Below are 114,234 nucleotides of genomic sequence, written 5' to 3' on the forward strand. Positions count from 1 at the left end.
CCCTCGCCGGCCTCTCCGGCCTGGCGGTGTTCGCCGCGGGCCGCGCCGGTGGTGTCCCGCGCTGGATCGGCATCGTCGGCCTGGTGCTCGGCGGCCTCACCCTGCTGCTGGGCGTGTCCCCGCTGCAGTACATGGCCGGCATGACCGGTCCGCTGTGGCTGCTCGTCACCGCCGCGGGGTTCTGCCTCGGCGACCGCGCCCACCGGTCATGATGTGCCGGTGAATCCCCCGTCCGAAGCAGCGCAGCGACCGGTCTCCTGGCCGGTCGCTGCGCTGCTGCCCGTCGCGTCCCTGGCCTGCCTGCTGGGGGTCGCGGCGTTCACGGTCGCGTCGTACGGCGACGAGCTGCTCTGGACGTTCGGTGAGGGCGTCGAGGTCGGGAGCGGCATCGGCACCGGGGTCGTCGGCCTCGTGATCGGCGTCCTGTCCACGATCGTGCTCCGCCACCCCGGTCACCGGGTGATCGGCTGGGCGCTCGGCGCGACCGGGCTGTTCTGGTCGCTCGACGGGCTGTCCGAGGCGTTCGTCCGCTACGGCCTGGTCAGCGACCACGCCGTCACCGGCCTGACGTTCGCGGTCTGGCTGCTGGCCAGGTTCAACGCGCTGCTGCCGGCCACGATCGTGGTGCTGCCGCTGCTGTTCCCGGAGGGACGGTTCGTCCGCGGGGCGTGGGGCGTCGCGAGCTGGGCCTGCATGGGTGCGATGGTCCTCGGCGCGGTCGCGGTGATGGTCGCGCCCTGGGAGTCGTCCGGCGCGAACCTGCCCCCGAACGTCGACCCCGACCCCACCACGATCTGGGCGCTCCGCGACGCCGCGGACGCGCTGGTCGGCGGCCTCCAGGCGCTCACCCTGCTCGGCCTGGTCGTCCCGATCGGCGTGGTCGTGCACCGCTACCGGCGCTCGACCGGCACCGAGCGTGACCAGATGCGCTGGTTGCTCTGGGGCGCGCTGGTCACCGCGACGATCATCGTGATCACGCTGTTCCTCGACTTCGGCGTGCTGACCGACGCCGTGTTCTTCCTCTGCATCACGCTGGTGCCGGTCGCGATGACGATCGCGGTGGTGAACCCCCGCCTCGTCTCGATCGAGGAGCTGCTCGGCCGCACCGTGGTGCTCGCGGCCCTCGCGATCGTGCTGGTCGTCGTCGACTTCGTCGTGGTCGCCGCCCTCACCTGGGCGCTCGACGACGACATGGCGCAGTCGCAGGTCGTGCTCGTGGTGCTGCTGGTGACCGTCCTGCTCTACAGCCCGCTGCGGCAACGGCTGTCGCGGTGGCTCAGCCGCCGGTCCGATCCGTACGACACCGTGGCCGGCCTCGCCTCCACGCTCGAGACCACCGACGACGGAGGCGAGCAGCTCGCCGCGGTCGCCGAGGCCGTCGCGAGCGCCTTCGGCGTCGGCTTCGTGAGTGTCGAGGTCGAGCGCAGCGGCGGCGAGCTCCTGGTCGCGACGTACGGCGATCGCCCGGACGAGACCCGCGACCTGCCGATCTCCTACCGGGACGCCCGGGTCGGGCGGCTCGTCCTGCCCGCGCGCGGCCTGCGCAGCCGGCTGTCGCGGCGCGACGAGGAGCTGCTCGGCGACCTGGTCCGGCAGGCCGCGGTCGTGGCCCGCACCAGCCGGCTCGCCGAGGACCTGGTCTCCGCCCGCGAGGAGGAGCGCCGGCGGATCCGCCGCGACCTGCACGACGGGCTCGGCCCGGCGCTGAGCGGCGTGGTGTTCCAGCTCGAGTCCGCGCGGCTGATGGTCGACAAGGACCCCGAGGTCGCCAAGACCCAGATCGCGGGCGTCAGCGCGCACGTCCAGGACGTCGTCGCCGACGTACGCCGGCTCGTCCACGACCTCCGCCCGCCCGCACTCGACGACCGCGGCCTGGCCGGCGCGCTGCGCCAGCAGGGCGAGCAGCTGGCCCCGCCCGCGACCGTCGTGGCCGGAGAGCTCGGGTCCCTGCCGGCCGCGGTCGAGGTCGCGGCCTTCCGCATCGCCAGCGAGGCGATGACGAACGTCGCGCGGCACGCCCGGGCCACGCGCTGCACCGTCCGCCTCGACGTCGTCGACAACGCGCTGCTGGTCGAGGTCGAGGACGACGGCGTCGGCATCACCCCCGACGCGCGGGCCGGTGTCGGCCTGGTCGGGCTGCGCGAGCGCGCCGCCGAGCTCGGCGGCCGCAGCGAGGTCGTCTGTCCACCCACCGGCGGCACGGTCGTGCGCGCCTGGCTGCCCCTGAGGAGTCTGCAGTGAGTGACATCCGCGTCGTCGTCGTCGACGACCACCAGATCGTCCGGGAGGGGCTGTCCAGCCTGCTCGGCGCCCTCGACGGCATCGAGGTCGTCGGCACCGCCGAGGACGGCCGCGACGCCATCCACGTCGTCGCCGAGAGCGCGCCCGACGTGGTGGTGATGGACATCCAGATGCCGAAGCTCGACGGCATCGAGGCGACCCGGATGATCACCGGCCGACAACCCGACACCCGCGTGGTGATGCTGACGATGAACGAGGACGACGAGACCGTGCTCGCCGCGATCCGCGCGGGCGCGTCCGGCTACCTGCTCAAGGGCTCGGGGGCCGAGGAGGTGCAGACCGCGATCCGGGCCGCCGCGGCAGGCGGCATGGTGTTCGGCGCGACGCTGGCCGCGAAGGTCGCGACGTACTTCGCGGGCGGGACGCCGAAGGCCGAGGAGCCGTTCCCCGACCTCACCGACCGCGAGCGCGACGTGCTCAAGCTGCTCGCCGCGGGGAAGTCGAACGACGCGATCGCCTCGGAGCTCTTCATCTCCGGCAAGACCGTGCGGAACGCGGTCTCCGCGATCTACGCCAAGCTGCACGCAGCGGGGCGAGCCGAGGCGATCATCACCGCGCGGGAGGCCGGCTACGGGCGCGACTGAGCCGGCTCGACCGGCAGCCACAGCTCCGTGGTCGCCGTGCTGAAGTCGTCGGCGCGGTCGAGGACCGCGACGATCTCCGGGCCGGACGCCCAGCGCCACGGGTTGGCCGGGAACCACCGCGTCGCTGCGTCGGCCCAGGCCTGCTGGAGCGCCTGCGGGTAGGGCCCGTGGGTCCGGAACACGGCCCAGGTGCCTGCCGGGACCTCGATCACGTCGAGGTCCGCCGGTGCGGCCCCGCCGATCGCGACGCCGTGCAGGTAGGTGAGCTCGGAGCCCTCGGCGCGGTCCGGGTCGACGTCCGCGCTGACCGAGAGCAGCCCAGCAGGCTCGATGTCGGACAGCGCCTTGAGCCGGGCGTGCTGCTCGGGCGCGATCGAGGTGACGTGCTGCTGGATGTGGGGGTTCACCCCCTCGTGCACGAGCGGCACCCGGACGGCGTGCCCGACCAGGCGGAACGTCGGCTTCTCGATGATGCGGGTGTCCATGGGGTCGTTCCCTTCGACAGTGAGACGGAAGTGGAGGATCGGCTGCGAGCGGAGCGGACCGCCCTCGCGTCGTACGTCGCTCGGGGACGCGCCGTGCACGGAGCGGAACGCCCGGCCGAACGCCTCGGTCGAGCCGTAGCCGTAGCGGATCGCGACGGTCAGGAGGTCGTCGTCGGTCGCCACCAGGTCCGACGCGGCGACCGTCATCCGCCGACGGCGTACGTACTCCGACAGCGGCATCCCGGAGATGGCCGAGAACATCCGGCGGAGGTGGTCCTCGGTGCTCCCGAGCTCGCGGGCGAGGGCGGCGACCTCCAGGTCGCCGGTCAGCCGCTCCTCGACGAGGTCGACGAGGCGGGTGAGGTCGGAGATCATGCGACGAACCTAGGCACTGTCGACCACGTCACGCCCGATGATCCCTGCCGGATCCGGTCAGCCGGGCGGACGGCACAATGGAGGCATGAGCTCCTCCAAGGCGCAGAAGGCACGCGAGATCAACGAAGGCATCCGCTACACGATGTGGTCGGTGTTCCGGCTCGCCGACGTCCTCGGTGACGCGGACCGCGCGGCCGAGAGCGCCGAGGTCGAGAAGCTCTTCGCCGAGCTGGCCGAGGCCGACGTCGTGGTCCGCGGCGTGTACGACGTCGCCGGGCTGCGCGCCGACGCCGACCTGATGGTGTGGTGGCACGCCGCGACGTCGGAGGAGCTTCAGGCGGCGTACCACCGGCTGCGGCGTACCGCCTTCGGGCGTCGGCTCGAGCCGGTCTGGTCGCAGGTGGCCCTGCACCGGCCCGCGGAGTTCAACAAGAGCCACGTGCCGGCGTTCCTGAACGACGAGGAGCCGAAGAAGCACGTCTCGGTCTACCCGTTCGTGCGGTCCTACGAGTGGTACCTGCTCGAGGAGACCGAGCGCCGCACGATGCTCGCCGACCACGGCAAGATGGCGCGCGACTACCCGGACGTGCGGGCCAACACCGTCGCGAGCTTCTCGCTCGGCGACTACGAGTGGATCCTCGCGTTCGAGGCCGACGAGCTCTACCGGATCGTCGACCTGATGCGGCACCTGCGCGGCTCCGAGGCGCGCCGCCACGTCCGCGAGGAGGTGCCGTTCTACACCGGCGCGCTGGTGGGCATCGCGGACCTGGTCGACCGGCTGCCCTGAGGGAACCCGCTCCGCCCCTTCCGCGTCGTACGGGCATGAAGATCGTGCTGTCCCTCGCCGCCGCCCTGCTCGTGCTGACCGGGTGCGGGAGTGACGGTGGCGCCGTCGCGACGGACCCGCCCCCGCCCGCCGTGCCGACCTCGATCCCGGCCGCGCCGGGGAAGGTCTGGACCTACAACATCGCCACGGTCATGGACACCGGCTCCCCGGAGCTGTGCCTCGGCCCGATCATGGAGTCGTACCCGCCGCAGTGCAGCGGGCAGCCGATCTCCGGCTGGGACTGGGCCGACCACAAGGGCACGTACGACGAGTCGCAGGGGACGCGCTGGGGCTCGTACGCCGTCGGCGGCACCTGGGACGGCGAGACGTTCACGTACTCCGACGCCGTCACCGCCGCGCTGTACGACCCGGCCGTCCGGCCGTCGCCGTCGTACCCGACGCCGGCCTCTGAGCACACCGAGGAGGAGCTCGCCGAGATCGCCGAGGACCTCGGCGACCTGCCGGGTGCCCTCACGTTCCACCCCATGGACGGCCGTGCCCACGTCGACGTCGTCTACGACGACGGCTCGCTGCAGGCCTGGGCCGACGACCAGTACGGCGAGGGAGTCGTCGTGGTCACCTCGATGCTGATGGACCAGGAGAGCTGATCTCGGCACGGCCTCTGAGCACCGGCTGCTGACGCTGGGTCGCGGGTCGCTGGTGGTTGCGGCTGACAGGGCTGCTACGCGGGTACGGCGGGGTCGGGCTGGCGCTGGCGTCGCTCGAAGGGTGGCGTCGACATCGCCGCGGACGCCGCGTCGTACGCGCCGACCCCGCTGGTCATCGACCGCGTCGGCTGATCCAGCCGGATGACTTGACGGCCTTTCCTGTCGCTTGACGGCCGTTGCAACCCCCGACAAGCGACCGAATACCCGGTCGACCGGGTATTCCGACCGAGATCAGGGCAGCAGCACGACCGTCTCGGCTAGCTGGTCCAGCCCGGTGGTTCGGCTCGGCACGCCGGGGTACGGCTGTGCCGACGAACCGGTGGGTTGAGATTTTCAGTAAACACATGTTCACTGAGGGCGCGCCCAGCCACTGACCACAGGGGAGCAGATGGCCTCCAGCACGATCGCATGGGACCGGATCCGCGATGCCGGGTCGAAGCTCACGACACCGCTCCACCCCGACGACTACCTGCGCCTGCTCAACCCGCTCTGGAGCCAGCGCGAGCTGCGCGGCCGGGTCGAGCAGGTCATCCCCGAGACCGATGACGCCGCCACGCTGGTGATCCGGCCGGGCTGGGGCTGGCGCTACGACCATCGCCCCGGCCAGTACGTCGGGATCGGAGTCCAGGTCAACGGCAAGTTCCAGTGGCGCTCCTACTCCGTGAGCTCGCCGCCGCGCCGCCGTGGCCGCACCATCTCCATCACCGTGCGGGCGATGCCGGAGGGCAAGCTCTCCGCGCACCTCGTGAGCGGCCTGGAGCCGGGCACGATCGTGCGGCTGGCGCTGCCTGCCGGTGACTTCGTGCTGCCCGACCCGCCGCCGGCGAAGATGCTCTTCCTGGTCGGCGGCAGCGGCATCACGCCGGTGATGGCCATGGTGCGGACCATGGACCGGCGAGGCTCCATGCCCGACGTCGTCCTGCACTACTCGTCGCCGACGCCGGAGCGGATGATCTTCCGCGACGAGCTGGACCGGCTCGAGAACGCGTACGACGAGCTGACCGTGCACCGGTTGCACACCGACACCGACGGGATGCTCGAGCTCGCGGACCTCGACACGATCTGCCCGGACTGGCGCGAGCGCGAGACCTGGGCCTGCGGCCCCGGTCCGATGCTCGACGCGATCTCCGAGCACTTCGAGGCGGCCGGGCTGGAGGACAGCCTCCACGTCGAGCGGTTCTCGCTGAAGCTCGGTGAGGACGGCGGCGAGGGCGGCACGATCACGTTCCGCACGTCCGGGAGGACCGCCGAGGCCGACGGAGCCACCACGGTGCTCGAGGCCGGGGAGGCGGCCGGCGTCGGGATGCCCTTCGGCTGCCGGATGGGCATCTGCCACACCTGCACGCTCACCCTCGTCGACGGCAGGATCCGCGACCTGCGCAACGGCGACGAGTTCGACCAGCCCAACGAACAGGTGCAGACCTGCGTGACCGTCCCGGTCGGCGACTGCACCTTCGACATCTGATCTCGACGAGCTCGACCACCGAAAGGAGCCAGTGCGATGGCGATCGCCGACGTGAAGGAGTACACCCACCTCAGCGAGGAGGAGGTCGAGCAGCTCGGACGTGAGCTCGACGCGATCCGCGCGGAGGTCGAGGAGTCGCGCTGCGACGCGGACGCGGCGTACATCAACCGGATGATCACCGTGCAGCGCGGCCTCGCCGCGGCCGGGCGGGTGACGCTGCTGGCCGGCCTCCAGTCCAAGAGGACCCGGACCCCCGCCTGGATCGCGGGCGCCGGCATGCTCGGCCTGGCCAAGATCCTCGAGAACATGGAGATCGGCCACAACGTCATGCACGGGCAGTGGGACTGGATGAACGACCCCGAGATCCATTCCTCCAACTGGGAGTGGGACACGGCCCAGCCGGCCGAGCAGTGGAAGCACTCGCACAACTACATCCACCACCAGTTCACCAACGTGCTCGGCTTCGACAACGACATCGGGTACGGCGTGCTCCGGATGGCGCGGGAGCAGAAGTGGCACCCGGTCTACCTCGGCCAGCCGGTCTTCAACGCGCTGCTCGCCGGCCTCTTCCAGTGGGGCGTCGCGCTCCACGACCTCGACCTCGAGGCGATCCGCAAGGGCACCAAGGACCCGGTCGAGATGAAGCGCCAGCTGCGCCAGATCGCCCGCAAGGGCCGCAACCAGGTGCTCAAGGACTACGTCGTCTACCCGGCGCTCAGCGGCCGGCAGTGGAAGGCGACCCTGAAGGCCAACGCGACGGCGAACCTCGCGCGCAACCTGTGGGCCTACATGATCATCTTCTGCGGGCACTTCCCGGACGGTGCGCTGCACTTCACCGAGGAGGAGCTCGAGGACGAGACGCGCGCCGAGTGGTACCTGCGCCAGATGCTCGGCTCCGCCAACTTCGAGGGCGGCCGGTTGCTGCACATCCTGTCCGGCAGCCTCGGCTTCCAGATCGAGCACCACCTCTTCCCCGACCTGCCGAGCAACCGCTACCCGGAGATCGCGGTCAAGGTGCAGGCGCTCTGCGAGAAGTACGACATCCCGTACACGACCGGGCCGCTGCACCGGCAGTACGGCCAGGCGCTGCGCACGATCATGAAGCTCTCGCTGCCGAACTCGATGACCTCGTCCGACAAGCCGGAGCCGCCGTCGCCGTCGGTCGACCGCCGTCGGCGTACCGACGACGAGCGGCCGCGCCGCCGTACCGAGACCGGTGGCTACTACCGGAGCCAGACCGCATGAGCACCCGGACGATGGACCGGGCCTGGGTCACCCGCTGCGCCCTGAGCCGGATCTGCGGGGTGTGCGAGCGGCCGCTCGGTCGGCCGATCGCGTTCGTCGGGACGCGGGAGGAGGTCGGCCGCAACGCCTTCCACCTCCCGCCCCTGCACGTCGAGTGCGCGGGGGCGCTGATGGGGGAGGCGACCGAGCTGGTCACCACGGCGGGCTTTGAGTTCGTCCGGCCGGCGAAGGAGGACGCCGACCGGCGCCCGACCTTCCAGCCCAACTCGCTGCTCTGACCTACTGCTCGCCGGCGGGCTCGAGCGTCAGGCTGATCGAGTTGATGCAGTAGCGGTCACCGGTGGGCGTGCCGTAGCCGTCGGGGAACACGTGCCCGAGGTGCGAGCCGCAGTTGGCGCAGCGGACCTCGGTCCGCTTCATGCCGTGGGAGGTGTCCTCGATGTACTCGATCGTGTCGCTGACCGGCTGGTAGAACGACGGCCAGCCGCAGCCGGAGTGGAACTTGGTGTCGGACTCGAAGAGCGTCGCCTGGCAGGCCTTGCACCGGTAGACGCCCTTGGTCTCGGTGTCGGTGTACTCACCGGTGAACGCGCGCTCCGTACCCGCCTGCCGGAGCACGGCGTACTCGTCGGGGGAGAGCTGCTCGCGCCACTCCTCGTCCGTCTTCTCGACGTTGTGGGCCATGCCTGAACTCTACTGACTAGACCACCACGACCGGTTGCGACGTCCGTCTCAGGTGACCGGTGGGTCCGCCGATTGCTTCGCCCACGTCGCCCCGGTGTGGGGCGCGACACATCCGAGACGGAGCAGGAACGTGAAGCGGTTGACCATCGGACGGCGCATCGGCGTCGGTTTCGCCCTGGTCGTGCTGACCATGGTGGCCGTGATCGTCGCCGGCGTCGTCCAGGTCAGCAAGATCGACAGCGACCTCGGCACGATCAACGACCAGAACGCCGTCAAGCAGCGCTACGCGCTCAACTTCCGCGGCAGCGTCCACGACCGGGCGATCGCGATCCGCGACGTCGCGCTGGCGTACGGCGACGAGGAGATCGACGCCCAGGCCGCGCTCATCGACGAGCTCGCGGCGGCGTACGCCGCTTCCGAGGCGCCGATGGACGAGCTGTTCGCGGACGGCCCCGTCTCGGCGGCGGAGCAGCAGGCGCTCGCGGACATCAAGGCCGTGCAGGCCGAGACGATGCCGATGATCGAGCAGATCGTCGAGCTGAAGCGCGAGGGCAACAGCTTCGCCGCGATGGACGTCCTCAACGACCAGGCGAAGCCGGCCTTCGTGGAGTGGCTGGGCGCCATCAACGTGCTGATCGACCTCGAGGAGTCGATGAACCAGGAGGTGACGGCGTCGGCGCGCGGGATCGCGGACCGGTTCGTCGTGTTCATGACGATCCTCGGCCTGATCGCGGCGGCACTCGCGACCGTCGTGGGGGTCCGCACGACCCGCAAGATCACCCGCCCGCTCGACAAGGCCAGGAGGGTGCTCGGCGCGGTGGCCGAGGGCGACCTGACGCAGCGCATCGACATCCGCGGCAACGACGAGGTCACCGACATGGCGAAGTCGATGAACACCGCGCTGGACTCGATGAGTGCTGTCATGAGCGAGATCGCCTCGAGTGCGGAGCAGCTCGGCAGCGTGAGCGAGCACGTGGAGCGGGTGTCGAGCACCATCGGCGCCGCTGCGACCCAGTCGTCCGCGCAGGCCGCGCTGGTCGCCGGAGCCGCCGAGGAGGTCTCGCGCAACGTGAAGACGGTCTCGGCCGGCTCGGAGGAGATGGGGGCCTCGATCCGCGAGATCGCCGGCTCCGCCAACGAGGCCGCGAAGGTGGCCGAGAACGCCGTGGCGATCGTCGAGACCACGAACGACACCGTCGAGAAGCTCGGTACGTCGAGCCAGCAGATCGGCGACGTCGTGAAGGTGATCTCCTCGATCGCCGACCAGACCAACCTGCTGGCGCTGAACGCGACCATCGAGGCCGCGCGCGCCGGTGAGGCCGGCAAGGGCTTCGCGGTCGTGGCGAACGAGGTCAAGGAGCTCGCGCAGGAGACCGCGCGGGCGACCGAGGACATCGCCCGCCGCGTCGACGCGATCCAGGCCGACACGACCGGCGCGGTCCACGCGATCGGGGAGATTGCCGCGATCATCGGCTCGATCAACGACTACCAGGGCACCATCGCCTCGGCGGTCGAGGAGCAGACCGCGACGACCAACGAGATGTCCCGCAACGTCGCCGACGCGGCCGACGGGGTCGGGCAGATCGCCGAGAACATGACGAGCGTGGCCCAGGCCGCCGGCTCCGCGACCGAGGCGGCCGCCGAGTCCCAGGCGGCCGCGGAGGAGCTCGCCGGCGTGTCCGGCCAGCTGCGCGCGCTGGTCACGGGGTTCCGCTTCTGAGTGCACCGTCCCCGGCTCCGGCTAGCGTGGGCGCATGCCCAAGCCAGCTGCCGCCGAGGTCGACGCCGGGGGACGCGCGGTCCGCGTCTCCAGCCCGGACCGGGTGATCTACGAGGCGACGGACACCACGCCCGAGGTCACCAAGCTGATGGTGGCGGAGTACTTCGCGAGCGTCGACGACGGACTCATGCGCGCGCTGCGCGACCGGCCGACCGCCCTGGAGCGGTGGACGTCCGGCGTACGCCCCGGCATGAAGCTCGCCACCGGCCCGCAGGACAAGGACGCCGACGCGTTCTACCAGAAGCGGGTCCCCAAGGGCGCTCCCGACTACGTCGAGACCGTCGAGGTCACGTTCCCGTCGGGCCGCACCGCCGACGAGATCTGCCCGACCGAGATCGCCGTCCCGGTCTGGTGCGCCCACATGGGCACGCTCGTCTTCCATCCCTGGCCGGTACGCCGCGCGGACGTCGACCACCCCGACGAGCTGCGCATCGACCTCGACCCCCAGCCCGGCACGTCGTTCAGCGACGCCGTGCGGGTCGCCGGCGTGGCGCGCGAGCTGCTGGAGGAGCTCGGCATCACCGGGTACCCGAAGACCTCGGGCAACCGGGGCGTGCACATCTTCGTGCGGATCAAGCCGGAGTGGGAGTTCACCGACCTGCGGCACGCCGCGATCGGCTTCGGCCGGGAGCTGGCCCGCCGCGACGACGGCGTCACCGTGGAGTGGTGGAAGGAGGAGCGCGGCGAGCGCATCTTCGTGGACTTCAACCAGAACAACCGGGACCGCACGATCGCCTCGGCGTACTCCCTCCGGCCGCTCCCGGGTGCCCCGGTCTCGACCCCGGTGACCTGGGACGAGCTGGCCGGGGTCACCGACCCGCGCGAGTACAACCTCTTCACCGTTCCTGACCGGGTGCAGGACGGTGACCCCTGGGCGAGCATCGACGACACCGCGCACTCGCTCGAGCCGCTGCTGAAGCTCTGGGAGGAGCTGCCCGGCGGCGAGCTGAACTTCCCGCCGGACTACCCGAAGATGCCCGGCGAGCCCCCGCGGGTCCAGCCGAGCAAGAAGGTCGCCGAGCACTGGGACGCCGACGGGAACCGCATCGCCGACTGAGCCGGGCCCGAGTCGGGCGGGCAGCAGGCCCGAAATGAGACAGAGCCCGCTGCCACCTTCTCGGTTCCACCCAGGGGTGGTGGTGAACCGAGCGCGTGGCAGCGGGCTCTGCGTGGGACGGTCGCGCGTCCCCTGGTGCGTTTGGAGCTTGTGGCTCCGTGCGACCGATGCCTGACTCATCGGTGCGCCGCGCCGGGACCTGAGACCTGGTCCAGACCAGTTCCGGCACTAGGGTCGAGACCGTGTCCGAGGACCAGCGGGTGGCGAGGGCAGACGGCGAGCCGACCAAGCACGGGCCGGCGGGTGCGGCGCGCTGGTCGGCGTACCTCGACTGGATGCGCCAGGAGATCATCGACGGGGTGCTCGGGCTCAGCGAGGCGGAGCGGCGTACGGCGCGGCTCCCGTCGGGCTGGACGCCGATCGAGCTGCTGAGCCACGTGCTGCACATGGAGCAGCGCTGGTTCGTGTGGGGCTTCCTCGGCGAGCACGTCGACGAGCCGTGGGGCGACTGGACGGTCGACGAGCCGTGGGACGCCGAGCTCGGCGGACGGTGGCACGTCGCCGAGGACGTCGACACCGAGGAGCTGGTCGCCGGGCTGTGGGCGATCGGGGAGCGGACCCGCGCGGTGCTGCGGGAGCACCCGTTGGACGCCCCGGCGGCCGAGAGCGGGCGGTTCCTGTCCGATCCGCCGACGCTGGAGTGGATCTGCTTCCACGTGATCGCGGAGTACGCGCGGCACGCGGGCCACCTCGACATCGTGGTGGAGCTCAGCGAGTCCTGAAATGGAGAAAGGGCCCGCCCCGCCTTCTCGGAGAACCGAGCGCGCGGAGCGGGCCCCACATTCAAAACCGGCCGGAGCGCTCCCCCAAGCGCTTCGCATACCCCCCCAGGCCGCGTGGCCGGTCGGCTTCTCGTGTCGGCTTACCGTGCTGCCGACTGGTGAGAACACTAGGGAGGCGATCTCCACACGACGCCCACACGAGATCCACAGGACGGCCAGAAATCGCCTACGGGTTAGCCTCACTCCGTGCTGCTCGCCTTCGACACCGCCACCCCGCTGGTGACCGTCGCGCTCCACGACGGTGACGACGTGGTCGCGGAGCTCCGCGCGGACCGGCCGATGAAGCACGCCGAGCAGCTCGCCCCGCTCATCGAGCGTGCACTCTCCGACGCCGGGATCGTCCGCCAGGACCTCACCGCGATCGCGGCCGGGATCGGCCCCGGCCCCTACACCGGCCTCCGGGTCGGGCTGGTGACCGCGCGCACCCTCGGCTTCGTGCTCGACCTCCCGGTGTACGGCGTGTGCTCGCTCGACGTCCTCGCCGTCGAGGCCGCCGACACCGGCGTCGTGTCGGGCGACTTCACGGTCGCGACCGACGCCCGCCGCAAGGAGGTCTACCTCGCGCGGTACGACGCCTCGGGCGCGCGGCTCGACGGCCCGCTCGTCGACAAGCCGGCGGCCCTCGCGACCGAGCAGCCCGTCGTGGGGGAGGGCGGCGTGCTCTACCCGGACGCGTTCCCCCACCGGGTCGGCCCGACGGCCCCGAGCGCCGGCTGGCTCGCCCGTGCGGTGGCCGAGGAGCGCGCCGAGCTGCACGACCCGGAGCCGCTCTACCTGCGGCGCCCCGACGCCGAGGCGCCGAGCGTCCCGAAGCGCGTCTCGTGACGGTCCGCCCGGCCGTCGCCGCCGACGTGCCGGCGGTCGCGGCGCTCGAGCGGGACAACCTGGGCGTCGACGCCTGGCCAGAGGGGCTGGTGGCCGAGGGCCTGACCGGCCGGCTGCCGACCGTGACGTACCTGGTCGCGGAGGTGGAGGGCACGGTGGTCGGGCACGCCGTCGCCAGCGTGGTCGCCGACATCGCCGAGCTCCAGCGGATCGCGGTCGACCCGGCGCACCGTCGTACCGGCCTGGCCTCGGAGCTCCTCGACGCCGTCGTGCTCGCGGCTCGCGACGGCGGCGCGGACCGGCTGCTGCTCGAGGTGCGGGAGGACAACGCCGGGGCGATCTCGTTCTACGCCGCCCGCGGTTTCGTGGAGATCGACCGGCGGCGGCGCTACTACCGCGACGGCGCCACGGCCGTCGTGATGCGTCGGGGGCTGGGCCCGGCGTGTGGGGGAGGATGAGGTCATGAGCGAACCGTTGGTGCTGGGCATCGAGACGTCGTGCGACGAGACCGGGGTCGGGATCGTCCGCGGCCACACGCTCCTCGCGGACGCCGTCGCCAGCAGCGTCGACGAGCACGCCCGCTTCGGCGGCGTCGTGCCGGAGGTCGCCAGCCGGGCCCACCTGGAGGCGATGGTCCCGACGATCGAACGGGCCTGCGAGACCGCGGGGATCAAGCTGTACGACGTCGACGCGATCGCCGTGACGAGCGGCCCCGGCCTGGCCGGCGCGCTGATGGTCGGGGTCGCCGCCGCGAAGGCGCTCGCGCTCGGGCTCGGCAAGCCGATCTACGGCGTCAACCACCTCGCCGCCCACGTCGCGGTCGACCAGCTCGAGCACGGCCCGCTTCCCGAGCCCTGCCTGGCGATGCTGGTCAGCGGCGGCCACTCCAGCCTGCTCCGCGTCGAGGACGTGACCACCGGCGTCGACCCGATGGGGGCGACCATCGACGACGCCGCCGGCGAGGCGTTCGACAAGGTCGCCCGGCTGCTCGGCCTGCCCTTCCCCGGCGGCCCGCACATCGACCGCGCCGCCCGCGAGGGGGACAGCGTGTACGTCGACTTCCCGCGCGGTCTCACCTCGCGCAAGGACCTCGAGCGGCACCGCTTCGACTTCTCGTTCTCCGGCCTGAAGACCGCGGTCGCGCGCTGGGTGGAGGCCCGCGAGCGCTCGGGCGAGCCGGTGCCGGTCAACGACGTCGCGGCGTCGTTCCAGGAGGCGGTCTGCGACGTGCTCACCCGCAAGGCGATCGACGCCGCTGTCTCCCAGGGCATCGACGACATCCTCATCGGCGGCGGCGTCGCCGCGAACTCCCGGCTCCGCGCGATGGCCGTCGAGCGGGCCGAGGCCAAGGGCCTCCGGGTCCGCGTGCCGCGTCCCGGCCTGTGCACCGACAACGGCGCGATGGTCGCCGCCCTCGGGGCCGAGATGGTCGCCCGTGGCCGGACGCCGTCCGAGCTGGACCTGCCGGCCGACTCGTCGATGCCGGTGACGACCGTCCTGGCCTGAGGCCTATTCCGAGAGGAGGTACTCCGAGAGCATCTCGGGGTTGCGGCCCTCGGTCGGACCGTCCAGGACCTCGCGCTCGGTCCAGGCCAGGTCGACCTCGACGAGGGTCCAGGTCGACGTCTTCCAGTTGACCTCGGAGACCAGCACGTGGTCCGCGTCCGCCCACGCCGCGCTGCTGATCACGTCGCCCTGGCCCCCGGAGGCCCAACCGCCCACCCGCTGCAGGTCGAGATCGAGGACGGACGCGTCGCCGTACATGTTGTTGTCCCCGCGCATGCCGAGCAGGTGCTGGCCGTCGGGGGAGAAGCGCAGTGGGCCCGTCTCGCAGTTGCGCGCCACCATCGTCGCGGCTGCGGGGTCGTAGAGCCCCTGGCACCCGAACTGCGGGTCGGCGTCGTCGGCGTACTGCACCGCCCAGAGGTCGCCGTCCGGGCTGACGTCGGTGACGTGCAGCGGCTCGCTGGTGGTCAGCTCGCTCACTCCGCCTGCGGTCACCTCGGTGGTCGTGGTGTTCCAGTTACCGACCAGCACGCGTCCGGCGTCGATGACGGCGTCGATGGAGGCGCCGGTATTCGGGTCGATCTCGACCGTGCCGAGCTCCGTGGGCTCCGCGACACCGCTCTCCAGCACGTGCACGCTCCCGTCGTCCTCGAGCCAGGCCACGGCCCGGTCGTCCGGGCTCATCGCGATCGTGTTCTGCGCGGTGTACTCCGCCTGGAGCTCCCCGCCGGGCCCGTAGACGAGAACCCCATGAGGCTGCGTCGACGCGAGCACGATCCGGCCGTCGGTGAGCAGGCCCAGCTCGGTCACGTCGGCGTTGTCGACGTCCAGGGCGACGGTCCCGCCGCCGGGCAGGGTCAGCGTGCCGTCGTGCAGGACGGCGGTGTGGCCCGGCGGTCGTGGCGCCGGGTCGACGCCGTCGGACTTCGGGCCGCTGCCGCCGCTGAGGACGGTCGGCACGAGCACGACCAGCGCGACGGCCGCTGCGACACCGCCGGCCACCGCCGCTGCGCGGCGCCGGCGGATGCTGCGCGCCCGGCCCTGGACGTCGTCGAGCGTGAGCGTCGAGCCGCGCACGTCGTGGGCGCGCCGCGACAGCTCGTCGCTGAGGCGGGTCTCGTCGATCATCGTTCCTCCTCCCGCATGCGGTCGCGGAGCGTGGCGAGCGCCCGGCTGGTCTGGGACTTCACGGTGCCGACGGAGATGCCGAGCACCTCGGCGGCCTCGGCCTCGCTGAGCTGTTCGTAGTAGCGCAGCACCAGCACCGCCCGCGCCTTGCGCGGCAGTGTCTGGACGGCCGCCCACAGCTCGGTGCCGGTGCCGTCGTCGTACTCGTCCACGGTCGGCGCCTCGGGCAGCACCTCGGTCGGCCGCTCGTTGCGCTTCCACGCGCGGCGCCACAGCGAGTTGTGCTCGTTGACCAGGATCCGTCGCGCATAGGCGTCGACGGACTCCCGGTCACGCACCCGGTCCCAGGCCAGGTAGAGCTTGGCGAACGTCGTCTGGACGAGGTCCTCGGCCTGGTGCCGGTCACCGCTGAGCAGGTACGCCGTGCGCAGCAGCGTCCCTTGACGGGCCTGGAGGTACGCCGTGAAGTCGGCGTCCCGGTCCGTCATCGCAGCTCCTGTCTCGACCAGCACACTCCCCAGACGCGGGCCTGGTCCGAATGGTTGCAAAGTCTCGTCAACGAATCGGGGCGACCCGCTCCAGGTGGGTGTTGACCCTCATGAACATCGCGACACCCCGCGCCGGGTGCAGGACACGCACCGTGTGGTGGCTCCCGTCCGGTCGGGCACCAGGCGCGGCGTGAAACGCCAGCACGGCGAGCGCGAGCATCCTCATGGCGGTACGACGCGCGAGGGCGCCGACCGGTTGACGTCACTCGTTCGCGGTGACCCGGGCCGGCTCGCTCGGCTCGCTCGGCTCCTTCTCGTCGCCGTGACCGGGCCACCATGCGGCGTGCCCGAGCAGCGCGGTGATCCCCGGGGTCAGGAACAGCGCCATCACGAACGCCGCGATGAAGATGCCGAACGAGAGTGCGAAGCCCATCGACATCATCAGGCTGTTGCCGCTCAGCATCAGCGAGGCGAACGTGCCGGCCAGGATGACGCCCGCGGCGGCGATGGTCGGACCGGCGTGCTTGACCGCCTCGGCGGCGGCCGGACGCGGCTCCTTGCCCTCGCGGGCCTCCTCGCGCAACCGGGCGATCATCAAGATGTTGTAGTCGGTGCCGAGCGCTGTCACGAACAGGTAGATGTAGATCGGCAGCATGAAGATCAGGCCGCTGTCGCCGCCGATGAACTGGAAGGCGATCACCGTCGCGCCGAGGGTCGCTGCGAAGCTCAGGCCGACTGCCGCCATCAGGTACAACGGGGCGACCAGGCTGCGCAGCAGCAGCGCCAGGATCAGCATGATCACCAGCGCGGCGACCGGGAAGACGACCTTGTAGTCGCGCACCATCGCCGACTGGAGATCGGCGAAGATGCCCGGCGTACCACCGACGAAGGCCTCGCTGCCGTCGGGCGCTGCGGCGTGCGCGGCGTCGCGGATCGGTCCCTTGACGTCGTTCAGTGCCTGGTCGGAGACCGGGTCGCTGTCGAGCACCAGCATCACCTGGGCGGTCGTGCCGTCCTCGGAGATCGTGGCGGGATAGACCTCGGCGACGCCGTCGGCCTCGCCCAGCGCGGCACCGAACTCCGCCAGCTCAGCCTCGTCCAGGGCCTCGTCGGACTGCACGATCACCGGGACCGGCTCACTGGCGCCAGCGGCGAAGTGGGCCTGGAACGTCTCGAGCGCCTCGGTCGACTCGACGTCGTCGGGCAGGCTGGAGTTGAAGTCGAAGGACGGGTTGAAGCTGAACGCGAAGACCGCCAGTACGGCGAGGATGCCGCCCGAGACCGCGGCGAAGGCACCCGGCCGACGGCCGAGCGAGTCGCCGATCTTGGCGAAGCGGTCGCCGGTGGGCTCCACCTTCCACTTCTTCGACGGCCAGAAGAGGGCACGGCCGAGCACGGTCACGACGGCGGGCACCAGGGTCAGGGCCGCGATCAGGGTGACCGCGACCGCGATCGCCAGGGCCGGGCCGATCGCCTTGAAGATGCCGAGCGAGCTGAGCAGCAGGGCCAGGAACGCGACGATGACGGCGCCACCGGCGGAGGCGATCGCCTCGCCGGCCCGCTCGAGGGCGTGCACGACGGAGGCCTTGGTGTCCTCGCCCTGACGCAGCCGCTCGCGGTAGCGGAACAGGAAGAACAGGATGTAGTCGGTGCCGATGCCGTAGAGGACGACGACCAGGATCGTCTCGATCGAGGAGTCGGCCTTGAGGTCGAAGATCTCGTTGGCCCAGCCGATCAGGCCGTTGGCGACCATCGACACGAGCGTCACCACGACGATCGGCATCAGGCAGATGATCACGCTGCGGAAGATGATCGCGAGGAGGCCGACGATCAGCACGATCGTCGCAATGCCGACGATGGCCAGCGCGCGCTCACCGGACTCCTGCGAGTCCAGGCCCTGCGGGACCGAGCCGGTGGTGGTGGCCGACAGGCCGCTGCCTTCGGTCAGGTCGGCGAGGTCGTCGCGCATCGCCTCCGCGTCCTCGTACGCCTTCGGGTCGTAGCCGGTGGCGTCCTCGGCGAGACCGACGATGCCGATCTGGACGAGCCCGTCCTCGGAGAGGTTCGGCTCACCGTCGGGTCCGACGGTGACGACCTCCTGGACGAAGGTCTCGGCGCCCAGCTCCGGCCCGAGGTCCTGAGCGATCTGGTCGATCGTCGCCTGGTCCTCGGCGGTGAGCGAGCCGCCGTCCTCGCGCTCGAAGACGATCAGTGCCGCCGGCGACGTGGCGCCGGGGAACTTCTCCTCCTGGATGTCGAAGGCTTGGATGGACTCGTAGTGGTCGGGGAGGAACTCCGACTCCTCCTGCGTGGTCTCGAGCGCGGGCGCCAGCGAGACGACGGCGATCGCGATCACCACCCACGCGGCGATGACGAACCAGGGACGACGGGACGTGAGACGACCGAGAGCAGCGAACACGATCCCTGACCCTATCGACGTTCGACGTCCGCTCGCCTCCGACTTTCGTCTACATCCGTTGAGCCGCCGGCGACCCCTACCTGCGGGGGCCCGCATACGGTTGCATGAACCCCGACACGTCTTTCGAGCAGAGGAGCACCATGCAGCAGGTCAAGGCCGTCGTCGCTCGCGGCAAGGGTCAGCCGGTCGAGCTGGTCACGATCAACGTCCCGAACCCGGGTCCGGGCGAGGCGCTGGTGAAGGTCCAGGCCTGCGGGGTCTGCCACACCGACCTGCACTACCGCGAGGGAGGCATCAACGACGACTTCCCCTTCCTGCTCGGTCACGAGGCCGCGGGCGTGGTCGAGGCGGTCGGGCCGGACGTGACGACCGTGGCTCCCGGCGACTTCGTGATCCTCAACTGGCGCGCGGTCTGCGGCGACTGCCGGGCGTGCAACCGTGGCGAGCCGCAGTACTGCTTCGCCACCCACAACGCGACCCAGAAGATGACCCTCGCTGAAGGTCCGGACGCCGGCACCGAGCTGTCGCCGGCGCTGGGCATCGGTGCGTTCGCCGAGAAGACCCTGGTCGCCGCCGGCCAGTGCACCAAGGTCGACCCGTCCGCGCGTCCGGCGGCCGTCGGCCTGCTCGGCTGCGGCGTGATGGCCGGCATCGGCGCGGCGATCAACACTGGTGCCGTCACGCGCGGCAAGTCCGTCGCGGTCATCGGCTGCGGTGGTGTCGGGGTCGCGGCGATCACCGGCTCCGCGCTCGCCGGCGCCAGCACGATCATCGCCGTCGACATCGACGCCAAGAAGCTCGAGCAGGCCAAGAAGATGGGCGCGACCCACACGGTCGACTCCTCGAAGGTCGACCCGGTCGCGGCGATCCAGGAGCTCACCGGCGGCAACGGCGCGGACGTCGTGATCGAGGCCGTCGGGCGCCCCGAGACCTGGAAGCAGGCGTTCTACGCCCGCGACCTGGCCGGCACCGTCGTGCTCGTCGGCGTACCGACCCCGGACATGAAGATCCCCGACATCCCGCTCATCGACGTGTTCGGCCGCGGCGGCTCGCTGAAGTCCAGCTGGTACGGCGACTGCCTGCCGACCCGCGACTTCCCGATGCTGGTCGACCTCTACCAGCAGGGCCGGCTCGACCTCGACGCGTTCGTCACCGAGGAGATCGGCATCGGCGACATCGAGGCGGCGTTCGAGAAGATGCACCACGGCGACGTGCTGCGCTCGGTCGTGATCCTGTGACGGCTCGGGTCGACCACGCGGTCAGCACCGGGACGTTCAGCCTCGACGGCGAGACGTTCGACGTCGACAACAACATCTGGGTCGTCGGCGACGACACCGAGTGCGTCGTCATCGACGCGCCGCACAGCGTCGACGACATCCTCGCGGTCGTGGGGGACCGGAAGGTCAAGGCGATCGTGTGCACCCACGCGCACGACGACCACGTCCGCGTCGCGCCGGAGCTCCGCGAACGGGTGGTCGCGCCGATCATGCTGCACCCGGACGACCGGCCGCTGTGGGAGCTGACGCACACCGACCACCTCTGGGACCTCGACCTCGCCGACGGCGTCCGCATCGAGGTCGGGGGTACGACGCTCGAGGTCCTGCACACGCCCGGCCACGCACCCGGCGCGGTCTGCCTCTACGCGCCGGACCTGGGCTGCGTGTTCACCGGCGACACCCTGTTCCAGGGCGGGCCGGGCGCGACCGGGCGGTCGTTCTCCGACAGCGACCTCATCAAGGACTCCATCCGGGCGCGGCTGTTCGCGCTGCCCGACGAGACCGTCGTGCACACCGGCCACGGCGCCGACACGACCATCGGCGCAGAGAAGGAAACCCTTACCTGACTGGGGATCCGGGCGGGACTTAGGTCCCGTCCGGTCCCCACCAACGGCTCTACGAGCGGCTCTCGATCCTCCGTAGCGTTCCAGTTGTCAAAGAAGATCTGGAACTCAGAGGAAAGAGAAAGACATGCGCTCCGCATTCGACAAGCTCATCTCGTGGATGGGTGTGGCCGTCGCTGTCGTCCTGCTCGCGGTGGGTGGGTTGACTGCCTGGGCCAACAGCTACATCGACGACCAGGTGCACGACCAGCTCAGCATGCAAGGCATCACGATGCCCGAGGGCGAGGCCCTCGCCTCGCTGCCCAAGGCTGACGCCGACGCCCTGAAGCAGTACGCCGGCAGCCCGCTCGACACCGGGCCCGAGGCCACGGCGTACGCCGACCACTACATCCTCGCCCACATGAACGGCATGGCCGACGGCCAGACCTACAACGAGGTCAGCGGTCAGTACCTCGCCCTGGACGACGAGGCCAAGGCCTCGGAGGAGGGCCAGGCGCTCGGTCAGCTCCGCCAGTCGATGTTCATGGGCAACACGCTCCGCGGCCTGCTCCTCTACGGCGGCGCCTTCGCCACCATGGGCACGATCGCGGGCTACGCCTCGATCACCGCGCTCCTCGGCGGTGCGGTCCTGCTGATCCTGGTCGGCGCGGGTCTCATCCACGCGCGCAAGGCGAAGAAGGAAGAGCTCGCCACGGCTCCCGCGGCGGTCCCGACCCTCGCCTGACCGCAACGCTCCACGACCCGATGCCGGGTGGTCCCCTCGGACCACCCGGCATCGCTGCGTCCTGGTGTCCTGAGTCGGATGTCCATGCGCGTTGTGCGTGCTCAGGGTGGGTGCATCGCAAGGCGCCGGAGCGACGGCGCTGTCGGCGCATCACCGAGCGACGGCAACGCAGCGAGGTGCGTGCCATGTGTGCGCGAAGCGCACACGGACTTCTGATTCAGGACGCTAGGTCGCGGCAGCCGGCTCGCGCGCCGGCGCCGGCGTCCGCAGGGCGAAGCCGATCAGGGCGAGGACGAGTCCGACGCCGATCGCCATCAGTGCGACGCCGAAGGCGACGACCGACGTGAACAGCGACGCCTGGAGGAACGACGACGTCATCGCGGTCTCGCGCAGCGGGTCGTCCTGGGCGAGCTCGGCGTACGTCTTGCCGCCCGTCGCCTCCAGGGCGTGGTGGTTGATGATGTCGGCCTGGCAGTACGCCGAGATCGGGCCGTTGACGTCGTCGCCGGCGGCACAGCTGGCGTCCTCGGAGACTGTGATCTTCTGGTCGGCCAACGTGGTGGACACGACGATCCACGTGGCGACCCCGGCGATCACCATCACGATGCCGACGATGATGGCGGTGAGTGACGCGACCTTGCGCATGACGGTTCCTCCCTCGTGGTGGGCGAGACCCCACCATCGTCGTGCGCCGGGGCGCCGACGGACTCCCCCGGAGCGGGTGAAAGGTCAGAACGGCGCGACGAGCAGCGCCACCCCGGCGCCGGCGACGCGGGTCAGCACCAGCGTCGCCTCCGCGTCCCCGCTCAGCGAGAGCCGCGCCCGCAGCTGCTCCGGGACCACGTCGACGCCGCGCTTCTTGATCGTGAGCCGGCCGATGCCGCGCTCGCGGAGCGCCGCGCGCAGCTGCTTCTCGCGGTACGGAACCTCCTCGAGCACCCGGTAGCCGCGGGCGAACGGCGTGCGGAACGCGCTGCCCGCGGTGACGTAGGCGATGTGCTCGTCGACCAGCCCGCCGCCGACGCCGGCGGCGACCGCGGTCACCAGGCCGGCGCGGATCACGGCGCCGTCCGGCTCGTAGAGGAACTCGCCGACCGGGACCACCGGCGCCCCGGGGTCGTCCTCGTCGGTGAGCGTGGCCAGCCCGCCGTCGCCGATCACGGTCGCCCGGCGGCGGGTCGTGGCCAGCCGGCCGGACCACAGCGCGGCCTCCTTGACCTCGCCCCGGTCGCTGACCCACTCGCCCTCGACGTCGTGGGGGATCAGGTCGTGCGGGATCCCCGGCGCGACCTTCACGCACGAGTCGCGGGCGAGCAGGCCCTCGACGAACGGCCAGGGCGGCGTCCAGTTGTCGACGTCGAACGTGCGCCCGCGCGCCGTACGACGCGCCGGGTCCGCGAACGCCACGTCGAAGGGGGCGGTGCTGACGGTCGTGGCGTCGGCGACCTGGACGGCGCCGGGGAGGCCGAGCGCCGCGAGGTTCGCCTCGGCCACCGCGACCCGGACCGGGTCGAGGTCGACACCGGCGCAGGTGAGGCCGGCGCGGGACGCGGCCAGCAGGTCGCCACCGATCCCGCAGCCGAGGTCGATGAGGGTCTCGGCCGACGCGGCCACGAGCCGGGCCGCACGGTGCTCGGCGACGCGGTGCCGGGTGGCCTGCTCGAGCCCGTCGGGGGTGAAGTACATCCGGTCGGCGTCGTCGCCGAACTTGTCGCGCGCCCGGACCCGCAGCGTCGCCTGGGTGAGCGCGACCGCGACGTGCTCGGGGGCCGCCGTACGTCGGAGTCGCGTCAAGGTGGCCAGCGAGTCGTCGCCCGCCGCGACCGCCTCGGCGAGCAGCCGCTGGCCGTCGTCGGTGAGCAGCCACCGGAACGCGTCGAGATCCACCCGCTGATCCTGTCAGGAGCACCCGCCGCTGGCACTCAGTTGGGGAGAGTGCTAGTTTCGGATCTGGCACTCTCCCCGTGAGTGTGCCAGCGCTTGCGACCACGGTTCGATCCCCGCGACGGCGTTCCGGAACCGCAGGCACCAGACGTGCATCACCCACCATCGAAGTGCCAGAAAGTGGAGGTCGACATCGTGTCGGTCAACATCAAGCCCCTCGAGGACCGGATCGTCGTCAAGGCCCTCGAGGCCGAGCAGACCACGGCCTCCGGCCTGGTCATCCCGGACACCGCCAAGGAGAAGCCCCAGGAGGGCGAGGTCCTGAGCGTCGGTCCCGGTCGCATCGACGACAACGGCAACCGCGTTCCGCTCGACGTCGCCGTCGGCGACAAGGTCATCTACAGCAAGTACGGCGGCACCGAGGTCAAGTACGCCGGGCAGGAGTACCTCATCCTCTCCGCCCGCGACGTGCTGGCCATCGTTTCCTGATTTCACCGGGTCGTCCGCCTCTCGGCTGCTTCGAGCAAGCCCTGAGGCGGACGACCCGAACTCGTTAGAGGAGCAGTAATGCCGAAGATCCTGGAGTTCGACGAGAACGCCCGCCGCGCGCTCGAGCGCGGCGTCGACGCCCTCGCCAACGCCGTCAAGGTCACGCTGGGCCCGAAGGGCCGCTACGTCGTCCTCGACAAGAAGTGGGGCGCGCCGACCATCACCAACGACGGTGTGACCGTCGCGCGTGAGATCGAGCTCGACGACCCGTTCGAGAACCTCGGTGCGCAGCTGACCAAGGAAGTCGCCACCAAGACCAACGACATCGCCGGTGACGGCACCACCACCGCCACCGTGCTCGCCCAGGCGATGGTCCACGAGGGTCTGCGCGCGGTCGCCGCCGGCGCGAACCCGATGGGTCTGAAGCGGGGCATGGACGCCGCGGCCGAGGCCGTCGGCGACGCGCTCAAGGAGGCCGCCCGCGAGGTGGAGTCCGTCGAGGACATGGCGTCGGTCGCCACGATCTCGAGCCGCGACAGCCACATCGGCGACCTGCTCTCGCAGGCCTTCGACAAGGTCGGCAAGGACGGTGTCATCACCGTCGAGGAGTCCAACACCATGGGCACCGAGCTCGACTTCACCGAGGGCATGCAGTTCGACAAGGGCTACCTGTCGCAGTACTTCGTGACCGACCCCGAGCGGATGGAGGCCGTCCTCGACGACCCGTACATCCTGCTGCACCAGGGCAAGATCTCGGCCGTCGCCGAGCTGCTTCCCCTGCTGGAGAAGGTCATCTCGACCGGCAAGCCGCTGTTCATCCTCGCCGAGGACGTCGAGGGCGAGGCGCTCTCGACCCTGGTCGTCAACAAGATCCGCGGCACGTTCAACGCCGTCGCGGTGAAGAGCCCGGCGTTCGGTGACCGCCGCAAGTCGATGATGCAGGACATCGCGACCCTGACCGGTGGTCAGGTCATCGCCCCCGAGGTCGGCCTCAAGCTCGACCAGGTCGGCCTCGAGGTCCTCGGCCAGGCGCGTCGCGTCGTCATCACCAAGGACGACACCACGATCGTCGACGGTGCCGGTGACCCGAAGGACGTCGAGGGTCGCGTCAACCAGATCAAGGGCGAGATCGAGTCCACCGACTCCGACTGGGACCGCGAGAAGCTCCAGGAGCGCCTCGCGAAGCTGGCCGGCGGCGTCTGCGTCATCAAGGTCGGCGCGCACACCGAGGTGGAGCTCAAGGAGAAGAAGCACCGCATCGAGGACGCCGTCTCCGCGACGCGCGCCGCGATCGAGGAGGGCATCGTCCCCGGCGGTGGCTCCGCGCTCATCCACGCGGTCTCGGTGCTGTCCGACGACCTCGGCCTGACCGGCGACGAGGCGGTCGGCGTGCGCATCGTGCGCAAGTCCGCCGACGAGCCGCTGCGCTGGATCGCCGAGAACGGCGGTGAGAACGGCTACGTCGTCACCACCAAGGTCCGCGAGCTCGGCGTCGGCAACGGCTACAACGCCGCCACCGGCGAGTACGGCGACCTGGTCGCCCAGGGCGTGCTCGACCCGGTCAAGGTGACCCGCTCCGCGCTGATCAACGCCACCTCGATCGCGGGCATGCTGCTCACGACCGAGACGCTGATCGTCGACAAGCCCGAAGAGGAAGAGGCCGCTCCGGCCGCTGGCCACGGCCACGGCCACGGTCACTAGGGGCGCTCAGCCCGAGCTTGCGAGGGCCTGAGAGTCACGCGCTGGGTCGAGTAGCCCCGCGACCGACGAACGAGGTCGCGCCGGGTGATTCGAGACCAGATCGATCCTGAACAAAGCGAAGGCCCCCACCCGGATCCGGGTGGGGGCCTTCGCCTTGTCTGGTCGTTCGAGCCGTCGCGGTTCCACCATGTGATGCAGTCGAACCTGCACTTCTCATGGTGTGCACGCCATGAGAAGTGCAGGTTCGCCCACTGAACATGGTGAAACTGCGACGGCGACCCCCCGCGTCAGTCCAGCAGCTCGCCGACGTACTGGGTGGCGCCCTTGCCGTGGTTCACCGGCGTGTGCCAGGCGAACTGGCCGGGCTGGCCGGTGGCGCCACCCAGGCCCCAGGACGACACGGCGTCGCTGATCCGCAGGAACCGGCCGGACTCGAGGTCGTAGACGTAGGTTCCGGTCCGGTCGTCGCCCGGCGCGCCCATCAGGTCGATGTTGACGACGTCGCTCCCGGGCGGGAGCCAGCCGCTGATGCCGTCGTCCTGCAGGGTCACCACCTGCTCGCCGTCGGTGCTGACGATCTGCACCCGGTCGTCACGACCGGACGCGTAGGTGCCGCAGTACTCGCCCATCACGATCCGGTCGCCGGAGGCGCCGAAGCTCAGCAGGTTGCACCGGTCGCCGACCTCGGGGTCGAACGAGGACTCCTCGCCGGTGGCGAGGTCGCGGACGTGCATCATCCCGGCGTCGCCGGTCCGGTCGGTCCACACCATCGCGGTGTCGGTGAAGGCGACGTCGCCGACGACCAGGCCCTCGTCACGCACGTCCGCGGTGTCGGTGAGCGAGACCGACCAGAGGTGGTAGGTGTCGCCCTCGAAGTCGGCGTCGTCCGCCTCGCCGTCCGGACCCGTCGGCCAGCCGCCCTCCGGGGGCCGGCCCTGGGTCGCGATGACGCGGACGTAGAGCCGATCGTCCGGCCCGGCGACCGCCCGCGGGAAGTCGACCTGCGGGAGCCCGGGCCAGGTCAGCGTGCTCCACTCGCCCGCGGCGCGGTCGAAGGCGTGCGCCCGCATCTCGCCGGCGAGACCGTTGCGCAGCGAGAGCAGCACCAGCCGGTCGGCGCTCAGGTCGGCCGGCCAGGTCTGGTCCTGGCCGACGCCTTCGAGCTCGGGGAGCCAGTCCTTGTCGCCGGTCGCGGGGTCCATCAGGGCGAACCGCGGGCGCCACTGGCCCGTCCGCGGGCCGTCGCGGAACAGGATCTTGCCGTCGTCGGTGACCCCGTCGAGGTACTGCCCGTTGTCGTTGTCCAGGTTGTCGTTCGTGTGGGACGCCAGCTGGCGGTAGTCGCGTCCCTCGACCCCCGCGGTGGCGTCCGCCAGGGTGATCGTGGGCGCCTCCGGTCGCGGCCGCGCGGCTGCCTGCTCGGGCGGCGTGCCGCTCGGCAGCAGGGAGGCACCGACGGCGATCACCCCGACCGCGGCGACGGCGCCCACACCGGTGCGGACCCGCCGGGAGCGCACGCGGCGGCGTCCGGCGTCGACCAGGGAGTCCACGTCGAGGTGGTCGGGCGGGGGAGCGGCGACGTTCTGTCGCATCAGGTCCTTCAGGTCGTTCACCACGGCAGGTTCCTCTCTCCGGCCACGACGAGCTCGTCGCGGGAGGCGTCCTCGAACATGGCCCGCAGCGAGGCGAGCGCACGTGAGGTCTGGCTCTTGACGGTTCCTTCGCTGCACCGCAGCACGGTGGCGGTCTCGCGGACATCGAGCTCCTCGAAGTACCGCAGCACCACGCAGGCGCGTTGCCGCTGGGGCAGCTGGGCGAGCGCTGCCATCAGCGCCGCCCGATCGGCGACCGCACCGGCGACGTCCTCGCCGCTGGCCCGGTCGGGGTGTTCGGACGTCGGTCGCTCGGTGCTCGACCGCTTGCGGCTGGCGTCCAGGAACGCGCTGACCACGGCCTTGCGGGCATAGGCCAGCTCGCCGCCGTGACGGACCAGCCGCGGCCAGGCGACGTACACCCGGATCAGGCCTTCTTGGACATGGTCGGCGGCGCGTTCCCAGTCACCGCACAGGAGGTACGCCGTGTTCCGCAGCCGGCTCCGGCTGGCGGCGGCGAACTCCGTGAAGGCTGCGTCTGCGCCCGAGTCGCGTCTCATGACTGGTGAAACGAGGTCAGCCGCAGTTCGGTTGCACGGCCGGTCTCTCGAGATCGCGCAGCACGTAGACCGGCTGCTCGTTGCAGGTCGTGCCGTTCTCGACGTAGCGCTCCGCGACGACCTGTTCCAGCTCGTCGACGCCGTCCTCGGACCAGGCGCCGAAGTCGACCCACTCGACCAGCCACACGGGCGCATCCGCTCCGGCGAGGAGCTCGCGCAGGTCGTCGTACCCGGGATCGCGGGTGCGCATCGGCAGGCTCCACAGGTAGGGGTACGGCGACGCCATCGCGCTCTCCCGCTGGAGGTCGGCGCGCCCCCCGAACACGACCAGCGTGTCGCCGGGCTCGGCCGCCTCGGCGAGCGCCTGCCCGGTGTCCACCTCGTCGAACTCCTGCTGCCCGGTGGCGTTCCACGCCAACCAGAACACCATCGCCGCACCGGCCGACGCCAGTGCGAAGAGCACGATCCCGCGCATCGTGCGGCCCGGCCGGTCGTCGCGGCCCGCGACCAGCGCGGTGCACAGCGCGGCCGCCGGGATCAGCGGGATCAGGTAGTCCTGCCAGAAGCTGCCGCCCGCGACGAGCGCCGCCACGTCGACGACCGCGACCGCGAGAGCGGCCGCGGTGACCGGCGGGTCCTCGCGCCACAGCCGGCGCAGGTGCGCGACGAGTCCGCCGAGCACCGCGACCAGGCCGGTCGCGACCGCGATCGCGAGCAGCAGCCAGGCGCGTCGTACCGGTGCGTCCGCCGCGCCGTCGGCGATCACGCCCGCCGCGGCGGCTCGGAAGCCGTAGACCGTGTCCCACAGCGTGTCGAGCCGGACGCCGGCCGCCTCGGCCCACCCGATCGTCGCCAGCACCGGTACGGCGGCGCCGGCCAGCCCGGCGGCGGCGAGCAGCGCCGTGGTGCGGCCGGACAGCCGGCCGGTCGTCCAGGAGACGAGCAGGAGCACGCCCGCGAACACCAGCCCGGTCACGAGGTTCTGCTTGAGCCCGACCGCGAGGGACGCGGCCGCGCCGGCGGCGAGCGCCAGCGGCCACGAGCTCCGGCGTACGGCGAGCAACGTCAGCAGCAGGCTGCCGAGCACGAAGGGGAGCGCCAGCAGCTCGCCCTTGACCGCGACGATGTCGATCATCGGGTTCGAGAGCAGCGCGGCGGTGAGGATCGCGGTCCACGTCGTCGCCCGCGGGCCGCTGATGGTGCCGGCCAGCCCGGCGGCGAGCAGCACCGCGAGCCCGGCCACCAGGGCGCCGAGGATCCGCAACGTGGTCACGCCGCCCAGCGCGTCGACGGCGCCGAACACGGCGACGAGGAGCGGCGGCCGGTCGACCCAGTACGGGCCGAACAGGCTGCCGGCGCTCGGGTCCCACGCGGAGGCGACGAGCAGGAACCCGGCCTCGTCCGCGCGCACGGGACGGGTCAGCGCGGGCAGCCGCGCGAGGATCGTGACGATCACCGCGACGGCCACGGGATAGCGCCGGAGGATCGTCACGCCCCAGAGCGTAAAGCGCCCGAAACAACAGGGACGCAACGGCGCAACGTCGCTGGTCCACGCTGACCCCATGTTGTGGAGAGTGCGTACGACGTTGCCCGACCGTCCCGGTGCGCTGGCCGCGCTGGCGACCGCCTGCGGCGAGGCCGGGGTCAACATCCTGGGGCTGCAGATCTTCCCGGGTGTCGAGGCGGTGACCGACGAGCTCGTGCTCAGCGCGCCCGACGACTGGACCGAGGCCGAGATCGCGGCGCTCGTGGGCCGGCCGATCACCGCCGCCCCGTGCACCGAGGCCGCGCTGCTCGACCAGCCCACCCGCTACGTGCAGGCGGCCCGGGCGATGCTCACGCAGCCCGCGTCGTTCCCCGAGGTCGCGGCCCGGCTGTTCGACGCCGAGGCCGGCGCGGCGAACGAGCAGGACGTGATGAGCCTGCTGGTCGGCGACGTCCAGGTGCAGGTCAGCCGCGGTGCGCCGTTCACCGCCACCGAGCACGCCCGGGGTGCGGCGCTGGCCGAGCTGGTGTCCGACGTCCTCGCGCGCGACCACGCGGTGCCGACTCCCGACCGCCGGATGGGCGGTGGCGTCACCCCGGAGTACGTCGTCAGTGGTGCGATGGTCTCGGCGCTGGTCGACGGCGTCGCCGTGGGGCTGGCGACGGTCGCGCTGGACGGCGAGGTCACGCTGCGCGTCGACGCCGCCTGGCAGCGACGGGGCATCGGCACCCGGCTGCTGGTCGACGCGGCCCGGCTGGCCAACTTCCGCGGCATCGAGGAGATCGTGCTGACCACCCGTGCCGACAACCAGGCGGTGCTGCCGATGGTGATGGCCGCCGGCCTGCGCGGCCGGATCCGGATGGCCGGCAGCGCGCTGACCGTCCGGATCGGCGTACGGGACCTGAAGCCGCTGACCGTGTGACCCGGATCTCCCAGTAGGCTTGGGGGATGGAGGTTCCCGAGAAGTTCGAGGCCCTGGGCCTGACCTACGACGACGTCCTCCTGCTGCCGGGTCATTCCGACCTCGCGCCGTCGGACATCGACATGCGTACCCGGCTGACGCGTGAGATCACGCTCAACGTGCCGCTCGTCAGCGCCGCGATGGACACGGTCACCGAGTCGCGGATGGCGATCGCGATGGCCCGCCAGGGCGGCCTCGGCGTGCTGCACCGCAACCTCTCGATCGAGGACCAGGCCTACCAGGTCGACCTCGTGAAGCGGACCCAGACCGGGATCATCTCCAACCCGATCGTCATCGGCCCCGACGCGACCCTCGAGGAGCTCGACCAGCTCGCGGGCGAGTACCGCGTCTCGGGCTTCCCGGTGGTCGACGCCCAGAACCGGCTGCTCGGCATGATCACCAACCGCGACCTGCGCTTCACCCCGGTCGCGGAGTGGGCGACCACCAAGGTCGACGAGGTGATGACGCCGATGCCGCTGATCACCGGCGCCGCCGACATCAGCCGCGACGACGCGACCGTGCTGCTGCGCAAGCACAAGCGCGAGCGGCTCCCGCTGGTCGACGAGCAGGGCCACCTCGCGGGCCTCATCACCGTCAAGGACTTCGTCAAGGGCGAGCAGTTCCCCAACGCGTCGTACGACGGCGCCGGCCGGCTGATGGTCGGGGCGGCGATCGGCTACTTCGGCGACGCCTGGCAGCGCGCCACGACCCTCATCGAGGCCGGCGTCGACGTGCTCGTCGCCGACACCGCCCACGGCAACGTGCGGATGCTGCTCGACATGGTCACCCGCCTCAAGACCGACCCGGCCACCAAGCACGTCCAGGTCGTCGGCGGCAACGTCGCGACCAAGGAGGGCGCCCAGGCGTTCGTGGACGCGGGCGCGGACGCGGTCAAGGTCGGCGTCGGCCCGGGCTCGATCTGCACCACCCGCGTCGTCACCGGCGTCGGCGTGCCCCAGGTGACCGCGGTCCACGAGGCGTCGCTGGCCTGCAAGCCCGCCGGCGTCCCGGTGATCGCCGACGGCGGCCTCAAGTACTCCGGCGAGATCGCCAAGGCGCTGGTCGCCGGCGCCGACACCGTGATGGTCGGCTCGCTGCTCGCCGGCTGCGAGGAGTCGCCGGGCGAGCTGGTGTTCGTCAACGGCAAGCAGTTCAAGTCCTACCGCGGCATGGGCTCGCTGGGCGCGATGTCGAGCCGCGGCAAGAAGTCGTACTCCAAGGACCGCTACTTCCAGGCCGAGGTCACCAGCGACGACAAGATCGTCCCCGAGGGCATCGAGGGCCAGGTCGCCTACCGCGGCCCGCTCGCGGCGGTCGCGCACCAGCTCATTGGCGGCCTCACGCAGTCGATGTTCTACGTCGGCGCGCAGACCGTGGCCGAGCTGCAGGAGAAGGGTCGGTTCGTCCGGATCACCCAGGCCTCGCTGCAGGAGAGCCACCCCCACGGCGTGCAGATGACGGTCGAGGCGCCGAACTACTCCGGCCGCTAGCCCGAGAAGGCGTACCCCACCTGGTCGAGCGTGACCTTCGCCCGCTTGGTGAGCTGGACGACCAGCTTTGTCTGCGCGGCGATCGGCACCTCGAGCTGACGGGTGACCGTGCGCCGCTTGGGCACCTGGAGCGTCACGGTGCCGCGGCCCGCGGAGAGCTTCAGCGTCGTGCCGCGCTGCGCGCCTGACACCTTCACGTCGAGCAGCACGGACCCGGCGGGGTCGGGGAGCCCGAGGTCGATCCGCTTGGCGCCGACGAACGCCGCCGACAGCACCGCCTTCGGCGCGGGCCGCAAGCAGTCGGACACGTGCGCCTCGATCGTGTGCAGGCCGACGGTCGTCGACGTCCGGTCCATCAGCATCCCGCCCGCGGCCGCGCACCGGTAGCCGCCGGTGATGCTGCCGGCCTCGAGCACCACGACCCGGCGGCCGGCGGGGTACGACGTGTCGCCGATCGGCCGGAGCGTGCCCGACAGCGCCGCGTTGCCGGTGACGACCAGCCGCCCGGCCGCCTTCGGCTCGCTGCGCAGCAGCGCCAGCTCCGGTCGGTAGACGCCCGCCAGGTTCGTGGTGAGGTCGCCGTCGACGTCGAGCACGCCGGTCGGCCGCAGCTCGGCTGGGCCGGCGGGCAGGTCGCCGGTGATCGAGCCTTCGCCGGTGATGCGAGCACCGCTGACGAAGGTCGTCTCGGCCAGGTCCCACTCCGAGGCACCGGAGTGCTCGATCGTGCCCTGGCCGCCGAGATCGATCCAGCGCAGCACCGCGGGGTCGCCGTCGCCGGCGCCGATCTTCATCGTCCCGCCCTTCTGGACGGTGACCCGGCCGCTGTCGGTGCAGCAGCCGCCCGCGTCGATCGTGGCCCCGGCCGGGACCTCGAGGGTGGCGTCCTTCGGCACGCTCAGGCGCCCACCGCCGCCGATCACGCGGACCGTCGACCCGGGCGTGACCGTCAGGTCGCCGGCAGGGATGAGCGTTCCCGTCCGCTGCACCGTGGTCAGCGGCCCGGCCTCCGTCGAGGCCGGCACGCCGTCGCCGATCGTCAGCCGGCCCAGGAGCGTCGTACCCGCCAGGGTGACGGAGCCCTTGCCGACGATGCTGCCGACGCCGGAGACCTCGCTGTAGCGCCCGAGCCGGAGCCGGGTGTCGTCCGCGAGCGTCAGCTCCTCGCCGTCCTCGATGAACTTCATGCTGCTGTCGGGCAGCAGCGGGTGCTCGGGGTCGAAGCTGTCGCCGTCGGTCTCCTCGATGTTCACCACGCCTCCGCCCTTGATGGACGCGTCGCCGACGGTCCCGTTGACCGCGTGGCCACCGACGCGGATCGGGCCGCCGGTGATCTTCAGCGTGTTCCCCTCGGGGACGACGACGTCGCCGGCGAGGTCGATGCCGAGCTCCTCGAGGTGCGCGGTGTAGCCCGTCGCGCCGATGATCGAGAACACCTCGAGGGTGCCGTCGACGACGATCGTCGAGGTCTTCCCGCTGCAGCACCGGCTCCCGAGCACCTGGGCCGCCGGGTCGACCAGCAGCTTGCCGGTGCTGGCGATCCGCATGCTGCTGTCGAACATGAAGGTGAGCCACGGGTCGTCGGTGGCCGCCGGCCCGGTCATCAGCGACACCGTGCTGTTGATCGTGAGCACCTGGTCGCCGCCACCGCCGAAGCGCATCGGCGTCTGGCCCATCATGATGAACGACGGCATCGGGTCCAAGGGCGGCGCCGAGACCATCAGCCCGGTGTTGATGTCGCCGCCGTTCCACTGCAGGCTCCCGGTGATCACCTCACCCGGTCCGGACATCGACACCAGCCCGTCGGGGGAGCCGGTGACGGTGAGCATCGCGAGCTGGACGTCGGGGACCTCGGTGATCGTCGGCCGGGGCCCGTAGCCCAGCTGGACGGAGTCGCCGTTCTTGGGGATGCCTTCCGGCTCCCAGTTCTTGGGGTTGCCCCACACGGTGTTCTGCGTGCCGCGCCAGGTGTACGTCGTGGCCGCGTGAGCGGGCGCGACGGGGACGAGGAGGGCGGCGAGCAGCGTGCCGACGACGGTTCCGAGCAGCGTGACGGGGCGCATCTCCCGATCGTGGACCACCGAACCTCGCCGGGATAAGTCACTCCTGGGCTATTGACTCACGGGCCGGTACACGAGCAGGCGGGTCTGGGCGTCCGGCCCCGTGACGTCGACCTCGACCGTGTCCTCCCCGGCCAGCAGGACACCCATGTACATCCCCCCGGGACCCTGGGGCTCGTCCTGCGGCGGCGTGCCACCCCAGCCCTCCTCAGGTGCGCCGCGCCAGCCGATGGTCATCGAGAGGATGTCGGCGTAGGCCACCCCGATGTACACGTCGCCCTGCGACGTGTCCACGCTGAAGTCCTCGCCCGCCTCCCGGTCCAGGACCTCGTCGAGCTGCCAGGTGCGTCCGACCGCCTCGAGCACCGTCGGGTGGTCCGCGCCGAGCACCTCGGTCGTGGGCACGCCCTGCCGGTAGATGCCGAAGCCGAACGTGACGTCGACCCCGTCCGCCCGCGGCCCGTTCCTGCCCTGGGTGACGTAGACGGAGTAGTCGGGTCGCTCGGGGTCGGGCGATCCCAGCCAGTCCTGGTTGGCCGGGCCGGGGTCGCTGCCCTGGTCGAAGTCGGCACAGGGCATCCCGCCGTTGGTGCCTTCTGTGTGGAGCCACAGGTCGCTGGTCTCGGACCGGCAGAAGGGCGACACGTCCATGTCCCGGGTCAGGTCGGGTGCCTCGGCGGTCGCCTCGCCCCCGGCCTCGCCGAACGCCGCGGCGACGAGCTCCTGGTCGCCCCACTGCTGCCGGAAGACGACGCCGTCGTGCGCGACGCCCGGCGGGAGGTCGCCGTCGGGCGAGTAGACCGCCAGCTCCGCCCGGGCCGCGGCGGGTGCGTCCTCGAACTCGACCCGGAGGTCCGTCAGCACGTCCGTCGTCACGGGAGAGATCTGCTCGCCACCACGGACCCGCGCGATCGGCCAGTAGCCCGACCAGAGCGTCGCCTGTCCCGAGCCGAGGCCGGTGGCGACCAGCGTCACCGCCCGCGGGCCCCTGGACTCGTCGAGGTCGATCGTGCCGTCGGCCGAGGCCCTGACGGTGTCCGCGAGGCGGTAGCCGAACCCGTGCACCGACACCTCTGCGGGCACGTCCACGTCACCGAGCCCGGCCGGCTGGGGAGACTCGCCGCCGCGCACCAGGCCGACCGTCGCGGTCGCGACGACGAGCACGACGACGGCCGCCACGGCGACCGCCGCGGCGCGCCGGCGGCGTACCGTCCGGACGCGCGAGCGTACGGCGTCGGCGCGGACGAGCCGCTCGGTGTCGTCCAGCGCGTCCGTGTGCCGGTCGAGGGTGCTGCGGAGGTCGTCGATCGTGTTCATGAGCGGTCCTTGGTGGTCGTGCGCGCGAGTGCCGGGTCGATGCGCAGCTTCGCGAGCGCCTTGCTGGTCTGGCTCTTGACGGTTCCGTTGGAGATGCCGAGGGCGCGGGCCGTCTCCGCCTCGCTGAGGTCCTCGACGAACCGGAGCACGATCACCGCGCGCTGCCGGCGCGGCAGCCGGCCCATCGCGGTCCACAGGTCGTGCCGGTCGTCGGCGCCGTCCTCGCCGGTCGGCGTCTCGGGCAGGTCGGCGTACGCGTGCTCGCCGTTCCACTTCCGGCGCCACCACGACGAGAACGTGTTGACGAGGACCTTGCGGACGTACGGCTCCGGGTCGCCCTGGATCCGGGACCATGCGAACCACGCCTTGGTGAGCGCGGTCTGGAGGAGGTCCTCGGCGAGCGCATGGTCGTGGGTGAGCAGGTACGCCGTGCGTAGCAGGCCGGTCGACCGGGCCGCGACGAACTCGTCGAAGTCCGTCCTCGTCGTCACGCTGGCGTTCATACCCACTCCGACTGGCTGGGACGCCCGACAGGTTGCCCGGCGGTCTCGATAGAGTTGCGCGGTGAGCGACATCGAGATCGGCCGCGCCAAGCGGGCCCGGCACGCCTACTCCTTCGACGACATCGCGATCGTGCCCTCGCGGCGCACCCGCGACCCCGAGGAGGTCAGCACCGCCTGGCAGATCGACGCCTACCGTTTCGAGCTGCCGGTGCTCGCCGCCCCGATGGACTCCGTGATGTCCCCGGCGAGCGCGATCGCGCTGGGCCGCCTCGGCGGGCTCGGCGTGCTGAACCTCGAGGGCATCTGGACCCGTTACGAGGACCCGACCGACCTGCTCGAGGAGGTCGCCGGCCTCCAGGGCGCCGACGCGACCCGCCGGCTGCAGGAGATCTACACCGAGCCGGTCAAGGCCGAGCTGATCACCGAGCGGCTGCGCGAGATCCGCGAGTCCGGCGTGACCGTCGCCGGCTCGCTGTCGCCGCAGCGCACCAAGGAGTTCGCGAAGGCCGTGGTCGACGGCGGCGTGGACATGTTCGTGATCCGCGGCACGACCGTCTCGGCCGAGCACGTCTCCTCGCAGGCGGAGCCGCTGAACCTCAAGGAGTTCATCTACGAGCTCGACGTCCCGGTGATCGTCGGCGGCTGCGCGACCCACCAGGCCGCGCTGCACCTGATGCGCACCGGTGCGGCCGGCGTGCTGGTCGGCTTCGGCGGCGGCGCTGCCCACACCACGCGGACCGTCCTGGGGGTCGCCGTACCCATGGCCTCGGCGGTGGCCGACGTGGCTGCCGCGCGCCGCGACTACCTCGACGAGTCCGGCGGCCGCTACGTCCACGTGATCGCGGACGGCTCGATCGGCAAGTCCGGCGACATCGCCAAGGCGATCGCCTGCGGCGCCGACGCCGTGATGGTCGGCTCGCCGTTCGCGCGCGCCACCGACGCGCCCGGCCGCGGCTTCCACTGGGGCTCCGAGGCGCACCACCACACGCTGCCGCGCGGCATGCGGGTGGAGTTCGAGACCGTCGGCACCATCGAGGAGATCCTGTTCGGCCCGGCGCGGGTCGCCGACGGGACGATGAACCTCATCGGCGCGCTGCGCCGCTCGATGGCGACCACCGGCTTCACCGAGCTCAAGGACTTCCAGCGGGTCGAGGTCGTCGTCGAGTGAAGGTCGCGGCCGGCCAGGCGGCGTCGGTCTCCGGTGACGTCGCCGCGAACGTGCTCACCGCTGCCCGGCTGACCGGGCTCGCCGCCGCGCAGGAGGTCCGGCTGCTGGTGCTTCCGGAGGCGTTCCTGACCGGGTACGACGTCGCCGCGTTCGACGGCCCGCTGCCCGATGCCGCCGACCTGAACGGCTGGCTGGACCCGTTGCGCTCCGCCGCCGTCGCCGGCGGCGTCACGGTCGTGGCCGGCACCGCGCTGCGCCGCGAGGGCGAGCGCCGGCTGTCACAGGTCGTGGTGTGGCCCGACGGCACGGCGACCGCGCCGTACGACAAGCAGCACCTCGACGGGCTCGAGAAGGAGCTGTTCACCGCCGGTGACCACGGCACCTCGATCGAGGTCGAGGGCCTCGAGCTGGGCCTGTCGATCTGCTACGACGGCTGCTTCCCCGAGCACGCGGCCGCCGCGGCGCGCGACGGCGCCGTCGGCTACCTCAGCTCGTCGGCGTACTTCCCGGGAGGTGCCGACCGGCGCGACCTCTACTACCCCGCGCGGGCGCTGGAGAACGGCATGTACGTCGTCTTCTCCGGCCTCACCGGCCGCTGCGGCGCGTTCGAGTTCATCGGCGGCTCGGCCGTCTACGACCCCGAGGGCCGCCCGCTCGCGAAGCTCGGCACCGAGGAGGGCCTCGCGGTCGCGGACATCGACGTCGCGCTGGTCGAGCAGACGCGCGCGAGGCACACGATGTTCAGCGACCACCGGTCCTCGCTGGGCGCTCGGGTGCGGCTCTAGCCCGGAGGATGCTCGCGGCGGGACTGGTGGACGGTGCCCCGACTGCACGGATCGGTCGAGGCACCGCCTGCGAGGACTCCACCAGGCGTAACTGAGGGATCGTTGAGCGTTGCTCCACCAGCAGCCTGAGAGACCCGATCGTTGCGATTCCGTGACCAGGCGTGCCCGCTTGGTCGTGACCGCTAGTCCTCGACGAGGCCCTTGTTGCCGCCGAGCAGGTTCACGGCCTCACGGACCGATGCCAGCCGTTCGCCGGACGCGGGCCGGATCCGGATCGGGTGGCCGGGGGAGTAGTGGTTCCACTGGGTCGGGACGTACGCCGCACGGGTGACCTCGAAGCGCCCGCCGGGCCGCTCGGTGAACGTGAAGTCGACCGTGATGCCCTCGTAGGTGTCGACCCGGGTGGACTCGTTCTGCGCGATCTGGTTGCCCATCCCGTAGACGACCCACTTGCCGTTCACCTTCGTGATCGGCTGGACGACGTGCGCGTGCTCGCCGAGGACCACGTCGACGTCGGGCGAGGCGGTGAGCCGGTCGGCGAGGGCGAGCTGCTCGGCGTTGGGCTCGTGGACGTACTCGCTGCCCCAGTGGACGTGCACGACCACGATGTCGGCGCCCGCCTCGCGGGCGGCACGGGCCTGGGCGAGCAGGTTGTCGGCGTCCCACATCGAGACGGCGAACTCCTGGTCCTCCGGCATCACGAAGCCGTTGAGGCCGTAGGTGCCGGCCACGATGCCGACCTTCACCCCGGCGTCGGTGGTGAGGATGACCGGCTTGGTGCGCTCGCGCGGCGTACGGAACGTGCCGACGTGGGCGACCCCGTTGCGGTCGAGCAGGTCGGCGGTGGTGACCACGCCGTCGAAGCCCTTGTCCCAGCTGTGGTTGGACGCGGTGGTGCACGCGTCCCAGCCCATGCTGGCGATCCACGGCGCGATCGAGCGCGGGGCGGCGAAGACCGGGTACGACTCCGGGTGCTCGCCGACGCCGACGAACGGCACCTCGTTGTGACAGATCGCGAGGTCGGCGTCCTCGATGGTCGGCTTGAGTGCGGCGAACATCGAGTCCCAGTCGTAGTGGTCGCCGATGCCGGTGCTCTGGTGGTCCTCGGCCGCGCTGTACCAGACCGTGTTGTGCCAGAGCAGGTCACCGCCCATGACCAGCGACACCGTCCGGGAGCCTGGGTCGGCGGGCGTGTCCGGCTCCCCGGCAGGGATCTGCGTCGGTGGCTCCGCGACGGCCTCGCCGACGATCGCCGGCGCTTCGGTGCAGCCGGTCGCGGCGAGGACGAGTACTGCCGCCAGCGCGACCAGCTTCTTCACGCCTCCATTGAACCGGCTCCGCCTGAACGGCGTCTGGACATTGGCCAACCAGCGTTTGCGAGACTGGACACATGAGCCCGTCAAGCGCGCTGAGTCCGCAAGCACGGGACGTGGCCCTCGCCACGATGCAGGGTCTCTCGGGACAGGGGGAGCTCGACGTGCTCGTGGTCGGCGGCGGGGTCGTCGGCGCCGGCACCGCGCTCGACGCCGTCACCCGTGGCCTCAACACCGGCCTGCTCGAGCAGCGTGACCTCGCCAGCGGCACCAGCAGCCGCAGCAGCAAGCTGATCCACGGCGGCCTGCGCTACCTCGAGATGCTCGACTTCGGCCTGGTCCGCGAGGCGCTCCAGGAGCGGGGCCTGCTGCTCACCCGGCTCGCGCCGCACCTGGTGCGCCCGGTCCCGTTCCTCTACCCGCTCACGCACCGCGGCTGGGAGCGGCCGTACGTCGGCGCGGGGCTCGCCCTCTACGACGGCATGGCGATGGTGGGGAAGTCCGAGATGGGGGTGCCGCGGCACCGGCACCTGCTCCGCCGCCAGGTCGCGCGCATCGCGCCGGACTTCAAGACCGAGGCGATCGCCGGCGCGATCAAGTACTACGACTGCCAGGTCGACGACGCGCGGCTGGTGATGACGATCGCCCGTACCGCCGCGGCGCACGGCGCGCACGTCGCGACCCGGGTCCGCGTCGACGGGTTCCTGCGCGAGGGCGAGCGCGTGGTCGGCGTACGCGCGACCGACCTCGAGACCCAGGACGAGTTCGAGGTCCGCGCTCGCGTCGTCATCAACGCCGCCGGCGTCTGGACCGACGAGATCCAGGAGATGGTGGGCGGCCGCGGGTCGCTGCACGTCCAGGCGAGCAAGGGCATCCACCTGGTGGTGCCGCGCGACCGGATCCGCTCCGAGGCGGGCTTCATCGTCCGCACCGAGAAGTCCGTGCTGTTCGTCATCCCGTGGGGCCGGCACTGGATCATCGGCACCACCGACACCCCGTGGAGCCTCGACAAGGCGCACCCGGCGGCGTCGAAGGCCGACATCGACTACGTGCTCGGCCACGTCAACGCGATCCTGCGCGAGCCGCTCGACCACGAGGACGTCGAGGGCGTGTACGCCGGCCTGCGCCCGCTGCTGTCCGGCGAGTCCGAGCCGACGTCGCGGATCTCGCGCGAGCACACGGTGGTCACGCCGGTGCCCGGCCTGGTGATGATCGCCGGTGGCAAGCTCACGACGTACCGCGTGATGGGCAAGGACGCCGTCGACGCGGCCGCCCACTCGCTGAAGACCACCGTGAACCTCACCACCCGCGACTCGATCACGCACCGGGTGCCGCTGGTCGGCGCGGCCGACTGGGAGACCCGCACCAACCAGCGGGTGATGCTGGCGCGCCGCTCCGGCCTCCACGTCGCGCGCATCGACCACCTGCTCGGGCGGTACGGCGGGCTCGTCGACGACCTGCTCGCGCTGGTCGCCGACCGGCGCCACCTGGCGCTGCCGCTCGAGGGCGCCGAGGACTACCTGGCCGCCGAGGTCGTCTACGCCGTCACCCACGAGGGCGCCCGGCACCTCGACGACCTGCTGACCCGGCGGACGCGCATCTCGATCGAGACGTTCGACCGCGGCGTCGCCGCAGCGCCGCACGTCGCGAGGCTGATGGCCGAGGAGCTCGGCTGGGACGACGCCCGCACGGCCGACGAGGTCGACCACTACCGGCGCCGGGTCGAGGCCGAGCGCCGCAGCCAGCGCCAGACCACCGACCAGGAGGCCGACGAGGCCCGGGTCAGCGTCTCCGACATCGTGTGAGGCGTCGCCGCGACGCTATTTGACATCCGTCAAGATTCCCGGCGTCCGCCGTTGACAACTAGAACACGTTCCACCCATGCTGAGAGCCACGTCACAGCAGATCCTTTGGGAGGGGAACGTGACCCAGGCACCACCGCCGGCCGACCTGAAGATGCAGCGTTCGAGCCGGGACGCAACGACGCTTCCCGATCGACTCGCCGGATGGCTGGCCACGGTGCTGCCTGACGGCGCCGACCCCGTTGTCACGATGCACAGCGGGGTCGACGCCAACGGGATGTCGTCCGAGACGCTCATCCTCGACGTCGACTGGACCGAGAACGGCGCCCGGCAGCACGGCGAGTTCGTCGCCCGCGTCGCCCCGGCCGCTGAGGACCTGCCGGTGTTCGCGCACTACGAGCTCCAGGACCAGTACGACGCGATGAAGATCGTCGCCGAGCAGACGTCCGTCCCCGTGCCGACCGTGCGCTGGATGGAGCCGACCGGCGAGGTGCTCGGTACGCCGTTCTTCCTCATGGACCGCATCGACGGCGTCGTCCCCCAGGACGTGCTGCCCTACAACTTCGGCGACAACTGGCTGCACGACGCGAGTCGCGAGGACCAGCGTCGCCTGCAGGACAACAGCGTCAAGGTGCTCGCCGACCTGCACGCGATCGCGGACGCCGCCGCGACGTTCGACTTCCTCGACCCGGCCCGCCACGGCCACGCCGGCGAGACCCTGCTCGAGCGCAACCTGGCGCGCACCACGGAGTGGTACCAGTACGCCGTCGACGGCATCGGTCGCTCGCCGCTGGTCGAGCGCGCGCTCGCGTGGCTCGAGGCGAACATGCCGACCACCGACGAGACCGTGCTCTGCTGGGGCGACTCCCGCATCGGCAACATGATGTACCGCGACTTCGAACCGGTGGCCGTCCTCGACTGGGAGATGGCGGCGATCGGTCCGCGCGAGCTCGACGTGTCGTGGATGGCCTTCGCGCACAGCGTCTTCGAGTCGATCACCGGTGTCATGGGGATGCCGGGGATGCCGCACTTCATGCACGAGGACGACATGAAGGCGGAGTACGAGCGGATCACGGGCGTCACGCTCGGTGACCTCGAGTGGTACCACGTCTACAACGGCGTCCAGTGGTGCATCGTCTTCATGCGCACCGGCGCCCGGCAGATCCACTTCGGCGAGATCGAGAGGCCGGACGACATCGAGAGCCTCTTCCACTGCAAGCCGCTCATCGAGGGGCTCCTCCAGAAGGTCGGTGCCTAGCCATGAGCGAGCGCATCATCCAGGACAGCACGCGTGCCTCATGCGCGCACGGAGCGAAGCGAGGACGCGCATGAGCGACATCACGCCGCTGGACGAGTTCCCGCTGCACCAGGCGCCGCTGCCGATGGCGTACGCCAACAGCAGCGACCGGAACTTCTACGACCGCTGGTACTTCAACGCCCACGACCGCACCGGCGACATCTTCGTGATCATGGGCGCGGGGTACTACCCGAACCTCGGCACCAAGGACGCCTTCGTCCTGGTCGCGCGCAACGGCACGCAGACCGCCGTACACCTCTCGGACGCGATGGACCAGGACCGGTTGAACCCGCACATCGGGAACTTCCGAATCGAGGTCCTCGACCCTCTCAAGACGATCCGGCTGGTCCTCGAGGAGACCGACGGGATCGCGATGGACCTGACCTGGACCGGCACGTGTGACGTGATCCAGGAGCTCCCGCACGTGCTGCGCTCCGGCAGCCGGGTCACCCTCGACGCCCAGCGGTTCGCCCAGCTCGGTGCGTGGAGCGGCACGATCACCGTCGATGGCGACCAGATCGTCGTCGACCCCGAGACCTGGCTCGGCAGCCGCGACCGCTCGTGGGGCATCCGCCCGGTCGGCGAGGCCGAGCCCGCCGGCGCTCCGGCCACCCCGCCGTTCGAGGGCATGTGGTGGCTCTACCTCCCCCTGCAGTTCGAGGACTACGCGGTCTGCCTGATCATCCAGGAGGACCCGAACGGTCACCGGACCCTCAACGACTGCACCCGCGTCTTCAAGGACGGCCGGGTCGAGCAGCTCGGCTGGCCGCTGGTCGACATCCACTACACGTCCGGCACCCGCACGCCCACCGGCGCGACCGTCCGGTGCACCACGCCCGAGGGCAAGCCGCTCGTGCTCGAGGTCGAGTCCAGGCTCGCCGTACCCCTCCACGTCGGCGCTGGGTACGGCGGCGACCCGGACTGGATCCACGGCACGTGGAAGGGCCCGGACTTCACCGAGCGGGTCACCTACGACATGGACGACGACGCCGTGAAGGGCCGCTTCATGTTCGGCTGCGTCGACCACGTCGGTCGCGCGACCGCCGACGGCGTCGAGGGCTGGGGCCTGTTCGAGCACTTCAGCATCGGCCGCCACGACCCCTCCGGATTCACCGACTTCTTCAGCCTCGCTCCCTAGCTCCAGGAGACACCTCATGTCGCTCGACCGTTCCACGCTCTTCATCGACGGCGAGTGGGCGGCGCCCGCCTCGTCCGACACGATCCAGGTGGTGTCGCCGCACTCCGAGCAGGTGATCGCGACGGTGCCCGAGGGCACGACCACGGACATCGACGCCGCGGTCGCGGCCGCCCGGCGCGCGTTCGACTCCGGCCCGTGGTCGCGGATGTCGCCGGAGGAGCGGATCGAGATCGTGCAGAACTTCTCGAACCTGTACGCCGGCAAGCTCGGTGAGATGGCCGAGCTGATCACGCTCGAGATGGGCTCGCCGACGTCGTTCGCCAACCTCGCGCAGTCGCCCGCGCCGTGGATGCAGATCGAGGCGTTCCTCGGCATCGCGCGCGAGTTCCCGTGGGAGGAACGGCGTACCGGCGTGCTCGGCACCGACGTCGTCGTACGCCGGGAGCCGGTCGGCGTGGTCGCGGCGATCCCGCCGTGGAACGTCCCGCAGTTCACGATCATGTCCAAGGTGATCCCGGCGCTGCTGTCCGGCTCGACCGTCGTGGTGAAGCCGGCGCCGGAGACCCCGCTCGACACCTACCTGATGGCCGAGCTGCTGCTCGAGGCCGGCGTCCCAGCCGGTGTCGTGAACATCGTGGCCGGCGGCCGCGAGGTGGGCGCGCACCTCGTCGCGCACCCGGGCGTCGACAAGGTCGCGTTCACCGGGTCCACCGCGGCCGGCCGCAAGATCGCGGCGGTCTGCGGCGAGCAGCTCAAGCGGGTCTCGCTCGAGCTCGGCGGCAAGTCCGCGGCGATCGTCCTCGACGACGCCGACCTCGGCGCCGCCATGGAGGGCCTGAAGTTCACGGCCCTGATGAACTCCGGCCAGGCCTGCGTCGCGCAGACCCGGATCCTCGCCTCGCGCGCCAACTACGACAACGTGGTCAGCGCGCTGGCCGAGACCGTCTCGAAGATGCAGGTCGGCGACCCGATGGACCCGGCCACCGAGATCGGCCCGATGGTCGCGCAGCGGCAGCAGGAGCGGGTCGAGAAGTACATCGCGCTCGGCCAGGAGGAGGGCGCCCGCCTCGTCATCGGCGGCAACGGCATGCCCGACGGGCTGTCCTCGGGCTGGTACGTCCGCCCGACGGTCTTCGCCGACGTGGACAACGCGATGCGCATCGCGCAGGAGGAGATCTTCGGCCCCGTGCTGTCGGTCATCCCGTTCGACGACGTCGACGACGCGGTCCGTATCGCCAACGACTCGGAGTACGGCCTGGCCGGCACCGTGTGGACCGGCGACGTGGAGGCCGGCCTCGACGTCGCGCGCCAGGTCCGCACCGGCACGTACGGCGTGAACACCTACACGATGGACTTCTCCGCGCCGTTCGGCGGCTACAAGAACTCCGGCGTCGGCCGCGAGTTCGGCCCCGAGGGACTCGCGCACTACACCGAGCTGAAGTCGATCTACACGCCGTGAGCGAGCAGCTCAACGAGCTCGCCTACTACGCCATCACCCACCACCCCGCCGACGCGCGCAAGGTCTTCCCGGAGGCCACCGACGCGGAGGCGATGGGGCTGGGCTCGGCCATGATCAGCGAGCGGTTCACGGTCAAGGAGGCCGGCGTCCTCGCCGGCGCGATCGCGGGGCGGACGCCGTCGCTCGGGATCGCCTCGGCCGCGATCAACCACCACATGCGGCACCCGATCATCACGGCCACGATGGGCTCGACCCTGCACGCGATGACCGAGGGCCGCTACGCGATGTCGTTCGGCCGCGGCTCGACCGAGCACTGGAAGGCGATCGGCCAGCCGCTGGTCACCGAGGCCGTGCTGCGCGACTTCATCGGCCTGATGCGCCAGCTCTGGACCGACGGCTTCGTGCTCGACCACGACGGGCCGGCCGGGAAGTGGCCGGTGCTCCACAACCGCAGCGGCCTGGGCGAGGGCCCGCCGCTCGGCCTGGTCGCGGTCGGTCCGCGGACCATGGAGCTGGCCGGCGAGCTGTGCGACTTCGTCGTCATGCACACGTTCTTCTCCGAGCAGGCGACGCAGAGCTCCATCGAGGCGGTGCGCCGCGGCGCGGAGCGGGCCGGCCGGGACCCGGACGCCGTCCGCATCTGGTCGTGCCTGGCCGCCGTACCCGACGGGCTGTCGGAGGAGGACCAGCTCCGACGTGGGGTGGGTCGCCTGGTCACCTACTTCCAGGCGTACGGCGACACGCTCGTCTCCGTCAACGGCTGGGACCCGGGCGCCTGGGAGCGGCTCAAGACCTCCGAGGTGTTCACGACCGCCGCCGCGGCCGGGGCCATCGATGCCTCCGCCGACACCGAGACGCTGCTCCGGATCGCCGAGCTCGTGCCCGACGAGTGGCTGGCCGCGTCGGCCCGTGGCCTTGCCGAGGACGCGGCCGCCACGATCCAGCGCGAGCTGGAGCTCGGCTGCCACTCGGTGATCCTCCACGGCGCCGAGCCGCACGAGATCGCGCCGATGGTGTCCGCCTACCGGGACATCCGCAAGCCGCTCGCCCGACCGGTCGCCGTGAATCCCGGACTCTTCGCCTAGCTCGGTCGCCGCCTGTAACTCCGCCACCGGTGCCGGACACTTCACGGTCAGGAGGCACAGATGGCTGAGGTGGATCGCGAGGCGTTCACGCGGTGCTGGCTCGCCCACGCGGGCCAGGTTCGCGCATACGCGTCGAGGCACGTGGGCCTCGAGGATGCGGGCGATGTCGTGGCGGAGACGTTCTTGCAGGCATGGCGTCGCTGGTCGGACGTCCCCGAGGCCGCCCTGCCGTGGCTGATCGGTACGGCGCGCAAGGTGATCGGCAATCGTCGCCGCTCGGAGCGTCGGCGGGAGGCGTTGGCGGTGCGGGTTGCTCTACTGGACGGTGCGGCGAAGGACCCGTCCGGTGTCGACCTCGAGGCCGAGACCCGTCGGGCCGCCGTCCCGGTCGACGACCAGGGACGCTGGGCGGTCGAGTTGCCGGGGATCCTGGCGCAGCCCACGAGGGTCGAGGTGGCCTTCCTGGGCCTCGACGACACCCCGCTCGGGGAGGCCGTCGAGGCCATCGACCCCTGATCGGGCCTACGACGCGGCGGTTGACATCGCAAGCCGATGTGTAAAACCGCACACTGGGGTCCCCAAGCGCTACTGAAAGGTAGTGATCGGAGACGCCGGTCACATACTCTCGGTCGCATGAGCGCCCAGAACCCCCATCCGTCCGGCGGTCCGGTCGTCGAAGGCCCGCACGACCCCGAGCACGACCCGAGGGCGTCGTACGCACTCGAACCGGAGTACGTCGCGGCGCTCACCGACCGGCTGGTCGCGACGTCTGGCGAGACCGCGCAGGTGTTCTCGCCGCTGAACGGCGCTCCGCTCGCGCACGTCCCGCAGTCGACGCGGGCCGACGTGGCCGACGCGTTCCAGCGGGCGCGCAAGGCCCAGTTCGCCTGGGCGCGGACGCCGATCGAGGCGCGCGCCGTGATGCTGCTGCGCCTGCACGACCTGGTGCTCGACCGCCAGGAGGAGATCACCGACCTGGTGGTCCTCGAGAACGGCAAGGCACGCAAGCACGCGTTCGACGAGCCGCTGCACGTCGCGCTGACCGCCCGCTACTACGGGCGCACGGCGGTCAAGCACCTCGGCACCAAGCGCAGCCCGGGCGTCTTCCCGGTGCTCACCCGCGCCGAGATCAACCGCGTGCCCAAGGGCGTCGTCGGGATCATCTCGCCGTGGAACTACCCCTTCAACCTGGCGCTGATCGACGGCCTGGCCGCGATCGTGGCGGGCAACGCCGTGGTCATCAAGCCCGACGCGCAGACCATGCTGTCCGCGCTGCTCGGCGCCGAGCTGCTCGAGCAGGCGGGCCTGCCGGCGGACCTGTGGCAGGTCGTCGCCGGCCCCGGTCCGGAGATCGGTGGCGCGATCATCGAGCGCGCCGACTACGTCTGCTTCACCGGCTCGACCGCCACCGGCCGGATCGTCGCGAAGGCCTGCGCCGACCGGCTGATCGGCAGCTCGCTCGAGCTCGGCGGCAAGAACCCGCTCCTCGTGCTGCGCGACGCCGACCTCGAGAAGGCGGCCGAGGGCGCCGTACGCGCGAGCTTCTCCAGCTCCGGGCAGCTCTGCGTGTCGATCGAGCGGATGTTCGTGGCCGACCAGGTCTACGACCGCTTCGTCGAGCGCTTCGTGGCGCGCACCGAGGCGATGACGCTGGGCGCGACGCTCGAGTGGGGCAACGACATGGGCACGCTGACCTCGCAGCAGCAGCTCGACGCCGTCACCGCGCACGTCGAGGACGCCGTCGCCAAGGGTGCTCGGGTGCTCACCGGCGGCAAGGCACGCCCGGACCTCGGCCCCTACTACTTCGAGCCGACGATCCTCGAGGGCGTCACGCCGGAGATGAGCTGCTTCGGCAAGGAGACGTTCGGGCCGGTCGTCTCGCTGTACCGGTTCCACGACGAGGCCGACGCGATCTCGCGGGCCAACGAGGGCCAGTACGGCCTGAACGCCTCGATCTACAGCCAGGACGGCGACCGCGCCCGCGCGATCGCGACGTTCATCAAGTGCGGCACCGTGAACATCAACGAGGCGTTCGGCGCCACGTTCGCCAGCCTCGACACCCCGATGGGTGGGATGCGCGAGTCCGGCACCGGCCGCCGCCAGGGTGCCGAGGGCGTGCTCCGGTTCACCGAGACCCAATCGGTCGCGACCCAGCGGGTGCTGGCGCTCGGCCCGCAGCTCGGGATGTCGGACGAGCAGTACGCCAAGGTGATGGCCTTCAACCTGCGCCTGCTGAAGAAGCTGGGCCGCGCATGAGCGCCGACCTGGACTTCGACGTCCTCGTCGTCGGGTCCGGCTTCGGTGGCTCGGTCACCGCGCTGCGGCTGACCGAGAAGGGCTACCGCGTCGGCGTCCTGGAGGCCGGCCGCCGGTTCGCGGACGACGAGCTGCCGGAGACGTCGTTCGACGTCACCAGCTACCTCTTCCGGCCCGAGGTCGGCTGCTACGGCATCCAGCGCATCGACGCGCTGCGCGACTGCCTGATCGTGTCCGGCGCGGGCGTGGGCGGCGGGTCGCTGGTGTACGCGAACACGCTGTACGAGCCGCTGCCGGCGTTCTACAACGACCCGCAGTGGAGCCACATCACCGACTGGCAGTCGGAGCTGGCGCCGTACTACGACCAGGCGAAGCGGATGCTCGGCGTCGTCGACAACCCGCTGCGCACCCCGTCGGACGACGTGATGGAGAAGGTCGCCAGCGAGATGGGTGTGGGGGAGTCGTTCCACACCACGCCGGTCGGCGTCTTCTTCGGCGGGCCCGGGGCGGGCATGGGGCAGAGCGTCGACGACCCGTTCTTCGGGGGCGCCGGCCCGGAGCGCAAGACCTGCATCGGCTGCGGCTCGTGCATGACCGGCTGCCGTCACAACGCCAAGAACACGCTGGTGAAGAACTACCTGCACCTCGCGGAGTCCGCCGGGGCGAAGGTCCTCCCGCTGACCACGGTCACGCAGATCTCGCCGCGGTCCGGCGGTGGGTACGACGTGCACGTGAAGTTCACGAAGGCCAAGACGTCGCGCCGCTCCGCGCGCCGGGTGCTCACCGCGGACCAGGTCGTGCTGTCCGCGTCGGCGCTCGGCACCCAGCGGCTGCTGCACCGGATGCGTGACGAGGGGCACCTGCCGCGGCTGTCCGAGCGCCTCGGCCACCTGTCGCGCACGAACTCCGAGTCGATCGGCGGTGTCGTCGCCCCGGACCTGAAGGTCGACTACAGCCAGGGCATCGCGATCACCTCGAGCTTCCACCCCGACGAGAACACCCACATCGAGAACGTCCGCTACGGCCCGGGCAGCAACCTGATGTCGCTGCTGCAGTCGGTGCTCACCGACGGGGACGGCGACGAGCCGCGCTGGCGCACGTGGATGCGCGAGATGTGGGCGCAGCGCACCAAGGTCCTGGACCTCTACGACATGAAGCACTGGTCCGAGCGGACCGTGATCGCGCTGGTCATGCAGAGCCTCGACAACTCGATCACGACGTACACCAAGCAGGTGCCCGGCACCCGCAAGCGCTACCTCACCTCCAAGCAGGGCCACGGCGAGCCGAACCCGACCTGGATCCCGGCCGGCAACGAGGCGATCCGGAAGATGGCCGAGATCATGGACGGCTTCCCGGGCAGCGCCGTCGGCGACGCGTTCAACCGGCCGCTCACCGCGCACTTCATCGGCGGCTGCGCGATCGGCGACTCCGCCCACACCGGCGTGATCGACCCGTACCAGCGGGTCTACGGCCACCCCGGCCTGCACGTCGTCGACGGCTCCGCGGTCACCGCGAACCTCGGCGTGAACCCGTCGCTCACGATCACCGCCCAGGCGGAGCGGGCGCTGGCGTTCTGGCCGAACAAGGGCGAGGCCGACCCGCGCCCCGACCTGGGCTCGTCGTACACCCGGATCGAGCCGGTCGCACCTCGCTCGCCGGTCGTCCCGGACGACGCTCCGGGGGCGCTGCGGCTGCCCATCGTCGGGGTCAGCTGAATTCTCCTGAATCGGTGTCCGGAACCCCGTAACGCGCTTCTTTACCTCTCGTTGAGCCAGCGGACCCGGTCAAACGCTCCCTCCCACCGCCGGGTCCCGTGTCCAGGCTCTGTCCAGCAGAAGCGTGGACGGTCAGGGCCCGGCCACCCTCCCTCCCCGGCCGGGTCCTGACAGGGGGCGTCCACGTCGAATCGGGACTTTCCGTCCGTCGAGTCGGGAGTTTCCGCCACGACGTCGCGCCGGGCTGACGGAAAGTCCCGACTGAAGGGACGAAAACTCCCGATTCAACGTGGGCAGACGGCCCTCGATAGGCTTCGCCCATGACGCAGGCTGCGGAGCACGATCTGGTCCTGGTGGTCGACTTCGGGGCGCAGTACGCGCAGCTGATCGCCCGCCGCGTCCGCGAGGCGCGGGTCTACTCCGAGATCGTGCCGCACACGATGCCGGTCACGGACATGCTGGCGCGCAACCCGAAGGCGATCATCCTGTCCGGCGGGCCGTCGTCGGTGTACGCCGAGGGTGCTCCGAGCATCGACACCACGATCTTCACGTCGGGCACCCCGGTGTTCGGCATGTGCTACGGCTTCCAGCTGATGGCCCAGGGCCTCGGCGGCGAGGTCGCCCACACCGGCGCCCGCGAGTACGGCCGCACCGCGGTCACCGTCGGCGCGCCCGGCACGCTGCTCGCCGAGATCCCGGCCGCGCACACCGTCTGGATGTCGCACGGCGACTCCGTCGCGGCGGCCCCGCCGGGCTTCGACGTGCTGGCGTCGACCGCGGTCACGCCGGTCGCGGCCTTCGAGAACGTCGACCGCGGCCTCGCCGGCGTCCAGTGGCACCCCGAGGTGCTGCACACCGAGCACGGCCAGAAGGTCCTCGAGCACTTCCTCGTCAACATCGCGCACTGCCACCAGACCTGGACGATGGTCAACATCGTCGAGGAGCAGATCGAGTCGATCCGCGCCCAGATCGGCGACCGCGGCCGCGCGATCTGTGGGCTGTCCGGCGGCGTCGACTCCGCCGTCGCCGCCGCGATCGTGCAGCGCGCGATCGGGGACCGGCTGACCTGCGTGTACGTCGACCACGGACTCATGCGCAAGGACGAGACCGAGCAGGTCGAGCGCGACTTCGTCGCCGCCACCGGCGTCGACCTGAAGGTCGTCGACGCCGAGAAGCGCTTCCTCGACGCGCTCGCCGGGGTCACCGACCCGGAGGAGAAGCGCAAGATCATCGGCCGCGAGTTCATCCGCGTCTTCGAGGCCGCCGAGGCCGAGGTGCTCGGCGACAGCGACGACAAGGTCGCCTTCCTGGTGCAGGGCACGCTCTACCCCGACGTCGTCGAGTCCGGCGGGGGAGCAGGCACCTCCAACATCAAGTCCCACCACAACGTCGGCGGCCTGCCCGACGACCTCGAGTTCGAGCTCGTCGAGCCGCTGCGGACGCTCTTCAAGGACGAGGTCCGCCTGGTCGGCGAGCAGCTCGGCCTGCCGGCCGAGATCGTGTGGCGCCACCCGTTCCCCGGTCCGGGACTCGGCATCCGGATCATCGGCGAGGTCACCCGCGAGCGCCTCGACATCCTCCGCGAGGCGGACGCGATCGCCCGCGAGGAGCTCACCAAGGCCGGCCTCGACCGCGACATCTGGCAGTTCCCCGTCGTCCTGCTCGCGGACGTGCGCAGCGTCGGCGTCCAGGGTGACGGCCGCACCTACGGCCACCCGATCGTGCTCCGCCCGGTGACCTCCGAGGACGCGATGACCGCCGACTGGGCGCGACTGCCGTACGACGTGCTCGAGAAGATCTCGACCCGCATCACCAACGAGGTCCGCGAGGTCAACCGGGTCACCGTCGACATCACCTCGAAGCCGCCCGGCACCATCGAGTGGGAGTGACTCAGCTGCCCTGCCGCAGCGTCTCGGACGGCGTCCGGCCGAACGTACGCCGGTAGTCCTGCGCGAACCGTCCCGCGTGCGTGATGCCCCAGCGCAGCATCACGTCGGTCACGGTGACGCCGTCGCCGCCGACGACCAGCTCGTCGTGGATGCGGCGGATCCGCGCTGCGCGCAGGTAGGCCGTCGGGGTGGTGTCGAGGTGGGCGTGGAACGCCTCCTGGAGCGACCGCACGCTGACGCCGACCGCGTCGGCGACGTCGGCGGTGGTGAGCGGCTCGGCGCAGCGCTCCTCGATGAGGTCCATTGCGCGGCGGAGCGCGCGCGGGCGGGTGGAGCCGTTGCGGTCGCCGAGCAGCGCGGAGTGCGAGCCGGTGTGCACCGCCAGCAGCCCGTCGACGACGGCGAGCTCGAGGGAGGCGGCGGCGAGTGGAGATCGGCTGAGCGGACCGGTGGCATCGAGGTCGCGGACGACCGTGTCGACCAGGCCGCGCCAGCTGCCTGACCCCGGCTTGGTGAGGTCGAGGGCGAGATCGAGGCGCAGGCTCCGGCTCGGCACCTCGCCGAGGGCCAGCGCCAGTCTCGAGTCGAGCAGTGCCCGGTCGATCCGGATCATCAGCCGGGGGTTCGGGGCGCAGTAGCGCATCGTGATGGAGTCCCCGGGACTGGTCACGGCCGCCATGTCCGGCGTCGCGACCAGGGAGTGGGGTCCGATCTCGGCCAGGAACGTCCCCTCCAGGGAGATCTGGACGAGCACGTAGTCGCCGAGCTGCGCCGACACCTCGACGTCGCCGCCGTAGTCCATGTAGTGGAAGGACGTCAGGCCGAGGCCTGCCGCGTGGTGGACGACGTCGATCGCACCCGTGCGGTCGAGCGGGTTGAGCCGATGCGGGCTCAGTGCCGCCGACATGCGCTCCCGGGCGACTTCGACATCAGTCGTCCGAAATCCTGGCCTGGAGGCCAGCGGAACGGTCGCAGCGGACATCCGACCTCCCGAGGGTCAGGGGACGACCGAGTATCGCACCGGGGAGCAGTCGCCGGGCGCGGTTTCACACGCGTTCTGGGGATAGTCGCCGCGCTGGCCGGATCGCGACGCCGGTTCACCCCGTCGTAACATCTGCGCGGGTACATGAATCGCGGTACATCTCGGGAGCCCAGCATGGAGACCTACACCGAACTCGACGAGAGCGAGCTCGTCGCCGACCACCTGGCGCTCGTCGAGCGTCTGGTCTGGGAGATGGCGGTCGGATCGGCAGCCTCGGTCGACCGCGACGGGCTGCGACTCGTCGGCCGGCTCGCCCTCGAGCGCGCCGCCCAGGCGTGGGAGCCCGGGACTCCCGTGGAGTTCGCGCAGGTCGCGGCCGTGTGGATCCGGACCGCGATCGCCGACGAGCTGCAGGCGATCGAGTGGATGGCCTGCACCTCGCGCCGCGGCCCGGGACTCAAGGCGGAGGTGCGGCTGGCCCGCTCGATCGCCATGCTCCCCGCCCGGCTCCGCGTGGTGGCGGCGACGTACTTCCTCGAGCACCGGTCGATGGACGAGGTCGCCGACGAGCTCGGTCTCACCCACGAACAGGTCGCCCGGCTGCGCGCGCAGGCCCTCGTGCTGCTGCGCGACACCCTGGCCGAGGCGCTCGAGTCGCGTCGGCTCGGCCTCGCCCGGCCGGCGTGACCCAGATCTCTCGACCCAAAACGTCCGAAACCGCCGCATTCGGCTCTACCGCCGGGTAGAGTTCCTCTCGAACCGCTGGGGACCCGAGACCCCGGCGGTTCTTCCATTTCCGGGACGAATCAGCCGTTGACCGGCACCAGCACGTCGTGGGCGAACCGCTCCATGCCGTCGACCTTCTGCTCCACCGTGCAGTCGAGGCCGTGGTAGTAGGCCCACGGCATCGTCCAGCAGTCGGTGACGCCGCCGGCCTCGGCGCGCTGGAAGTGCTCGGGCAGGAACGCGTCCTTGAGCGCGGTGATCACCGAGAACTCGCCCTCGGCGCCGACCTCGCGGCGCACCTCGGCGATCCGCCCGGCGATCTCGATCGCCTCGTCGGTCGTGTACATGTCGCCCACCCAGCCGTCGTGGCGCGCCGCGCGGCGGAACGCGATCTCGGAGAGGCCGCCGATGAGGATCGGGATGCGGGCCGGGGGTGTGGGCTCCATGACGAGCCGGGGCGCGCTGTAGAACTCGCCCTCGAACTCGGTCCAGCCCGGCTTCCACAGCTCCGCCATCAGCGCGAGAGCCTCGTCGGTACGCCGGCCGCGGGTGTGGAAGTCCTGTCCCAGGAGCTCGAACTCCTCGCGGCACCAGCCGATCCCGGCGCCGAGGCTCACCCGGCCGCCGGAGAGCACGGCCGCCGTACCCACGCTCTTGGCGACCTGGAACGGGTTGCGGATCGCGGGGACGTAGACGGAGGTGAAGAAGTGCAGCCGCGTCGTCACCGCGGCGAGCGCCCCGATCAGCACCCACGGGTCCGGCCAGGCGGCCGAGAAGTCCCAGCGCCGCGCGCCGTCGGGCGTGTACGGGTAGGGGGTCTCGAGCTCCTCGAGGTCGACCACGTGGTCCGGCACCGCCATCGAGTGGTAGCCGAGCTGGTCGGCCGCGCGGGCCAGGACGGGCAGGTGGTCGACCGGCTGGAACGCCGTGCTGATCGAGAAGCGCACGCGCCCACCCTAGCGCCGAACTAGAACAGGTTCTCGTTCTTGCGGGTACCCGTTTGGGCGGTGCCCCGTGGGGGTACCGCCGAGGCGGCCGCGGCGCCGATGTACTCACGCAGGCATCGGCACCGCGGCCCTGGCGCTCCTAGGTGAAGATGCTGACGCCACCCGGGCCCACCAGGAGCCCGACGATGATCAGCACGACCCCGAACAGCACCTGACCCTTGAAGAGCTGGACGATGCCGCCGATCACGAGGACGACGGCCAGAAGCCACAGCAGAAATGCGAACACGAGTCCCTCCCTTTCAGTTGTCGGGAAGGCATTACCCCGTTCGGGTGGGGTTCACTCGTCGTCGAGGTCCTCCACGACGTGGATCGCGGCCTCCTCGGCGGACGCCGCGCCGTCGTCGATGCCGACGTCGTCCGCCGCGAACTCGTCGGAGCCGGTCGTCCCGACCAGTCGCCCGGCCCGCAGGTCGCCGACCTGGTCGTCGTCGGGGAGGTCCGCTGCGTCGTCGTACGGGTCGACGTCCGGCTCCTCCTGGCCGATCCGCTGGTCGATGGTCTCGCGGTGCTCCTCCTCCCAGGGCGTGTTGCCGTAGCCCTGTCCCGCCGACCACTTCTCGGGCGGCGAGTAGCCGCGGTCGAGCGGGTCGGCGACGTCGGCGTCGCCGAGGTCCTCGATGTTCCCGGGCTGGTCCTCGTCGTCGACGCTGTAGTCGCCGTAGATCTCCTGGTCGCCATCGCCATGACTCATGACCGGAACGGTACCCGCCCGATTCGGGTGAGATGCGAGGCGAGGGCCATCCGGCCCTTGCGTGGCTGCCCGGCGGCGGCGAGCGTGGTGGCATGGCCGATGACCTCGCAGTCCTGGACCGGTGGTGGCGCGCGGCGAACTACCTGTCGGTCGGGCAGATCTACCTGATGAACAACCCGCTGCTGCGCGAGCCCCTGCTCCCCGAGCATGTGAAGCCGCGCCTCCTCGGGCACTGGGGGACCACCCCTGGGCTCACCTTCATCTACGCCCACCTCAACCGCGCGATCATGGCGCGCGGCACCGAGATGCTCTACATCACCGGGCCCGGCCACGGTGGTCCTGGCCTGGTGGCGGCGGCGTACCTCGAGGGGACCTACTCCGAGGTCTACCACGACATCGGGCTGGACGAGCGCGGCCTGCGCCGGCTGTTCACCCAGTTCTCCTTCCCCGGCGGGATCCCCAGCCACGTCGCCCCCGAGACGCCCGGCTCGATCCACGAGGGTGGCGAGCTCGGCTACGCCCTCTCGCACGCGTACGGCGCCGCGTTCGACAACCCCGACCTCATGGTCGCGGCGGTCGTCGGTGACGGTGAGGCCGAGACCGGCCCGCTGGCGACCAGCTGGCACGGCACGAAGTTCGTGGACCCGCGCCGCGACGGGGCGGTGCTGCCGATCCTGCACCTCAACGGGTACAAGATCGCCAACCCCACGGTCCTCGCGCGGATCCCCGAGGAGGAGCTGCTCTCGCTGATGCGCGGCCACGGGCACACGCCGTACGTCGTCGCCGGTTCCGACCCGGCCCAGATGCACGCGGACTTCTCGGGCACGCTCGACCGCTGCCTCGACGAGATCGCCGACATCCAGGGCGAGGCGCGCAACGCGTCCGGCGCGGTCGCGCGGCGGCCGTGGCCGATGATCGTGCTCCGCTCGCCGAAGGGCTGGACCGGCCCCAAGGAGGTCGACGGCAAGCGGGTGGAGGGCTTCTGGCGCTCCCACCAGGTGCCGTTCGCCAACGCCCGCGGGGACGACGGCCACCGGAAGGTGCTCGAGGAGTGGATGCGCAGCTACGATCCCGAGTCGCTCTTCGACGAGTCCGGTGCGCCGGCCGCGGACATCGCGGCGCTGCACCCCGGCGGTGACCTGCGGATGAGCGCGACCCCGCACGCCAACGGGGGCCTGCTGCTGCGCGGGCTGCAGCTGCCGGACTTCCGCGACTACGCCGTCGACGTCGAGATCCCCGGCACCGGCGCGGTCGAGGCGACCCGCGTGCTCGGCGGGTTCCTGCGCGACGTCATGGCGGAGAACATGGACAACTTCCGGCTGTTCGCGCCCGACGAGAACTCCTCGAACCGGCTGCAGGACGTCATGGAGGTCACCAACCGGACCTGGAACGCCGAGATCGAGGAGTACGACGACCACCTCGCTCCGGACGGGCGGATCATGGAGATCCTGTCCGAGCACACCTGCCAGGGCTGGCTCGAGGGCTACCTGCTCACCGGCCGGCACGGGCTGTTCTCCTGCTACGAGGCGTTCATCCACCTGGTCGACTCGATGTTCAACCAGCACGCGAAGTGGTTGGGGACCACCCGCCGGATCGAGTGGCGCCGCCCGATCGCGTCGCTGAACTACCTGCTGACCTCGCACGTCTGGCGCCAGGACCACAACGGCTTCTCCCACCAGGACCCGGGCTTCATCGACCACGTCGTGAACAAGAAGGCCGACGTCGTCCGCGTCTACCTGCCGCCGGACGCCAACACGCTGCTCTCGGTCGCGGACCACTGCCTGCGCAGCAAGCACTACGTGAACGTGATCGTGGCGGGCAAGCAGCCGGCTTTGCAGTACCTCCCGATGAACGAGGCGATCGTGCACTGCACGAAGGGCCTGGGCATCTGGGACTGGGCCTCGAACGACGAGGGTGGCCCGGACGCCGTGATGGGCTGCGCCGGCGACGTGCCCACCATGGAGACGATCGCCGCGGTCCAGCTGCTGCGCGAGCACGTCCCCGACCTGAAGGTCCGGGTCGTGAACGTCGTCGACCTGATGCGCCTGCAGCCGGCCTCCGAGCACCCGCACGGGCTGACCGACGCGGACTTCGACTCGCTGTTCACCACCAGCCAGCCGGTGATCTTCGCCTACCACGGCTACCCGTGGCTCATCCACCGGCTGACCTACAAGCGCACCAACCACGCCAACATCCACGTGCGCGGGTACAAGGAGGAGGGCACCACGACCACGCCGTTCGACATGGCAGTGATGAACCACATCGACCGGTACAACCTGGCCATCGACGTGCTCGACCGGGTGCCGCGGCTGGCGGCGACGTCAGCGGGGGCGCGGGAGTTCTTCAAGGACCAGCTGATCCGGCACCGGCAGTACGTCCGGACGCACGGTGAGGACCTGCCGGAGATCCAGGACTGGGAGTGGAGCCCGGCGTCCGGACCGACGGTGCGGACCTCGACGCCGGAGCAGGACGCTCCGGAGGGCTGACCAGCCTCAGCGCACGCCGTACGTCGTCGTCCGCTCCACGACGGGGCGGCCGATGCCGGCGCCGATCTCCACGAGCTCGGCGACGGTCTTGGCCGACCCGTGCTCGGAGCCGGCCATCCGCGAGATGGTCTCCTCCATCAGCGTGCCGCCGACGTCGTTCGCGCCCGCCTGCAGCATCGCGCGGGTGCCGTCGACGCCGAGCTTCACCCACGACGTCTGGATGTTGCGGATCCGGCCGTGCAGCAGGATCCGCGCCATCGCGTGCACCGCGAGGTTGTCGCGCAGGCTCGGACCGGGGCGGGCCACGCCGGCGAGGTAGATCGGCGACGAGGTGTGCACGAACGGCAGCGGCACGAACTCGGTGAAGCCGCCGGTCTCGTCCTGGATCCGGCTCAGCACTCGCAGGTGGCTGACCCAGTGCCGCGGGTTGTCGACGTGTCCGTACATCATCGTGCTCGTCGTGGGCAGGCCCACCTGGTGCGCGGTGGTGACGACCTCGATCCAGGTGCGGGTCGGCAGCTTGCCCTTGGTGAGCACCCAGCGGACCTCGTCGTCGAGGATCTCTGCCGCGGTGCCCGGGAGCGACCCGAGACCGGACTCGCGGGCCTTGATCAGGAAGTCCTCGATCGACAGCCCCGTGCGGGCGACGCCGTTCACGACCTCCATCGGCGAGAACGCGTGCACGTGCATGTCGGGGACCCGCTGCTTCACGGCGTTCACGAGGTCGAAGTACGCCGTCGCCGGGAGCTCGGGGTCGATGCCGCCCTGCATGCAGACCTCAGTGGCCCCGAGGTCCCAGGCCTCCTCGGCGCGGTCGGCGACCTCGTCGAGGGACAGGGAGTAGGCGTCCGCGTCGGTGCGGCGCTGCGCGAACGCGCAGAACCGGCAGCCGACGTAGCAGACGTTGGTGAAGTTGATGTTCCGGTTGACGACGTAGGTCACGTCGTCGCCGACGGTCTCGCGGCGCAGGTCGTCGGCCAGCCGGCAGACCTCGCGCAGCAGGTCGCCCTCCGCGGTCATCAGCGTCAGCGCGTGCTCGTCGGACAGGTTGCCCGGGTCCCGCTCCGCGGCCTTGAGAGCGGCCATGCCGTCGGTGGTCGAGCCCGTCGAGACCCCGGTGCTCGACGCGGCCTCGCGGACCGAGTCCCAGTCGCCGTACACGTTCGCGAAGTCCGAGCGCCGGTCATCGGTGCGGCCCTCGGTGTCGACGGCGCTGAACAGGTCCGTGCGGCCGACCGAGGCGAACCCGCCGTCCGGCTCCTGCCACGGCAGGCCGGTGGGGCGTACGTCGGGCCGCGCGAGCCCGTCGTCGGTGGCGAGCGCGGCGACATGGGCCGAGACCCGCGGGTCGAGCCACGGCTCGCCCTGGCGGACGTACTCGGGGTGCACGGTCAGGCGCGGGGCGAGCTCGAAGCCGCAGCTCGCGGTGAGGTCACGGAGCCGGTCCAGGGACGGCCACGGCCGCTCCGGGTTGACGTGGTCGGGTGTCAGCGGGGACACGCCGCCCCAGTCGTCGACGCCGGCCTCGAGCAGTGCCCGGCACTCGGCCAGGTCGACCAGGTTGGGCGGCGCCTGGACCCGGGCCTTGGGGCCGAGCACGATCCGGGTGACCGCGATCGCGGCGCGGTACTCGTCGAGGTCGAGGTCGTCGGCGTGCCGCATCGCGGTGTCGGGCTTGGCCCGGAAGTTCTGGACGATCACCTCCTGCACGGAGCCGAAGGCGCGGGAGACCTGGCGCAGCGCGAAGATCGTCTCGGCCCGCTCGGTGAGGTCCTCCCCGATGCCGACCAGCAGCCCGGTCGTGAACGGGATCGAGAGCCGGCCGGCGTCCTCGAGCACGCGGAGCCGGACGGCCGGGTCCTTGTCGGGGGAGCCGTGGTGCGCCTCGCCCTTGTCCTCGAACAGGCGGCGCGAGGTCGTCTCGAGCATCATCCCCATCGACGGGGAGACCGGCTTGAGCCGGTTCATCTCCTCCCAGGTCATCACGCCGGGGTTGAGGTGGGGCAGCAGCCCGGTCTCCTCCAGCACCCGGACCGCCATGGCCCGGACGTAGGCGAGCGTGGAGTCGTAGCCCTGCTCGTCCAGCCAGGCCTGCGCCTCCGGCCACCGGTCCTCCGGCCGGTCGCCGAGGGTGAACAGCGCCTCGAGGCAGCCGAGCTCGGCGCCCTGCCGCGCGATCTCCAGGATCTCGTCGGGGGACAGGTACATCGCGTGCCCGGCGCGGCTGAGCTGGCCGGGGGTCTCGACGAACGTGCAGTAGTGACACCGGTCGCGACACAGCTTGGTGACCGGGATGAACACCTTCGGCGAGTAGGTCACCACGCCGGGGCGGCCGGCCGCCACCAGGCCGGCGTCGCGGACCTTCGCGGCTGCTGCGGTCAGTCGGTCCAGGTCTTCGCCGGTGGCAGCCAGCAGGGCGGTCGCCTCGGGCACGTCCAGGGCGGCCCCGCGCTCGGCGCGCGCCAGAGCGCGACGTACCTGCTGCGGAGTGGGCTGCTCACTCATTCGCACAGGCTAGCCAGCCGCTCCCGGTCGGGAGCGGCCGGCCAGCTGTTGGTCAGGTCACACCGACGCCGGTTGGGGCACCGGCTCGGCCTCGGGGTCCTTGGGCGGCACGACCGGTGGCTTGCGGTCGAGCGCGCTCGGCCACCAGATCTTCCCGCCTAGGTCGAGGTTGATCGCGGTGACCAGCACCGACCGCACGATCATCGTGTCGAGCAGGACGCCGAGGGCGATGGTCGTGCCGATGTGCAGCGCGAACGTCAGCGGCATGGTGGCCAGCGCGCCGAACGTCGCCGCGAGCACGATGCCGGCCGCGGTGATCACCCCGCCCGTCGACGCGAGCGCGATCAGCGAGCCCCGTCGCGTGCCCTTGGTGACCGTCTCCTCCCGCACCCGGGTCATCAGGAAGATGTTGTAGTCGATGCCCAGGGCGACCAGGAACACGAACGCGTACAACGGGAACCCGGGATCGGTGTGCGGCCGGTCGTAGACCAGGTCGAAGACCACCCCGGAGATGCCCAGCGCCGCGCCGAAGGACAGGATCACCGTGCCGATGAGGATCAGCGGGGACGCGAGTGCCCGCAGCAGGCCCATCAGGATCAGCATCACCGCGACCAGCATGATCGGGATGACGACCTTGTTGTCGCGCGCCGAGGCCTCCTCCACGTCGATCGTGACCGCGGTCCAGCCGCCCACCTGGGCGTCCGCGCCCTCCACCGAGTGCACCGCGTCGCGGACCTCGTGGACCGCCTCGATCGACTTCTGGTCGAGCGGGTCGGCGGTGAGGTTGGCCAGGATCAGGGAGGTGCCGTCCTTGTCGGCGACGATCGCGGGCTCCTGGATGCCCTCGATGCCGGCCATGGACTCGACGACCGCCTCGGCCTGGTCGGTGTTGGCGATGATCTGGACCGGCGAGCTCGCGTCCACGAGCCCGTGCTCGACCAGGAGCTCGTTGCCCTGGACCGACTCGACCTCCTGGCCGGCGACGTACGTCTCGTCGTTCGGGATGCCCGAGGTGTCGAGGCGCAGCGCGCCGAGCGCGACGATCAGCAGCGCGATCGCGGTGAAGATCCAGACGACGCGCGGGCGCGGGGCGATCCGGTTGCCGGTGCGTGCCCAGAAGCCCGACTCGGTCGGCTCCTCGCTGCCGAAGCGCGGGATGAACGGCCAGAACACCCAGCGGCCGCAGATGACCAGGAGCGCGGGGAGCAGGGTGACCATGACGACGAACGTCACGGCGACGGCGACGGCGTTGGCCGGGCCGAGACCGGCGGTCGAGTTGAGCTCGGCGAACATCAGGCAGAGCAGGCCGACGACCACGGTCGAGGCGCTGGCGAAGATCGCCGGGGCGGCGCGGTGCAGCGCGAACGCCATCGCCTCGTGCCGGTCCTCGTGACGGCGCAGCTCTTCTCGATAGCGAGCGACCAGCAGCAGGGCGTAGTCCGTCCCGGCCCCGATCACCAGCACGGTCATGATGAACTGCGTCTGTCCGTTGATCGTCATGTCGCCGTACTTGGCCAGCAGGTAGAGCAGGCCGCTCGCGATCACGAGGCTGACGACGGCGCTGAGGATCGGGAGCACCCAGAGCACCGGGCTGCGGTAGCTGACGAGCAGGATAAGGATCACCGCCCCGAGCGTGATCAGCAGCAGCCGGCCGTCCATGCCCGCGAACGCGGCCGCCTGGTCGGCGGTGGTGCCGCCGGCGCCCGCGACGTACACCTCGACGCCGTCGATGGCCGTGAGCTCCTTGACCTCGTCGCGGACGTCGGGCATGTCCTCCCAGAGCTCGTCGCCACGGTTGATCGTGAAGTCCAGCTTCGCGACCTGCCCGTCCTCGGAGACGTACGGCGTGGGGATGCCCTGCTCCGCAGCGGTCTGCGGGGTGATGACGTTGGAGACGCCCTCGATCTCCGCGATCTCAGGACCGTGGCTCTCGATCGCCGCGAGGTCCTCCTCGGTGAGGCCGGACTCCTTGTAGTAGACGATCGTCGTCACGAGCTCGTTCGGGTCCTGGAAGTCCTCCAGCCGCTCGATCGCCTGCGTCGACTCGGCACTCTCGGGCAGCCACGACTCGGCCTCGTTGTTCTGGACGCTGGTCAGCTTGCCCGCCAGGGAGCCCATGGCGAAGAAGGCGATGACCACGGCGACGAGGACGATCCACTTGGTGATGCGGCCGGTCAGCTTCCCGGCGATCTGGATGTGCATGGGGGAACTCTCTCAGTGAGCGGGGACAGCGGGCATCGGGGTTTTCCCCTAGTCCGACCGGTGCAGCATCGCGAAGTCATCGGACGCTCGTACGTCGAACGGGGGGAACCGTGTTCGACACGCTTCCAGGATCTCAGGTCAGAACCTGACCGCTACTGATTTCCGTCAGGCCACGGCGGTCGGCGCGTGGATCGCGCCGCGCACCTCGTCGCAGAGGGCGACGTACTCCGGCAGCGCCCGGATCTCGTCGGCCGGGACGCGTACGCCGCCGTCGCTGAAGACGGCCGGTCGGTCGAGGACGATCCGCCCGGGCCGCGGGCTCATCACGAGCACGCGGGAGCCGAGGAACACCGCCTCGTCGACGCTGTGGGTGATGAACAGGATCGTGCGGCCGGTGGCCCGCCAGATCTCCAGCAGCTCGCTCTGCAGGCGCTCGCGGGTGAGGGCGTCGAGGGCGCCGAAGGGCTCGTCCATCAGCACGATGTCGGGCTCGTTGGCGAGGACGCGGGCGATCTGGCAGCGCTGCTGCATGCCGCCGGAGAGCTCGTACGGACGGTGCTTCTCGAAGTCGGCCAGGCCGACCATCTCCAGGTAGCGCGAGGCCGTCTCGGCGCGGTCGTGGGCGGAGACCCCGCGCAGCTTCGGGCCGAGCTCGACGTTGCGGCGTACGGAGAGCCACGGGTACAGCGTGGGCTGCTGGAACACGACGCCGCGCTCCTCGCCCGGTCCGCGTACGGCGTCCCCGCCGACCGCGACGGTGCCCTCGCTCGCCGTCATGAAGCCCGCGAGCAGGCGCAGCAGCGTGGTCTTGCCGCAGCCCGATGGCCCGGCGAGCGTGACGAACTCGCCGGGCTCGATCGTGAGGTCGATCCGGTCGAGCGCCGGGACGGCGGCACCACCCACGGTGAAGTGGTGCCGCACGCCCCGGAACTCGACGCGTCGGTCGTGCCGGTCAGTCACCGGCGACGCTCTCGGCCGGGCCGGCGTCGACGTGCTCGGCGTAGTCCGCCTCGGTGCCGACCGCCTCGATGCCGCCCTGCTCGAGCAGGAAGCCGGCGGTGTTGAAGAGGTCCTTCGCGAACTGACCGCCGAGGTAGTCGGCACTCGCCTGCTCCGAAGCGGTCAGGTAGGTGAGGCCCGCGAACTGCTTCTCGGCGTCCGCGGGGTCGATGCCGAGCACGACGGCGACCGACTCGGCCGCGGTGGCCGGGTCGTCCTGGATCAGCTTGACGGCCCAGTCCTGAGCCTTCGCCCACTGGGTGAGGAACTCCGGGTTCTCGGTGATGAAGGCGCGGCTGGCGGTGCCGACGTCGAACGTCGGGCGGCCCGCCTCCGCGGTGTCGGCGCTGGAGAGGATCCGCTCGCCGCCGGTCTCGAGGAGCTGGCTCTGGGTGGGGTCCCACACCCAGGCGGCGTCGATCTGGGCGCCCTGCCAGGCGGCCGGCATCTTGTCGGGGTCGAGGTTGATCACCTCGACGTCCTTGCCCGCCTCGAGGCCGGCGTCGGTGAGGGCCTGGAGCAGCGAGTAGTGCGCGGTGCTGCTGAACGGGACCGCGACCGTCTTCCCCTTCAGGCCGGAGATGTCGGTGATCGACGGGTCCTTGACGATGAGGGACTCGGCGTCCCCGATGACGTCGTGGATCCAGACGACCGCGATGTCGGCGTCGTCCACGATCGGCTTGGAGGAGGCGATCGTCGCGGGCGAGGAGCCCATCAGGCCGAGGTCGACTTCGTCGGTGCCGTAGTACTTGACGACCTCGCCGCCCGACGGGGCCTGGACCCACTTGATGGTGGCGTTGGGCATGCAGGCCTCGAGGATGCCGAGGTCCTTCACGACGACGTCACCGTTGGGGATCGCCTGCCAGGCGATGCGGGCGGTGGTCGTCACGGACTCGTCGGGCTCCCACGGGCAGTCGCTGTCGGCGGGGGCCGAGGCGGTGCTGCTCCGGCCGCTCTCCACGCAGCCGGACAGGGAGAGGGCGAGGGCGGCGGCCGCCAGGGCGGCAGCGGTGGCACGGGTCTTCACGGAGGGTGTTCCTTCACTGGTCATGCGTCGGAGGACGCTGTTCACGCCTTGCCCCGCCAGGGGACGAGGACTTTTTCGAGGGACTTCAACCCGAGATCGAGGAGGATCGCCGCGATGCCGATCACGACGATGCAGGCGATGACGAGGGCGGTCTGGAGCTGGTTGCCCGCGAGGTAGGCGAGACCGCCGATGCCGGGGATGCCGTTGGCGATCTCGGCGGCCACGACCGTGGTCCAGGCGAACCCGGTGGCGACCCGGATGCCGGTGAGGATGTCCGGGGTCGAGGCCGGCAGCACGACGGCGGTCAGCACCTGGCGGCGCGAGGCGCCGAGCGAGCGGACGGCGTTCACCTGGTCCTGGCGTACCCCGTGGACACCGCTGATCGTGGCCATCGCGATCGGCGGGAAGGCGGCGAGGAAGAGCAGCCAGACCTTGGAGGTGTCGCCGATCCCGAACCACACGATCAGCAGGCCGATGTAGGCCAGCGGGGGCAGCGAGCGCAGGAAGTTGAGGTACGGCTCGAGGACGACGCCGAGCCAGGTGGTCCCCATGACGAGGCCCAGCGGGATGCCGACGACGATGGCGGCACCGACGCCGATCGCGATGCGCTGCAGGCTCGCGATGAGGTGCTCCCACAGGTAGTAGCCCTGCTCGCCGCGGACGATCCGGTCGGAGCCGGCGGCGACCGGGTGGTCGGTGTTGGCGCGGACGAACGCGTCCCACACGTCGCCGGGCGGTGGCAGGTACAGCGGCGAGACCCACTCCATCGCCGTCACGAACCACCACGCGGACAGCAGCAGGAGCAGCGTCGATGCATGCAGCGCCAGCAGCTTGAGCCGGTGTCGGCGGCGCTCGCGCCGGTGGTCCTGCGGGCCCGCGGCGGGGGTCGACGGCGCCACCTCGGGTGCGGGCGCGGCCACGGTCTGCGTCATGGTTAGTAATTTAACCAGACTGAGTTACTCCACTATTGCGGAGGGTCCATCATGCGGCGCGGCGACGCTCCCAGCGACCGACGCCGATCATCACCAGCAGCGCCACGAGTGCGCCGGCGACGGCGTCGATGACGTAGTGCTCGGCGAAGTAGGTGAGGGCCAACGACATGGCGAGTGGGTAGAGCAGCAGCAGCCAGCGCCACGGGGAGCGGAGCCGGGTGATGAACCAGAACGCGACGAGGAACGCGATGCCCGCGTGCAGTGACGGCATCGCCGCGACCTTGTTGCCCATCCCGAACATCAGCATCGTCTGGCGGTGGAGGTCGATGTCCTCCCAGCCGCGCCGGGTGATCCGGGCGACCGGGTCGAGGTAGCCGTCGCGGGCAGCCATCCAGGGCGGCGCCATCGGGTAGACGATGTAGATCGCGAGGCCGCAGAACAGCAGCGTGATGTAGCGCCGCAGCCAGCGCGCCCACTCGAGCTTGTCGCGCAGCCACAGGACGCCGGCGAGCGTCAGCGCCACCAGGAAGTGCGAGGCGTAGACGGTCGTCATCAGCGCGTCCCACCACCGTGGCGGCAGGTCGCGCGTGCACGGGTCGCCGCACCAGGCCTCCTGCAGCCGCACCGTCGGCGTCGTACCGCCGAAGAACCACTCGTCGACGCGGATCGGCATCGAGTAGTGCGGCGCGATCCCGATCTCGTCCGCGAGCCCGCGCACCAGCCAGTAGACGACCAGCAGCAGCAGCGGCTTCCACCAGTCCTTCCAGAACTCCCACGGGTCCTGGAGGCCGTTCCACGCCAGGGTCGCGACCCAGATCCAGAGGATCACGCCGGCCGGGTCGTTGGGGATCCCGATGAACCAGCTCCACGCCAGCAGGGCCACGGCGTACGCCGCCATGGCTCGGGTGCGGCGGCTCACCGCTCGTCGCTCCGGTAGATCGTCCACTCGCCGGCGGTGGCCGCCGCCGAGTAGTGCTCGTCCATGACCCGGTCGGCCGCGGCAGCGTCCACGCCCCAGGTGCCGAGCGACCTCCCGGCGACGACCAGCCAGGTCGGCCGGTCGGAGGAGGAGAGCAACGAGGTGAGGCGATTCAGCTCGGGGTCGTGCACACGCACCGGCAGGCTCCAGAGGTCGGGGTAGGGGGAGGACAGACCGGTCGCGCGCAGGATGTTCGCGCCGCCGAACGCGACCATGCCGGTGTCGCCCGGCTCCACGTGCGCATCCAGCCACGCGATCGCGGGCTCCTCGGGGCGGTCGATCGGCTGGACCAGGACCCAGCACAGCGCGGCTGCCGTCGAGGCCGCGCAGACGGCGTACGCCGCTCGCAGCAGACGGTCGGTGCCGGGCGCGGCCGCGGTGAGCAGCACCAGGCCGGGCACCAGGCCCATCAGGTAGTGCAGCCAGTAGCTGCCGCCCGCGAGGACGACCAGCGTCTCCCACGCGAGGACGGCCAGCGCCGGCCAGAGCAGGGACGAGCCGCGGAGCCGGCGGGCGAGCGCGACGACCAGCAGCGGCGCCCCGGACGCGAGCAGAGCGACCAGCAGCCCGCCGAGTCGCGCGGTGGTCGATCCGGTCGCCGACGCCGCGATCACCGACGCGGCGTCGCTCCGGAACACCACCACGGCGTCCCAGAGGTCGATCGGACCGGTGCCGCGCCACGCCGCGAGCAGCACGGCGACCGCGAACGTGGCGAGCGCCGCGCCGGCGACGACGCCGAGCGCGCCCCACCGCCGGCGCATCAGCAGCAGCACGGCGGCCAGCACGAAGACGTCGAGCAGGCTCTGCTTGACCAGCGCCCCGCACGCGCCGAGAACGCCGGCGAGCAGCGCCCAGCGCAGCCAGTCGTCGGAGCGCGCGGCCATCAGCACCGCGGCGCTGCCGCCGACGAGGAACGGCAGCCCGAGCAGCTCGCCGTTGACGACCGTCCCGCCGAAGAGGGGGGTCGCGACCAGCACGGCCGCGGTCAGCGCGGGCAGCACCGGCGACACCGACGCCGCGCGGCCCACGGCGCCGGCGAGCAGCACGGTCGTGACGACCGCGACGACACCGATCATCCGGAGCGACCACGGCGTACCGCCGAGCACGTCCGCCAGGGAGAACAGGGCGATCAGCAGCGGCGGACGGTCGACGAAGTAGTCGCCGTACAGCGACGACCCGTTCGACCACTGGCTGCCCAGCATCAGCAGCCCGCCCTCGTCGGGGCTCAACGACCGTCCGGCGAAGGGCAGCCAGACGGCACCGGCCAGTACCGCGAGGGCGGTGACCCGCTCCCAGGGTGACCGCAGCACGCGGTGACCCTATCGGGACTATCCGTACAGGCGGTCCACCACGTCGGCGTACTTCGAGTTCACGACGCGGCGCTTGAGCTTGAGCGTCGGCGTCAGCTCGTCGGACTCCGCGGTCCACTCGACCGGCAGCAGCTCGAACGCCTTGACCTGCTCGGGCCGTGACAGTCGCTCGTTGGCCGAGTCGACGGCCTGCTGGACCGCCGCGAGGATCTCCGGCTTGCGAGCCAGGTCGGCGAGGTCGGTGAACTCGATGCCCATCTGCTGGGCGGCGAGCGGCGCGATCTCGCCGTCGAGGGTGAGCACGGCGACGACGTACGGCCGGCTGTCGCCGATCGCCATCGCGTGGCCGATGAGCGGCGACTCCTTGAGGTAGTTCTCGATGTTGGACGGCGCGATGTTCTTGCCGGCCGAGGTGATGATCAGCTCCTTCTTGCGGTCGACGACCGCGAAGAAGCCGTCGTCGTCGAGGGTGCCGATGTCGCCGGTGTGCACCCAGCCGTCGTCGTCGACGAGGAGCCGGGTGGCGTCCTCCTGGCGGTGGTAGCCGGGGGTGTTCACCGGGCCGCGCACCAGGATCTCGCCGTCCTCGCCGAGCTTGACCTCCATGCCGGGGTTGGCCTGGCCGACCGTGCCGAGCTTGAACGCCGCCGGCCCGTTGGCGGTGACCGCGCCACACGTCTCGGTCATGCCGTAGACGTCGTACACCTTGAGGCCGAGCCCGGCCATGAACTTCGCGACGTCGAGTGGCATCGGCGCTGCGGCGGAGCCGGCCCAGGTGACCTGGTCGAGCCCGAGCAGCAGCTTGAGGAACCCGAGGATCGCGGCGTCGGCGGCCTGGTAGGCCTCCTCGATCTCCGGCGTCATCGTGCCGCCGACCTCCTGCGCCTCGACCCAGGCCAGGCCGGCCGCCATCGAGTCCTCGACCAGCTTGCGGTTGGCGGGGTCGGGGTCGGCCGCGAGCTTCGCGGAGATGCCGGTCTTGATCTTCTCCCACACGCGCGGGACGCCGAAGAAGGCCGTCGGGTGCACCTCGCCGAGCGCGCCGAGCAGCTGTGCCGGGTCGCCGATCGCGTACATGTGGCTGCCGGTGATCTGCGGGCCGTAGAGGCCGAGCACCCGCTCGGCGATGTGCGCGAGCGGCAGGTAGCTCACCGACCGCTGCGGGTCCATCAGCCCGGCCTTCTCCTGCGTGGAGATGGCCTCGTAGAGCACGTTGTGATGGGTGAGCACGACGCCCTTCGGGTTCCCCGTCGTGCCCGACGTGTACAGGATCGTGGCCGGGTCGTCGGGGGAGAGCTCGGCGGCGCGCGCCTCGACGACGCCCGGGTTCGCCTCGCGGTACGCCGCGCCCGCGGCGAGCAGGCCGGCCCAGTCCTCGTCGATCATCACGACCTTCTTCACGCTGTCGATCTCCTCCAGCGCGCGGGCCCAGCGGGCCCGGTGGTCGTCGGTCTCGAGGATCACCACGGCCGGCCGGGCGTGGCCGGCGACGAACGCGACCTGCTCGGGCGACAGCGTGTTGTAGATCGACATCGGGGTGGCCGCGGCGTGCACCGCGCCGATGTCGGCGAGGTAGTGCTCGATCCGGTTGGTCGCCATGATCGCGACCGTGTCGCCCTTGGCGACGCCGAGCTCGATCAGCGCGGCCGCCAGGTCGAGCGCCTGCTCGTGGGTCTCGCGCCAGCTGAGCGTGCGCCAGGACTCGCCGTCGGGTACCTGCAGCTTGTCGGAGTACGCCGGTTCATCGGCGTACCGCGCCACGGTGTCGGTCAGGGCGTCGACGAGGGTGCGTCCCTCGACGACCGCCTGGATGCGGGCACGTTCGGCTGCGATGTGGGCCTCGACCTGTGTCATGGGTCACAGCCTCGCCGATCCCGGCGCTCAGTGCCAGCGTAACTTCGCAGTTCGGACCGTCGTTCGCCGAGCATGATCTGGGTCTACCTGCTGGGCTTCATGTTCCTCTGCTTGGCTGCCGTCGAGTGGACGTCCCGCCCGCGCAGGCAGGCGAAGGACGACTCCGCTCCCGAGGCGGAACAGCAGCGGATCCCCCAGCCGCGCAAGCCGGCTGGGGACCGCTCCGTGCGCTACACCCGCAGACTGCCCTAGACGCCGAGGCTGCGACCGATGATCTCCTTCTGGATCTCGGTCGTGCCGCCGTAGATCGTCTGGATCCGCCCGTCCATGAACGCCTTCGCGATCGGGTACTCCAGCATGTAGCCGTACCCGCCGTGGAGCTGGACGCCCGCGTCGGTGACCTGCTTCTGCAGCTCGGTCGTCCACCACTTCGCCATCGCGGCGAGCGAGGGGTCGACCTCGCCGGCGTTGAGCTTGAGGATGCAGTCGTTGATGAAGACCCGCGCGACGTGGGCGTGCGTGGCCATCTCCGCGAGCACGAACCGGTTGTGCTGGAAGGCGCCGATCGGCTTGCCGAACGCGGTGCGCTCCTTGGCGTAGGCGAGCGACAGGTCGAGGACCTGCTCGATGGCGGCGACCGCCATCGCGGCGATCGAGATGCGCTCCTGGCCGAGGTTCATCATCAGCGAGATGAAGCCGGAGCCCTCCTCGCCGAGCAGGTTCTCCTTGGGCACCTCGACGTTGTCGAAGAACAGCTCGGCGGTGTCCTGGGCCTTCATGCCGACCTTCTCGAGGTTGCGGCCGCGCTCGAAGCCCTTCATGCCGCGCTCGACGACGAGCAGGCTGATGCCCTTGTGCCCCGCGTCGGGGTCGGTGCGGCAGACCACGATCACCAGGTCGGACATGATGCCGTTGCTGATGAACGTCTTGGAGCCGTTGAGCACGTAGTGGTCGCCCTTGTCGACGGCCGACGTACGGATGCCCTGGAGGTCGCTGCCGGCGCCCGGCTCGGTCATCGCGATCGCGGAGATCAGCTCACCGGTCACGAGTCCCGGGAGCCAGCGCTGCTTCTGCTCCGGCGTCGCGAGCTGGGAGATGTAGGGGACGATGATGTCGCTGTGCACGGGGAAGCCCGGGCCGCTCGCGCCGATGCGCGCCAGCTCCTCGGCCACGATCGTGTTGTAGCGGAAGTCGCTGACCCCGGCGCCGCCGTACTCCTCCTCGACGTCGAAGCACAGCAGGCCCGCCTCGCCGGCCTTGAGCCAGACCTCGCGGCTGACCTGGCCGTCCTTCTCCCACTGGTCGTGGTGCGGGACGACCTCCTTCTCCATGAAGGCCCGCACGCTGGTGCGGAAGTCCTCGTGCTCCTGCTCGTAGATGCTGGGACGCTTGGTGGCATTCTCGGGAGGCATCAGGACACCCACTCCTTGATCTGAGAGATGGTCGCGGCCGGGTTGTCGGACGCGGGTACGACGGACAGCGTGGTGACGCCGGCCTCCTTGAAGGCGGCCAGGCGCTCCTTGACGTACGACTCGGGGCCGACCAGGTTGCCCGCCTCGAGCCACTCGGTCGGAACCTTCGCGGCGGCCTCGTCCTTCTTGCCGTCGAGGTAGAGGTCCTGGATCTCCTTGGCCTCCGCCTCGTAGCCGTACTGGCAGGCGAGGTCGTTGTAGAAGTTCTTGCCGCGCGCGCCCATGCCGCCGACGTACAGCGCGTACATCGGGCGCACGAAGTCCAGCAGCGCCTTGGTCTCCGGGCCCTCGCCGATCGCGACCATGCCGCCGGCGCTGATCTCCAGCGGGCCGAGGTCGGCCGAGCGCTTCGCGGCGCCCTTGGCGAGCGCGTCGCCCCAGACGGACTGCGCCTTCTCCGGGTAGAACAGGTGCGGCAGCCAGCCGTCGGCGACCTCGGCGGTCATCGCGACGTTCTTGTCGCCGAGCGAGGCGACCCACAGCGGGACGCTGGAGCGCTCCGGGCGGGTGAGGATCTTCAGCGGCTTGCCGAGGCCGAGGCCCTGGTCGGCCGGGAGCGGCAGCGTGACGATGCCGTCGTGGACCAGCGGCTCGCGGCGCAGGCCCATCCGGATGATCTCGATGACCTCGCGGGTGCGGCCCAGCGGCTTGTCGTACGGCAGCCCGTGGAAGCCCTCGATCACCTGCGGGCCGGATGCGCCGAGGCCGATGACCGCGCGCCCACCGGACACGTTGTCCAGGCCGGCCGCGGTCTGCAGCAGCGCGCCGGGCGTGCGCGAGAAGACGTTGAGGATGCCCGCGCCGATCTCGATCGTCTCGGTCTTGGCGGCGAGGTACCCCATCAGCGTGGGGGAGTCGAACCCGTAGGCCTCGGCGACCCACACCAGGTCGAGCCCGGCCTTCTCCAGATCGATGATCTGGTCCGCGGCCTGGCGCGGGTTCCCGTCGTACATCAGCGGCATCGACAGCTTCATTGTGACAGCATAACTGTCACGGTCGGGCTCGGGTCAACGGGCAGTGAGGTTCGCCTCGGTGTCGGTGCGGTGCCGGTGCCGGTGTCGGTTCACCATGTTCAGTGGGCGAACCCGCACTTCTCATGGCCTGCACGCCATGAGAAGTGCAGGTTCGCCTGCATCACATGGTGAAGCAGCGACGAACGGTCACCAGCGACGACCAGCGACGACCGGCGACGACGCCAGCTTCAGCCGCGCCCGTGCCAGCTGTCCCAGAGGGCGGCGTAGGAGCCGTCGGCGGCGACCAGCTCGTCGTGCGAGCCGAGCTCGGAGATCCGGCCGTCCTCGACGACCGCGACGCGGTCGGCGTCGTGGGCGGAGAACAGCCGGTGCGCGATGGCGATCACGGTCCGGCCCTCCAGCACCGCGGCCAGCGAGCGCTCGAGGTGGCGGGCGGCGCGCGGGTCGATCAGCGACGTCGCCTCGTCGAGCACCAGCGTGTGGGGGTCGGCGAGCACGAGGCGGGCGAGCGCGATCTGCTGGGCCTGGGGTGCGGTGACGGCGCGGCCGCCGGAGCCGACCACGGTGTCGAGCCCCTCGGGCAGCACGTCGACCCAGTCGAGGGCGTCGACCGCGTCGAGGGCGTCGCGTACGGCGTCGTCATCAGCGCCAGGGCGCGCGAGCACGAGGTTCTCGCGCACCGTGCCGACGAAGACGTGGTGCTCCTGGGTGACCAGCGCGACGTGGCCGCGCAGGTCGTCGAGCGGCAGCTCGGTCAGGCCGACGCCGCCGACGGTGACCGAGCCGGTGCGCGGCGGGTGGATGCCCGCGAGCAGCCGGCCGAGCGTGGACTTGCCGGCGCCGGACGGGCCGACCATCGCGATCCGCTCGCCGACGCCGAGCGACAGGTCGACGCCGTGCAGGACGTCGCGCCCCTCGACGTACGAGAACCGCACGTCCTCGGCGTCGAGCTTCTCGCCGACCGGCTCGCGGCCGGTGACCTCGCGGTCGTCGGGCACCTGCGCGACGCCGAGGAGTCGCGCGAGCGACGCGGCGCCGAGCTGGAGCTCGTCGAGGATGGAGACGATCCGGTCGACCGGGTCGATCAGCATCTGCACGTACAGCGTCGCGGTCGTGACCGCGCCGAGCGAGACCTCGCCCTGGGTGTAGAGGTACCCGCCGAACAGCAGCGTGGCGACGGTCGGGATCAGGTAGGCGATCTCCATGTTCGGGAAGAACACCGTGCGCAGGAACAGCGTGTAGCGCTCGGCCTTGTAGGACTTCGCGATGTCGTCGTCCATGACGCGGATCCGCTCGTCGCCGAGGCCGAGCGACTCGACGGTGCGCGCGCCCTCGACGGTCTCGGTGAGGGTCGCGTTGATCTGGGAGTACGTCGCGCTCTCGCGCAGGTAGCCGTCCTTGGCGCGCTTGAGGTACCACCGCAGGCCGATCACCAGGGGCGGAACGCCGAGCAGGCAGGGGATCGCGACCCACCAGCCGACGGACATCGCCGCGATGAACGTGACGATCGCCGTGATGACCGCGATCGTCCACTCGGGCAGCGCCATCCGCACCGACCAGCCGAGCTGGTCGACGTCGCGGCTGGTGCGCGTGAGCAGGTCGCCGGACCCGGCGGACTCCACGACCCCGACCGGCAGCGCGAGCGTGTTGCCGACGAAGTCCTCGCGCAGCTCGGCCAGCACCTGCTCGCCCAGCACCTGGCTGAGGTAGCGGGCGTAGCGGGTCAGCACGGTCTGCACCAGCAGGAAGCCCGCGAGCAGCGCGATGATCCGGTCGACGTGGCCGACGGTCGTACCGGTCTCGACGGCCTGCACCAGGTCGCCGATCAGCCGCGGCGCGGCCAGCGCGGCGAGGGCGGCCGCGACGTGCAGCGAGACCGCGCCCCACAGCATCTTCGGGTGCCGGCGGGCCAGCGTGACGGCGTACTTGCGCACCGCGCGGGTGTCGGCGACGGGCAGGTGGGTGGCACTCACGAGGCGACCTCGCTCACGGCCAGCTCCGGCTCGTTCTCGCGCGTGACGACCCGGCGGTACTCCGGGCTCGAGTCGAGCAGCTCGGCGTGCGTGCCGGTCGCGGCGATCCTGCCGTCGACCAGGAACGCGACCACGTCGGCGGCGTCCAGCATCAGCGGGCTGCTCGACGTCACGACCGTCGTGCGCCCGGCGCGGTGCTCGCCGAGGCGGGAGGCGATCCGCGCCTCGGTGTGGGCGTCGACGGCCGAGGTCGGCTCGACCAGCACCAGGATCTCCGGGTCCGCCGACAGCGCTCGGGCGAGCACCAGCCGCTGCCGCTGCCCGCCGGAGAAGCTCCGCCCACGCTCGGCGACGAGTGAGTCGAGGCCCTCGGGCAGCGCCTCGAGGATGTCGCCGGCCGACGCGGTGGCGAGCGCGCGCTCGACGTCACCCAGGCCGGTGACGTTCAGCCGGTCGCCCAGTCGCCCGGAGAAGAAGATCGCCCCGGTGTCGGACACCAGGATCCGCCGGCGCACCTCCACCGGCGACAGCGACGTGAGCGGTACGCCGCCGAGCGTGACCTCGTCGTCGACCGGGCTGGCCGTCATGCCGAGCCGGTCGGCCAGCGCCGCCGAGTCGTCGGGCTGCTCGCTGACGATCGCGGTGAGCGCGCCGGAGCGAACGACCAGGCCGCTGCGCCGGTCGTGGAGCTCGGCGCCGGCCGCGGGGGACTCGGCGAGGGTGGCGGGCTCGTCGACCTCGGGGTCGAGGGCGAGCACCCGGACCACGCGGACGGCGGCAACCCGGGCGCGGATGACCTTGTTGGCGTACTCGGTCGCGGTCCGCAACGGGATCATCAGGAACGCGGAGTAGCCGTAGAACGCCACCAGCTCGCCCGGCGTGATCGAGCCCTGGACGGCGTACCGCGCGCCGATCCAGACGACGACCACGACGAACAGCCCGGGTAGGAAGACCTGCAGGGCGTCGAGCATCGACTGCAGCTTGGCGACCTGGACGCCGGCGGTCCGGGTGGTCTGCGACTCCTGGCGGTAGCGGTCGTGGAAGACCTGCTCGCCGCCGATGCCGCGCAGCACCCGCAGCCCGCCGACGATGTCGCTCGCGGTGTTCGACAGGTGGCCCATCAGGTGCCGCTGGTGGGCGGCGCGGCGCTGCAGCGGGCCGAGCAGCGGGGCGACGCCGAGCATCATGAGGGGGACGCCGATCAGCACGACCAGGCCGAGGGTGACCGAGGTCTGGAGCAGGATCACCGAGACCAGGAAGAACGAGACGATCGCGCCGGAGAACCGGGCGGAGACGTCCATCAGCTGGCCGAGGTGGGACAGGTCGTTGGTGCCGATGGCGACGACCTCGCCGGTCGAGACCTTGCGCGGCAGGGTGCCGCCGAGACGGACGGTCTGGCGGGTGACGAGCTGGACGGTGCGGTACGCCGCGATCAGCCAGTTGGTGACCGCGAACCGGTGCCGCATGATGCCGCTGGCCGCCTGCACCAGGCCGATCGCGAGCAGGACCATCGCCCACTTCACCAGCTCGCCGGTGTCCTTCGCGGCGATGCCGTCGTCGATCGCGTGGCCGATGACCGCGGGGATCACGGCCTGCGCGCTCATCCAGAGGATGCCGAAGAACATCCCGCCGACCAGCGTCCGCCACTGGCGGCGCGCCATCCACCACAGGAACTTCCCGGGCGACCGGTGGTCCGGGTCGCCGGGGTGTTCGTGGGGGAGCTGGTGCACCCGGCCACGCTACGGATCGCGGTACTTCGGAAGCGAATCGTTTTCGCGGTGACGGCGGTCACCCTCCGCCCGACACCGTCGACAGGTCGCCGCAGTAGGTCTTGGCGAAGCGCAGGGCGTTGGCCGCGCCCGGGGTGCTCATCCGCAGCACGATCGTCCCCGGCTCGCCGTCGAGGGTCAGGTTGATCGCGAACGCCGTGGCGCCGCCGGACTCCATGAACGCGTGGTCGTCGCACCGGTTCGGCTTGATCGGGAGGTCGATCCGGGTCGCCGGGTCGGTGCCCCGGATCGTCGCGTCCGGACGCCACACGTCGGTGCCGACCGGCGCGAGCACCGGCGTGCCGGAGACGGTGTCGATGGTCAGCGCCGGACCTGGCCTCCCGGTCGGGCTGACCACCAGCGTCAGCGTGCCCGGCTCGCCCTCCTCGCCGCTCGCCGGTACGTCGTCGTCCCACGACAGCGTCGCGACCTGGGCGATCGCGGCCTCGAGGCACCGGGCGGTGGCGAAGCGGCCGGCCACGTCGGTCGAGTCCTCGACGCGCACCCGCCTGGTGACGTCGCCGTACGTCACCGTGATGGTGCCGGTGCCCTGCGGGTGGTCGCACGCGGGCCGGCGGGGCAGCGGGATCTGGAAGCCGCGCTCGGACTGCGACGGGATCGGGCGCATCCGGGTCACCTCGAGCCTGGTGCGGAAGCGCGGGTCGTCGTAGGTGATCCGGGTCGGGGTGATCTCGTCGGCGGTGTCGTTGTCGATCCACACCTGCATCCGTCCGGCGGCGGCGTCCCGCGACGACTGGCGCATGTCGGCGAGCAGCCGGCCGGTCGGCGGCGGGGGAGGCGGCAGCGGGATCGGCGTCAGCGTGCTGATGGAGGACGACGGCTCGGGTGCGCTCGCGGCGGGTACGGCGTCGTCGCTGCTGCAACCGACCAGCAGCAGGACCGACGCGATCCCCAGGGCGAGTGCGCGCATCAGCCGGCCAGCCCCTCGACCACCTCGGCGCCGGGCAGGTCCGCGGCCAGCGCGCCGGGGATCAGCAGCTTCGAGCGGCGTACGCCGGAGCCGATGACCGCGACCTCGATGTCGAGCACCCGGGGATCCACCAGCAGCCGCCAGCCGTCGGGCAGCCCGATCGGCGTGATCCCGCCGTACTCCATGGCGGACTCCTCGACGGCGCGGTCCATCGCGAGGAACGACGCCTTGCGCACGTCGAGGGTGCGCTTGACCAGGTTGTTCACGTCGGCGCGGGTGTCGGCGCGGACCAGGCAGGCCGCGACCCGCTCCTCGCCGTCGCGCCGCCCGGCGACCACCACGCAGTTCGCGCCGGTGGTCATCGGCAGGTCGTAGGCCTCCGACATCGCCGCGGTGTCGGCGATCGCGGGATCGATCTCCACGACGCCGACCCGGTCCGCGAGCGCCCAGCCGCGCAGGGCCGCGGCGACCGGACCGGCCAGCAGGTCGGGTCGCTCCAGGGCGGGCACGGTCTCGAGGCGACCCAGGGTCGGCCCGAGGTGAGGTGGCGTCATGCCAGCCATTCTGGCGTGCGTCACCGGCGGTTCACGTCGGTTCTGCCGTACCGACATCCGGCCGGGCTGTGCTGGCGCCATGTCCGAGCACCCACTGGTGATCGCCCATCGCGGAGCCTCCGGCTACCGGCCCGAGCACACGCTCGCGTCGTACCGGCTGGCGATCGCGCTCGGCGCGGACCACGTCGAGCTCGACCTCGTCACCACCCGGGACGGTGTGCTCGTCGCGCGGCACGAGCACGAGCTGAGCCGGTCGACCGACGTCGCGGAGCGGAGCGAGTTCGCGGGCCGGCTGACGACCAGGCTGGTGGACGGCCGGGAGGCGACCGGCTGGTTCAGCGAGGACTTCACGCTGGCCGAGCTCAAGACGCTGCGGGCGGTCGAGCGGCGGCCCGAGCTGCGACCACTGAACACCCGGTACGACCGGCGCTACGACGTCCCGACGCTCGACGAGGTGCTCGCGCTGGTGGTCGAGGAGTCACGCCGGCTGGGGCGCCGGGTCGGGGTGTGCGCGGAGATCAAGCACGCGATGCACTTCGCCTCGATGGGGCTTCCGGTCGACGAGCCGCTGCTCGCGGCACTGGCCGGTCACACCCTGCCGGTCCACGTGATGGCCTTCGAGCAGGGCTTCCTGCGATCGCTGCGCGAGCGCACCTCGCTGCCGCTGGTGCAGCTGATCGGTGCCACCGGCCGGGTGGACCTGGTGACCGACACCGGGCTGCGGCGCGTCGAGCAGTACGCCGACGCGGTCGGTCTCGAGAAGGACCTGGTCTCCGCCGACCTGGTCGCCGCCGCGCACCGCACCGGCCTCGAGGTGTTCGTGTGGACGCTGCGGGACGAGGTGGAGTCGATCGAGGACACCCAGGCGTACGTCGACGCCGGGGTGGACGGCCTGATCACCGACCACCCCGACACCACGCTGGAGGCCCTGCGGTTGCGCGCCTCCGGCATGGTGCCGCCTCACGCCTCCGGCATCAGGATCCACGCGACGACGTAGGCGACCAGCGCGGTACCGAAGCTGAAGACGATGCCCAGCACGGCGAGCAGCCGCACGAGGGTCGGGTCGACGCCGAGGTAGCGGGCGACGCCGGAGCAGACGCCGGCGACCATCCGGTCCTCGCGCAGCCGGACCAGCTGCTTCACCTGGGTGTTCACTTCTCCTCCTCGGCGGTGGGGTTCTCGGTGGTGGGGTTCTCAGTGGGGTTCTCGGTGGTGTCGACCCAGCCGACCTGCTTGGTCGACCAGCGGCGGCTGCCGGAGACGCCGATGGCCAGCAGGCCGGCGAGACCGGCGAGCACCCACGGCACGGGCAGCAGCCAGCGCACGTCGTCGTCGTCGACCACGTCGCCCTGGACCAGGGCCCACACGCCGACGATGGCGAGGAACGCGATGCCCATCACCAGGTGGCCGACGTTGACGGGGTGACGTCCGGACTGCTTCTCGGGGACGGTGGCGGTCGTGCTCATCGGTTCTTCACCTCGATCTGGCCGACGTCGAGCGTGACGTCGAGCGTGATGGTGGGCTCGCCGGCGCTTCCGACGATGCGCTGCTGGTCGATGTCGACGCCGCCGTCCTCCTCGCCGAAGAGGTTGATGTTGCCGGGGCCGTCGACCGAAGCGTTGATGCGGGCGGCGAGCCCGTCCGGCAGCGTGATCTCGATCCGCCCGACGTCACCGGTCACGGCGATGGTGCGGCCGTCGAGGTTGTCGAGGTCGGAGACCTCCGACAGATCGATCCGCTGCTCGCCGACGTCCAGCGAGTAGCTCGACTGCACCTCGAACGCGGTGAGCGGCCTCGAGGTGACGGTCTTGGCGTCGATCTGGTCGACCGCGGTCGCACCGGCGAGGCCGAGCGAGGCGATCAGGCCGAGGGCGATGATGCCGCCGGCGCGACCGAAGAACGCGCCGAGCAGCAGCATCACGCCGGAGATCCCGACGGCGAGCGCGGGGTACGCCGAGTCGGCGATGCTCGCGCCGGCCAGGTCGATGATCCCGAGCAGGCCCACGCTGAGCGCGATCAGCGCGAGCGTGAACCAGAACAGGATCGGGCCCTTCTTGCGCGGGTTCGGCGGGCGCACGTAGCTCTGGAACGGCGCGACCGGCTCGGTGTGGTAGGGCTGCGGCGGCACGTACGTCGACGTCGGCGGGATGTACGACGAGGCCGGCGGGATGTACGACGAGGTCGGCGGGACCTCCGCCCCCGGGGCCGGTGCGGACGGCGCCGCGCCGCTCGGTGGGTTGTTGCGGGTCAGCAGCCACAGCGCGATCAGGGCGACCACGGCCAGCGGCCACGGGAACCAGCCGCCGCCCCACGAGTCGCCGATCATCGCCAGGGCGGCGAGACCGCCGACCACGACCAGCACGATCGAGCGGGTCCGCTCGTCGAGGTGGATCGGGGCGCGGTCGGATCCGTCCTCGGGCACCAGCAGCCAGCAGGCGCCGTACAGGATCAGGCCGGCGCCGCCGAAGAAGACCAGCACCACGAACGCCACGCGCAGCACCAGCGGGTCGATGTCGAGGTGGCGGCCGAGGCCGCCCGCGACGCCGGCGACCTTGCGGTCGGCCCGGGAGCGACGGAGACGGCCCAGGTCACGGACCTGGTCGCGGTCGACCCGCGGGCCGTGGTCCCCCGAGGGGTCCGGCGGCGGTGGGCCGAGTGGTGCTTCTGGCGGTGTCGTGGTCATGGCACAAGCCTGACCGGTGAAGGGCGGGCGGACCATCGGGGAGAGCCCTGATCCTGGGCCGGGGGAGCGCCCGTGCGGTCAGGGGTGAGCCGGGGTCAGCCCTCATGGTCCGGGGTGCCGCGCTGTGTGACGATTGAGCCACGATGAGTACACGTGCCCCCGCCGACGCCGGCGCGTCGGCCCCGCTGGGGACGCGGCGCGCCTACCGCGACACCCAGGAGCCGATCCTCGGCGGGGTGGCCGCCGGTCTGGCGCGGCACCTGGGCTTCCCGGTCCTGTGGGTGCGTGCCGGCTTCGTGCTCACCGCGTTCCTCGGCGGGTTCGGCGTCGTGTTCTACGCGGGCCTGTGGTGGCTGCTCCCGGCCGACTCCCGCTTCGAGACCGACGCCCCCGGGCTGGAGAGCGCCACCCGCGGCAACCGCCGGCCCGGACGGATCCGCCGGCTCGGTGACGTCGGCCCGGCGATCGCGCTGGCCGCGCTCGGCTTCGGCGCGATCCTGCTGCTCGAGGCGGTCCTCGGCCGCGGCACCGTGTTCTGGCCCGTCGTGGTCGGCGTCGTCGGCATCGCCCTGCTGTGGCGCCAGGCCGACGACGCGCAGCGCGAGCGGTGGCTCGACAGCACCGGGCGGATCGACCCGATGCGGGTCGTGTTCGGCAGCGGTGGCTGGGCGTCGTACGCCCGCGTCGCCGCCGGCGTCTCGCTGATCGTGATCGCGCTCGTCCTCTACTCGGTACGCAACGGCTCGATCGAGATGGCCCGCGACGTGCTGATCGCGTCGGTGCTGACGATCATCGGCCTGGCGATCGTGATCGGCCCCTGGATCTACCGGCTGGCCTCGGACCTCAGCGACGAGCGCGCCGAGCGGGTGCGCACCCAGGACCGCGCGGACGTCGCCGCGCACCTGCACGACTCGGTGCTGCAGACGCTCGCGCTGATCCAGAAGAACGCCAACGACGGCGCGACCGTCGCGCGACTGGCCCGTGCCCAGGAGCGCGACCTGCGGTCGTGGCTGTACGCCGGCGACTCGACCGACGAGAGCACCGTCGCCAGCGCCCTGCGCGGCGTCGCGGCCCGGGTCGAGGACGAGTACGGCGTCTCCGTCGAGGTCGTGAACGTCGGCGACTGCGACTTCGACGAGTCGCTGCGCCCGATCGTGCACGCGACCGGCGAGGCGGTGACCAACGCCGCCAAGCACGCCGGGACCGGCAAGGTCGACGTGTACGCCGAGGTGACCAGCGGGGCGGTCGACGTGTTCGTCCGCGACCGGGGCAAGGGCTTCGACCTCGAGGCGGTCCCCGAGGACAGGTACGGCGTGCGCCGGAGCATCGTCGACCGCATGCAGCGACACGGGGGATCGGCCGAGGTCCGGTCCGCCCCCGGCGAGGGGACCGAGGTGCGGCTGCACCTGTCCCGACAGGAGGAGAGCAATGGTTGAGCAGCGACCGGCCGGTCCGGTGGGGATCGTGATCGTGGACGACCACGCGATGTTCCGCCGCGGCGTACGCGCCGAGCTCGAGGCTGCCGGCCAGGGCGTGGTGGACATCCGGGCCGAGGCCGCCGACGTCGACGAGGCGGTCGCCGCGGTGTCGACGCACCGGCCCGACGTCGTGCTGCTCGACGTGCACCTGCCCGGTGGCGGGGGCGTCGAGGTGATGCGGCGGGTCGGCGCGAGCGGTGCCTCTCCCGACACCCGCTACCTCGCGCTGTCGGTCAGTGACGCGGCCGAGGACGTCATCGGCACGATCCGCGGCGGTGCCCGCGGGTACGTCACCAAGACCATCACCGGACCCGAGCTGGTGCAGGCGATCGGCCGGGTCGCCGAGGGCGACGCGGTGTTCTCCCCGCGCCTCGCGGGCTTCGTGCTCGACGCGTTCTCGGGCTCCATCGAGGTGGCCGCGGTCGACGAGGACCTCGACCGGCTCACCGAACGCGAGCGCGAGGTGATGCGGCTGATCGCCCGCGGCTACGCGTACAAGGAGGTCGCGAAGGAGCTGTTCATCTCCATCAAGACCGTCGAGACCCACATGTCGAGCGTGCTGCGCAAGCTCCAGCTCTCCTCGCGCCACGAGCTGACCCGCTGGGCATCGGACCGGCGACTCCTCTAGGACCCGTCGCTCCCGGCGACCGGTCCGTCGAGACCTGGTCTCGTTTCATCGCCGTTACCCACGGGTACTCGGCGGTCATGACTGCGACGACCGAACCGGCGCCGGACGTGGACGACTCCGGCCTCAAGCGGAGCATCACCGGGCGCCAGCTGTTCTTCTACACGCTCGGCGACGTCCTCGGCTCCGGGATCTACGTCCTGATCGGGCTCGTCGCCGCCGCCGTCGGCGGCGCGTTCTGGATCGCCTTCGCCGTCGGGGTCGCGATCGCCGCCATCACCGGCAGCGCGTACGCCGAGCTCGTCACGAAGTACCCCCAGGCGGCGGGCGCCGCGCTCTACGTCAACAAGGCGTTCGGGAGCAAGGCGCTGAGCTTCCTGGTCACCGTCTCGTTCCTGTCCGCGAGCTTCGCCGCGGCGGGCTCCCTGGCCAGCGGCTTCGCGTCGTACTTCGCCGAGATCTGGCCCGGCCCGTCGGAGCTCCTCGTGATGCTGGTGTTCATCGCTGTGCTGTCGGTGGTCAACTTCCTCGGGATCACCGAGTCGGTCGTGATCAACATGGTGATGGCGTTCGTCGAGATCGCGGGGCTGGCGATCATCATGCTGAGCGGGATCTGGTACATCGCCGAGGGCCACGCCCACTTCGGCACGTTGCTGGAGTTCGAGGCCGGAGGCAGCCCGGCGTTGGCGATCCTGGCAGGTGTCGCGCTGTCGTTCTTCGCGATGACCGGCTTCGAGAACACCGCGAACGTCGCGGAGGAGACCATCGACCCGCACCGGTCGTTCCCGCGCTCGCTGATCGGCGGCATGGTCGTCGCAGGGGTCATCTACGTGCTCGTGTCGGTGACCGCCGCGCTCACGGTCGACACCTCGACCCTGGCCGACTCCGACGCGGCGCTGCTCGAGGTCATCAAGCAGGGGATCCTCCCGCTGTCGACAGACTTCATGACGAACCTCTTCGCGGTGATCGCGATGGTGGCCATCGCGAACACGACCCTGGTCGCGGTCGTCACCCAGCCCCGCATCCTCTACGGCATGGCGAACGAGGACGTCGTACCGGGGGTCTTCAACAAGCTCCACGCAAGCCGCCGCAGCCCGTGGGTGGGCCTGGTCTTCAGTGCCGTGATCGTCGGGGCGCTGCTGGTCGTCGGCACCCTGATCACCCAGGCTGGATCGGGCCTCGACCTGGTCGCCCGGCTCGCGACGGTGACCGTGCTGTTCCTGCTGTTCATCTATGCCCTGGTGATCGTGTCCGCGCTCAAGCTGCGCGGTCAGGACGAGGACGAGAAGACCTTCCGTGCCAACACCCCACTCCTGTTTGTCGGGCTCGTCGGCAACGCCGCGATCTTCTACTGGTCGGTGCGCGACGACCCGTCGTCCCTGCTCTGGTGCGCGGCGCTCATCGGCGTCGGCGTGGTTCTCTTCGTGATCGAGAGGGTCTTCGGCACCAAGGATCGGGTCACCTCCTAGGCTTCGGCCATGGAATTCCTGCGCCACCTGCTCCTCGTCATCCACCTGCTGGGCTTCGCCGCACTCTTCGGCGGGCTGCTGGTCCAGGCGCGCACGCCCGAGAAGTCGGTCAACGCGCTGATGCGCGACGGCGCCGGGACCGCCTTCCTGGCGGGCCTGGCCCTGGTCGGCGTGATCGAGGCCGACGACGGCGACGTCAACCACACGAAGATCGCGGTCAAGGGCGTGATCGCCCTGGTGATCCTGGTGCTGGTGATGGCGAACCTGCGCAAGGAGCGGATCGCCAACGGTCTCTGGGCGCTGCTGCTCCTGCTCACCGTCGCGAACGTCTGCGTCGCGGTGTTCTGGCGCTGACCCACCCCCTGCCTCACCCTTCTGGGGGAGTTTTCAGCAACGGGCTCAGGTCGGTCCACCGGTAGCCGATCACACCTCTCGTACACCCATTGACGAGAGGGTCTTCCCGGTGGATGAGATCGACGAGATCGTCCAGGAGTTCCTCGTGGAGAGCCACGAGAACCTGGACCAGCTCGACCGCGACTTGGTCGCGCTCGAGCGTGAGCCCGACTCCCGAGAGCTGCTCGGCAGCATCTTCAGGACCATCCACACGATCAAGGGCACCAGCGGCTTCCTTGCGTTCAGCAACCTGGAGTCGGTGACGCACGTCGGGGAGAACCTGCTGGCGCGGCTGCGCGACGGCAAGATGTCCATGACGCCGACGACCACCGACCTGCTGCTCGCGATGGTGGACCGGGTCCGTGACCTGCTGACCACCATCGAGGCCAGCGGCGCCGAAGGCGACGTCGACGTGTCCGACGTGGTCGAGAAGATCTCGGCGCTGCTCGACGGCAAGGAGGTGCCGGCCGCCGAGCCGACCCCCGTCGCCGAGCTGCTGCCCGAGGTCGCCGAGACCGCCGAGACCGCTCAGGTCGCCGAGGTCACCCCGGAGCCCGTCGTCGAGGCGGCGCCCGAGCCGATCGCCGAGCTCGTGCCCGCGTCGGTCGTCGAGGCCGCCGCCAAGTCGGTGGCCCCGCCGGTCGCCAAGCCCGCCGCCAAGGCCGCCCCCGCGGCCGAGGAGGAGCACGGTGCCCGTCGCAACGTGGCCGACTCGTCGATCCGCGTGGACGTCGACCTGCTCGACACCCTGATGCGCCTCGTCGGTGAGCTGGTGCTCACCCGCAACCAGATCGTGCGCCAGGCCGGAGAGCAGGAGGGCCTGGAGCTGGTCCGGTCCGCCCAGCGCCTCAACCTGATCGCCACCGAGCTGCAGGAGGGGGTCATGAAGACCCGCATGCAGCCGATCGACCACCTCTGGTCCAAGCTCCCGCGCGTCGTGCGCGACCTCGGTGCCGCCTGCGGCAAGCAGGTCAGCCTGTCCATGGTCGGCCGCGAGACCGAGCTCGACCGGTCCCTCCTCGAGTCCGTCAAGGACCCGCTGACCCACCTGGTCCGCAACGCCGTCGACCACGGCCTCGAGAGCCCCGAGGACCGCGTCGCGCTCGGCAAGCCCGCCGAGGGCGTGCTCACCCTGCGCGCCTACCACGAGGGCGGCCAGGTCGTCGTCGAGGTGTGTGACGACGGTGCCGGCATCGACTCGGACAAGATCGCCCAGAAGGCGCTCGACAAGGGCCTGCGCACCTCCGCGCAGCTCGCACAGATGGCTCCGGCCGACATCCTGCAGCTGATCTTCCTGCCCGGCTTCTCCACGGCCGCGGCGGTCACCAACGTCTCCGGCCGCGGTGTCGGCATGGACGTCGTGAAGACCAACATCGAGAGCATCGGCGGCACCATCGAGGTGGAGTCCGTCGTCGGCCGCGGTACGACGTGCCGGCTGCGGATCCCGCTGACCCTCGCGATCGTCCCCGCCCTGACCGTCGAGTGCGCCGGCGACCGCTACGCGATCCCGCAGGTCAGCCTGCTGGAGCTCGTGGCGCTGGACGCCGACCGGGCCGCGACCGCGGTCGAGGACGTCAACGGTGCCTCGGTCTACCGCCTGCGCGGTGCGCTGCTCCCGCTGGTCCGGCTCACCGACGTGCTCGGTGTCGAGTCCGACCGCTCCGACGGCCACGTCCTGATCGCGGTGCTCCAGGCCGAGGGCAAGCGCTTCGGCCTGGTCATCGACCGGGTCCTCAGCACCGAGGAGATCGTGGTCAAGCCGCTCGGCTCGCGACTCAAGTCGCTCGGCACCTACTCGGGCGCCACCATCCTGGGTGACGGCCGCGTGGCGCTCATCCTGGACGTGCAGGCCCTGGCCCGCCGCGCCCTGACCGCCGAGGCACTGGAGCGGGGCACCACCCCCGACACCGTCGAGACCCACAAGGCCGCCAGCGAGCACCTCCGCATGCTGGTCGCCGGCATCGGCGGTGGCCGCAAGGTCGCGATCCCGCTGTCGTCGGTCACTCGCCTCGAGAACATCCCGACGTCCTCGGTCGAGGTCGTCGGCAGTCGCGAGGTCGTCCAGTACCGCGGTGCGATCCTGCCGCTGCTCCGCCTCGACCGGCACCTCGGCTCGATGAGCGAGCGCGAGGGTGACGACCTGGTGGTCGTCGTCTACTCGGCCGCGAACCGCAGCGTGGCGATCGTCGTCGACGAGATCGTCGACATCGTGGACGAGGAGTCCGAGGTCCGCAGCGACATCGACGACCACGGCCTGCTCGGCTCGACGCTGATCCGCGACCGGATCGTCGAGCTCCTCGACGTCCGCGCCGCGATCCTCGCGGCCGACCCGAAGTTCTACACGGCACCCGAGTTCGAGGTCACCCTCGACGCGGACTACCAGGAGGCGATGTGAGCACCCGGATGGTGACCTTCACCCTCGACGGGCGCCTGTACGGCGTCGACGTCGATGCGGTCCAGGAGGTCCTGCGTGGCCAGACCCGGACGCGGATCCCGCTGGCGCCCGGCACCCTGGCCGGACTGATCAACCTCCGCGGCCAGGTGCTCAGCGCGATCGACCTGCGCGTCCAGCTCGAGCTGCCCTCCCGCGAGGAGGAGGCCGAGCCGATGCTCGTGGTCATCCGCGTCGCCGGCGAGCCGGTCGCGCTGCTCGTCGACACGATCGGTTCGGTCGTGGACGTCGACACCGACCAGTTCGAGCCGCCGCCGGACACGCTGTCGGGCAACTCGCGTGAGCTGCTGCTCGGCGCGTACAAGCTCGACAACCAGCTGCTGCTCGCGCTCGACGTCGACCGCGCCGTCGCCGCCTGACCTTCTCCGACCCCCCGATCGAAGGACCTTCCCTGCCATGAAGTCACCCATCACCTGGACCGTGGGCCGCCGGCTCGCCGCGATCGCCGCGATCGGCGGCGCGACCGCCGTCATCGTCGGCGGCGTCGCGTACTCGGGCCTGAACAGCGTCGAGTCCAAGAACGCCGAGCTGGCCGACCTGCAGGAGGCGCGGGCGCTGATGCACGCGCTCGACACCCGCTCCAGCGAGCTCAAGGTCGACGCCCTCAAGTCGCTCTCGTACGTCGACAACTCGGAGATCCCGGCCGACGTGATCGACGACAACGGGAAGGTCCAGGCCCTGGTCGACCAGATCAAGGGCCTCGAGCTCGACGTCGAGGCCGACGAGATGACGCAGTTCGAGGGTGCCTGGGTCTCGTACGGTCAGGCGATCGCCGACTTCGTCGACGGTGCCGTCGCGAACCAGAACGGCATGCGTACCCGCGCCGACGAGATCCAGACCGCGAACGACCAGATGGACGAGATGCTCTCGGCCACGTTCGACAAGATCGAGAAGGCCGCCGACGCCAAGACCGCCGAGGTCAAGGACGCCCAGAACCAGGCCGAGCTCTTCGTGCTCGTCACCATCGTGGTCGGCCTGACCGCGCTCGTCGCGCTGGCGTTCCTCATCGCGCGCTCCATCACCCGCCCGCTGCGTTCCAGCATCGACGTCCTCGCGTCCTTCGCGGACGGCGACCTCACGAAGCGCGCCGAGGAGCGGTCCGCCGCCGAGCTCGGTGAGCTGGAGCGCTCGCTCAACCGCTCGATCGACTCGGTCGGCGCGGTCATCACGTCGATGGTGTCGTCCGCGGACGCGGTCGCCGCGTCGTCGGAGGAGCTGTCGTCGTCCTCGCAGCAGATCGCTGCTGGTGCCGAGGAGACCTCGGTCCAGGCCGGCGTCGTGTCCGGTGCCGCCGACGAGGTGTCGCGCAACGTGCAGACCGTCGCCGCCGGCGCCGAGCAGATGGGTGCCTCGATCCGCGAGATCGCCGGCTCCGCGAACGACGCCGCCCGCGTCGCCGCCCAGGCCGTCGGGATCGTCGAGACCACCAACGAGTCCGTCGCCAAGCTGGGCGCGAGCTCGCAGGAGATCGGCAACGTCGTCAAGGTGATCACCTCGATCGCCGAGCAGACCAACCTGCTCGCGCTGAACGCGACCATCGAGGCCGCGCGTGCCGGCGAGGCCGGCAAGGGCTTCGCGGTCGTGGCCAACGAGGTCAAGGAGCTCGCTCAGGAGACCGCCCGCGCCACCGAGGACATCGCCCGCCGGGTCGAGGCCATCCAGGCCGACACCACCGGCGCGGTCGACGCGATCGGCGAGATCTCCACGATCATCTCCTCGATCAACGACTACCAGCTCACGATCGCCTCGGCGGTCGAGGAGCAGACCGCGACCACCAACGAGATGGCGCGCAACGTCGCCGAGGCGTCCACGGGCTCGGGCGAGATCGCCACCAACATCTCCGGCGTGGCCGCCGCGGCCGAGACCACCACCCAGGCCGTGAACCAGACGCTCACGGCGATCGAGGAGCTCGCGCGCATGTCGAGCGACCTCCGACGCGAGGTCTCGCGCTTCCGCACCACCGTCTGATCACCGAGGACCGCGTTCTGCGGTTCCCGACATGACGGCGTACGGCACGGGGTACCGTCGACCTCGTGCCGTACTCCGTCGTCGGGGCTCCCGCCCTCGCCTTCGACCTGGCCCGCCTTCCCGGTGGTGACCAGGTCTCCGGCGTTCTACGGGCCGCGCTGACCGCGACGGCCGACGACGTCGAGCGGCTGGCCGCCTGCCACCCCGGGCTACCGACCCGGTCGACCTGGCTGCGGGTCCGCGACATCGCCATCGAGACCACCGAGAACGTCGCCGACGTGCTGCCGCTCGCCGGGGAGGCGATCGACGAGGCCGCGGCCGGCGAGACCCGGCTCCTGCGTCGCCTCGAGACCGGGCTGCTCGGCGACGTCGACGCCCTCGACCGGATCATCCGGCGCGAGCTGCTCGACTGGACCTGGCTGCGCAGCGGTGAGCTGGCGGTCCAGGACCCCGCTGCGGCGGAGGCCGCCGACGTCCTCGCCGACGCGGCGTTCGCCGGCTACCTGCGCGACCGGCTCCCCGAGGACGCCCGCCGCGCGATGGCGGTGCCGTTCCTGCGGGCCGGGGTGCCGACCCGCGACGCGACCGTTCCGACCGGGGTCCCCGACGTCGACGAGGTGCTGACCGTGCTGGCCGGGGCCGACGACGCGGTACGCCGCCGGTGGCGCGCGGTCGTCGACGACCTGCGCCTGCACACCGGCCAATGGGCGCCCGCCATGCACCAGGCGACCTGGGCCCTCTCGCTCACCGACCGGCTCCGGCTGGCGTGCGACGCCCAGCTGGCCGGGGTGATCGCGTTCCGCCGCGCCGGCTTCAGCGCGCGCGACGCGGCGTACGGCGTCTGGAACGCGCTGTCCGGAGTCCTCCAGGCGAGCGCCGTCGGCGACGTGCTGCCCGCGGCCGAGGCCGACGTGCTGCTGCGGCCGTGGCGCGAGGTCTACGCCTGATCCCTGGTCCAGGTCGTCCGGGCCCGCACGTTCTCTGAGATCGAGGTCGACGCGACCTAAGGTCCCTCCCGGCACGGCCGATGGAATCCTCGCCTGCACTTCAGTGGGCCTGAAGGTGAGGACACCACATGACCCGGATCCGCGTGCTCGTCGTCGACGACTCCGTGGTGATTCGCAAGATCGTGTCCGATCTGCTCGCCGAGGATCCCGACATCGAGGTGATCGGCACGGCCGTCAACGGCCGAGCGGGCGTCCAGAAGGCCGCGCTGCTCAAGCCGGACCTCGTGACGATGGACATCGAGATGCCGGAGATGAACGGCATCGAGGCGGTCCGCGAGCTGCGGGCCCAGGGCCTGCGGATGCCCATCATCATGTTCAGCACGCTCACCGAGCGCGGCGCCGTCGCCACCCTCGACGCGCTGGCGGCCGGTGCCTCCGACTACGTGCCGAAGCCGGCCAACGTCGGCAGCGTCGGCAAGTCGATGGAGCAGGTCCGCGAGGCGCTGATCCCACGGATCAAGTCGCTGGTGCCGCTGCGCGGCGGCTCGCTGGCGGCCAAGGCCGCCCCGGCCGGCGCGCCCGTCGTCAAGACCCCGCCGCCGGTGCTCCGCGCACCCGCCGTACGACCCGCCGGCGGTCACAAGCTGCTGGTCGTCGGCAGCTCGACCGGCGGACCCGAGGCCCTCGCCACGCTGTTCGGCACGCTGCCGTCGCTGCCGGTGCCGGTCGCGGTCGTCCAGCACATGCCGCCGCTCTTCACCAAGCAGTTCGCCGCCCGCCTCGACCGCCAGTTCGGCTTCCAGGTCGTCGAGGCCGAGGACGGGCAGACGATGGGACCGGGACAGGTCTTCATCGCCCCCGGTGACTACCACCTCGAGGTCGTCGCGGGTCCGCGCGGCCTCTACACCAAGCTGACCCAGGCACCACCCGAGAATTATTGCCGCCCCGCCGTCGACGTGCTGTTCCGCAGCGCGGTGGCCGCGGTCGGCTCGTCGTTGCTCGGCGTGGTCCTGACCGGAATGGGGTCCGACGGCGCTGTCGGATCCCGAGCGATCGTCGACCGCGGTGGCAGCGTGCTCGCCCAGGACCAGGCCACCTCGGTGGTCTGGGGCATGCCTGGTGCGGTGGCCACCGCCGGTCTCGCCGAGCAGATCCTGCCGCTCGACGCGATCGGGCCCGAAATCATCCGTCGCCTTGCCCCACAGCAGGCTGCCCTTGCCGCCACGGGAGGACGGCCATGAGCATCAGCACGACAGCATTCAACTTCGTCCGCGAGGTCGTCCGCGCGGAGAGCGCGATCGTGCTCGAGCCGGGGAAGGAGTACCTGGTCGAGTCCCGGCTGCTGCCGCTGGCTCGTCAGGCGAACCACCCCGACGTCGACGCGTACGTCGCCGAGCTCTCCACCCGGCGCAACCCCGCGGCACTCAAGCAGGTCGTCGAGGCGCTGACGACCAACGAGACGTCGTGGTTCCGTGACAGCGACCCCTTCACCGCCCTGCGCCAGTCCATCTTCCCGACGCTCGCGAAGACGCGCAGCAACCGGGAGATCCGGGTCTGGGCGGCCGCCTGCTCGAGTGGTCAGGAGCCGTACAGCATCCTGATGACCGCGCAGGACACCCCTGAGCTCGCCGGCTGGAAGATCGACATGCTGGCGACCGACCTCTCGCAGGAGATGCTCGACAAGGCCAAGGCCGGCGAGTACTCGCAGCTCGAGGTCAACCGCGGGCTTCCCGCTACGACGATGGTCCGTCACTTCGAGCGGTCCGGGCTGCACTGGCGGATCAATCCTGCGCTCGCCGCGCAGGTGCAGTTCCGCCAGCTCAACCTGGTGCGTCCCTTCCCCCCGATGGGGAAGTTCGACATCGTCTTCCTCCGCAACGTTCTCATCTACTTCGACCTGGCGACCAAGCGCGACATCCTGCGCCGCGTCCGCCAGGTGATGGCTCCGGACGGCCATCTCTTCCTCGGCGCCGCCGAGATGACGATGGGCGTCGACGACGCCTGGGAACGTGTCCCGGCCGGAAGGTCTTCTGTGTACAAGGTCAGAGAGGAACAACCCACGTGCGCGCGCTGATCGTTGACGACTCGCGAGCGATGCGCCGGATCGTCGGCCGCATCCTCGTCGATGCAGGTTACGAGGTTCTCGAGGCAGGAGACGGCCAGGAGGCCATCGACGTCCTCGAGGCCCAGGCCGAGCTTCCGGCCCTCGCCTGCGTCGACTGGAACATGCCCGTGATGGACGGACTCACGTTCATCACCGAGGTCCGCAAGCGCCCCGAGTGGCGGAGCATCACGCTGATGATGGTCACCACCGAGAGCGAGCAGGACCGGATCGTCCGCGCACTCGCCGCGGGCGCCCATGAGTACCTCATCAAGCCGTTCACCGGCGAAGCCCTGATGGAGAAGCTCGACCTGCTCGGGCTCCTTCCCGTCCCTGCTGGAGACCCGTCATGACCACTGGTACCGCGCCCGACCCGGCGCTCGTCAACGCCGCGTTCGAGCAGGTGTGGGGCTCGATGCTCTTCACCGCGTTCGAGCCGTGGCCGGCCGACACCGTCGCGAACCTCGGCTCCGGCGTGCAGGCCCAGATCGAGCTGCGTGGCGACTGGAACGGTCGCATCGTGCTCACCTGTGACTCCGAGGTCGCCACCCAGATCGCCGGCGCGATGCTGGGTGCCCCGGCGGAGGAGGTCCTCCCGGACGACGACGTCCACGACGCCGTCGGTGAGGTCCTCAACGTCGTGGGCGGCAGCGTGAAGGGCGCCCTCGGTGGCGTCATGTCGCTGGGCCTCCCCGGTGTCTCCGAGACCACCAACCCGCCGTCCGCCGAGGACTGCCTGATCATCTCGTGGCACGGCGCTCCCGTTTTCGTCGAAGTCGTTCCTGACGCGGCCTGACGTCGACGACTGCCCGAGCTCAAGACCAGAAGGAAAGCAGAGAACCATGAAGATCCTCGTCGCGGACGACAGCCGCGTGATGCGTCAGATCGTGATCCGCACCCTGCGCCAGGCCGGCTTCAGCGGCCACGACATCGTCGAGGCCGAGGACGGCGCCGACGGGTTCGACAAGGTCCAGACCGAGAAGCCCGACCTGGTGCTCTCGGACTGGAACATGCCGAACAAGACCGGCATCGACTTCCTGCGCGACCTGCGCGGCAGCGGCAACCAGACGCCGTTCGGGTTCGTCACCTCGGAGGGCTCCGAGGAGATGCGCACGCTCGCGTCGGACGCTGGTGCCCTCTTCCTCATCGCCAAGCCGTTCACGGCCGAGGTGTTCGAGGAAGCCCTCACCCCGGTGCTGGGCTAGGTGCGGGTCATGAGTCTTCCTGACCGCAAGGCGATCAAGGACCTCTTCGAGGGCCTGCTCGGCCGCGACGTCGAGATCGGTGACGCGACCCCGGTCGTGTTCGAGCACCCGAGGCCGGTGGTCGCGACGTACATCGACGACAAGTACGCGCTGACCGCGGTCGCCGTCATGGACCTGCAGCTCGCTGCCAACTCGGGCGCGGCCATCGCGCTCGTCCCGAAGGGTGGAGCCGAGGCCGCGATCGAGGACCTCCGGCTCCCGCCGAACCTCTTCGAGAACGCCTCGGAGATCCTCAACGTCCTCGCCGCGCCGATCGGCGACCACTGTGGTGCGCACGTGAAGCTGTCGAGCACCTTCGCTCCCGGTGAGGACGTCCCGCCGCAGGTGGAGTCCGTCGCGGTGTCGCTCGGCGCCCGCCAGGACGTCACGCTCGACGTCTCGGGCTACGGCAGCGGCCGGCTCTCGATCGTGCTCGTCCCGGGCACGTACTGACCGCTGGTGCTGGGGGCGGGCCACCGTAGGCTTGCCCCCAGCATGAGCACCTCCATCCCGCTGCCCGGCCTGCCGGCGTACGACCACGCCGACGGGACTCCCGACGAACCCCGCACCTCCCGCCGCGGACCGACGCGCGAGGAGCTGCTCGACGGCCTCAACGAGCCACAACGGGCCGCGGTCGTCCACGAGGGCGCGCCGCTGCTCGTCGTCGCCGGTGCCGGATCCGGCAAGACGCGGGTGCTGACCCGCCGGATCGCCTGGCTGATCTCCGAGCGCAAGGCGCACCCGGGCTCGATCCTCGCGATCACCTTCACCAACAAGGCCGCGGCCGAGATGAAGGAGCGCGTCGAGGACCTCGTCGGCAAGCGCGCGCGGATCATGTGGGTCTCGACGTTCCACTCCGCCTGCGTGCGCATCCTGCGCAAGGAGATCGACAAGCTGGGCTTCAAGTCGAACTTCTCGATCTACGACGCCGCGGACCAGAAGCGACTGATGACGCTGGTCTGCAGCGACCTCGACCTGGACGCGAAGCGCTACCAGCCCGGCGCGATGCTGCACTGGGTCTCGAACCAGAAGAACGAGCTCAAGGACCCCGAGGACGCCACCAAGGACGCGCGCAACAACCTCGAGGAGACCTACGCGTCGGTCTACACGACGTACCAACGCCGCCTCCGTGAGGCCAACGCGCTCGACTTCGACGACCTGATCATGTTCACGGTCCACCTGCTACAGCAGTTCCCCGAGGTGCGCGAGACCTACCGGCGCCGGTTCCGCCACGTGCTCGTGGACGAGTACCAAGACACCAACCACGCTCAGTACGCCCTCATTCACCAGCTGTGCGCGGACAACCCGGAGGACCTCGACGGCGAGCGGGTCGAGCCGGCCGAGCTGATGGTCGTCGGCGACGCCGACCAGTCGATCTACGCGTTCCGTGGGGCGAACATCCGCAACATCCTCGACTTCGAGCAGGACTTCCCGAACGCCACCTCGATCCTGCTCGAGCAGAACTACCGCTCGACCCAGACCATCCTGACGGCAGCGAACGCCGTGATCGGGCACAACAAGGGCCGCAAGGAGAAGCGGCTGTGGTCCGACGCCGGCGACGGCGCCCGGATCATCGGGTACGTCGCCGACGACGAGCGCGACGAGGCGCGGTTCGTCTCCGAGGAGATCGACCGGCTCACCGATGCGGGCGACCTGCGGCCCGCGGACGTCGCGATCTTCTACCGCACCAACGCGCAGTCCCGGGTGTTCGAGGAGGTGTTCATCCGGGTCGGCATGCCGTACAAGGTCGTCGGCGGGGTGCGCTTCTACGAGCGGCGTGAGGTGCGCGACGCGCTCGCCTACCTGCGGATGCTGGTCAACCCGGCCGACCAGGTGTCGCTGCGCCGGATCCTGAACACCCCCAAGCGCGGCATCGGCGACCGCGCGGTCGCGTGCGTGCAGGCGCTGGCCGACCGCGACCGGATCACGTTCTGGGAGGCGCTGCGCCGCGCCCAGGACGCCCCCGGCCTGGCCACCCGCTCGCTCAGTGCGATCCAGGGCTTCGTGGCGATGGTCGAGGAGCTGCAGTCGATGGTCGACGCGGGGGAGCGCGCCGACGTCGTGCTCGAGACCGTGCTGGCGCGGTCCGGGTACGTCGCCTCCCTGGAGGAGAGCGACGACCCGCAGGACGAGACCCGGGTCGAGAACCTCGCCGAGCTCGTGGCCGTCGCCCGGGAGTTCTCCGACGACCCGCAGGCCGGCCCCTCGGCGGACCCGGCCGACGTGGATGCCGGGATCGTCGCCCCCGGTCTCTCCGACTTCCTCGAGCGGGTCGCCCTGGTGGCCGACACCGACCAGATCCCCGACGCCCCGGAGGACGACGCCGGCGTCGTCACGCTGATGACCCTGCACACCGCGAAGGGCCTCGAGTTCCCCGCGGTGTTCCTGACCGGGCTCGAGGACGGCGTGTTCCCGCACGCGCGGGCCCTCGGCGACCAGCCGGAACTCGAGGAGGAGCGGCGGCTGGCGTACGTCGGCGTGACCCGCGCCCGCGAGCGCCTCTACATCTCCCGCGCGGTGGTCCGCTCGGCCTGGGGCGCGCCGTCGCACAACCCCGGCTCCCGGTTCCTCGACGAGCTCCCGGTCGACCTCGTCGACTGGAAGCGCACTGAGGCCGCCCAGACCCAGTGGGGCCGCCCGGACCTCTCCGGCTCCACCCGGCTCGGCACCCCGACCGACGCCGGCCGCCGCAACTTCTCCTCGGCCGCGCTGCGCGCCGACGCCGCTGCCCGGGCCAAGCCCGCGCGCGAGATCCCGAGCCTCGAGCCCGGCGACCGGGTCGTCCACGACTCGTTCGGCATGGGCACGGTCGTGACGCTCGAGGGCGTCGCGGAGAAGGCCGTCGCCTCGATCGACTTCGGCTCTGAGGGCATCAAGCGGCTGCTGCTCCGCTACGCGCCGGTTGAGAAGCTCTAGCTGGCTCGTTGGTCGAGTAGCCGTCGCGAGGAACGAGCGACGGCGTATCGAGACCCACGGAGCTCAGCGGCGGAGTCGCCAGTGGCATCGACCGGGTCTCGATACGGCCGTCGCGGCTTCGTTCCTCAGCCGCGCCGTCCTACTCGACCACCGATGTTCCCTGACTCGTTGGTCGAGTAGCCGTCGTGAGGAACGAGTGACGGCGTATCGAGACCTGGTGGTCCGATGGGCTGGCCGGGGTCTCGATACGGGCGTCGCGGCTTCGTTCCTCAGCCGCGTCGTCCTACTCGACCACCGATGTTCGCTGGCTCGTTGGTCGAGTAGCCGTCGCGAGGAACGAGTGACGGTGTATCGAGACCTGGTGGTCCGGTGCGCGGCTGGGTCTCGATACGGGCGTCGCGGCTTCGTTCCTCAGCCGCGTCGTCCTACTCGACCACCGATGTTCGCTGGCTCGTTGGTCGAGTAGCCGTCGCGAGGAACGAGTGACGGTGTATCGAGACCTGGTGGTCCGGTGCGCGGCTGGGTCTCGATACGGGCGTCGCGGCTTCGTTCCTCAGCCGCGTCGTCCTACTCGACCACCGATGTTCGCTGGCTCGTTGGTCGAGTAGCCGTCGCGAGGAACGAGTGACGGTGTATCGAGACCTGGTGGTCCGGTGCGCGGCTGGGTCTCGATACGGGCGTCGCGGCTTCGTTCCTCAGCCGCGTCGTCCTACTCGACCACCGATGTCCGCGACTCGTTCGGCGTGGACGTCATGCGGCTGCTACTCGACCACCGATGTCTGCGACTCGTTCGGCGTGGACGTCATGCCGACGGGGCTGCGCCGCTTACGGCGTGACGCCGTGGACGACCAGCGCTTCGTACGGGTCGACCGGGTCGCCGGCGCCGGGGCGCACCTCGAGGTGCAGGTGCGGGCCGGTCACGTGGCCGGTCGAGCCGACGGTGCCGATCAGGTCGCCGGCGCGGACCTCGTCGCCGGGGGAGACGTAGATCGAGGTCTGGTGGCAGAACCACAGCTCGGTGCCGTCGTCGAGCGTGACGACGGTCTTGTTGCCGTACGCGCCGTCGTACCCGGCCGAGGTCACGACGCCGTTGGCGACGGAGTGGATCGGGGTACCCGGGTCCGCGGCGAAGTCGAGACCGGTGTGGTAGCTCGACCAGAGGCCGTACTCGCCGAAGCGTGCGGTGAGGTGGTAGCCCGACAGCGGGATCACCCACTGGTTGAGCGCGAGCTTGTCGGACTGCGCCTGGGTCTTCTTCGCCAGCGCCAGGAGGGCGGCGTTGCGCTCCTTGAGCTGGTCCTCCGCCTCGGCGACCAGCTCGGCGTCGCTGCTGTCGCCGAGCGCGTCGCGCGCGGAGTCGCGGCTGACGGTCTGCCGGTCGAGGAGGCTGACGCGGGAGACGTCGCTGGCGCCGCTGAGGGCGCTGGCCTGGCTGAACCGGGTCGGCTGGTCGGAGATACCGCCGTTCGCCGCGGTGATGGCGCCACCGGCGGAGATCGCCAGGGCGGCCACGCCGAGCAGGACCGGGGGAGACGGGAGCAGCTTGAACAGCGGGCCGCGCGACGCGGTGTGCTTGCTCGCGCGGCGACCCCCGGGCTGGGCCTTCTCGGCCTTCGCCGGCTTCGGCTCGTGCGCGGTGCGGGCGGCGACCGGCGCGGCCTTCACCGGCTTCGGCGCCTTGGCGGTCTTCGGTGCCTTGGGCGCCTTGACGGCCTTGGGTGCCTTGCCCGGCTTCTCCGCGCGGCGCTTGCCGGCGACGGTGGCGGGCAGGAGGACGGTCTCGAACGTGTCGTCCATCGAGAGGGGAGCCGCGATGGGTGTCGTCTCCGCAACCGGGGTCGAGAGGTCCGAGGGACGACGGCCGGGGCCGCGACGTTCCGCTCGGTGGTTACCCATGGTGTAAGTGCTCTCCGCTGTTCTCGGGGTTCAGACGGCGAGGCCCGACTGTAACGGACCGATCACGGCGCCGGGAAACCAACGCCGAAAGTTGTGGACGAATTCTGTCGAGACACCCTGTCACACGGATGTCCCGATGAACCCATCGGCACTCATGCCCCGCCTGAGAGTCCATACACTCAGTAAATTCCTGTGCCCCCGGCCACGTGGTGAGCGTCACGTCTGGGTTAGCCTCCGGCTATGAGCAGCACAGCGACGCGCCGGATCCGGATCGTGGTGGGCAAGCCCGGGCTCGACGGGCACGACCGCGGCGCCAAGATCGTCGCCCGCGCGCTGCGCGACGCCGGTCACGAGGTGGTCTATACCGGGCTGCACCAGACGCCCGAGCAGATCGTGGAGACCGCGATCCAGGAGGACGCCGACCTGATCGGGCTCTCCGTCCTGTCCGGTGCGCACATGACGCTGTTCCGCCGGCTCGTCGAGCTCCTCGCCGAGCGCGACGCGTCCGACATCGTCATCTTCGGTGGTGGGATCATCCCGGAGGAGGACATCCCGCTGCTCGAGGAGATCGGGGTCGCCAAGGTGTTCACCCCGGGCGCGCCGACCACCGCGATCACCGGCTGGGTCAGCGAGCACTTCGCCGACTGACGGTCGGGTGACCCCGGTCGAAACCCGCCTGAGCGCGTGCCGGACGTCACGTAGCCCCGGCCTCGTCGTACTCCGCGAGGCGGGACTAAGGTGCCTGAGACACCCCTGAGCTCGTGGCGGCCTTACGCGCGCGCCCGCTCGCTCCGACAAAGAGGACTTGGTGGATCAGTGGATCTGATGGAGTACCAGGCGAAGGAGCTCTTCGCCAAGCACGGTGTGACCACGACGCTCGGCGTCGTCGTCGAGACCGCGGAGGCCGCCAAGGCCGCCGCTGAGCAGCTCGGCGGCGTGACCGTGATCAAGGCGCAGGTCAAGGCCGGCGGCCGCGGCAAGGCCGGCGGCGTCAAGCTGGCCAAGACGCCCGACGAGGCCTTCGAGCACGCGACGAACATCTTGAACCTGGAGATCAAGGGTCTCCCGGTCAACCGCGTGCTGGTGACCCCGGCGACCCCGCCGGAGGAGGAGTACTACTTCTCCTTCCTGCTGGACCGGTCGAACCGCCAGTACCTCTGCATCGCGTCGGTCGAGGGCGGTGTGGAGATCGAGGAGGTCGCCAAGACCAACCCCGACGCCGTCAAGCAGATCGCGATCGACCCGGGCGCGGGTGTGGACGAGGCGAAGGCGCGCGCGATCGCGACCGAGGCCAAGTTCCCCGAGCCGGTGTTCGAGCAGGCCGTGGCGATGATCCAGTCGCTCTACAAGGTCTTCGTGGAGGAGGACGCCACGCTCGTCGAGGTCAACCCGCTCGCGCGGCTGGCCGGTGACAAGCTCGAGGCCCTCGACGGCAAGGTGTCGCTCGACGACAACGCCTCCGAGGTGCGTCACCACGAGCACGAGGACTTCGTGATCCGCGATGAGGAGGACCCGCTCGAGGCGAAGGCCAAGGACAAGGGCCTCAACTACGTGAAGCTCGACGGCCAGGTCGGCATCATCGGCAACGGCGCGGGCCTGGTCATGTCGACCCTCGACGTCGTCGCGTACGCCGGCGAGAAGCACGGCGGCGTGAAGCCGGCGAACTTCCTGGACATCGGCGGCGGCGCCAACGCGCAGGTCATGGCCGACGGTCTCGACGTCATCCTCAACGACCCGCAGGTCAAGAGCGTGTTCGTGAACGTCTTCGGTGGCATCACCGCCTGCGACGAGGTCGCCAACGGCATCAAGGGCGCGCTGGAGATCCTCGGCGACGAGGCCAGCAAGCCGCTCGTCGTCCGCCTCGACGGCAACAACGTCGACAAGGGCCGCGCGATCCTGGCCGAGCTGAACCACCCGCTGGTCACGCTCGTCGACACGATGGACGGCGCGGCCGACAAGGCCGCCGAGCTGGCCAACAACAACGGCTGAGTGCCTGAGATAGAGAGCAGAGAGAGATGAGCATCTACCTCAACAAGGACAGCAAGATCATCGTCCAGGGCATCACCGGTGGCATGGGCTCCAAGCACACCACGCTGATGATCGAGTCCGGCAGCAACATCGTCGGCGGCGTCAACGCCCGCAAGGCCGGCACCACCGTCGAGCTGGCCGGCACCACCCAGCCGGTCTTCGGCTCGGTGGCCGAGGCGATGAAGGAGACCGGCGCCGACGTGTCGGTCGTCTTCGTGCCGCCGGCGTTCACCAAGGACGCGTGCATCGAGGCCATCGACGCGGGCATCGGCCTGCTCGTGGTCATCACCGAGGGCGTGCCGGTCCAGGACACCGCCGAGGTGTGGTCGTACCTGCAGGGCAAGTCCACGCGGATGATCGGCCCGAACTGTCCCGGCATCATCACGCCGGAGGAGTCGCTGGCCGGCATCACGCCGCACACCATCGCGGGCAAGGGTCCGGTCGGCCTCGTGTCGAAGTCGGGCACGCTGACCTACCAGATGATGTACGAGCTGCGTGACTTCGGGTTCTCGACCGCCATCGGCATCGGCGGCGACCCGATCGTCGGCACCACCCACATCGACGCCCTCGAGGCGTTCGAGGCGGACCCCGACACCAAGGCGATCGTGATGATCGGCGAGATCGGTGGCGACGCCGAGGAGCGGGCCGCGGCGTACATCAAGGACCACGTGACCAAGCCGGTCGTCGGCTACGTCGCGGGCTTCACCGCCCCGGAGGGCAAGACCATGGGCCACGCCGGCGCCATCGTCTCGGGCTCCTCGGGCACCGCGCAGGCGAAGAAGGAGGCCCTCGAGGCCGTCGGCGTGAAGGTCGGCAAGACGCCGTCCGAGACCGCCGAGCTGATGCGGGCCATCCTCAAGGAGCTCTAGCCCGAGAACCTCCGAGTTCTGTCGTACGACGGCCCGCCCGAGACTCTCGGGCGGGCCGTCGTCGTCTCAGCTCGCGCAGTGCTGGTCGCGGTGCATGAGGGCGATCGCCGCCACCTGCCCCCGCCAGATCTCGATCCGGTAGTAGCGGTCGTCGTACCCGGGCGGCGCGGCGGCGACGATGTCCTCGTCACCCTCGTTGCGTGGGTAGGCCGCCGCGACCTCGTCGTACGTCGAGCCCTCGTGGATGCGTTCCGGGGTCTCGAGGTCTCCGCGGATCCCGAGGTAGGCGACCCCGAGACCGGCTTGGATCCCGCCGGAGACGCCCGGGGCCTCGAAGAACCGGCACTGGTCGTTCTCGCCGACGATCTCGACGCCCGGCAGCGCGAGCAACCGGTCTGCCGCGAGGCCGAGCACGACCTGTCCGAAGCCCTCCGGGCCGAACGGCGGCTCCGCCGGGTACCGGGGGACTGCGGCTGTCCTCGGCTGCAGTGGCGAGGCGGACTGCACGGACATCGGAGGCGAACCGCTGCTCGGCGCCGCTGACCCCTCCGGCGCCGTCCGCTCGCCGCAGCCGGCGAGCAGGAGGACGGCGGCGAGGACCAGCGGCACGAACACCTTCATGCGGGTGAGACGTCATCGGCCCGCCGGTGGTTGTCGCACCTGACGTAGGAGTCGTTGATCCGCTGCGATCACGACCGCTACGTCAGGTGCGACAGGTCAGCAGCCCTCCGCGGCGAAGGTGCACATCGCGTCGACGACGCCGGTGGACTTCTCCGCCAGCAGGTCCGCTGTCTGCTGCACGACCTGCGGGTCTCCGCCACCCATCGAGTACGTCGAGTCCTGCAGGATCGCGTTGCCGACCTGGACCAGCTGCACCACGAACATGTCGCCGGCGTCGCTCATGTGGTTGGCATAGACGACCGACGACTCGCCGAGGCTGGAGGGAACGACGTCGACCCACCGCTTGCCGCCCTCGCTCTCCAGAGCGCAAGCCTGGGCGCTGGCCGCGACCCTCATCAGCTCCTGAGCCGCGTCGGACTCGCTCGGGTAGAGACCGAGCACCCTGTCCAAGCCGCCCTCAGACGGGTCGGTGTACGTCGCCTGACGAGCGTCCTTCGTGCCGTCGGCCGTCCACGACTGGTCGTCGCAGACGTCGACGTGCTGCTGCTCGTAGCCGTCGCGCTCCCGGGTGCCGTCGGGCATCTGGTCGCTGAGCGGGAAGTCCTCCGGGATCTGCTGTACCCACTCGGACGTCGTCGGCGGTGCGGGATCGACGTCGTCGGGCGAGCTCTGGCCGCCGGCGAAGATCGCGAACGGGGCCGCGATCACCGCGACGGCCGCAAGGCCGCCGACCGTTGCGAGCGTGTTGTTGCGACGGCGGATCCGGTTGCCGCGGCGGCGCACGTCGGCGGCGGGCATCGGGTTCATGGGAGGTCCTGGGATGCTGAAGTTCTCGAGCTCTTCGATGGGGTCAGGCATGGCTGAGTCCTTCCTCGTCCGCGAGGAGCGCCGCGAGCGCTGCGCGGCCGCGGCTGAGCCGGGCCTTGATCGTTCCTTCGGGGACGCCCATCTCACGGGCGACGTCGTGGACGGGAAGGTCCGCGATGTGGTGCAGCACCAACGCCTGCCGCTGCGCTTCGGGGAGCTGCTTGAGGGCGGTGACCAGCGCGACGTGTGACTCGCTGACCGCTGCCGCGGTGACCGGCGCGCTCACGGCGCGGTCGGCGGGGCGTCGGCCCCGCGTCGTACGTCGCCAGCGGCTCACCGCGATGCGGTACGCCGTCGTGCGCACCCACGCCTCGGGGTGCTCCGCCTTGTCGAGCTTCCTGCGGTGCGCCCAGGCTCGGGCGAACGCCTCCTGGACGCATTCCTGCGCCTCGTCGCGGTTCCCGATCATGGCGTAGATCTGGCCGGTGACGCGCTGGAACGACGCCGCGTAGAACTCGTCGAACTCGCGTTCGTCCATCGCCCCTCATCCCGTCTCGTGTGGTTGTTTCGGAGGGGATACGCCGTACCGGCCACCACGGTTGCATGGCGACGCGAGAAATCTCGGTAGAAATCTCGGGAGGTCAGCCGGTCCGCGGCTTGGGCATCGCGTCGAGCCGCGCCAGGGCCCGCTTGACCAGGGCGTCGAAGGCGTCGTTCGAGATCGTCGCCTTGCCGTCCGGGACGAAGCCGACCTGGGCGATCGAGGTGCCGTCGCGGACGATGCCCATGAGGAACTGCACCGACGTGTCGTCGGTGACCTCGGTGGTGAGGTGCCAGACGGTGATGTCGTAGCGCTGGCCCGCCGAGTGCAGGACCCGCTCGATGTCGGTGCCGAGGTGCTTGTCGGAGTCCGCGCAGGCCGCGAGCCGGTTGCGCACGTTCGCGACGAACTCCTTCGCCTTCTTCTCCGGCAGCGAGCCGACGGTCTCGGTGAGGCCGAACTGGTCGGCCAGCTTCGCGTCGGGGATCAGGAAGGTGCGGGTGACGTTGTTGCTCATGGAGCCGCCCGAGAAGTCCGCGCCGTCGCAGATGGTGGCGGCGGCGTTGGTGCGCGCCTGCTGCGGCTCGGTACCGACCCAGGGCTTGGCGATGCCGGCGACCGGCGGCAGGTCGACCTCGGCGAGCATCGCGGGGACCGGAGCGACCGGCACCGGGGGTACGGCGCGGAGCCGCGCGACCGTCGCGCAGGTGCCGCCGTCCGGCTGCTCACAGAGCCCGTCGACCGCCTCGGCGAGCAGGTCGGCGACGGCCTGCTGCTTCGGCTCCTTGCCGACCCTGGACTGGGTCACGGTGCTCGTGGTGATCAGGCCGGTGCGCGCCACGCCGGCGACCACGACGGAGCCGGGCTCGTCCCAGGTGCGCAGCAGGAGCAGCATCGCGTCGTCACCGACGCCGTCGACCGCGTGGGTCTCCAGCAGCTGGGCGCGGTCGTCCGGACAGCCGGCGAACCAGTCGACCGTGGTGTTGAACCCGCGTTTCGCAGCTCGGTCGCTGGTCGAGACCTCGGCCGTCTGGGTCACGGTCGCGGGCGCCTTCGCGCCGGTCGTGTCGAACGTCCGCACCAGGGCGGCGGCGCCGCCGGGATCGGCGTACCGGCTCTCCTGGCAGGGCACCACCAGGCCGTCGCCGCCGGTGTTGTCGTCGGTGTCGGTGACCGTCCAGCCGTTGCCGGGCACGAGTCGGGCGACGTCCTCGACCGGGAGCATCGCGTCCTCGGGGAGCTCGACGGGCTCGGGTGCGTTGCGCGTGTGGTTCGCCGCGCCGTGGTCGGACATCCGCTCGCGCGACAGGGTCGGTCGGACGCCGGCGGCGTCGGTGACCAGGGTGCCGGTCACGACGAGCACGGCGACGGTCGCGCCGACGCCGATCACGGTGTGGGTACGGCGGCGCGCGGCGCCGGCGCGGCGGATGATCGTCGGCCGCGGCCAGCGGTTGTCCTCGATGTACTCGCGGACCGGGTCGAAGACGGTGCGGATGCTGGTGGTGGGGACCTCGCGCGCCATGGCGAACTGCGCGGTGGCCGTCTGCAGCTCGCGCTCGGCGTCGGTGCGCGGCAGCCCGACCTCGCGGGCGATCTCGGCGAGCGAGGCGGTGGTGAGCTCGGTCAGCAGCAGCATCCGGCGCTGTGCGACCGGCAGCTTCCCGAGCGCGTCGAGCGTGGCCTTCACGTCGGGGTCGAGGCCCTTCTCGCGGTGCCACAGCTTCGCGGTGTGCCGCCGCTGGGCGTGCGAGCAGGCGCGGACCCGGGTCCAGGCTTCGGGGTCCTCCAGGCGGGAGACCTTCGCCCAGTGGTGCCACGTGACGACGAACGCGTCGCGCACGGCCCCGCGGGAGGCCGGGAGGTCGCCAGTCAGGCAGTACGTCAGCACCAGGAGGCGGGTGCGGACGTCCTTGTAGTACTGGTCGAACTCGTCGGGGTCCTTCATGGCGTGATCAACCGTAGCCCGAGCCGACTGTCGAGGCCGAACCGGCGTGGGAGCCCCGGTACGGCGGTCCGGCCGGGTGATGATGGCCGAGCCATGACTTCGCTGCTCCCCGGTTCGTCCACGGCCCTGACCGGGTCCGGTGACCGCCACGACGCCCGGCACCGCCGGCCCCTGGTCCTGGTCGCGGCCCTCGGTGGGATCGGCGCCGCCCTGGCGCCCCTCCTGGTCTGCCTCGGGGTCGGGGTCGTCGGGTGGTTCCTGTCCGACGCCGGCACCCACGGGACGCCCCGCGGTGGGCTGCGGGTGGGCGCACTGGGCTGGCTGATGGCGCACGGCTCCGGGGTGCACGTCGACGGCGTGGCGGTCACCGTCATGCCGCTGGGCATCACCGCGCTGGTCGCCTGGACGATCTGGCGGCTCGGCCACCGGGTCGGCGACTCGGTCTCCGGGCACGGTCCGGACGCCGACCGGATCGCCGACGGCGAGCGCGACTGGACCGTGCTGGTCGCGACCACCGTCTTCACGGTCGGGTACCTCGTGGTGACGATCCTCACGCTGCGGATGGCGGGCGGAGCGGACGTCGGCCTCGCGGGCGGCCGGGTGGTCCTCTGGGCGATCGCCCTGTGCCTGACCGCCGGGTTCGCCGGCATCGCCACGGGCTCCGGCCGGGCCGCGATCTGGGCGGCGTACCTCCCGGCCGCGGCGCGGGCCGCCGGCGCTCTCGCGCTGCGGATCGTCGGGGGCTACCTGATCCTGTCGACCGCCGTGTTCCTCGTCGCGCTGGCCGTGGACTTCGACACCGCGGTCAACGTGATGTCGCGGCTGCACACCGACGCCGGCGACGCGACCACGTACACCGCGCTGTGCCTGACGCTGGTCCCGAACGCCGCCCTGTTCGCCGGCTCCTACCTGCTCGGCCCCGGCTTCGTGGTCGGCACCGGCACCCTCGTCTCCCCGTCGCTGGTCTCGATCGGGCCGCTGCCGATGTTCCCGCTGTTCGCGGCGCTGCCCGGCAACGGCCCGACGCCCGCGTGGACGCCGTACCTCCTGGCGCTGCCGCTGCTGCTCGCGGCGTTCGTCGCCGCCCGCCGCCAGCGCCGCAACCCGACGCTGCGCTGGGACGAGGGCGCGCTGCGTGGCTGCGCCGGCGGCGTGCTGGCCGGGGTGCTGCTCGGGCTCCTGACCGCGATCGCCGGTGGCGCGGTCGGCCCCGGCCGGATGCGCGACTTCGGGCCGGAGACGTTCGACGTGCTGGTGCACGCGATCACGGCCTTCGGCATCGGCGGGCTGCTCGGCGGGCTGGCGATGACCTGGTGGCAGCGTCGGGCCTCCCGCGAGGCTTCCCTAGACTCCGAGGCGTGAGCACCCGCCGCATCGTCGTCCTCGTCTCGGGCTCGGGCACCAACCTCCAGGCCCTGATCGACGCGTCCGCCGACCCGTCGTACGGCGTCCAGATCGCGGCGGTCGGTGCCGACCGTGAGGACATCGAGGGCCTGGCCCGCGCCGAGCGGGCGGGCATCCCGACGTTCGTGAAGAAGGTCGGGCAGTTCACCAGCCGTGAGCACTGGGACCGGGCGCTGGCCGACACCGTCGGTGGCTTCGAGCCCGACCTCGTGGTCCTCGCCGGGTTCATGAAGCTGGTCGGCGCCGAGTTCCTCGAGCGGTTCGACGGGCGCGTGGTGAACACGCACCCCGCGTTGTCGCCGTCGTTCCCCGGCACCCGCGGTCCCGCCGACGCGCTGGAGTACGGCGTCAAGGTCACCGGCGCGACCCTGTTCATCGTCGACGCGGGCGTCGACACCGGGGCGATCGTCGCGCAGACCGTCGTCCCGGTCGAGGAGGACGACACCGTCGAGACGCTCCACGAGCGGATCAAGGTCGCCGAGCGGCTGATGCTGGTCGATGCCGTCGGGCGGATGGCGCGTGAGGGGTACGTCGTCGACGGCCGCCGAGTCCGGATAGGCTGAGCGCACACGACTGGCGCAGGTGGGTGACCACCGGGGAGTGACGCCGGGGAGCATCGTCCGCCTGGGTGCCCCTTCATCCACGCAGCCACCCACGCAGCAGGAGAGTCCGTGTCAGACAACCGCATCCCGATCAAGCGCGCCCTGGTCTCCGTCTACGACAAGACCGGTCTCGAGGACCTGGTCCGCGGCCTGCACGACGCCGGCGTCGCGCTGGTGTCGACCGGCGGCTCCGCGGCGCTGATCGAGCGCCTCGGCGTGCCGGTGACCAAGGTCGAGGACCTCACCGGCTTCCCCGAGTGCCTCGACGGCCGGGTCAAGACGCTGCACCCCCGGGTGCACGCGGGCATCCTCGCCGACCGCCGCCTCGACACCCACGTCCAGCAGCTCGCCGACCTCGGCGTCGAGCCGTTCGACCTGGTGATCTCGAACCTCTACCCGTTCGTGCAGACCGTCGCCTCCGGCGCGAGCCCCGACGAGTGCGTCGAGCAGATCGACATCGGCGGCCCGTCGATGGTCCGCGCCGCGGCCAAGAACCACCCGTCGGTCGCGATCGTCACCTCGCCCGACAGCTACGCCGACGTCCTCGAGGCGGTCGCCGCCGGCGGCTTCACGATCGACCAGCGGCGCGCGCTGGCCGCCGAGGCGTTCGTGCACACCGCGTCGTACGACGTCGCGGTCGCGTCGTGGATGGGCAACGTGCTCACCGACTCGTCCGAGGGCACCGGCTTCCCCGCATGGGTCGGCGGCACCTACGAGAAGGCCGCGGTGCTCCGGTACGGCGAGAACCCGCACCAGAAGGCCGCGCTGTACCTCAACGGCTTCGGGCCGGCCGGGCTCGCCCAGGCCGAGCAGCTGCACGGCAAGGAGATGTCGTACAACAACTACGTCGACACCGACGCCGCGCGTCGCGCTGCGAACGACTTCGACGAGCCCGCCGTCGCGATCATCAAGCACGCCAACCCGTGCGGCATCGCGGTCGGCACCGACATCGCCCAGGCCCACCAGCGCGCCCACGAGTGCGACCCGGTCTCGGCGTTCGGCGGCGTGATCGCCGCGAACCGGCCGGTCTCGGTCGAGATGGCCCGCCAGGTCGCTGAGGTCTTCACCGAGGTGATCGTCGCGCCCGGGTACGACGAGGGCGCGGTCGAGATCCTGCAGGGCAAGAAGAACATCCGGATCCTCGTGGCCGACACCGCGGCCGGCTCCCCGGTCGAGACCCGCCCGATCTCCGGTGGGCTGCTGATGCAGCAGGTCGACCACGTCGACGCCGAGGGCGACGACCCGTCGACCTGGACGCTGGCCACCGGCGAGGCCGCCTCGCCCGAGGTGCTCGCGGACCTCGCGTTCGCCTGGAAGGCGTGCCGCGCGGTGAAGTCGAACGCGATCCTGCTCGCCAAGGACGGCGCCTCGGTCGGCGTCGGCATGGGCCAGGTCAACCGGGTCGACTCCTGCAAGCTCGCCGTCGAGCGGGCGGGGGAGCGGGCGGTCGGCTCGGTCGCCGCCTCCGACGCGTTCTTCCCGTTCGAGGACGGCCCGCAGATCCTGATCGACGCGCAGGTCGCCGCGATCGTGCAGCCGGGCGGCTCGGTCCGCGACGAGCTGACCATCGAGGCATGCAAGGCGGCCGGCGTGACGATGTACTTCACCGGCACCCGGCACTTCTTCCACTGAGCCACGGCGAGGCCGAGGCGTGCAGTGGCAAGGTCGAGTGCGCCCGCGACCGAGGGACGAGGTCGTGACGGCGTGGACCGAGACCTGCCCCATGACGGGTCTCGATACGCCGCCTCGTTCCTCGGCGGCTACTCGACCACCGACGAATCATGAGTGAAAGGATGCGGTCGTGACTGCACAGAAGCTGGACGGCACCGCCACGCTCAAGGCGATCAAGGCCGACCTCACCGCGCGGGTGGCGAAGCTGCGCGAGCAGGGCGTCGTGCCCGGGCTCGGCACGGTGCTGGTCGGGGACGACCCGGGCTCGCACTGGTACGTCGGCGCCAAGCACAAGGACTGCGCCGAGATCGGCATCGAGTCGATCCGCGTCGACCTCCCGGCCACGGCCACGCAGGCCGAGGTCGAGGCGGAGATCGACCGGCTGAACGCCGACCCCGCGTGCACCGGGTTCATCGTGCAGCAGCCGACCGGGCTCGACGAGTTCCGGCTGCTCTCGCGCGTCGACCCCGACAAGGACGTCGACGGCCTGCACCCGGTCAACCTCGGTCGCCTGGTGCTGGGGGAGAAGGGCTCGCTGCCCTGCACCCCGATCGGCTGCATCGAGCTGCTGCGCCGCCACGGCGTGGAGCTCAACGGTGCCGAGGTCGTCGTGGTCGGTCGAGGTCTCACCGTCGGCCGCCCGATGGGCCTGCTCCTCACCCGGCGCAGCGAGAACTCCACGGTCACGCTCTGCCACACCGGCACCCGCGACCTGGCCGCGCACACCCGCAACGCCGACGTGATCGTCGCCGCCGCCGGTGTGCCCGGCATCATCCGCGGTGACATGGTCAAGCCCGGCGCCGCCGTACTCGACGTGGGCGTCTCGCGGGTCGACGGCAAGATCGCCGGCGACGTCGCCGATGACGTGTGGGACGTCGCGGGCTGGGTGTCGCCGAACCCGGGCGGCGTCGGCCCGATGACCCGCGCGATGTTGCTGTCGAACATCGTCACGACCGCCGAGCAGTCGGTGGCGTGAACGACCTCCAGCCACCGCAGAACGAGCCCGAGCCGGTCTCGGCGGAACCCGAGCCGGTCGAGGGCGGGCGTCGCTACCCGTCCACGATCGGGGGCGCGTTCTACCTGGTCGTGCTCGCGGTCGTCGCGGTCTCGATCGGGATCGTCGCGTCCGGCAACTGGCGGCTCGGGGTGAGATGGTTCGGCGGTGCGCTGGTGTTCGCGGCGCTGGTCCGCGCGCTGCTGCCGGCCAAGGACGCCGGCATGCTCGCCGTACGCCGCCGCTGGTGGGACTGCCTCCTGCTGGCGGGGAGCGGCGCGGCGCTGATCTTCCTCGCGATCTCGATCCCGGACCAGCCGGTGTAGGTCTCAGCCGTCGCAGTTTCACCATGTTATGGAGGTGAACCTGCACTTCTCATGGCCTGCACGCCGTGGGAAGTGCAGGCTCGTCTGCATCACCTGGTGAAACTGCGACGACGCCCTGACATGCCGAAGCGGCGCAGTCCCGTGGGACGACGCCCTGACATGCCGAAGCGGCGCAGTCCCGTGGGACTGCGCCGCTTCGTGTGGCCTCGATACGCCGGTCGCGGCTTCGTTCCTCAGCCGCGCGGCTACTCGACCTGGCTGCTGGATCCCAGCCTTCGCGAGCTCAGGCTGGGGCAGCTCAGCCTCGATACGCCGGTCGCGGCTTCGTTCCTCAGCCGCGCGGCTACTCGACCTGGCTGCTGGATCCCAGCCTTCGCGAGCTCAGGCTGGGGCAGCTCAGCCTCGATACGCCGGTCGCGGCTTCGTTCCTCAGCCGCGCGGCTACTCGACCTGGCTGCTGGATCCCAGCCTTCGCGAGCTCAGGCTGGGGCAGCTCAGATCAGGCCGAGCTCGGTGACCGCGTTGCGCTCGTCGGCGAGCTCGGCGGTCGAGGCGTCGATCTTGGCGCGCGAGAAGTCGTCGATCTCGAGGCCCTGGACGATCTCCCAGTCGCCGTTCTTCGTGGTGACCGGGAACGAGGAGATCAGGCCCTCCGGGACGCCGTAGGAGCCGTCGGAGACGACCGCCATCGACACCCAGTCACCCTCGGGGGTGCCGTGCAGCCAGTCGCGGGCGGCGTCGACGGTGGCCGACGCGGCCGAGGCGGCCGACGACGAGCCGCGGGCGTCGATGATCGCGGCGCCGCGCTTGGCGACGGTCGGGATGAACGTGTCGGCGATCCACGCCTGGTCGTTCACGACCTCGGCGGCGTTCTTGCCGGCGATCTCGGCGTGGAAGATGTCGGGGTACTGGGTGGCCGAGTGGTTGCCCCAGATCGTCATCTTCTTGATGTCGGTGACCGCGGCGCCGGTCTTCGCGGCCAGCTGCGAGATCGCGCGGTTGTGGTCGAGGCGGGTGAGCGCCGAGAACCGGTTCTGCGGGATGTCGGGGGCGTTCGTCATCGCGATCAGCGCGTTGGTGTTGGCCGGGTTGCCGGTGACGCCGATGCGGACGTCGTCGGCGGCGACCTTGTTGAGGGCCTTGCCCTGGGCGGTGAAGATCGCGCCGTTGGCCGACAGCAGGTCGCCACGCTCCATGCCCGGGCCGCGCGGGCGGGCGCCGACGAGCAGCGCGAGGTTCACGCCGTCGAAGATCTTCTCGGCGTCGTCGCCGATCTCGACGCCGGCGAGGTTCGGGAACGCGCAGTCGTCGAGCTCCATCACGACGCCCTCGAGCGCCTTGAGCGCGGGCGTGATCTCCAGCAGCCGCAGCTCGATCGGGCGGTCACCGAGCAGCGAGCCGCTCGCCAGACGGAACAGCAGGCTGTAGCCGATCTGGCCGGCGGCGCCGGTCACGGCGACCTTCAACGGGGTAGAGCTCACGACGACTCCTTCAGGCGATGGTCACTTCTGCCTTCCGACGCTAGCAGCGGAGCGGGGTCTCGTCGCACGCGGCCTCCGGGGCTGGGATGCTGGGCACATGACGAGGTGGGGGAGTACGGCGCTGCTCCCTCTGCTCCTCGTCCTCGCCGCCTGCGGCAGCGCCTCGGTGTCCAGCCCGCCGAGCGGTGTGGACGAGCTGGTGATCCCGACACCGGGCCCGGACCCGGCCGACTTCGTCGACACCGTCGACAACCCGTGGTTCCCCCTCGAGCCCGGCACGACCTGGACCTACACGGTCAACGACACCGCCGGCGCGCACCCGATGACCGTCACCGTGGAGCCCGGCCCCGAGGTCGCCGGCGTACCGACGACCGCGCGGGTGACCACCGAGGGCGAGAGGGTCCTGACCGACTGGTTCGCCCAGGACGACCGCGGCAACGTCTGGTGGTTCGGCCGGGAGGACAGCTGGGAGGCCGGCGTCGACGGCGCCGAGGCCGGGCTCGCGATGGCCGAGACCCCGCGCGTCGGCGACGGCTACCGGCCGGCGTTCGCTCCGGGGGTCTCCGAGGACACCGCGACCGTCACCTCGCTCGACGACCGGGTCACCGTGCCGGTCGGCACGTTCGAGACGCTGCTCGTCGACGGCCGCTCCGAGCTGGAGCCGGGGGTGCACACGGAGTGGTCGTACGCCGAGGGGCTCGGCCTGGTCGCCGAGCAGGTCGTGTCCGGCAGCTACCGGTCCGTACGCCTGGAGCGCGTGGAGCCCTGACCGCTACTGGCGGATCTGGGTCCCGCCGTCGCCGGGCTCGCCCTCGGGCCACTGGTTCTCCGAGGCCGGGGGCGCGGCCTGCTGCCGAGCGGCCTGCTCCTCGGCCTCCTGCTGCGCGGCCTGGTGGGCCCGCCACTGCTCGGGGGTGTGGCCGACCGGGTGCCACTGCTGGCCGACCGGGTCCCACTGCCACCCGTCCTGCACGATCGGGGCGGCGGCGGAGTACCCCGACGAGCCCGAGGAGCCCGGGGAGCCGGCGTCCTCCTGGTTCCACTGCTGCTGGTACTGGTCCGGGCCGTCGACGACCCGCGACCGGCCGAACGTGAGGCCGGAGCCCGGGATCGGGTCGGCTCCCCGGCCGAACACGAACGGGTACGCGAGGCCGGCCAGGGCCGCGCCGATCGTCGGGGCCAGGATGAACAGCCACAGCTGCTCGATCGCGTCGGGTCCGGCGAACAGGGCCGGGCCGATCGAGCGGGCCGGGTTCACGGACGTACCGGTGGCCGGGATCATCACGAAGTGGATCGCGGCCAGCGTGAAGCCGATCGCGAGCGGCGCCAGCGCCGGGTGCTCGAAGCGCTCGTCGGTCACGGAGAGGATCACGGTCACGAACACCGCGGTCATCACCAGCTCGAGCAGGAACGCCGCCCACCACTCGTAGCCGCTGCCCACGTCGCCGAAGGCGTTCTGCCCCATGTTGCCCTCGGCGTCGAAGTCCGCGAAGCCCTGCAGCAGCACGAACAGCGCGAGCGCGCCGAGCAGGGCGCCAGCCAGCTGCGCGACGACGTACGGCCCGACGTTCTTCCAGGTCATCCGGCCGCTGAGTGCGGCACCGACGGACACCGCCGGGTTGAAGTGCGCGCCGGAGATCCGTCCGACCGCGTAGACCATCACCATCACCGCGATGCCGAAGGTCAGGCCGATCGTGGTGTTGTCGCTGCCCACCCCGCCGTAGGTCGGATAGACGACCGACCCGCAGCCGAAGAACACCAGGACGAACGTCCCGATCACCTCGGCCGTGAGCTTGTGCTGGATCGTGGGCGTGGTGGGCTCGGCCATGCGCATGCTCCCCTCGGAGGGCGTCCCCTCGAACGCCTGCCCCTGAACTCTAGTCCCGTTGCCCGCTCTTGGGCCGGATGCCAAGGTGGGAGCGCCGAGCACCTCAGGTATCTTGATATCAAGCAATCGCACCCGATCCCAGGAGCGTCGAAGCATGGCCACGATCATCTACACCCACACCGACGAGGCGCCGCTGCTGGCGACGTACTCGTTCCTGCCGATCATCCAGGCGTACGCCGCCAAGGCGGGTGTGGACGTGGAGACCCGCGACATCTCGGTGGCGGCCCGCATCCTGGCCCAGTTCGGCCTGGCCGACGACGCGCTCGGTGAGCTCGGCGCGCTGGCCAAGACGCCCGAGGCCAACATCATCAAGCTGCCCAACGTCTCCGCCTCGATCCCGCAGCTGAAGGCGGCGATCAAGGAGCTGCAGGAGCAGGGCTTCGACGTCCCGGACTACCCGGAGAACCCGCAGTCCGAGGCCGACAAGGCGATCGTCGCGAAGTACGACAAGGTCAAGGGCTCGGCCGTGAACCCGGTCCTGCGCGAGGGCAACTCCGACCGCCGCGCGCCGCTGTCGGTCAAGAACTACGCGAAGTCCCACCCGCACCGCATGGGCGCGTGGACCTCCGACTCCAAGACCAACGTCGCGACCATGGGCAAGGACGACTTCCGCTCCAACGAGCAGTCCGTCGTGATCCCCGCCGACGACACCCTGACCATCAAGCTCGTCGCCGCGGACGGCACCGAGACCGTGCTGAAGACCGGCATCAAGGTCCTCGCCGGCGAGGTCGTCGACGCCACGTTCATGAGCGTCGCCGCGCTGCGCCGCTTCCTCACCGAGCAGATCGCCCGCGCCAAGGCCGAGGACGTGCTGTTCTCCGCGCACCTCAAGGCCACGATGATGAAGGTCTCCGACCCGATCATCTTCGGCCACGTCGTGCAGGCGTTCTTCCCGACGCTGTTCCAGCAGTACGGCGAGCAGCTCGCCGCTGCCGGCATCTCCCCGAACGACGGCCTCGGCGCGCTCCTCAACGCCGTCAGCAGCCTGCCCGAGGGCGACGCCATCAAGGCCGCCGTCGACGCCGGTCTCGCCGAGGGCCCGGCCCTCGCGATGGTCGACTCCGACAAGGGCATCACGAACCTGCACGTGCCGTCCGACGTCATCATCGACGCCTCGATGCCGGCGATGATCCGCACCAGCGGCCACATGTGGGGACCGGACGGCAACGAGGCGGACACCCTCGCGGTGATCCCGGACTCGTCGTACGCCGGCGTCTACCAGACCGTGATCGACGACTGCCGCGCGAACGGCGCCTTCGACCCGGCCACGATGGGCTCGGTGCCGAACGTCGGCCTGATGGCCCAGGCGGCCGAGGAGTACGGCTCGCACGACAAGACGTTCGAGATCGCGGCCGCGGGCACCGTCCAGGTCCTCAACGAGGCGGGCGACGTGCTGATCGAGCACGCCGTCGAGCCGGGCGACATCTGGCGCGCCTGCCAGACCAAGGACGCCCCGATCCGCGACTGGGTCAAGCTCGCCGTCACCCGCGCTCGCGCCTCGGCCACCCCGGCGGTCTTCTGGCTCGACGAGACTCGCGCCCACGACGCGAACCTGATCGCCAAGGTCAAGGAGTACCTGCCGGAGCACGACACCGATGGCCTGACCATCGAGATCATGGCCCCGGCCGCCGCCACGGCGTACTCCCTCGAGCGCATCCGCAAGGGCGAGGACACCATCTCGGTCACCGGCAACGTGCTGCGCGACTACAACACCGACCTGTTCCCGATCCTCGAGCTCGGTACGTCCGCGAAGATGCTCTCGGTCGTCCCGCTGATGAACGGCGGCGGCCTCTTCGAGACCGGCGCCGGCGGATCCGCGCCAAAGCACGTGCAGCAGCTGGTCAAGGAGAACTACCTGCGCTGGGACAGCCTCGGTGAGTTCTTCGCCCTGGTGCCGTCGCTCGAGCTGTACGCCGAGCAGGCGGGCAAGCCGGGCGCCAAGGTGCTCGCCGACACCCTCGACCGGGCGACCGGCACGTTCCTCAACGAGGACAAGTCGCCGACCCGTCGCGTCGGCGGCATCGACAACCGCGGCTCGCACTTCTACCTGGCGCTCTACTGGGCCCAGGAGCTCGCGAACCAGACCGACGACGCCGACCTGGCCGCCGCGTTCAAGCCGCTGGCGGACACGCTGACCGCGAGCGAGCAGCAGATCGTCGACGAGCTGATCGCCGTCCAGGGCGCGCCCGCCGACATCGGTGGCTACTACCGCCCCGACGACGCCAAGGCGTCCGAGGTGATGCGGCCGTCGAAGACGCTGAACGAGGCCATCGCGTCCCTTGGCTGAGAACCAGGAGCCCCAGGGCGAGCCTCAGTTCGA

Annotated in this window: 103 protein-coding genes (1 of these 103 cut by a window edge); 61 read left to right on the forward strand and 42 right to left on the reverse strand. The window is 71.0% G+C overall.

Features of this window, described 5'->3' with window-relative positions; translation table 11 throughout:
* The 3 genes in view from MJ604_RS02570 to MJ604_RS02580 are tightly spaced (at most 7 nt apart) and all read left to right on the forward strand, a layout consistent with a single transcriptional unit that may run on beyond the window.
* Positions 1-212, forward strand: partial view of a hypothetical protein gene (locus tag MJ604_RS02570; protein ID WP_243056710.1) — the 3' end only. It extends 496 nt beyond the left edge of the window; only the last 212 of its 708 coding nucleotides appear in the window; its start codon lies beyond the left edge, outside the window; the stop codon is at positions 210-212.
* Positions 213-219: 7 nt separating this feature from the next.
* Positions 220-2,241: a sensor histidine kinase gene (locus tag MJ604_RS24135; RefSeq protein WP_243056711.1), complete on the forward strand. Its 2,022-nt coding sequence runs from the start codon at positions 220-222 to the stop codon at positions 2,239-2,241.
* Positions 2,238-2,885, forward strand: coding sequence for a response regulator transcription factor (locus MJ604_RS02580; RefSeq protein WP_243056712.1), 648 nt, complete (start codon positions 2,238-2,240; stop codon positions 2,883-2,885). Before MJ604_RS24135 ends, MJ604_RS02580 begins: the two co-directional genes overlap by 4 nt.
* On the opposite strand, the gene MJ604_RS02585 is transcribed toward MJ604_RS02580, so the two are convergent.
* Entirely contained in the window at positions 2,870-3,745 is an 876-nt protein-coding gene (locus MJ604_RS02585; RefSeq protein ID WP_243056713.1) for an AraC family transcriptional regulator, read from the reverse strand. The two genes, MJ604_RS02580 and MJ604_RS02585, sit on opposite strands and share 16 nt — an antisense overlap.
* 85 nt (positions 3,746-3,830) lie before the next feature.
* Here MJ604_RS02585 and hemQ point away from each other — a divergent pair, with 85 nt between their 5' ends.
* From hemQ to MJ604_RS02610, 5 genes are all read left to right on the forward strand, one after another.
* Positions 3,831-4,532 carry a hydrogen peroxide-dependent heme synthase gene (gene hemQ / locus MJ604_RS02590; RefSeq protein WP_243056714.1) on the forward strand — a complete coding sequence of 234 codons (702 nt, stop codon included), beginning with the start codon at positions 3,831-3,833 and terminating at the stop codon, positions 4,530-4,532.
* 35 nt (positions 4,533-4,567) lie between these two features.
* Positions 4,568-5,179 carry a hypothetical protein gene (locus tag MJ604_RS02595; RefSeq protein WP_243056715.1) on the forward strand — a complete coding sequence of 204 codons (612 nt, stop codon included), beginning with the start codon at positions 4,568-4,570 and terminating at the stop codon, positions 5,177-5,179.
* Between the two features lie 448 nt (positions 5,180-5,627).
* Positions 5,628-6,704: a ferredoxin reductase gene (locus tag MJ604_RS02600; protein WP_243056716.1), complete on the forward strand. Its 1,077-nt coding sequence runs from the start codon at positions 5,628-5,630 to the stop codon at positions 6,702-6,704.
* Between the two features lie 36 nt (positions 6,705-6,740).
* The gene (locus MJ604_RS02605; protein ID WP_243056717.1) at positions 6,741-7,949 is read left to right on the forward strand and encodes an acyl-CoA desaturase; all 1,209 of its coding nucleotides are present in this window, start codon (positions 6,741-6,743) and stop codon (positions 7,947-7,949) included.
* The gene (locus MJ604_RS02610) at positions 7,946-8,227 is read left to right on the forward strand and encodes a hypothetical protein (RefSeq protein WP_243056718.1); all 282 of its coding nucleotides are present in this window, start codon (positions 7,946-7,948) and stop codon (positions 8,225-8,227) included. Before MJ604_RS02605 ends, MJ604_RS02610 begins: the two co-directional genes overlap by 4 nt.
* A 1-nt stretch (position 8,228) precedes the next feature.
* Here MJ604_RS02610 and msrB read toward each other — a convergent pair whose 3' ends face one another.
* On the reverse strand, positions 8,229-8,633 hold the full coding sequence (gene msrB, locus MJ604_RS02615; RefSeq protein WP_243056719.1) for a peptide-methionine (R)-S-oxide reductase MsrB: 405 nt from the start codon (positions 8,631-8,633) through the stop codon (positions 8,229-8,231).
* A 130-nt stretch (positions 8,634-8,763) separates the two neighbouring features.
* Between msrB and MJ604_RS02620 the strand changes: the two genes are divergently transcribed.
* The 6 genes from MJ604_RS02620 to tsaD all read left to right on the forward strand — a co-directional run bounded on the left by MJ604_RS02620 (position 8,764) and on the right by tsaD (position 14,643).
* The gene (locus MJ604_RS02620) at positions 8,764-10,353 is read left to right on the forward strand and encodes a methyl-accepting chemotaxis protein (RefSeq protein ID WP_243056720.1); all 1,590 of its coding nucleotides are present in this window, start codon (positions 8,764-8,766) and stop codon (positions 10,351-10,353) included.
* A gap of 34 nt (positions 10,354-10,387) precedes the next feature.
* Positions 10,388-11,470: a DNA polymerase domain-containing protein gene (locus MJ604_RS02625; RefSeq protein WP_243056721.1), complete on the forward strand. Its 1,083-nt coding sequence runs from the start codon at positions 10,388-10,390 to the stop codon at positions 11,468-11,470.
* Positions 11,471-11,712: 242 nt separating this feature from the next.
* Complete coding sequence (locus MJ604_RS02630; RefSeq protein ID WP_243056722.1) at positions 11,713-12,252, forward strand: DUF664 domain-containing protein; 540 nt, start codon at positions 11,713-11,715, stop codon at positions 12,250-12,252.
* Positions 12,253-12,498: 246 nt separating this feature from the next.
* Positions 12,499-13,137: a tRNA (adenosine(37)-N6)-threonylcarbamoyltransferase complex dimerization subunit type 1 TsaB gene (gene tsaB, locus MJ604_RS02635; RefSeq protein ID WP_243056723.1), complete on the forward strand. Its 639-nt coding sequence runs from the start codon at positions 12,499-12,501 to the stop codon at positions 13,135-13,137.
* Complete coding sequence (rimI, locus tag MJ604_RS02640) at positions 13,134-13,595, forward strand: ribosomal protein S18-alanine N-acetyltransferase (RefSeq protein ID WP_243056724.1); 462 nt, start codon at positions 13,134-13,136, stop codon at positions 13,593-13,595. The genes tsaB and rimI overlap by 4 nt, the downstream gene beginning before the upstream one ends.
* Positions 13,596-13,599: 4 nt before the next feature.
* The gene (gene tsaD, locus MJ604_RS02645) at positions 13,600-14,643 is read left to right on the forward strand and encodes a tRNA (adenosine(37)-N6)-threonylcarbamoyltransferase complex transferase subunit TsaD (protein WP_243056725.1); all 1,044 of its coding nucleotides are present in this window, start codon (positions 13,600-13,602) and stop codon (positions 14,641-14,643) included.
* 3 nt (positions 14,644-14,646) lie between these two features.
* On the opposite strand, the gene MJ604_RS02650 is transcribed toward tsaD, so the two are convergent.
* The 3 genes from MJ604_RS02650 to MJ604_RS02660 all read right to left on the reverse strand — a co-directional run bounded on the left by MJ604_RS02650 (position 14,647) and on the right by MJ604_RS02660 (position 18,678).
* Positions 14,647-15,771 carry a hypothetical protein gene (locus MJ604_RS02650; RefSeq protein WP_243056726.1) on the reverse strand — a complete coding sequence of 375 codons (1,125 nt, stop codon included), beginning with the start codon at positions 15,769-15,771 and terminating at the stop codon, positions 14,647-14,649.
* Positions 15,768-16,259 carry a SigE family RNA polymerase sigma factor gene (locus MJ604_RS02655; RefSeq protein WP_243056727.1) on the reverse strand — a complete coding sequence of 164 codons (492 nt, stop codon included), beginning with the start codon at positions 16,257-16,259 and terminating at the stop codon, positions 15,768-15,770. Before MJ604_RS02655 ends, MJ604_RS02650 begins: the two co-directional genes overlap by 4 nt.
* Positions 16,260-16,521: 262 nt before the next feature.
* Positions 16,522-18,678, reverse strand: coding sequence for an MMPL family transporter (locus MJ604_RS02660; protein ID WP_243056728.1), 2,157 nt, complete (start codon positions 18,676-18,678; stop codon positions 16,522-16,524).
* Between the two features lie 140 nt (positions 18,679-18,818).
* Between MJ604_RS02660 and MJ604_RS02665 the strand changes: the two genes are divergently transcribed.
* The 3 genes from MJ604_RS02665 to MJ604_RS02675 all read left to right on the forward strand — a co-directional run bounded on the left by MJ604_RS02665 (position 18,819) and on the right by MJ604_RS02675 (position 21,242).
* Positions 18,819-19,916: an S-(hydroxymethyl)mycothiol dehydrogenase gene (locus MJ604_RS02665; RefSeq protein ID WP_243056729.1), complete on the forward strand. Its 1,098-nt coding sequence runs from the start codon at positions 18,819-18,821 to the stop codon at positions 19,914-19,916.
* Positions 19,913-20,521 carry an MBL fold metallo-hydrolase gene (locus tag MJ604_RS02670; protein WP_243056730.1) on the forward strand — a complete coding sequence of 203 codons (609 nt, stop codon included), beginning with the start codon at positions 19,913-19,915 and terminating at the stop codon, positions 20,519-20,521. Before MJ604_RS02665 ends, MJ604_RS02670 begins: the two co-directional genes overlap by 4 nt.
* Positions 20,522-20,645: 124 nt before the next feature.
* Positions 20,646-21,242, forward strand: a complete 597-nt coding sequence (locus tag MJ604_RS02675; RefSeq protein ID WP_243056731.1) for a hypothetical protein — start codon at positions 20,646-20,648, stop codon at positions 21,240-21,242.
* Between the two features lie 225 nt (positions 21,243-21,467).
* Here the strand turns inward: MJ604_RS02675 and MJ604_RS02680 are convergent, their stop codons facing one another.
* Together MJ604_RS02680 and MJ604_RS02685 are read right to left on the reverse strand one after the other, a co-directional pair.
* Positions 21,468-21,887: an aromatic ring-opening dioxygenase LigA gene (locus MJ604_RS02680; protein ID WP_243056732.1), complete on the reverse strand. Its 420-nt coding sequence runs from the start codon at positions 21,885-21,887 to the stop codon at positions 21,468-21,470.
* 84 nt (positions 21,888-21,971) lie between these two features.
* Positions 21,972-23,129, reverse strand: a complete 1,158-nt coding sequence (locus tag MJ604_RS02685; RefSeq protein ID WP_243056733.1) for a class I SAM-dependent methyltransferase — start codon at positions 23,127-23,129, stop codon at positions 21,972-21,974.
* Between the two features lie 192 nt (positions 23,130-23,321).
* Between MJ604_RS02685 and groES the strand changes: the two genes are divergently transcribed.
* Both groES and groL read left to right on the forward strand, forming a co-directional pair.
* A complete protein-coding gene (gene groES, locus MJ604_RS02690) occupies positions 23,322-23,615 on the forward strand; it encodes a co-chaperone GroES (protein WP_243056861.1) in 294 nt (97 codons plus the stop codon).
* Between the two features lie 78 nt (positions 23,616-23,693).
* Complete coding sequence (gene groL / locus MJ604_RS02695) at positions 23,694-25,316, forward strand: chaperonin GroEL (protein ID WP_243056734.1); 1,623 nt, start codon at positions 23,694-23,696, stop codon at positions 25,314-25,316.
* 287 nt (positions 25,317-25,603) lie between these two features.
* Here the strand turns inward: groL and MJ604_RS02700 are convergent, their stop codons facing one another.
* Genes MJ604_RS02700 through MJ604_RS02710 form a run of 3 tightly spaced genes read right to left on the reverse strand, consistent with a single transcriptional unit; the run spans position 25,604 to position 28,960 of the window.
* Positions 25,604-26,932 (reverse strand): hypothetical protein, encoded by a 1,329-nt coding sequence (locus MJ604_RS02700; protein WP_243056735.1) that lies wholly within the window; start codon positions 26,930-26,932, stop codon positions 25,604-25,606.
* Positions 26,926-27,468 carry a SigE family RNA polymerase sigma factor gene (locus tag MJ604_RS02705; protein WP_243056736.1) on the reverse strand — a complete coding sequence of 181 codons (543 nt, stop codon included), beginning with the start codon at positions 27,466-27,468 and terminating at the stop codon, positions 26,926-26,928. The genes MJ604_RS02700 and MJ604_RS02705 overlap by 7 nt, the downstream gene beginning before the upstream one ends.
* 16 nt (positions 27,469-27,484) lie before the next feature.
* Entirely contained in the window at positions 27,485-28,960 is a 1,476-nt protein-coding gene (locus MJ604_RS02710) for a hypothetical protein (protein ID WP_243056737.1), read from the reverse strand.
* Between the two features lie 70 nt (positions 28,961-29,030).
* Between MJ604_RS02710 and MJ604_RS02715 the strand changes: the two genes are divergently transcribed.
* Together MJ604_RS02715 and guaB are read left to right on the forward strand one after the other, a co-directional pair.
* A complete protein-coding gene (locus tag MJ604_RS02715; RefSeq protein ID WP_243056738.1) occupies positions 29,031-29,876 on the forward strand; it encodes a GNAT family N-acetyltransferase in 846 nt (281 codons plus the stop codon).
* A 26-nt stretch (positions 29,877-29,902) separates the two neighbouring features.
* Positions 29,903-31,405, forward strand: coding sequence for an IMP dehydrogenase (gene guaB, locus MJ604_RS02720; RefSeq protein ID WP_243056739.1), 1,503 nt, complete (start codon positions 29,903-29,905; stop codon positions 31,403-31,405).
* On the opposite strand, the gene MJ604_RS02725 is transcribed toward guaB, so the two are convergent.
* Genes MJ604_RS02725 through MJ604_RS02735 form a run of 3 tightly spaced genes read right to left on the reverse strand, consistent with a single transcriptional unit; the run spans position 31,402 to position 35,273 of the window.
* Positions 31,402-33,468 carry a hypothetical protein gene (locus MJ604_RS02725; RefSeq protein WP_243056740.1) on the reverse strand — a complete coding sequence of 689 codons (2,067 nt, stop codon included), beginning with the start codon at positions 33,466-33,468 and terminating at the stop codon, positions 31,402-31,404. The two genes, guaB and MJ604_RS02725, sit on opposite strands and share 4 nt — an antisense overlap.
* 48 nt (positions 33,469-33,516) lie before the next feature.
* Positions 33,517-34,782: a hypothetical protein gene (locus MJ604_RS02730; protein ID WP_243056741.1), complete on the reverse strand. Its 1,266-nt coding sequence runs from the start codon at positions 34,780-34,782 to the stop codon at positions 33,517-33,519.
* Positions 34,779-35,273 (reverse strand): SigE family RNA polymerase sigma factor, encoded by a 495-nt coding sequence (locus tag MJ604_RS02735; protein WP_243056742.1) that lies wholly within the window; start codon positions 35,271-35,273, stop codon positions 34,779-34,781. Before MJ604_RS02735 ends, MJ604_RS02730 begins: the two co-directional genes overlap by 4 nt.
* Before the next feature lie 73 nt (positions 35,274-35,346).
* Between MJ604_RS02735 and MJ604_RS02740 the strand changes: the two genes are divergently transcribed.
* Positions 35,347-36,453, forward strand: a complete 1,107-nt coding sequence (locus tag MJ604_RS02740; protein ID WP_243056743.1) for a GuaB3 family IMP dehydrogenase-related protein — start codon at positions 35,347-35,349, stop codon at positions 36,451-36,453.
* Positions 36,450-37,238, forward strand: coding sequence for a carbon-nitrogen hydrolase family protein (locus tag MJ604_RS02745; protein ID WP_243056744.1), 789 nt, complete (start codon positions 36,450-36,452; stop codon positions 37,236-37,238). The genes MJ604_RS02740 and MJ604_RS02745 overlap by 4 nt, the downstream gene beginning before the upstream one ends.
* 182 nt (positions 37,239-37,420) lie before the next feature.
* Here MJ604_RS02745 and MJ604_RS02750 read toward each other — a convergent pair whose 3' ends face one another.
* Positions 37,421-38,557, reverse strand: a complete 1,137-nt coding sequence (locus MJ604_RS02750; protein ID WP_243056745.1) for a CapA family protein — start codon at positions 38,555-38,557, stop codon at positions 37,421-37,423.
* A gap of 71 nt (positions 38,558-38,628) precedes the next feature.
* Between MJ604_RS02750 and MJ604_RS02755 the strand changes: the two genes are divergently transcribed.
* The 9 genes from MJ604_RS02755 to guaA all read left to right on the forward strand — a co-directional run bounded on the left by MJ604_RS02755 (position 38,629) and on the right by guaA (position 51,192).
* Complete coding sequence (locus MJ604_RS02755; protein ID WP_243056746.1) at positions 38,629-40,356, forward strand: glycerol-3-phosphate dehydrogenase/oxidase; 1,728 nt, start codon at positions 38,629-38,631, stop codon at positions 40,354-40,356.
* A gap of 118 nt (positions 40,357-40,474) precedes the next feature.
* The gene (locus MJ604_RS02760; protein ID WP_243056747.1) at positions 40,475-41,611 is read left to right on the forward strand and encodes a phosphotransferase family protein; all 1,137 of its coding nucleotides are present in this window, start codon (positions 40,475-40,477) and stop codon (positions 41,609-41,611) included.
* A gap of 70 nt (positions 41,612-41,681) precedes the next feature.
* Positions 41,682-42,788, forward strand: a complete 1,107-nt coding sequence (locus MJ604_RS02765) for a hypothetical protein (protein ID WP_243056748.1) — start codon at positions 41,682-41,684, stop codon at positions 42,786-42,788.
* Between the two features lie 16 nt (positions 42,789-42,804).
* Positions 42,805-44,247 (forward strand): aldehyde dehydrogenase, encoded by a 1,443-nt coding sequence (locus MJ604_RS02770; RefSeq protein WP_243056749.1) that lies wholly within the window; start codon positions 42,805-42,807, stop codon positions 44,245-44,247.
* Positions 44,244-45,332, forward strand: coding sequence for a TIGR03857 family LLM class F420-dependent oxidoreductase (locus MJ604_RS02775; RefSeq protein WP_243056750.1), 1,089 nt, complete (start codon positions 44,244-44,246; stop codon positions 45,330-45,332). Before MJ604_RS02770 ends, MJ604_RS02775 begins: the two co-directional genes overlap by 4 nt.
* A 60-nt stretch (positions 45,333-45,392) precedes the next feature.
* Entirely contained in the window at positions 45,393-45,848 is a 456-nt protein-coding gene (locus MJ604_RS02780) for an RNA polymerase sigma factor (RefSeq protein ID WP_243056751.1), read from the forward strand.
* 117 nt (positions 45,849-45,965) lie between these two features.
* Positions 45,966-47,588 (forward strand): succinic semialdehyde dehydrogenase, encoded by a 1,623-nt coding sequence (locus MJ604_RS02785; protein WP_243056752.1) that lies wholly within the window; start codon positions 45,966-45,968, stop codon positions 47,586-47,588.
* Positions 47,585-49,303 (forward strand): GMC oxidoreductase, encoded by a 1,719-nt coding sequence (locus MJ604_RS02790; protein WP_243056753.1) that lies wholly within the window; start codon positions 47,585-47,587, stop codon positions 49,301-49,303. The genes MJ604_RS02785 and MJ604_RS02790 overlap by 4 nt, the downstream gene beginning before the upstream one ends.
* Before the next feature lie 320 nt (positions 49,304-49,623).
* Positions 49,624-51,192, forward strand: coding sequence for a glutamine-hydrolyzing GMP synthase (guaA, locus tag MJ604_RS02795; RefSeq protein ID WP_243056754.1), 1,569 nt, complete (start codon positions 49,624-49,626; stop codon positions 51,190-51,192).
* A gap of 1 nt (position 51,193) precedes the next feature.
* Here guaA and MJ604_RS02800 read toward each other — a convergent pair whose 3' ends face one another.
* On the reverse strand, positions 51,194-52,099 hold the full coding sequence (locus tag MJ604_RS02800; RefSeq protein WP_243056755.1) for an AraC family transcriptional regulator: 906 nt from the start codon (positions 52,097-52,099) through the stop codon (positions 51,194-51,196).
* A 249-nt stretch (positions 52,100-52,348) separates the two neighbouring features.
* Between MJ604_RS02800 and MJ604_RS02805 the strand changes: the two genes are divergently transcribed.
* Entirely contained in the window at positions 52,349-52,861 is a 513-nt protein-coding gene (locus MJ604_RS02805) for a hypothetical protein (RefSeq protein WP_243056756.1), read from the forward strand.
* Between the two features lie 119 nt (positions 52,862-52,980).
* Here the strand turns inward: MJ604_RS02805 and MJ604_RS02810 are convergent, their stop codons facing one another.
* The 3 genes from MJ604_RS02810 to MJ604_RS02820 all read right to left on the reverse strand — a co-directional run bounded on the left by MJ604_RS02810 (position 52,981) and on the right by MJ604_RS02820 (position 54,598).
* Positions 52,981-53,847, reverse strand: a complete 867-nt coding sequence (locus MJ604_RS02810; RefSeq protein ID WP_243056757.1) for a TIGR03619 family F420-dependent LLM class oxidoreductase — start codon at positions 53,845-53,847, stop codon at positions 52,981-52,983.
* A gap of 139 nt (positions 53,848-53,986) precedes the next feature.
* Positions 53,987-54,133 (reverse strand): GPGG-motif small membrane protein, encoded by a 147-nt coding sequence (locus MJ604_RS02815; RefSeq protein WP_243056758.1) that lies wholly within the window; start codon positions 54,131-54,133, stop codon positions 53,987-53,989.
* 51 nt (positions 54,134-54,184) lie between these two features.
* Positions 54,185-54,598 carry a DUF5709 domain-containing protein gene (locus MJ604_RS02820; RefSeq protein WP_243056759.1) on the reverse strand — a complete coding sequence of 138 codons (414 nt, stop codon included), beginning with the start codon at positions 54,596-54,598 and terminating at the stop codon, positions 54,185-54,187.
* Between the two features lie 92 nt (positions 54,599-54,690).
* Between MJ604_RS02820 and MJ604_RS02825 the strand changes: the two genes are divergently transcribed.
* Positions 54,691-57,084: a phosphoketolase gene (locus MJ604_RS02825; protein ID WP_243056760.1), complete on the forward strand. Its 2,394-nt coding sequence runs from the start codon at positions 54,691-54,693 to the stop codon at positions 57,082-57,084.
* A gap of 6 nt (positions 57,085-57,090) precedes the next feature.
* On the opposite strand, the gene MJ604_RS02830 is transcribed toward MJ604_RS02825, so the two are convergent.
* From MJ604_RS02830 to MJ604_RS02865, 8 genes are all read right to left on the reverse strand, one after another.
* The gene (locus MJ604_RS02830) at positions 57,091-59,589 is read right to left on the reverse strand and encodes a bifunctional FO biosynthesis protein CofGH (RefSeq protein WP_243056761.1); all 2,499 of its coding nucleotides are present in this window, start codon (positions 59,587-59,589) and stop codon (positions 57,091-57,093) included.
* Positions 59,590-59,646: 57 nt separating this feature from the next.
* Entirely contained in the window at positions 59,647-61,791 is a 2,145-nt protein-coding gene (locus tag MJ604_RS02835; RefSeq protein WP_243056762.1) for an MMPL family transporter, read from the reverse strand.
* Positions 61,792-61,956: 165 nt separating this feature from the next.
* Positions 61,957-62,751, reverse strand: coding sequence for an ABC transporter ATP-binding protein (locus MJ604_RS02840; protein WP_243056763.1), 795 nt, complete (start codon positions 62,749-62,751; stop codon positions 61,957-61,959).
* Positions 62,744-63,817 (reverse strand): ABC transporter substrate-binding protein, encoded by a 1,074-nt coding sequence (locus MJ604_RS02845; protein WP_243056764.1) that lies wholly within the window; start codon positions 63,815-63,817, stop codon positions 62,744-62,746. Before MJ604_RS02845 ends, MJ604_RS02840 begins: the two co-directional genes overlap by 8 nt.
* 41 nt (positions 63,818-63,858) lie before the next feature.
* Positions 63,859-64,749, reverse strand: a complete 891-nt coding sequence (locus MJ604_RS02850; protein ID WP_243056765.1) for an ABC transporter permease — start codon at positions 64,747-64,749, stop codon at positions 63,859-63,861.
* Between the two features lie 49 nt (positions 64,750-64,798).
* Positions 64,799-65,668 carry a phosphatase PAP2 family protein gene (locus tag MJ604_RS02855; protein WP_243056766.1) on the reverse strand — a complete coding sequence of 290 codons (870 nt, stop codon included), beginning with the start codon at positions 65,666-65,668 and terminating at the stop codon, positions 64,799-64,801.
* On the reverse strand, positions 65,665-67,038 hold the full coding sequence (locus MJ604_RS02860; protein WP_243056767.1) for a hypothetical protein: 1,374 nt from the start codon (positions 67,036-67,038) through the stop codon (positions 65,665-65,667). Before MJ604_RS02860 ends, MJ604_RS02855 begins: the two co-directional genes overlap by 4 nt.
* Before the next feature lie 18 nt (positions 67,039-67,056).
* Complete coding sequence (locus MJ604_RS02865) at positions 67,057-68,892, reverse strand: long-chain fatty acid--CoA ligase (RefSeq protein WP_243056768.1); 1,836 nt, start codon at positions 68,890-68,892, stop codon at positions 67,057-67,059.
* Positions 68,893-68,964: 72 nt separating this feature from the next.
* On the opposite strand from MJ604_RS02865, the gene MJ604_RS02870 reads away from it, so the two are divergent.
* Positions 68,965-69,144: a hypothetical protein gene (locus tag MJ604_RS02870; RefSeq protein ID WP_243056769.1), complete on the forward strand. Its 180-nt coding sequence runs from the start codon at positions 68,965-68,967 to the stop codon at positions 69,142-69,144.
* Here the strand turns inward: MJ604_RS02870 and MJ604_RS02875 are convergent.
* The 6 genes from MJ604_RS02875 to MJ604_RS02900 form a co-directional block, all read right to left on the reverse strand.
* Positions 69,141-70,304, reverse strand: a complete 1,164-nt coding sequence (locus tag MJ604_RS02875; protein ID WP_243056770.1) for an acyl-CoA dehydrogenase family protein — start codon at positions 70,302-70,304, stop codon at positions 69,141-69,143. The two genes, MJ604_RS02870 and MJ604_RS02875, sit on opposite strands and share 4 nt — an antisense overlap.
* Positions 70,304-71,338, reverse strand: a complete 1,035-nt coding sequence (locus MJ604_RS02880) for an LLM class F420-dependent oxidoreductase (protein WP_243056771.1) — start codon at positions 71,336-71,338, stop codon at positions 70,304-70,306. The genes MJ604_RS02875 and MJ604_RS02880 overlap by 1 nt, the downstream gene beginning before the upstream one ends.
* A 227-nt stretch (positions 71,339-71,565) precedes the next feature.
* Entirely contained in the window at positions 71,566-73,311 is a 1,746-nt protein-coding gene (locus MJ604_RS02885) for an ABC transporter ATP-binding protein (protein ID WP_243056772.1), read from the reverse strand.
* Positions 73,308-75,041: an ABC transporter ATP-binding protein gene (locus MJ604_RS02890; protein ID WP_243056773.1), complete on the reverse strand. Its 1,734-nt coding sequence runs from the start codon at positions 75,039-75,041 to the stop codon at positions 73,308-73,310. Before MJ604_RS02890 ends, MJ604_RS02885 begins: the two co-directional genes overlap by 4 nt.
* 58 nt (positions 75,042-75,099) lie before the next feature.
* Entirely contained in the window at positions 75,100-76,011 is a 912-nt protein-coding gene (locus tag MJ604_RS02895) for a hypothetical protein (RefSeq protein ID WP_243056774.1), read from the reverse strand.
* On the reverse strand, positions 76,011-76,565 hold the full coding sequence (locus MJ604_RS02900) for a YbaK/EbsC family protein (protein WP_243056775.1): 555 nt from the start codon (positions 76,563-76,565) through the stop codon (positions 76,011-76,013). Before MJ604_RS02900 ends, MJ604_RS02895 begins: the two co-directional genes overlap by 1 nt.
* A gap of 79 nt (positions 76,566-76,644) precedes the next feature.
* Between MJ604_RS02900 and MJ604_RS02905 the strand changes: the two genes are divergently transcribed.
* On the forward strand, positions 76,645-77,562 hold the full coding sequence (locus tag MJ604_RS02905; RefSeq protein WP_243056776.1) for a glycerophosphodiester phosphodiesterase family protein: 918 nt from the start codon (positions 76,645-76,647) through the stop codon (positions 77,560-77,562).
* On the opposite strand, the gene MJ604_RS02910 is transcribed toward MJ604_RS02905, so the two are convergent.
* From MJ604_RS02910 to MJ604_RS02920, 3 genes are read right to left on the reverse strand one after another with little or no spacing between them, the layout of a single operon-like run.
* On the reverse strand, positions 77,526-77,720 hold the full coding sequence (locus tag MJ604_RS02910; protein ID WP_243056777.1) for a PspC domain-containing protein: 195 nt from the start codon (positions 77,718-77,720) through the stop codon (positions 77,526-77,528). The two genes, MJ604_RS02905 and MJ604_RS02910, sit on opposite strands and share 37 nt — an antisense overlap.
* Complete coding sequence (locus MJ604_RS02915; protein WP_243056778.1) at positions 77,717-78,031, reverse strand: hypothetical protein; 315 nt, start codon at positions 78,029-78,031, stop codon at positions 77,717-77,719. Before MJ604_RS02915 ends, MJ604_RS02910 begins: the two co-directional genes overlap by 4 nt.
* A complete protein-coding gene (locus tag MJ604_RS02920) occupies positions 78,028-79,248 on the reverse strand; it encodes a PspC domain-containing protein (protein ID WP_243056779.1) in 1,221 nt (406 codons plus the stop codon). The genes MJ604_RS02915 and MJ604_RS02920 overlap by 4 nt, the downstream gene beginning before the upstream one ends.
* Positions 79,249-79,391: 143 nt before the next feature.
* Here MJ604_RS02920 and MJ604_RS02925 point away from each other — a divergent pair, with 143 nt between their 5' ends.
* From MJ604_RS02925 to pcrA, 15 genes are all read left to right on the forward strand, one after another.
* A complete protein-coding gene (locus tag MJ604_RS02925) occupies positions 79,392-80,684 on the forward strand; it encodes an ATP-binding protein (RefSeq protein ID WP_243056780.1) in 1,293 nt (430 codons plus the stop codon).
* Entirely contained in the window at positions 80,677-81,354 is a 678-nt protein-coding gene (locus MJ604_RS02930; RefSeq protein WP_243056781.1) for a response regulator transcription factor, read from the forward strand. Before MJ604_RS02925 ends, MJ604_RS02930 begins: the two co-directional genes overlap by 8 nt.
* Before the next feature lie 77 nt (positions 81,355-81,431).
* On the forward strand, positions 81,432-82,820 hold the full coding sequence (locus MJ604_RS02935; protein ID WP_243056782.1) for an APC family permease: 1,389 nt from the start codon (positions 81,432-81,434) through the stop codon (positions 82,818-82,820).
* Between the two features lie 9 nt (positions 82,821-82,829).
* Positions 82,830-83,174 (forward strand): hypothetical protein, encoded by a 345-nt coding sequence (locus MJ604_RS02940; RefSeq protein ID WP_243056783.1) that lies wholly within the window; start codon positions 82,830-82,832, stop codon positions 83,172-83,174.
* A gap of 109 nt (positions 83,175-83,283) precedes the next feature.
* Positions 83,284-85,608 carry a chemotaxis protein CheW gene (locus tag MJ604_RS02945; RefSeq protein WP_243056784.1) on the forward strand — a complete coding sequence of 775 codons (2,325 nt, stop codon included), beginning with the start codon at positions 83,284-83,286 and terminating at the stop codon, positions 85,606-85,608.
* Complete coding sequence (locus MJ604_RS02950) at positions 85,605-86,024, forward strand: chemotaxis protein CheW (RefSeq protein WP_243056785.1); 420 nt, start codon at positions 85,605-85,607, stop codon at positions 86,022-86,024. Before MJ604_RS02945 ends, MJ604_RS02950 begins: the two co-directional genes overlap by 4 nt.
* Before the next feature lie 37 nt (positions 86,025-86,061).
* Positions 86,062-87,633: a methyl-accepting chemotaxis protein gene (locus MJ604_RS02955; protein WP_243056786.1), complete on the forward strand. Its 1,572-nt coding sequence runs from the start codon at positions 86,062-86,064 to the stop codon at positions 87,631-87,633.
* A gap of 65 nt (positions 87,634-87,698) precedes the next feature.
* On the forward strand, positions 87,699-88,580 hold the full coding sequence (locus MJ604_RS02960; RefSeq protein ID WP_243056787.1) for a hypothetical protein: 882 nt from the start codon (positions 87,699-87,701) through the stop codon (positions 88,578-88,580).
* Positions 88,581-88,708: 128 nt separating this feature from the next.
* Positions 88,709-89,821 carry a chemotaxis response regulator protein-glutamate methylesterase gene (locus MJ604_RS02965; RefSeq protein WP_243056788.1) on the forward strand — a complete coding sequence of 371 codons (1,113 nt, stop codon included), beginning with the start codon at positions 88,709-88,711 and terminating at the stop codon, positions 89,819-89,821.
* Positions 89,818-90,654 (forward strand): protein-glutamate O-methyltransferase CheR, encoded by an 837-nt coding sequence (locus MJ604_RS02970; protein WP_243056789.1) that lies wholly within the window; start codon positions 89,818-89,820, stop codon positions 90,652-90,654. Before MJ604_RS02965 ends, MJ604_RS02970 begins: the two co-directional genes overlap by 4 nt.
* A complete protein-coding gene (locus tag MJ604_RS02975) occupies positions 90,642-91,034 on the forward strand; it encodes a PleD family two-component system response regulator (protein WP_243056790.1) in 393 nt (130 codons plus the stop codon). Before MJ604_RS02970 ends, MJ604_RS02975 begins: the two co-directional genes overlap by 13 nt.
* Positions 91,031-91,477 carry a chemotaxis protein CheX gene (locus tag MJ604_RS02980; protein ID WP_243056791.1) on the forward strand — a complete coding sequence of 149 codons (447 nt, stop codon included), beginning with the start codon at positions 91,031-91,033 and terminating at the stop codon, positions 91,475-91,477. Before MJ604_RS02975 ends, MJ604_RS02980 begins: the two co-directional genes overlap by 4 nt.
* 46 nt (positions 91,478-91,523) lie before the next feature.
* Positions 91,524-91,886, forward strand: a complete 363-nt coding sequence (locus tag MJ604_RS02985; RefSeq protein ID WP_243056792.1) for a response regulator — start codon at positions 91,524-91,526, stop codon at positions 91,884-91,886.
* Between the two features lie 9 nt (positions 91,887-91,895).
* The gene (locus MJ604_RS02990; protein WP_243056793.1) at positions 91,896-92,378 is read left to right on the forward strand and encodes a hypothetical protein; all 483 of its coding nucleotides are present in this window, start codon (positions 91,896-91,898) and stop codon (positions 92,376-92,378) included.
* A gap of 42 nt (positions 92,379-92,420) precedes the next feature.
* Positions 92,421-94,841: a DNA helicase PcrA gene (gene pcrA / locus MJ604_RS02995; protein WP_243056794.1), complete on the forward strand. Its 2,421-nt coding sequence runs from the start codon at positions 92,421-92,423 to the stop codon at positions 94,839-94,841.
* Positions 94,842-95,666: 825 nt separating this feature from the next.
* Here the strand turns inward: pcrA and MJ604_RS03000 are convergent.
* Complete coding sequence (locus MJ604_RS03000; RefSeq protein ID WP_243056795.1) at positions 95,667-96,638, reverse strand: M23 family metallopeptidase; 972 nt, start codon at positions 96,636-96,638, stop codon at positions 95,667-95,669.
* A gap of 339 nt (positions 96,639-96,977) precedes the next feature.
* Between MJ604_RS03000 and MJ604_RS03005 the strand changes: the two genes are divergently transcribed.
* The 3 genes from MJ604_RS03005 to sucD all read left to right on the forward strand — a co-directional run bounded on the left by MJ604_RS03005 (position 96,978) and on the right by sucD (position 99,634).
* Positions 96,978-97,385: a cobalamin B12-binding domain-containing protein gene (locus MJ604_RS03005; RefSeq protein ID WP_243056796.1), complete on the forward strand. Its 408-nt coding sequence runs from the start codon at positions 96,978-96,980 to the stop codon at positions 97,383-97,385.
* A 168-nt stretch (positions 97,386-97,553) separates the two neighbouring features.
* On the forward strand, positions 97,554-98,726 hold the full coding sequence (sucC, locus tag MJ604_RS03010) for an ADP-forming succinate--CoA ligase subunit beta (protein ID WP_243056797.1): 1,173 nt from the start codon (positions 97,554-97,556) through the stop codon (positions 98,724-98,726).
* Positions 98,727-98,752: 26 nt separating this feature from the next.
* The gene (gene sucD, locus MJ604_RS03015) at positions 98,753-99,634 is read left to right on the forward strand and encodes a succinate--CoA ligase subunit alpha (RefSeq protein ID WP_243056798.1); all 882 of its coding nucleotides are present in this window, start codon (positions 98,753-98,755) and stop codon (positions 99,632-99,634) included.
* A gap of 66 nt (positions 99,635-99,700) precedes the next feature.
* On the opposite strand, the gene MJ604_RS03020 is transcribed toward sucD, so the two are convergent.
* The 4 genes from MJ604_RS03020 to MJ604_RS03035 all read right to left on the reverse strand — a co-directional run bounded on the left by MJ604_RS03020 (position 99,701) and on the right by MJ604_RS03035 (position 103,548).
* Positions 99,701-100,255, reverse strand: a complete 555-nt coding sequence (locus MJ604_RS03020; RefSeq protein WP_243056799.1) for a hypothetical protein — start codon at positions 100,253-100,255, stop codon at positions 99,701-99,703.
* Positions 100,256-100,351: 96 nt separating this feature from the next.
* Positions 100,352-101,113, reverse strand: a complete 762-nt coding sequence (locus tag MJ604_RS03025) for a hypothetical protein (RefSeq protein WP_243056800.1) — start codon at positions 101,111-101,113, stop codon at positions 100,352-100,354.
* Positions 101,106-101,600 (reverse strand): RNA polymerase sigma factor, encoded by a 495-nt coding sequence (locus tag MJ604_RS03030; protein ID WP_243056801.1) that lies wholly within the window; start codon positions 101,598-101,600, stop codon positions 101,106-101,108. Before MJ604_RS03030 ends, MJ604_RS03025 begins: the two co-directional genes overlap by 8 nt.
* A 103-nt stretch (positions 101,601-101,703) precedes the next feature.
* Positions 101,704-103,548 (reverse strand): hypothetical protein, encoded by a 1,845-nt coding sequence (locus MJ604_RS03035; protein ID WP_243056802.1) that lies wholly within the window; start codon positions 103,546-103,548, stop codon positions 101,704-101,706.
* Between the two features lie 93 nt (positions 103,549-103,641).
* On the opposite strand from MJ604_RS03035, the gene MJ604_RS03040 reads away from it, so the two are divergent.
* From MJ604_RS03040 to MJ604_RS03060, 5 genes are all read left to right on the forward strand, one after another.
* Positions 103,642-104,910: a DUF6350 family protein gene (locus MJ604_RS03040; RefSeq protein WP_243056803.1), complete on the forward strand. Its 1,269-nt coding sequence runs from the start codon at positions 103,642-103,644 to the stop codon at positions 104,908-104,910.
* Entirely contained in the window at positions 104,907-105,515 is a 609-nt protein-coding gene (purN, locus tag MJ604_RS03045) for a phosphoribosylglycinamide formyltransferase (RefSeq protein WP_243056804.1), read from the forward strand. Before MJ604_RS03040 ends, purN begins: the two co-directional genes overlap by 4 nt.
* A gap of 108 nt (positions 105,516-105,623) precedes the next feature.
* Positions 105,624-107,186 (forward strand): bifunctional phosphoribosylaminoimidazolecarboxamide formyltransferase/IMP cyclohydrolase, encoded by a 1,563-nt coding sequence (gene purH / locus MJ604_RS03050; RefSeq protein ID WP_243056805.1) that lies wholly within the window; start codon positions 105,624-105,626, stop codon positions 107,184-107,186.
* 169 nt (positions 107,187-107,355) lie between these two features.
* On the forward strand, positions 107,356-108,201 hold the full coding sequence (locus tag MJ604_RS03055; protein ID WP_243056806.1) for a bifunctional methylenetetrahydrofolate dehydrogenase/methenyltetrahydrofolate cyclohydrolase: 846 nt from the start codon (positions 107,356-107,358) through the stop codon (positions 108,199-108,201).
* Positions 108,198-108,545 (forward strand): DUF3017 domain-containing protein, encoded by a 348-nt coding sequence (locus MJ604_RS03060; protein WP_243056807.1) that lies wholly within the window; start codon positions 108,198-108,200, stop codon positions 108,543-108,545. Before MJ604_RS03055 ends, MJ604_RS03060 begins: the two co-directional genes overlap by 4 nt.
* Before the next feature lie 494 nt (positions 108,546-109,039).
* On the opposite strand, the gene MJ604_RS03065 is transcribed toward MJ604_RS03060, so the two are convergent.
* Positions 109,040-110,026: a malate dehydrogenase gene (locus MJ604_RS03065; protein WP_243056808.1), complete on the reverse strand. Its 987-nt coding sequence runs from the start codon at positions 110,024-110,026 to the stop codon at positions 109,040-109,042.
* 97 nt (positions 110,027-110,123) lie between these two features.
* Between MJ604_RS03065 and MJ604_RS03070 the strand changes: the two genes are divergently transcribed.
* Positions 110,124-110,795: a hypothetical protein gene (locus tag MJ604_RS03070; protein WP_243056809.1), complete on the forward strand. Its 672-nt coding sequence runs from the start codon at positions 110,124-110,126 to the stop codon at positions 110,793-110,795.
* Positions 110,796-110,798: 3 nt separating this feature from the next.
* Here the strand turns inward: MJ604_RS03070 and MJ604_RS03075 are convergent, their stop codons facing one another.
* Positions 110,799-111,854 carry an MIP/aquaporin family protein gene (locus tag MJ604_RS03075; protein ID WP_243056810.1) on the reverse strand — a complete coding sequence of 352 codons (1,056 nt, stop codon included), beginning with the start codon at positions 111,852-111,854 and terminating at the stop codon, positions 110,799-110,801.
* A 154-nt stretch (positions 111,855-112,008) separates the two neighbouring features.
* Between MJ604_RS03075 and MJ604_RS03080 the strand changes: the two genes are divergently transcribed.
* Positions 112,009-114,201: an NADP-dependent isocitrate dehydrogenase gene (locus tag MJ604_RS03080; RefSeq protein ID WP_243056811.1), complete on the forward strand. Its 2,193-nt coding sequence runs from the start codon at positions 112,009-112,011 to the stop codon at positions 114,199-114,201.
* Positions 114,202-114,234 lie beyond the last annotated feature (33 nt).

The organism is Nocardioides sp. SR21 (genome assembly GCF_022761125.1).
Taxonomy (GTDB): Bacteria; Actinomycetota; Actinomycetes; order Propionibacteriales; family Nocardioidaceae; genus Nocardioides.

Excerpts from the sequence above, each read along its gene's own strand:
- MJ604_RS02585 (WP_243056713.1), bottom strand. The coding sequence starts at position 3,745 with ATGATCTCCGACCTCACCCGCCTCGTCGACCTCGTCGAGGAGCGGCTG.
- hemQ (WP_243056714.1), top strand. The coding sequence starts at position 3,831 with ATGAGCTCCTCCAAGGCGCAGAAGGCACGCGAGATCAACGAAGGCATC.
- MJ604_RS02595 (WP_243056715.1), top strand. The coding sequence starts at position 4,568 with ATGAAGATCGTGCTGTCCCTCGCCGCCGCCCTGCTCGTGCTGACCGGG.
- MJ604_RS02600 (WP_243056716.1), top strand. The coding sequence starts at position 5,628 with ATGGCCTCCAGCACGATCGCATGGGACCGGATCCGCGATGCCGGGTCG.
- MJ604_RS02605 (WP_243056717.1), top strand. The coding sequence starts at position 6,741 with ATGGCGATCGCCGACGTGAAGGAGTACACCCACCTCAGCGAGGAGGAG.
- MJ604_RS02610 (WP_243056718.1), top strand. The coding sequence starts at position 7,946 with ATGAGCACCCGGACGATGGACCGGGCCTGGGTCACCCGCTGCGCCCTG.
- msrB (WP_243056719.1), bottom strand. The coding sequence starts at position 8,633 with ATGGCCCACAACGTCGAGAAGACGGACGAGGAGTGGCGCGAGCAGCTC.
- MJ604_RS02625 (WP_243056721.1), top strand. The coding sequence starts at position 10,388 with ATGCCCAAGCCAGCTGCCGCCGAGGTCGACGCCGGGGGACGCGCGGTC.
- tsaD (WP_243056725.1), top strand. The coding sequence starts at position 13,600 with ATGAGCGAACCGTTGGTGCTGGGCATCGAGACGTCGTGCGACGAGACC.
- MJ604_RS02650 (WP_243056726.1), bottom strand. The coding sequence starts at position 15,771 with ATGATCGACGAGACCCGCCTCAGCGACGAGCTGTCGCGGCGCGCCCAC.
- MJ604_RS02655 (WP_243056727.1), bottom strand. The coding sequence starts at position 16,259 with ATGACGGACCGGGACGCCGACTTCACGGCGTACCTCCAGGCCCGTCAA.
- MJ604_RS02665 (WP_243056729.1), top strand. The coding sequence starts at position 18,819 with ATGCAGCAGGTCAAGGCCGTCGTCGCTCGCGGCAAGGGTCAGCCGGTC.
- MJ604_RS02675 (WP_243056731.1), top strand. The coding sequence starts at position 20,646 with ATGCGCTCCGCATTCGACAAGCTCATCTCGTGGATGGGTGTGGCCGTC.
- MJ604_RS02680 (WP_243056732.1), bottom strand. The coding sequence starts at position 21,887 with ATGCGCAAGGTCGCGTCACTCACCGCCATCATCGTCGGCATCGTGATG.
- groL (WP_243056734.1), top strand. The coding sequence starts at position 23,694 with ATGCCGAAGATCCTGGAGTTCGACGAGAACGCCCGCCGCGCGCTCGAG.
- MJ604_RS02705 (WP_243056736.1), bottom strand. The coding sequence starts at position 27,468 with ATGAGACGCGACTCGGGCGCAGACGCAGCCTTCACGGAGTTCGCCGCC.
- MJ604_RS02715 (WP_243056738.1), top strand. The coding sequence starts at position 29,031 with ATGTTGTGGAGAGTGCGTACGACGTTGCCCGACCGTCCCGGTGCGCTG.
- guaB (WP_243056739.1), top strand. The coding sequence starts at position 29,903 with ATGGAGGTTCCCGAGAAGTTCGAGGCCCTGGGCCTGACCTACGACGAC.
- MJ604_RS02725 (WP_243056740.1), bottom strand. The coding sequence starts at position 33,468 with ATGCGCCCCGTCACGCTGCTCGGAACCGTCGTCGGCACGCTGCTCGCC.
- MJ604_RS02730 (WP_243056741.1), bottom strand. The coding sequence starts at position 34,782 with ATGAACACGATCGACGACCTCCGCAGCACCCTCGACCGGCACACGGAC.
- MJ604_RS02755 (WP_243056746.1), top strand. The coding sequence starts at position 38,629 with ATGAGCCCGTCAAGCGCGCTGAGTCCGCAAGCACGGGACGTGGCCCTC.
- MJ604_RS02765 (WP_243056748.1), top strand. The coding sequence starts at position 41,682 with ATGAGCGACATCACGCCGCTGGACGAGTTCCCGCTGCACCAGGCGCCG.
- MJ604_RS02770 (WP_243056749.1), top strand. The coding sequence starts at position 42,805 with ATGTCGCTCGACCGTTCCACGCTCTTCATCGACGGCGAGTGGGCGGCG.
- MJ604_RS02780 (WP_243056751.1), top strand. The coding sequence starts at position 45,393 with ATGGCTGAGGTGGATCGCGAGGCGTTCACGCGGTGCTGGCTCGCCCAC.
- MJ604_RS02785 (WP_243056752.1), top strand. The coding sequence starts at position 45,966 with ATGAGCGCCCAGAACCCCCATCCGTCCGGCGGTCCGGTCGTCGAAGGC.
- MJ604_RS02790 (WP_243056753.1), top strand. The coding sequence starts at position 47,585 with ATGAGCGCCGACCTGGACTTCGACGTCCTCGTCGTCGGGTCCGGCTTC.
- guaA (WP_243056754.1), top strand. The coding sequence starts at position 49,624 with ATGACGCAGGCTGCGGAGCACGATCTGGTCCTGGTGGTCGACTTCGGG.
- MJ604_RS02800 (WP_243056755.1), bottom strand. The coding sequence starts at position 52,099 with ATGTCGGCGGCACTGAGCCCGCATCGGCTCAACCCGCTCGACCGCACG.
- MJ604_RS02805 (WP_243056756.1), top strand. The coding sequence starts at position 52,349 with ATGGAGACCTACACCGAACTCGACGAGAGCGAGCTCGTCGCCGACCAC.
- MJ604_RS02820 (WP_243056759.1), bottom strand. The coding sequence starts at position 54,598 with ATGAGTCATGGCGATGGCGACCAGGAGATCTACGGCGACTACAGCGTC.
- MJ604_RS02825 (WP_243056760.1), top strand. The coding sequence starts at position 54,691 with ATGGCCGATGACCTCGCAGTCCTGGACCGGTGGTGGCGCGCGGCGAAC.
- MJ604_RS02830 (WP_243056761.1), bottom strand. The coding sequence starts at position 59,589 with ATGAGTGAGCAGCCCACTCCGCAGCAGGTACGTCGCGCTCTGGCGCGC.
- MJ604_RS02835 (WP_243056762.1), bottom strand. The coding sequence starts at position 61,791 with ATGCACATCCAGATCGCCGGGAAGCTGACCGGCCGCATCACCAAGTGG.
- MJ604_RS02850 (WP_243056765.1), bottom strand. The coding sequence starts at position 64,749 with ATGACGCAGACCGTGGCCGCGCCCGCACCCGAGGTGGCGCCGTCGACC.
- MJ604_RS02865 (WP_243056768.1), bottom strand. The coding sequence starts at position 68,892 with ATGACACAGGTCGAGGCCCACATCGCAGCCGAACGTGCCCGCATCCAG.
- MJ604_RS02870 (WP_243056769.1), top strand. The coding sequence starts at position 68,965 with ATGATCTGGGTCTACCTGCTGGGCTTCATGTTCCTCTGCTTGGCTGCC.
- MJ604_RS02875 (WP_243056770.1), bottom strand. The coding sequence starts at position 70,304 with ATGCCTCCCGAGAATGCCACCAAGCGTCCCAGCATCTACGAGCAGGAG.
- MJ604_RS02880 (WP_243056771.1), bottom strand. The coding sequence starts at position 71,338 with ATGAAGCTGTCGATGCCGCTGATGTACGACGGGAACCCGCGCCAGGCC.
- MJ604_RS02895 (WP_243056774.1), bottom strand. The coding sequence starts at position 76,011 with ATGCGCGCACTCGCCCTGGGGATCGCGTCGGTCCTGCTGCTGGTCGGT.
- MJ604_RS02900 (WP_243056775.1), bottom strand. The coding sequence starts at position 76,565 with ATGACGCCACCTCACCTCGGGCCGACCCTGGGTCGCCTCGAGACCGTG.
- MJ604_RS02905 (WP_243056776.1), top strand. The coding sequence starts at position 76,645 with ATGTCCGAGCACCCACTGGTGATCGCCCATCGCGGAGCCTCCGGCTAC.
- MJ604_RS02915 (WP_243056778.1), bottom strand. The coding sequence starts at position 78,031 with ATGAGCACGACCGCCACCGTCCCCGAGAAGCAGTCCGGACGTCACCCC.
- MJ604_RS02920 (WP_243056779.1), bottom strand. The coding sequence starts at position 79,248 with ATGACCACGACACCGCCAGAAGCACCACTCGGCCCACCGCCGCCGGAC.
- MJ604_RS02925 (WP_243056780.1), top strand. The coding sequence starts at position 79,392 with ATGAGTACACGTGCCCCCGCCGACGCCGGCGCGTCGGCCCCGCTGGGG.
- MJ604_RS02930 (WP_243056781.1), top strand. The coding sequence starts at position 80,677 with ATGGTTGAGCAGCGACCGGCCGGTCCGGTGGGGATCGTGATCGTGGAC.
- MJ604_RS02935 (WP_243056782.1), top strand. The coding sequence starts at position 81,432 with ATGACTGCGACGACCGAACCGGCGCCGGACGTGGACGACTCCGGCCTC.
- MJ604_RS02940 (WP_243056783.1), top strand. The coding sequence starts at position 82,830 with ATGGAATTCCTGCGCCACCTGCTCCTCGTCATCCACCTGCTGGGCTTC.
- MJ604_RS02955 (WP_243056786.1), top strand. The coding sequence starts at position 86,062 with ATGAAGTCACCCATCACCTGGACCGTGGGCCGCCGGCTCGCCGCGATC.
- MJ604_RS02965 (WP_243056788.1), top strand. The coding sequence starts at position 88,709 with ATGACCCGGATCCGCGTGCTCGTCGTCGACGACTCCGTGGTGATTCGC.
- MJ604_RS02970 (WP_243056789.1), top strand. The coding sequence starts at position 89,818 with ATGAGCATCAGCACGACAGCATTCAACTTCGTCCGCGAGGTCGTCCGC.
- MJ604_RS02980 (WP_243056791.1), top strand. The coding sequence starts at position 91,031 with ATGACCACTGGTACCGCGCCCGACCCGGCGCTCGTCAACGCCGCGTTC.
- MJ604_RS02985 (WP_243056792.1), top strand. The coding sequence starts at position 91,524 with ATGAAGATCCTCGTCGCGGACGACAGCCGCGTGATGCGTCAGATCGTG.
- MJ604_RS02990 (WP_243056793.1), top strand. The coding sequence starts at position 91,896 with ATGAGTCTTCCTGACCGCAAGGCGATCAAGGACCTCTTCGAGGGCCTG.
- pcrA (WP_243056794.1), top strand. The coding sequence starts at position 92,421 with ATGAGCACCTCCATCCCGCTGCCCGGCCTGCCGGCGTACGACCACGCC.
- MJ604_RS03000 (WP_243056795.1), bottom strand. The coding sequence starts at position 96,638 with ATGGACGACACGTTCGAGACCGTCCTCCTGCCCGCCACCGTCGCCGGC.
- MJ604_RS03005 (WP_243056796.1), top strand. The coding sequence starts at position 96,978 with ATGAGCAGCACAGCGACGCGCCGGATCCGGATCGTGGTGGGCAAGCCC.
- sucD (WP_243056798.1), top strand. The coding sequence starts at position 98,753 with ATGAGCATCTACCTCAACAAGGACAGCAAGATCATCGTCCAGGGCATC.
- MJ604_RS03020 (WP_243056799.1), bottom strand. The coding sequence starts at position 100,255 with ATGAAGGTGTTCGTGCCGCTGGTCCTCGCCGCCGTCCTCCTGCTCGCC.
- MJ604_RS03025 (WP_243056800.1), bottom strand. The coding sequence starts at position 101,113 with ATGCCTGACCCCATCGAAGAGCTCGAGAACTTCAGCATCCCAGGACCT.
- MJ604_RS03030 (WP_243056801.1), bottom strand. The coding sequence starts at position 101,600 with ATGGACGAACGCGAGTTCGACGAGTTCTACGCGGCGTCGTTCCAGCGC.
- MJ604_RS03035 (WP_243056802.1), bottom strand. The coding sequence starts at position 103,548 with ATGAAGGACCCCGACGAGTTCGACCAGTACTACAAGGACGTCCGCACC.
- MJ604_RS03040 (WP_243056803.1), top strand. The coding sequence starts at position 103,642 with ATGACTTCGCTGCTCCCCGGTTCGTCCACGGCCCTGACCGGGTCCGGT.
- MJ604_RS03070 (WP_243056809.1), top strand. The coding sequence starts at position 110,124 with ATGACGAGGTGGGGGAGTACGGCGCTGCTCCCTCTGCTCCTCGTCCTC.
- MJ604_RS03075 (WP_243056810.1), bottom strand. The coding sequence starts at position 111,854 with ATGGCCGAGCCCACCACGCCCACGATCCAGCACAAGCTCACGGCCGAG.
- MJ604_RS03080 (WP_243056811.1), top strand. The coding sequence starts at position 112,009 with ATGGCCACGATCATCTACACCCACACCGACGAGGCGCCGCTGCTGGCG.